General features: G+C 70.8%; 117 protein-coding genes, 2 tRNA genes and 1 riboswitch (1 of these 120 cut by a window edge). Of the genes, 87 read left to right on the plus strand and 32 right to left on the minus strand.

Annotated features, from left to right (window positions below; all coding sequences use genetic code 11):
* Positions 1 to 386 precede the first annotated feature (386 nt).
* Positions 387 to 668 (plus strand): HU family DNA-binding protein, encoded by a 282-nt coding sequence (locus ACLHRZ_RS16395; protein WP_003954777.1) that lies wholly within the window; start codon positions 387 to 389, stop codon positions 666 to 668.
* 380 nt (positions 669 to 1,048) lie between these two features.
* Here the strand turns inward: ACLHRZ_RS16395 and murA are convergent, their stop codons facing one another.
* Entirely contained in the window at positions 1,049 to 2,389 is a 1,341-nt protein-coding gene (gene murA / locus ACLHRZ_RS16400; protein WP_490419167.1) for a UDP-N-acetylglucosamine 1-carboxyvinyltransferase, read from the minus strand.
* Between the two features lie 251 nt (positions 2,390 to 2,640).
* On the opposite strand from murA, the gene ACLHRZ_RS16405 reads away from it, so the two are divergent.
* The 13 genes from ACLHRZ_RS16405 (at position 2,641) to ACLHRZ_RS16465 (ending at position 16,228) form a co-directional block, all read left to right on the plus strand.
* Positions 2,641 to 3,267 carry a YqgE/AlgH family protein gene (locus tag ACLHRZ_RS16405; protein WP_490419168.1) on the plus strand — a complete coding sequence of 209 codons (627 nt, stop codon included), beginning with the start codon at positions 2,641 to 2,643 and terminating at the stop codon, positions 3,265 to 3,267.
* Between the two features lie 30 nt (positions 3,268 to 3,297).
* On the plus strand, positions 3,298 to 3,591 hold the full coding sequence (locus ACLHRZ_RS16410) for a DUF3039 domain-containing protein (RefSeq protein ID WP_171087579.1): 294 nt from the start codon (positions 3,298 to 3,300) through the stop codon (positions 3,589 to 3,591).
* Between the two features lie 159 nt (positions 3,592 to 3,750).
* Positions 3,751 to 5,370, plus strand: coding sequence for a beta-N-acetylhexosaminidase (locus ACLHRZ_RS16415; RefSeq protein WP_490419169.1), 1,620 nt, complete (start codon positions 3,751 to 3,753; stop codon positions 5,368 to 5,370).
* A gap of 274 nt (positions 5,371 to 5,644) precedes the next feature.
* Complete coding sequence (locus tag ACLHRZ_RS16420; RefSeq protein ID WP_490419170.1) at positions 5,645 to 6,553, plus strand: FAD binding domain-containing protein; 909 nt, start codon at positions 5,645 to 5,647, stop codon at positions 6,551 to 6,553.
* Entirely contained in the window at positions 6,550 to 7,752 is a 1,203-nt protein-coding gene (locus ACLHRZ_RS16425) for a (2Fe-2S)-binding protein (RefSeq protein ID WP_490419171.1), read from the plus strand. The genes ACLHRZ_RS16420 and ACLHRZ_RS16425 overlap by 4 nt, the downstream gene beginning before the upstream one ends.
* 29 nt (positions 7,753 to 7,781) lie before the next feature.
* Positions 7,782 to 10,091, plus strand: a complete 2,310-nt coding sequence (locus tag ACLHRZ_RS16430) for a xanthine dehydrogenase family protein molybdopterin-binding subunit (protein ID WP_490419346.1) — start codon at positions 7,782 to 7,784, stop codon at positions 10,089 to 10,091.
* Between the two features lie 72 nt (positions 10,092 to 10,163).
* Positions 10,164 to 10,514, plus strand: a complete 351-nt coding sequence (locus ACLHRZ_RS16435; protein WP_490419172.1) for a hypothetical protein — start codon at positions 10,164 to 10,166, stop codon at positions 10,512 to 10,514.
* A gap of 102 nt (positions 10,515 to 10,616) precedes the next feature.
* Positions 10,617 to 11,069: a DUF2563 family protein gene (locus tag ACLHRZ_RS16440; RefSeq protein WP_490419173.1), complete on the plus strand. Its 453-nt coding sequence runs from the start codon at positions 10,617 to 10,619 to the stop codon at positions 11,067 to 11,069.
* A 1,746-nt stretch (positions 11,070 to 12,815) separates the two neighbouring features.
* Positions 12,816 to 13,865: a type VII secretion-associated serine protease mycosin gene (gene mycP / locus ACLHRZ_RS16445; RefSeq protein WP_490419174.1), complete on the plus strand. Its 1,050-nt coding sequence runs from the start codon at positions 12,816 to 12,818 to the stop codon at positions 13,863 to 13,865.
* A 24-nt stretch (positions 13,866 to 13,889) separates the two neighbouring features.
* Entirely contained in the window at positions 13,890 to 14,165 is a 276-nt protein-coding gene (locus ACLHRZ_RS16450) for an SAV_915 family protein (RefSeq protein ID WP_490419175.1), read from the plus strand.
* Entirely contained in the window at positions 14,162 to 14,467 is a 306-nt protein-coding gene (locus tag ACLHRZ_RS16455; RefSeq protein ID WP_490419176.1) for a DUF6317 family protein, read from the plus strand. Before ACLHRZ_RS16450 ends, ACLHRZ_RS16455 begins: the two co-directional genes overlap by 4 nt.
* Positions 14,468 to 14,481: 14 nt before the next feature.
* On the plus strand, positions 14,482 to 15,729 hold the full coding sequence (locus ACLHRZ_RS16460; protein ID WP_490419177.1) for a WXG100 family type VII secretion target: 1,248 nt from the start codon (positions 14,482 to 14,484) through the stop codon (positions 15,727 to 15,729).
* Between the two features lie 100 nt (positions 15,730 to 15,829).
* Complete coding sequence (locus tag ACLHRZ_RS16465; RefSeq protein ID WP_490419178.1) at positions 15,830 to 16,228, plus strand: hypothetical protein; 399 nt, start codon at positions 15,830 to 15,832, stop codon at positions 16,226 to 16,228.
* A gap of 69 nt (positions 16,229 to 16,297) precedes the next feature.
* Here ACLHRZ_RS16465 and ACLHRZ_RS16470 read toward each other — a convergent pair whose 3' ends face one another.
* Entirely contained in the window at positions 16,298 to 16,807 is a 510-nt protein-coding gene (locus ACLHRZ_RS16470) for a hypothetical protein (protein WP_490419179.1), read from the minus strand.
* 79 nt (positions 16,808 to 16,886) lie between these two features.
* Entirely contained in the window at positions 16,887 to 17,279 is a 393-nt protein-coding gene (locus ACLHRZ_RS16475; RefSeq protein ID WP_490419180.1) for a VOC family protein, read from the minus strand.
* Between the two features lie 64 nt (positions 17,280 to 17,343).
* On the opposite strand from ACLHRZ_RS16475, the gene ACLHRZ_RS16480 reads away from it, so the two are divergent.
* On the plus strand, positions 17,344 to 18,201 hold the full coding sequence (locus ACLHRZ_RS16480; RefSeq protein ID WP_490419181.1) for a maleylpyruvate isomerase N-terminal domain-containing protein: 858 nt from the start codon (positions 17,344 to 17,346) through the stop codon (positions 18,199 to 18,201).
* Positions 18,202 to 18,457: 256 nt separating this feature from the next.
* Here the strand turns inward: ACLHRZ_RS16480 and ACLHRZ_RS16485 are convergent, their stop codons facing one another.
* The gene (locus tag ACLHRZ_RS16485; RefSeq protein ID WP_490419182.1) at positions 18,458 to 19,225 is read right to left on the minus strand and encodes an endonuclease domain-containing protein; all 768 of its coding nucleotides are present in this window, start codon (positions 19,223 to 19,225) and stop codon (positions 18,458 to 18,460) included.
* 844 nt (positions 19,226 to 20,069) lie between these two features.
* On the opposite strand from ACLHRZ_RS16485, the gene ACLHRZ_RS16490 reads away from it, so the two are divergent.
* Entirely contained in the window at positions 20,070 to 21,068 is a 999-nt protein-coding gene (locus ACLHRZ_RS16490; RefSeq protein ID WP_490419183.1) for a hypothetical protein, read from the plus strand.
* A gap of 240 nt (positions 21,069 to 21,308) precedes the next feature.
* On the opposite strand, the gene ACLHRZ_RS16495 is transcribed toward ACLHRZ_RS16490, so the two are convergent.
* Positions 21,309 to 21,758 carry an NUDIX hydrolase gene (locus ACLHRZ_RS16495; RefSeq protein WP_490419347.1) on the minus strand — a complete coding sequence of 150 codons (450 nt, stop codon included), beginning with the start codon at positions 21,756 to 21,758 and terminating at the stop codon, positions 21,309 to 21,311.
* 17 nt (positions 21,759 to 21,775) lie between these two features.
* Complete coding sequence (locus tag ACLHRZ_RS16500) at positions 21,776 to 22,585, minus strand: class I SAM-dependent methyltransferase (RefSeq protein WP_490419184.1); 810 nt, start codon at positions 22,583 to 22,585, stop codon at positions 21,776 to 21,778.
* 58 nt (positions 22,586 to 22,643) lie between these two features.
* Here ACLHRZ_RS16500 and ACLHRZ_RS16505 point away from each other — a divergent pair, with 58 nt between their 5' ends.
* The 16 genes from ACLHRZ_RS16505 to ACLHRZ_RS16580 all read left to right on the plus strand — a co-directional run bounded on the left by ACLHRZ_RS16505 (position 22,644) and on the right by ACLHRZ_RS16580 (position 36,902).
* The gene (locus ACLHRZ_RS16505) at positions 22,644 to 23,360 is read left to right on the plus strand and encodes a GntR family transcriptional regulator (protein ID WP_490419185.1); all 717 of its coding nucleotides are present in this window, start codon (positions 22,644 to 22,646) and stop codon (positions 23,358 to 23,360) included.
* Between the two features lie 592 nt (positions 23,361 to 23,952).
* A complete protein-coding gene (locus ACLHRZ_RS16510) occupies positions 23,953 to 24,147 on the plus strand; it encodes a hypothetical protein (RefSeq protein ID WP_490419186.1) in 195 nt (64 codons plus the stop codon).
* Positions 24,148 to 24,311: 164 nt separating this feature from the next.
* The gene (locus ACLHRZ_RS16515; RefSeq protein ID WP_490419187.1) at positions 24,312 to 25,124 is read left to right on the plus strand and encodes a DUF4097 family beta strand repeat-containing protein; all 813 of its coding nucleotides are present in this window, start codon (positions 24,312 to 24,314) and stop codon (positions 25,122 to 25,124) included.
* Positions 25,125 to 25,172: 48 nt separating this feature from the next.
* The gene (locus tag ACLHRZ_RS16520; RefSeq protein WP_490419188.1) at positions 25,173 to 25,622 is read left to right on the plus strand and encodes a transcriptional regulator; all 450 of its coding nucleotides are present in this window, start codon (positions 25,173 to 25,175) and stop codon (positions 25,620 to 25,622) included.
* 96 nt (positions 25,623 to 25,718) lie between these two features.
* A complete protein-coding gene (locus tag ACLHRZ_RS16525; RefSeq protein ID WP_490419348.1) occupies positions 25,719 to 26,009 on the plus strand; it encodes a hypothetical protein in 291 nt (96 codons plus the stop codon).
* Positions 26,006 to 26,869: a protein spdB gene (locus tag ACLHRZ_RS16530; protein ID WP_490419189.1), complete on the plus strand. Its 864-nt coding sequence runs from the start codon at positions 26,006 to 26,008 to the stop codon at positions 26,867 to 26,869. Before ACLHRZ_RS16525 ends, ACLHRZ_RS16530 begins: the two co-directional genes overlap by 4 nt.
* Positions 26,866 to 28,023 (plus strand): DNA cytosine methyltransferase, encoded by a 1,158-nt coding sequence (locus ACLHRZ_RS16535; protein WP_490419190.1) that lies wholly within the window; start codon positions 26,866 to 26,868, stop codon positions 28,021 to 28,023. The genes ACLHRZ_RS16530 and ACLHRZ_RS16535 overlap by 4 nt, the downstream gene beginning before the upstream one ends.
* 2 nt (positions 28,024 to 28,025) lie before the next feature.
* Positions 28,026 to 28,343, plus strand: a complete 318-nt coding sequence (locus ACLHRZ_RS16540; protein ID WP_490419191.1) for a hypothetical protein — start codon at positions 28,026 to 28,028, stop codon at positions 28,341 to 28,343.
* Complete coding sequence (locus ACLHRZ_RS16545; RefSeq protein WP_490419192.1) at positions 28,334 to 28,648, plus strand: hypothetical protein; 315 nt, start codon at positions 28,334 to 28,336, stop codon at positions 28,646 to 28,648. The genes ACLHRZ_RS16540 and ACLHRZ_RS16545 overlap by 10 nt, the downstream gene beginning before the upstream one ends.
* Before the next feature lie 92 nt (positions 28,649 to 28,740).
* Positions 28,741 to 30,858 (plus strand): P-loop NTPase family protein, encoded by a 2,118-nt coding sequence (locus tag ACLHRZ_RS16550; RefSeq protein ID WP_490419193.1) that lies wholly within the window; start codon positions 28,741 to 28,743, stop codon positions 30,856 to 30,858.
* A 203-nt stretch (positions 30,859 to 31,061) separates the two neighbouring features.
* Entirely contained in the window at positions 31,062 to 31,526 is a 465-nt protein-coding gene (locus ACLHRZ_RS16555) for a hypothetical protein (RefSeq protein WP_490419194.1), read from the plus strand.
* Between the two features lie 19 nt (positions 31,527 to 31,545).
* Complete coding sequence (locus ACLHRZ_RS16560; protein ID WP_490419195.1) at positions 31,546 to 32,064, plus strand: hypothetical protein; 519 nt, start codon at positions 31,546 to 31,548, stop codon at positions 32,062 to 32,064.
* A gap of 91 nt (positions 32,065 to 32,155) precedes the next feature.
* Positions 32,156 to 33,067, plus strand: coding sequence for a bifunctional DNA primase/polymerase (locus ACLHRZ_RS16565; protein WP_490419196.1), 912 nt, complete (start codon positions 32,156 to 32,158; stop codon positions 33,065 to 33,067).
* A gap of 352 nt (positions 33,068 to 33,419) precedes the next feature.
* Positions 33,420 to 34,967, plus strand: a complete 1,548-nt coding sequence (locus ACLHRZ_RS16570; RefSeq protein WP_490419349.1) for a YfjI family protein — start codon at positions 33,420 to 33,422, stop codon at positions 34,965 to 34,967.
* A 341-nt stretch (positions 34,968 to 35,308) separates the two neighbouring features.
* Positions 35,309 to 35,536, plus strand: a complete 228-nt coding sequence (locus ACLHRZ_RS16575; protein ID WP_490419197.1) for an excisionase family DNA-binding protein — start codon at positions 35,309 to 35,311, stop codon at positions 35,534 to 35,536.
* Between the two features lie 85 nt (positions 35,537 to 35,621).
* Positions 35,622 to 36,902 (plus strand): tyrosine-type recombinase/integrase, encoded by a 1,281-nt coding sequence (locus ACLHRZ_RS16580; protein ID WP_490419198.1) that lies wholly within the window; start codon positions 35,622 to 35,624, stop codon positions 36,900 to 36,902.
* 82 nt (positions 36,903 to 36,984) lie between these two features.
* Here the strand turns inward: ACLHRZ_RS16580 and ACLHRZ_RS16585 are convergent.
* A tRNA-Cys gene (locus ACLHRZ_RS16585) sits at positions 36,985 to 37,056 on the minus strand.
* Between the two features lie 196 nt (positions 37,057 to 37,252).
* On the opposite strand from ACLHRZ_RS16585, the gene ACLHRZ_RS16590 reads away from it, so the two are divergent.
* The 7 genes from ACLHRZ_RS16590 (at position 37,253) to ACLHRZ_RS16620 (ending at position 45,255) form a co-directional block, all read left to right on the plus strand.
* Positions 37,253 to 38,158, plus strand: coding sequence for a LysR family transcriptional regulator (locus ACLHRZ_RS16590; protein ID WP_490419199.1), 906 nt, complete (start codon positions 37,253 to 37,255; stop codon positions 38,156 to 38,158).
* Between the two features lie 176 nt (positions 38,159 to 38,334).
* A complete protein-coding gene (locus ACLHRZ_RS16595) occupies positions 38,335 to 38,889 on the plus strand; it encodes a cysteine dioxygenase family protein (protein ID WP_490419200.1) in 555 nt (184 codons plus the stop codon).
* Positions 38,890 to 38,897: 8 nt separating this feature from the next.
* Entirely contained in the window at positions 38,898 to 39,953 is a 1,056-nt protein-coding gene (locus ACLHRZ_RS16600; protein WP_490419201.1) for a YeiH family protein, read from the plus strand.
* A gap of 115 nt (positions 39,954 to 40,068) precedes the next feature.
* Positions 40,069 to 41,493 carry an MFS transporter gene (locus ACLHRZ_RS16605; RefSeq protein ID WP_490419202.1) on the plus strand — a complete coding sequence of 475 codons (1,425 nt, stop codon included), beginning with the start codon at positions 40,069 to 40,071 and terminating at the stop codon, positions 41,491 to 41,493.
* A 188-nt stretch (positions 41,494 to 41,681) separates the two neighbouring features.
* A complete protein-coding gene (locus ACLHRZ_RS16610) occupies positions 41,682 to 43,472 on the plus strand; it encodes a DEAD/DEAH box helicase (RefSeq protein ID WP_490419203.1) in 1,791 nt (596 codons plus the stop codon).
* A gap of 330 nt (positions 43,473 to 43,802) precedes the next feature.
* Positions 43,803 to 44,444 carry an IclR family transcriptional regulator gene (locus ACLHRZ_RS16615; protein ID WP_490419204.1) on the plus strand — a complete coding sequence of 214 codons (642 nt, stop codon included), beginning with the start codon at positions 43,803 to 43,805 and terminating at the stop codon, positions 44,442 to 44,444.
* Positions 44,445 to 44,466: 22 nt separating this feature from the next.
* Positions 44,467 to 45,255, plus strand: coding sequence for a YlbL family protein (locus ACLHRZ_RS16620; RefSeq protein WP_490419205.1), 789 nt, complete (start codon positions 44,467 to 44,469; stop codon positions 45,253 to 45,255).
* Between the two features lie 83 nt (positions 45,256 to 45,338).
* On the opposite strand, the gene ACLHRZ_RS16625 is transcribed toward ACLHRZ_RS16620, so the two are convergent.
* From ACLHRZ_RS16625 to ACLHRZ_RS16645, 5 genes are all read right to left on the minus strand, one after another.
* Positions 45,339 to 46,298: a glycine betaine ABC transporter substrate-binding protein gene (locus tag ACLHRZ_RS16625; RefSeq protein ID WP_490419350.1), complete on the minus strand. Its 960-nt coding sequence runs from the start codon at positions 46,296 to 46,298 to the stop codon at positions 45,339 to 45,341.
* Positions 46,299 to 46,373: 75 nt separating this feature from the next.
* The gene (locus ACLHRZ_RS16630; protein WP_490419206.1) at positions 46,374 to 47,237 is read right to left on the minus strand and encodes an ABC transporter permease; all 864 of its coding nucleotides are present in this window, start codon (positions 47,235 to 47,237) and stop codon (positions 46,374 to 46,376) included.
* The gene (locus ACLHRZ_RS16635; protein ID WP_490419207.1) at positions 47,234 to 48,490 is read right to left on the minus strand and encodes an ABC transporter ATP-binding protein; all 1,257 of its coding nucleotides are present in this window, start codon (positions 48,488 to 48,490) and stop codon (positions 47,234 to 47,236) included. The genes ACLHRZ_RS16630 and ACLHRZ_RS16635 overlap by 4 nt, the downstream gene beginning before the upstream one ends.
* A complete protein-coding gene (locus ACLHRZ_RS16640; protein ID WP_490419208.1) occupies positions 48,483 to 49,130 on the minus strand; it encodes an ABC transporter permease in 648 nt (215 codons plus the stop codon). The genes ACLHRZ_RS16635 and ACLHRZ_RS16640 overlap by 8 nt, the downstream gene beginning before the upstream one ends.
* 41 nt (positions 49,131 to 49,171) lie before the next feature.
* Entirely contained in the window at positions 49,172 to 49,636 is a 465-nt protein-coding gene (locus tag ACLHRZ_RS16645) for an Lrp/AsnC family transcriptional regulator (protein WP_490419209.1), read from the minus strand.
* A 124-nt stretch (positions 49,637 to 49,760) separates the two neighbouring features.
* On the opposite strand from ACLHRZ_RS16645, the gene hppD reads away from it, so the two are divergent.
* Together hppD and ACLHRZ_RS16655 are read left to right on the plus strand one after the other, a co-directional pair.
* A complete protein-coding gene (hppD, locus tag ACLHRZ_RS16650; RefSeq protein ID WP_490419210.1) occupies positions 49,761 to 50,903 on the plus strand; it encodes a 4-hydroxyphenylpyruvate dioxygenase in 1,143 nt (380 codons plus the stop codon).
* Between the two features lie 113 nt (positions 50,904 to 51,016).
* Positions 51,017 to 52,390 (plus strand): FAD-binding oxidoreductase, encoded by a 1,374-nt coding sequence (locus ACLHRZ_RS16655; protein ID WP_490419211.1) that lies wholly within the window; start codon positions 51,017 to 51,019, stop codon positions 52,388 to 52,390.
* 40 nt (positions 52,391 to 52,430) lie between these two features.
* Here ACLHRZ_RS16655 and ACLHRZ_RS16660 read toward each other — a convergent pair whose 3' ends face one another.
* On the minus strand, positions 52,431 to 52,850 hold the full coding sequence (locus ACLHRZ_RS16660) for an SsgA family sporulation/cell division regulator (RefSeq protein WP_490419212.1): 420 nt from the start codon (positions 52,848 to 52,850) through the stop codon (positions 52,431 to 52,433).
* A gap of 288 nt (positions 52,851 to 53,138) precedes the next feature.
* Here ACLHRZ_RS16660 and ACLHRZ_RS16665 point away from each other — a divergent pair, with 288 nt between their 5' ends.
* Entirely contained in the window at positions 53,139 to 54,458 is a 1,320-nt protein-coding gene (locus tag ACLHRZ_RS16665; protein ID WP_490419213.1) for an RDD family protein, read from the plus strand.
* A 213-nt stretch (positions 54,459 to 54,671) separates the two neighbouring features.
* Positions 54,672 to 55,283, plus strand: coding sequence for an RDD family protein (locus tag ACLHRZ_RS16670; RefSeq protein WP_490419214.1), 612 nt, complete (start codon positions 54,672 to 54,674; stop codon positions 55,281 to 55,283).
* Here the strand turns inward: ACLHRZ_RS16670 and ACLHRZ_RS16675 are convergent.
* Positions 55,269 to 55,541: a hypothetical protein gene (locus ACLHRZ_RS16675; protein ID WP_490419215.1), complete on the minus strand. Its 273-nt coding sequence runs from the start codon at positions 55,539 to 55,541 to the stop codon at positions 55,269 to 55,271. The two genes, ACLHRZ_RS16670 and ACLHRZ_RS16675, sit on opposite strands and share 15 nt — an antisense overlap.
* A 357-nt stretch (positions 55,542 to 55,898) precedes the next feature.
* Between ACLHRZ_RS16675 and ACLHRZ_RS16680 the strand changes: the two genes are divergently transcribed.
* The gene (locus ACLHRZ_RS16680) at positions 55,899 to 58,319 is read left to right on the plus strand and encodes an immune inhibitor A domain-containing protein (protein ID WP_490419216.1); all 2,421 of its coding nucleotides are present in this window, start codon (positions 55,899 to 55,901) and stop codon (positions 58,317 to 58,319) included.
* A gap of 101 nt (positions 58,320 to 58,420) precedes the next feature.
* Positions 58,421 to 58,741, plus strand: coding sequence for a hypothetical protein (locus ACLHRZ_RS16685; protein WP_490419217.1), 321 nt, complete (start codon positions 58,421 to 58,423; stop codon positions 58,739 to 58,741).
* Positions 58,742 to 58,836: 95 nt separating this feature from the next.
* Here ACLHRZ_RS16685 and ACLHRZ_RS16690 read toward each other — a convergent pair whose 3' ends face one another.
* Positions 58,837 to 59,424, minus strand: coding sequence for an isochorismatase family protein (locus ACLHRZ_RS16690; protein ID WP_490419218.1), 588 nt, complete (start codon positions 59,422 to 59,424; stop codon positions 58,837 to 58,839).
* Between the two features lie 131 nt (positions 59,425 to 59,555).
* The gene (locus tag ACLHRZ_RS16695) at positions 59,556 to 60,908 is read right to left on the minus strand and encodes a nicotinate phosphoribosyltransferase (RefSeq protein WP_490419219.1); all 1,353 of its coding nucleotides are present in this window, start codon (positions 60,906 to 60,908) and stop codon (positions 59,556 to 59,558) included.
* Between the two features lie 120 nt (positions 60,909 to 61,028).
* Between ACLHRZ_RS16695 and clpS the strand changes: the two genes are divergently transcribed.
* The 8 genes from clpS to ACLHRZ_RS16735 all read left to right on the plus strand — a co-directional run bounded on the left by clpS (position 61,029) and on the right by ACLHRZ_RS16735 (position 66,907).
* Positions 61,029 to 61,340, plus strand: a complete 312-nt coding sequence (gene clpS / locus ACLHRZ_RS16700; protein WP_171086135.1) for an ATP-dependent Clp protease adapter ClpS — start codon at positions 61,029 to 61,031, stop codon at positions 61,338 to 61,340.
* The gene (locus ACLHRZ_RS16705) at positions 61,340 to 61,930 is read left to right on the plus strand and encodes a DUF2017 domain-containing protein (protein WP_490419220.1); all 591 of its coding nucleotides are present in this window, start codon (positions 61,340 to 61,342) and stop codon (positions 61,928 to 61,930) included. The genes clpS and ACLHRZ_RS16705 overlap by 1 nt, the downstream gene beginning before the upstream one ends.
* A 329-nt stretch (positions 61,931 to 62,259) precedes the next feature.
* Entirely contained in the window at positions 62,260 to 63,729 is a 1,470-nt protein-coding gene (locus tag ACLHRZ_RS16710) for an amino acid permease (RefSeq protein WP_490419221.1), read from the plus strand.
* A 74-nt stretch (positions 63,730 to 63,803) separates the two neighbouring features.
* Entirely contained in the window at positions 63,804 to 64,244 is a 441-nt protein-coding gene (locus ACLHRZ_RS16715) for a M67 family metallopeptidase (protein WP_490419222.1), read from the plus strand.
* Positions 64,245 to 64,355: 111 nt separating this feature from the next.
* A complete protein-coding gene (locus ACLHRZ_RS16720) occupies positions 64,356 to 64,637 on the plus strand; it encodes a MoaD/ThiS family protein (RefSeq protein ID WP_490419223.1) in 282 nt (93 codons plus the stop codon).
* 10 nt (positions 64,638 to 64,647) lie between these two features.
* The gene (locus ACLHRZ_RS16725; RefSeq protein ID WP_490419224.1) at positions 64,648 to 65,598 is read left to right on the plus strand and encodes a PLP-dependent cysteine synthase family protein; all 951 of its coding nucleotides are present in this window, start codon (positions 64,648 to 64,650) and stop codon (positions 65,596 to 65,598) included.
* Positions 65,599 to 65,693: 95 nt separating this feature from the next.
* Complete coding sequence (locus ACLHRZ_RS16730; protein WP_171086123.1) at positions 65,694 to 65,813, plus strand: eL43 family ribosomal protein; 120 nt, start codon at positions 65,694 to 65,696, stop codon at positions 65,811 to 65,813.
* Between the two features lie 341 nt (positions 65,814 to 66,154).
* Positions 66,155 to 66,907 (plus strand): MBL fold metallo-hydrolase, encoded by a 753-nt coding sequence (locus ACLHRZ_RS16735; RefSeq protein WP_490419225.1) that lies wholly within the window; start codon positions 66,155 to 66,157, stop codon positions 66,905 to 66,907.
* A gap of 68 nt (positions 66,908 to 66,975) precedes the next feature.
* Here ACLHRZ_RS16735 and ACLHRZ_RS16740 read toward each other — a convergent pair whose 3' ends face one another.
* Both ACLHRZ_RS16740 and ACLHRZ_RS16745 read right to left on the minus strand, forming a co-directional pair.
* Entirely contained in the window at positions 66,976 to 68,343 is a 1,368-nt protein-coding gene (locus tag ACLHRZ_RS16740) for a PTS transporter subunit EIIC (RefSeq protein ID WP_490419226.1), read from the minus strand.
* Between the two features lie 209 nt (positions 68,344 to 68,552).
* Positions 68,553 to 69,875, minus strand: a complete 1,323-nt coding sequence (locus tag ACLHRZ_RS16745; protein ID WP_490419227.1) for a PTS transporter subunit EIIC — start codon at positions 69,873 to 69,875, stop codon at positions 68,553 to 68,555.
* Positions 69,876 to 70,076: 201 nt separating this feature from the next.
* On the opposite strand from ACLHRZ_RS16745, the gene ACLHRZ_RS16750 reads away from it, so the two are divergent.
* The 3 genes from ACLHRZ_RS16750 (at position 70,077) to rdgB (ending at position 71,737) form a co-directional block, all read left to right on the plus strand.
* On the plus strand, positions 70,077 to 70,310 hold the full coding sequence (locus ACLHRZ_RS16750) for a PTS sugar transporter subunit IIB (RefSeq protein ID WP_490419228.1): 234 nt from the start codon (positions 70,077 to 70,079) through the stop codon (positions 70,308 to 70,310).
* Positions 70,311 to 70,381: 71 nt separating this feature from the next.
* Entirely contained in the window at positions 70,382 to 71,113 is a 732-nt protein-coding gene (rph, locus tag ACLHRZ_RS16755) for a ribonuclease PH (RefSeq protein ID WP_490419229.1), read from the plus strand.
* Positions 71,114 to 71,134: 21 nt separating this feature from the next.
* Positions 71,135 to 71,737 (plus strand): RdgB/HAM1 family non-canonical purine NTP pyrophosphatase, encoded by a 603-nt coding sequence (gene rdgB, locus ACLHRZ_RS16760; protein WP_490419230.1) that lies wholly within the window; start codon positions 71,135 to 71,137, stop codon positions 71,735 to 71,737.
* Between the two features lie 45 nt (positions 71,738 to 71,782).
* Here rdgB and ACLHRZ_RS16765 read toward each other — a convergent pair.
* The 3 genes from ACLHRZ_RS16765 to ACLHRZ_RS16775 form a co-directional block, all read right to left on the minus strand.
* A tRNA-Leu gene (locus tag ACLHRZ_RS16765) sits at positions 71,783 to 71,857 on the minus strand.
* The gene (locus ACLHRZ_RS16770) at positions 71,848 to 72,555 is read right to left on the minus strand and encodes an HNH endonuclease (protein WP_490419231.1); all 708 of its coding nucleotides are present in this window, start codon (positions 72,553 to 72,555) and stop codon (positions 71,848 to 71,850) included. Before ACLHRZ_RS16770 ends, ACLHRZ_RS16765 begins: the two co-directional genes overlap by 10 nt.
* Entirely contained in the window at positions 72,552 to 73,229 is a 678-nt protein-coding gene (locus ACLHRZ_RS16775) for an HNH endonuclease signature motif containing protein (protein WP_490419232.1), read from the minus strand. Before ACLHRZ_RS16775 ends, ACLHRZ_RS16770 begins: the two co-directional genes overlap by 4 nt.
* Before the next feature lie 188 nt (positions 73,230 to 73,417).
* Here ACLHRZ_RS16775 and ACLHRZ_RS16780 point away from each other — a divergent pair, with 188 nt between their 5' ends.
* Positions 73,418 to 73,945 (plus strand): hypothetical protein, encoded by a 528-nt coding sequence (locus ACLHRZ_RS16780; RefSeq protein WP_490419233.1) that lies wholly within the window; start codon positions 73,418 to 73,420, stop codon positions 73,943 to 73,945.
* The gene (locus ACLHRZ_RS16785) at positions 73,945 to 75,249 is read left to right on the plus strand and encodes a sensor histidine kinase (protein ID WP_490419234.1); all 1,305 of its coding nucleotides are present in this window, start codon (positions 73,945 to 73,947) and stop codon (positions 75,247 to 75,249) included. The genes ACLHRZ_RS16780 and ACLHRZ_RS16785 overlap by 1 nt, the downstream gene beginning before the upstream one ends.
* Here ACLHRZ_RS16785 and bcp read toward each other — a convergent pair.
* Positions 75,230 to 75,697 (minus strand): thioredoxin-dependent thiol peroxidase, encoded by a 468-nt coding sequence (gene bcp, locus ACLHRZ_RS16790; protein ID WP_336413264.1) that lies wholly within the window; start codon positions 75,695 to 75,697, stop codon positions 75,230 to 75,232. The genes ACLHRZ_RS16785 and bcp overlap by 20 nt on opposite strands.
* Before the next feature lie 143 nt (positions 75,698 to 75,840).
* Between bcp and ACLHRZ_RS16795 the strand changes: the two genes are divergently transcribed.
* The 3 genes from ACLHRZ_RS16795 (at position 75,841) to ACLHRZ_RS16805 (ending at position 76,977) form a co-directional block, all read left to right on the plus strand.
* Entirely contained in the window at positions 75,841 to 76,161 is a 321-nt protein-coding gene (locus ACLHRZ_RS16795) for a DUF3618 domain-containing protein (protein ID WP_490419235.1), read from the plus strand.
* A gap of 99 nt (positions 76,162 to 76,260) precedes the next feature.
* On the plus strand, positions 76,261 to 76,563 hold the full coding sequence (locus ACLHRZ_RS16800; protein WP_048831771.1) for a GroES family chaperonin: 303 nt from the start codon (positions 76,261 to 76,263) through the stop codon (positions 76,561 to 76,563).
* Positions 76,563 to 76,622, plus strand: a riboswitch (guanidine-III (ykkC-III) riboswitch). It overlaps the preceding gene by 1 nt.
* A 34-nt stretch (positions 76,623 to 76,656) precedes the next feature.
* Positions 76,657 to 76,977, plus strand: a complete 321-nt coding sequence (locus ACLHRZ_RS16805) for a DMT family transporter (RefSeq protein ID WP_490419236.1) — start codon at positions 76,657 to 76,659, stop codon at positions 76,975 to 76,977.
* 85 nt (positions 76,978 to 77,062) lie between these two features.
* Here ACLHRZ_RS16805 and ACLHRZ_RS16810 read toward each other — a convergent pair whose 3' ends face one another.
* Complete coding sequence (locus tag ACLHRZ_RS16810) at positions 77,063 to 79,363, minus strand: transglycosylase domain-containing protein (protein WP_490419237.1); 2,301 nt, start codon at positions 79,361 to 79,363, stop codon at positions 77,063 to 77,065.
* A 227-nt stretch (positions 79,364 to 79,590) separates the two neighbouring features.
* Between ACLHRZ_RS16810 and ACLHRZ_RS16815 the strand changes: the two genes are divergently transcribed.
* Genes ACLHRZ_RS16815 through ACLHRZ_RS16825 form a run of 3 tightly spaced genes read left to right on the plus strand, consistent with a single transcriptional unit; the run spans position 79,591 to position 82,175 of the window.
* Positions 79,591 to 80,391 carry an ABC transporter permease gene (locus ACLHRZ_RS16815; RefSeq protein ID WP_490419238.1) on the plus strand — a complete coding sequence of 267 codons (801 nt, stop codon included), beginning with the start codon at positions 79,591 to 79,593 and terminating at the stop codon, positions 80,389 to 80,391.
* 40 nt (positions 80,392 to 80,431) lie between these two features.
* On the plus strand, positions 80,432 to 81,196 hold the full coding sequence (locus tag ACLHRZ_RS16820; protein ID WP_490419351.1) for an ABC transporter permease: 765 nt from the start codon (positions 80,432 to 80,434) through the stop codon (positions 81,194 to 81,196).
* A gap of 7 nt (positions 81,197 to 81,203) precedes the next feature.
* Positions 81,204 to 82,175, plus strand: a complete 972-nt coding sequence (locus ACLHRZ_RS16825) for an ABC transporter ATP-binding protein (RefSeq protein WP_490419239.1) — start codon at positions 81,204 to 81,206, stop codon at positions 82,173 to 82,175.
* A 113-nt stretch (positions 82,176 to 82,288) separates the two neighbouring features.
* Here ACLHRZ_RS16825 and ACLHRZ_RS16830 read toward each other — a convergent pair whose 3' ends face one another.
* On the minus strand, positions 82,289 to 83,620 hold the full coding sequence (locus tag ACLHRZ_RS16830) for an SGNH/GDSL hydrolase family protein (RefSeq protein WP_490419240.1): 1,332 nt from the start codon (positions 83,618 to 83,620) through the stop codon (positions 82,289 to 82,291).
* Between the two features lie 185 nt (positions 83,621 to 83,805).
* On the opposite strand from ACLHRZ_RS16830, the gene ACLHRZ_RS16835 reads away from it, so the two are divergent.
* The 8 genes from ACLHRZ_RS16835 (at position 83,806) to ACLHRZ_RS16870 (ending at position 90,974) form a co-directional block, all read left to right on the plus strand.
* Entirely contained in the window at positions 83,806 to 85,086 is a 1,281-nt protein-coding gene (locus ACLHRZ_RS16835) for a DUF445 domain-containing protein (RefSeq protein ID WP_490419352.1), read from the plus strand.
* A gap of 151 nt (positions 85,087 to 85,237) precedes the next feature.
* Positions 85,238 to 85,435: a DUF3311 domain-containing protein gene (locus tag ACLHRZ_RS16840; protein ID WP_490419241.1), complete on the plus strand. Its 198-nt coding sequence runs from the start codon at positions 85,238 to 85,240 to the stop codon at positions 85,433 to 85,435.
* On the plus strand, positions 85,432 to 86,925 hold the full coding sequence (locus ACLHRZ_RS16845; protein WP_490419242.1) for a sodium:solute symporter family protein: 1,494 nt from the start codon (positions 85,432 to 85,434) through the stop codon (positions 86,923 to 86,925). Before ACLHRZ_RS16840 ends, ACLHRZ_RS16845 begins: the two co-directional genes overlap by 4 nt.
* A 31-nt stretch (positions 86,926 to 86,956) precedes the next feature.
* Complete coding sequence (locus ACLHRZ_RS16850) at positions 86,957 to 87,259, plus strand: DUF6412 domain-containing protein (RefSeq protein WP_490419243.1); 303 nt, start codon at positions 86,957 to 86,959, stop codon at positions 87,257 to 87,259.
* Positions 87,260 to 87,346: 87 nt separating this feature from the next.
* On the plus strand, positions 87,347 to 88,099 hold the full coding sequence (locus ACLHRZ_RS16855; protein ID WP_490419244.1) for a YidC/Oxa1 family membrane protein insertase: 753 nt from the start codon (positions 87,347 to 87,349) through the stop codon (positions 88,097 to 88,099).
* Between the two features lie 89 nt (positions 88,100 to 88,188).
* Positions 88,189 to 89,052, plus strand: coding sequence for a fumarylacetoacetate hydrolase family protein (locus ACLHRZ_RS16860; RefSeq protein WP_490419245.1), 864 nt, complete (start codon positions 88,189 to 88,191; stop codon positions 89,050 to 89,052).
* A 214-nt stretch (positions 89,053 to 89,266) separates the two neighbouring features.
* Complete coding sequence (locus tag ACLHRZ_RS16865) at positions 89,267 to 90,568, plus strand: choice-of-anchor A family protein (RefSeq protein WP_490419246.1); 1,302 nt, start codon at positions 89,267 to 89,269, stop codon at positions 90,566 to 90,568.
* Positions 90,569 to 90,647: 79 nt separating this feature from the next.
* Positions 90,648 to 90,974, plus strand: a complete 327-nt coding sequence (locus tag ACLHRZ_RS16870) for a cupredoxin domain-containing protein (RefSeq protein ID WP_490419247.1) — start codon at positions 90,648 to 90,650, stop codon at positions 90,972 to 90,974.
* Here ACLHRZ_RS16870 and ACLHRZ_RS16875 read toward each other — a convergent pair.
* Together ACLHRZ_RS16875 and ACLHRZ_RS16880 are read right to left on the minus strand one after the other, a co-directional pair.
* Entirely contained in the window at positions 90,938 to 91,168 is a 231-nt protein-coding gene (locus ACLHRZ_RS16875; RefSeq protein ID WP_490419248.1) for a DUF397 domain-containing protein, read from the minus strand. The two genes, ACLHRZ_RS16870 and ACLHRZ_RS16875, sit on opposite strands and share 37 nt — an antisense overlap.
* Before the next feature lie 7 nt (positions 91,169 to 91,175).
* Positions 91,176 to 92,042 carry a helix-turn-helix domain-containing protein gene (locus ACLHRZ_RS16880; protein ID WP_490419249.1) on the minus strand — a complete coding sequence of 289 codons (867 nt, stop codon included), beginning with the start codon at positions 92,040 to 92,042 and terminating at the stop codon, positions 91,176 to 91,178.
* Positions 92,043 to 92,517: 475 nt separating this feature from the next.
* Here ACLHRZ_RS16880 and ACLHRZ_RS16885 point away from each other — a divergent pair, with 475 nt between their 5' ends.
* Both ACLHRZ_RS16885 and ACLHRZ_RS16890 read left to right on the plus strand, forming a co-directional pair.
* The gene (locus ACLHRZ_RS16885; protein WP_490419250.1) at positions 92,518 to 92,763 is read left to right on the plus strand and encodes a DUF6255 family natural product biosynthesis protein; all 246 of its coding nucleotides are present in this window, start codon (positions 92,518 to 92,520) and stop codon (positions 92,761 to 92,763) included.
* A 117-nt stretch (positions 92,764 to 92,880) separates the two neighbouring features.
* Positions 92,881 to 93,282, plus strand: coding sequence for a nitroreductase family deazaflavin-dependent oxidoreductase (locus tag ACLHRZ_RS16890; RefSeq protein ID WP_490419251.1), 402 nt, complete (start codon positions 92,881 to 92,883; stop codon positions 93,280 to 93,282).
* 16 nt (positions 93,283 to 93,298) lie between these two features.
* On the opposite strand, the gene ACLHRZ_RS16895 is transcribed toward ACLHRZ_RS16890, so the two are convergent.
* The 5 genes from ACLHRZ_RS16895 to ACLHRZ_RS16915 form a co-directional block, all read right to left on the minus strand.
* Complete coding sequence (locus ACLHRZ_RS16895) at positions 93,299 to 93,406, minus strand: SapB/AmfS family lanthipeptide (RefSeq protein ID WP_490419252.1); 108 nt, start codon at positions 93,404 to 93,406, stop codon at positions 93,299 to 93,301.
* Positions 93,393 to 94,190 carry a putative protein N(5)-glutamine methyltransferase gene (locus tag ACLHRZ_RS16900; RefSeq protein WP_490419253.1) on the minus strand — a complete coding sequence of 266 codons (798 nt, stop codon included), beginning with the start codon at positions 94,188 to 94,190 and terminating at the stop codon, positions 93,393 to 93,395. Before ACLHRZ_RS16900 ends, ACLHRZ_RS16895 begins: the two co-directional genes overlap by 14 nt.
* A gap of 211 nt (positions 94,191 to 94,401) precedes the next feature.
* Positions 94,402 to 94,629: a hypothetical protein gene (locus tag ACLHRZ_RS16905; protein ID WP_490419254.1), complete on the minus strand. Its 228-nt coding sequence runs from the start codon at positions 94,627 to 94,629 to the stop codon at positions 94,402 to 94,404.
* 87 nt (positions 94,630 to 94,716) lie between these two features.
* The gene (locus tag ACLHRZ_RS16910; RefSeq protein WP_490419255.1) at positions 94,717 to 95,211 is read right to left on the minus strand and encodes a heme-degrading domain-containing protein; all 495 of its coding nucleotides are present in this window, start codon (positions 95,209 to 95,211) and stop codon (positions 94,717 to 94,719) included.
* On the minus strand, positions 95,208 to 96,293 hold the full coding sequence (locus tag ACLHRZ_RS16915) for a Gfo/Idh/MocA family oxidoreductase (protein ID WP_490419256.1): 1,086 nt from the start codon (positions 96,291 to 96,293) through the stop codon (positions 95,208 to 95,210). The genes ACLHRZ_RS16910 and ACLHRZ_RS16915 overlap by 4 nt, the downstream gene beginning before the upstream one ends.
* A 58-nt stretch (positions 96,294 to 96,351) precedes the next feature.
* Here ACLHRZ_RS16915 and ACLHRZ_RS16920 point away from each other — a divergent pair, with 58 nt between their 5' ends.
* From ACLHRZ_RS16920 to ACLHRZ_RS16980, 13 genes are all read left to right on the plus strand, one after another.
* Positions 96,352 to 97,431, plus strand: coding sequence for an ROK family transcriptional regulator (locus ACLHRZ_RS16920; RefSeq protein WP_490419257.1), 1,080 nt, complete (start codon positions 96,352 to 96,354; stop codon positions 97,429 to 97,431).
* Between the two features lie 93 nt (positions 97,432 to 97,524).
* Positions 97,525 to 98,229 carry a hypothetical protein gene (locus ACLHRZ_RS16925; protein WP_490419258.1) on the plus strand — a complete coding sequence of 235 codons (705 nt, stop codon included), beginning with the start codon at positions 97,525 to 97,527 and terminating at the stop codon, positions 98,227 to 98,229.
* Positions 98,230 to 98,460: 231 nt separating this feature from the next.
* Positions 98,461 to 99,216, plus strand: a complete 756-nt coding sequence (locus tag ACLHRZ_RS16930) for a GntR family transcriptional regulator (protein WP_490419259.1) — start codon at positions 98,461 to 98,463, stop codon at positions 99,214 to 99,216.
* A 132-nt stretch (positions 99,217 to 99,348) separates the two neighbouring features.
* A complete protein-coding gene (locus tag ACLHRZ_RS16935; RefSeq protein ID WP_490419260.1) occupies positions 99,349 to 100,470 on the plus strand; it encodes a TIGR03364 family FAD-dependent oxidoreductase in 1,122 nt (373 codons plus the stop codon).
* A gap of 11 nt (positions 100,471 to 100,481) precedes the next feature.
* Positions 100,482 to 101,177 (plus strand): phosphonatase-like hydrolase, encoded by a 696-nt coding sequence (locus tag ACLHRZ_RS16940; protein WP_490419261.1) that lies wholly within the window; start codon positions 100,482 to 100,484, stop codon positions 101,175 to 101,177.
* Entirely contained in the window at positions 101,174 to 102,226 is a 1,053-nt protein-coding gene (locus ACLHRZ_RS16945; RefSeq protein ID WP_490419262.1) for an ABC transporter ATP-binding protein, read from the plus strand. The genes ACLHRZ_RS16940 and ACLHRZ_RS16945 overlap by 4 nt, the downstream gene beginning before the upstream one ends.
* Positions 102,219 to 103,241, plus strand: coding sequence for a 2-aminoethylphosphonate ABC transporter permease subunit (locus ACLHRZ_RS16950; protein WP_490419263.1), 1,023 nt, complete (start codon positions 102,219 to 102,221; stop codon positions 103,239 to 103,241). Before ACLHRZ_RS16945 ends, ACLHRZ_RS16950 begins: the two co-directional genes overlap by 8 nt.
* Positions 103,228 to 104,028, plus strand: coding sequence for an ABC transporter permease (locus tag ACLHRZ_RS16955; RefSeq protein ID WP_490419264.1), 801 nt, complete (start codon positions 103,228 to 103,230; stop codon positions 104,026 to 104,028). The genes ACLHRZ_RS16950 and ACLHRZ_RS16955 overlap by 14 nt, the downstream gene beginning before the upstream one ends.
* 32 nt (positions 104,029 to 104,060) lie before the next feature.
* The gene (locus ACLHRZ_RS16960; protein WP_490419265.1) at positions 104,061 to 105,119 is read left to right on the plus strand and encodes a 2-aminoethylphosphonate ABC transporter substrate-binding protein; all 1,059 of its coding nucleotides are present in this window, start codon (positions 104,061 to 104,063) and stop codon (positions 105,117 to 105,119) included.
* A gap of 158 nt (positions 105,120 to 105,277) precedes the next feature.
* A complete protein-coding gene (locus ACLHRZ_RS16965; protein WP_490419266.1) occupies positions 105,278 to 106,057 on the plus strand; it encodes an HAD-IIA family hydrolase in 780 nt (259 codons plus the stop codon).
* Positions 106,058 to 106,199: 142 nt separating this feature from the next.
* Positions 106,200 to 106,850, plus strand: coding sequence for a hypothetical protein (locus tag ACLHRZ_RS16970; protein ID WP_490419267.1), 651 nt, complete (start codon positions 106,200 to 106,202; stop codon positions 106,848 to 106,850).
* A gap of 19 nt (positions 106,851 to 106,869) precedes the next feature.
* Entirely contained in the window at positions 106,870 to 107,553 is a 684-nt protein-coding gene (locus ACLHRZ_RS16975; RefSeq protein WP_490419268.1) for a class F sortase, read from the plus strand.
* Between the two features lie 173 nt (positions 107,554 to 107,726).
* A complete protein-coding gene (locus ACLHRZ_RS16980) occupies positions 107,727 to 108,764 on the plus strand; it encodes a glycoside hydrolase family 6 protein (protein WP_490419269.1) in 1,038 nt (345 codons plus the stop codon).
* A gap of 36 nt (positions 108,765 to 108,800) precedes the next feature.
* Here the strand turns inward: ACLHRZ_RS16980 and glxA are convergent, their stop codons facing one another.
* Positions 108,801 to 110,590: the 3' portion of a radical copper oxidase GlxA gene (gene glxA / locus ACLHRZ_RS16985; protein ID WP_490419270.1), read on the minus strand. Its footprint extends 154 nt past the window's final position; 1,790 of the gene's 1,944 nt are visible here — the last part of the coding sequence; its start codon lies off the right edge, out of view; the stop codon is at positions 108,801 to 108,803.

Below are 110,590 nucleotides of genomic sequence, written 5' to 3' on the forward strand. Positions count from 1 at the left end.
AACTACATCATCCCCAGCGTCTTCAACGACAAGGTCGCCGGAGCGGTCGCCGGAGCCGTCCGGGAGGCCGCCAAGGCCGCCGGAGCGGCTGTGACGGCCACCACGACTGCCTGATCACGGCGCGTCGAGTGGCGCGCGGCTTGCCGGACCCCCATAAGGTGTCGGGCAGAAATCAGGCCGCAGGACGCGGCCGCATCCGAGGCTGCAGCGCTTTCCGTGTGACTCTCCAGGGCGCCGGATTGGCTTTCCCACTACTGGTGGGGGCAGGATGCGTAACCGGGCGCGAGGGTCCGGCAACGGACCCGGGTCCGGGGACTGTCCGAGGGCCCTGGCAGCATCGGCTTCGATCTCACGCCTCATTGGCAAGATGAACACGGGAGTACAACATGAACCGCAGTGAGCTGGTGGCCGCTCTGGCCGACCGCGCCGAGGTGACCCGCAAGGACGCCGACGCCGTTCTGGCCGCCCTCGCCGAGACCGTCGGTGAGATCGTCGCCAAGGGCGACGAGAAGGTGACCATCCCCGGCTTCCTGACCTTCGAGCGCACGCACCGCGCCGCTCGCACCGCCCGTAACCCGCAGACGGGTGACCCCATCCAGATCCCCGCCGGCTACAGCGTGAAGGTCTCCGCGGGCTCCAAGCTCAAGGAAGCGGCCAAGGGCAAGTAAGGCCTTTGTGAGCACTGCTCAGCACTGAAGGGTGGTCACCCCGGCCGGGGTGACCACCCTTTTGGCCTTCGTGAGGCTCTGTCAGCCCCTCTGGGACACGAAAAGGCCCGTACCGACCGGCCGGTCCGTACGGGCCTCTTCAGCGCGCTACACGCCGTCAGGCGCCCCGTAAGGGGCGCGGGGAACTGCGCGACCGGCCACGGACGGCCCGCAGTTCCACAGAGAGCTTGGTCATGCGCCGTCAGGCGCGTCAGGCGGCTGCTCCGCCGGGGAGCTCGACGTGGGCCCCCAGATCCTTCAGCTTCTCCATGCTGTGCTGTCCCGGGGGATGACCCCCGGACCCCCAGCCGAGCGCGAGCCCGGCCGGGTGGTGGCGGCCGTCAGGCGGCTGCTCCGCCGGGGAGCTCGACGTGGGCCCCCAGATCCTTCAGCTTCTCCATGAAGTTCTCGTAGCCGCGGTTGATCAGGTCGATGCCGTGGACGCGCGACGTGCCGTCGGCCGCCAGGGCGGCGATGAGGTACGAGAAGCCGCCGCGGAGGTCGGGGATGACCAGGTCGGCGCCCTGCAGCTTGGTCGGGCCGGAGACGACCGCGGAGTGCAGGAAGTTGCGCTGGCCGAAGCGGCAGGCGGAGCCGCCCAGGCACTCGCGGTAGAGCTGGATGTGAGCGCCCATCTGGTTGAGCGCGGAGGTGAAGCCGAGGCGGGACTCGTAGACCGTCTCGTGGACGATCGACAGGCCGGAGGCCTGGGTCAGCGCCACGACCAGCGGCTGCTGCCAGTCCGTCTGGAAGCCGGGGTGGACGTCGGTCTCCAGCGCGATGGCGTTGAGCGAGCCGCCCGGGTGCCAGAAGCGGATGCCCTCGTCGTCGACCTCGAACGCGCCGCCGACCTTCCGGAAGGTGTTGAGGAAGGTCATCATCGAGCGCTGCTGGGCGCCGCGGACGTAGATGTTGCCCTTGGTGGCCAGCGCCGCCGACGCCCAGGAGGCCGCCTCCAGGCGGTCGGAGAGGGCGCGGTGGTTGTAGCCGTCGAGCGAGTCGACACCGGTGATGCGGATGGTGCGGTCGGTGTCCATGGAGATGATGGCGCCCATCTTCTGCAGCACGCAGATGAGGTCCTCGATCTCCGGCTCCACGGCCGCGTTCGACAGCACCGTGACGCCCTCGGCCAGCACGGCCGTCAGCAGCACCTGCTCGGTCGCGCCGACCGACGGGTACGGCAGGTGGATCTTGGTGCCGCGCAGCCGCTGCGGGGCCTCCAGGTATTGGCCGCCCTCGCGCTTCTCGATGGTGGCGCCGAACTGGCGCAGCACCTCGAAGTGGAAGTCGATGGGCCGGCCGCCGATGTCGCAGCCGCCCAGGCCCGGGATGAAGGCGTGGCCGAGGCGGTGCAGCAGCGGGCCGCAGAAGAGGATCGGGATGCGCGAGGAGCCGGCGTGGGCGTCGATGTCGGCGACGTTGGCGCTCTCCACGCGGGACGGGTCCATGACCAGTTCGCCGGGCTCGTCGCCCGGGCGGACCGTCACACCGTGCAGCTGCAGCAGGCCGCGGACGACGCGGACGTCGCGGATGTCGGGCACGTTGCGCAGCCGGCTGGGACCGCTGCCGAGCAGCGCGGCGACCATGGCCTTCGGCACGAGGTTCTTCGCACCGCGGACACGGATCTCGCCCTCGAGCGGGGTACCGCCGTGGACAAGCAGGACATCGTCAGGGCCGGTCATGGATCTCGCGTTCCTGGAGTTGGGCAGGGGGCAAGAAGAAAGGGTAATGCGACCGGAGGGTCCGACTACCGCCTGCAGGGGTCTTTGCGTACGTCATGGATTTGCAACAACACGCTGCGTTCATGGAACGGTCGCTACCGGTTATCGCCGGTCGCTCTGCGCGGTGGCTGCTCTCGTACGCCCCTCGTCGCTCCCTGTCCGTCCTCGCAGTCCACTCCCCCTCCGGGCCGGAAATGCGGGATCATGTGGCCATGACCGAGGTGTCCTCGCTCACAGGGCGACTGCTTGTCGCGACACCGGCGCTCTCGGACCCGAACTTCGACCGCGCCGTGGTGCTGCTGCTCGACCATGACGAGGAGGGCTCCCTCGGCGTGATCCTCAACCGGCCGACCCCGGTCGGCGTGGGCGACATCCTGGAGTCCTGGGCGGGTCTGGCCGGCGAACCGGGCGTGGTCTTCCAGGGCGGACCGGTCTCGCTGGACTCGGCCCTCGGCGTGGCCGTGGTGCCGGGAGAGGCGCACGAGGCGGGCGAGCGGGGCATCCGGCCCGGCCCCGGACTCCGCGGGGAGGACACCTCCGACGACGGCCCGCTCGGCTGGCGCCGGGTGCACGGCGCGATCGGCCTCGTCGATCTGGAGGCCCCGCCGGAGCTGCTGGCCACGGTCCTCGGCTCGCTGCGGATCTTCGCCGGGTACGCCGGGTGGGGCCCCGGGCAGCTGGAGGAGGAGCTGGTCGAGGGCGCCTGGTACGTGGTGGAGTCCGAGCCCGGCGACGTCTCCTCGCCCGACCCCCGGCAGCTGTGGCGCGCCGTGCTGCGCCGCCAGCGGAACGAACTGGCGATGGTCGCCACCTATCCGGACGACCCGAGCCTGAACTGACGGCGCCCGGCCCCAGTACCCTTGGGGACCATGAGCACTCTCGAGCCCGAGCGCGGGGCAGGTACCGGCACCCTCGTAGAGCCGACGCCGCAGGTGTCGCACGGCGACGGCGACCACGAGCGCTACGCCCATTACGTCCAGAAGGACAAGATCATGGAGAGCGCGCTCTCCGGCTCCCCGGTCGTGGCCCTCTGCGGCAAGGTCTGGGTGCCCGGGCGCGACCCGAAGAAGTACCCGGTGTGCCCGATGTGCAAGGAGATCTTCGAGGGCCTCGGCCCTGCGGGCGGCGACAAGGACAAGGGCAAGGGCGGGGACAAGAAGTAGCCGCTCGCCCTCAAACGCCGGACGGGCTGATTTCAGCCCGTCCGGCGTTTGAAGCTGCGGTCGACTTGCGGCTCTGCCGCGCGGCGCGCGCAGCGCGGTCCGGGGTCCGGGGCTGAGCCCCGGTTTCAGGAAGGGGCGGGTCTGGGGCAAAAGAACCCCATGGACCTCATCCCGCACCCGCAGCACGTCCGCGACCTGACGGCCGCAGATCACTGCGCCCTTGATGCCGACACCTGCATCGACGCCCACCCCGGCACCGAGGACGTGGCCCGGTGGCTCCGCGCAACCGTCGGCGCGGCCACAGGGCTGCCGTTGGGCCCCGGCACCGCCGACACCCACCGCATCGTGCTCGGAGTCGACCGCTCGCTGAGCGCCGAGGCCTACCGCCTCGTCGTCGGCAACGACACGGTCGACATGGCCGGCGGCAGCCCCACCGGCGTCTTCTGGGCCGCCCAGACCTTCCGCCAACTCCTCGGCCCCGACGCCTTCCGCCGTGCCCCGCTGCGTGCGGACCGGCAATGGACGGTGCCCCTCACCGTCATCGAGGACGCCCCGCGGTTCCCCTGGCGCGGCGTACTGCTCGACGTGGCCCGGCACTTCATGCCCAAGGACGGTGTGCTCCGCTACCTCGACCTGCTCGCCGCCCACAAGCTGAACGTCCTGCACCTGCACCTGACGGACGACCAGGGCTGGCGGATCGAGATCGAGCGGTACCCGAAACTGACCGAGGTCGGTGCCTGGCGGGCCCGCAGCAAGCTCGGGCACCGGGCGTCGCCGCTGTGGGACGAGCGCCCGCACGGCGGGTACTACACGCATGACGACATCCGCGAGATCGTCGCGTACGCGGCAGAGCGGCACATCACCGTCGTCCCCGAGATCGACCTCCCGGGCCACTCGCAGGCCGCCATCGCCGCGTACCCGGAACTCGGCAACGCCGATGTCGTCGACACCGCGTCCCTGACGGTCTGGGACACCTGGGGCATCAACCCGAACGTCCTCGCCCCCACCGACACGGTCCTCGCCTTCTACGAGAACGTCCTCACCGAGGTCCTCGGCCTCTTCCCCTCTCCCTTCGTCCACATCGGCGGCGACGAGTGCCCCAAGGACCAGTGGAAGGCGTCCCCGGCCGCCCAGGCCCGTATCGCCGCCGAGGGCCTGGCCGGTGAGGACGAGCTGCAGAGCTGGTTCATCCGGCACTTCGACCGCTGGCTCGCCGCGCGCGGGCGGCGGCTCGTCGGCTGGGACGAGATCCTGGAGGGCGGCCTGGCCGAGGGGGCGACCGTCTCCTCCTGGCGCGGCTACGCGGGCGGAATCGCCGCCGCGCACGCCGGACACGACGTCATCATGTGCCCCGAGCAGCAGGTCTACCTCGACCACCGGCAGGCGGACGGCCCCGACGAGCCCGTCCCCATCGGCTACGTCCGCACCCTGGAGGACGTCTACCGCTTCGAACCCGTCCCCCCGGAGCTCGCCGGAACTCCCGCCGCCGCGCACGTCCTCGGCGCCCAGGCCAACCTCTGGACCGAGGTGACGGAGACCCCGCAGCGCGTGGACTACCAGGCGTTCCCCCGGCTCGCCGGCTTCGCCGAGACCGTGTGGTCCGCGCTGCCGGCGCCCGCGGAGCGCGACTGGCCCGCGTTCGAACGCCGGATGACCGCGCACTACGCCCGGCTCGACGCGCTCGGCGTGGACTACCGGCCGCCCGGCGGCCCGCGGCCCTGGCAACGGCGTCCGGGTGTGCTCGGACGCCCGATCGAGGGTCCGCCCCCGATCGTGTGAGCCGCAGCGGAAGGTGACGGTCCGTGGGGCGTCCCCCTGGCACGGTGGTCCTTCACACACCGCCGTAAGTCGTACAAGGATCCCCGAAGCATGGCAATACGCCCACAGCGCGCAGAGGGGCCGGCCTCCGCCCGGGGCCGGTCCGGCGGTTCGCGGACCCTCGCGACGGCGACCTCCGAAGATGTGCCAGAGTTGCCACGTCCGGGCCGACAGCACGTACCGTACGGCGAGACCTGGCGGCACAGTCGGGACCTCCGGGGAAGGGGCAGGTGGGTTGACCACGCACGCACCGCAGGCGGCGCACACCGTGACGTTGCCGGGCTCGCTCGACGAGGCCGTGGCGGCGCTCGCCGCCATGCCCACAGCCGTGCCCGTCGCGGGCGGCACCGATCTGATGGCCGCCGTCAACTCGGGACTGCTGCGCCCCGCCGGGCTCGTCGGCCTCGGCCGGATCAGTGAGATCCGCGGCTGGCAGTACCAGGACGGCGCGGCCCTGCTCGGTGCCGGTCTCACCCACGCCCGCATGGGCCGCCCGGACTTCGCCGCCCTCATCCCCGCCCTCGCCGCCGCCGCCCGCACCGCGGGCCCGCCGCAGATCCGCAACGCCGGCACCCTCGGCGGCAACATCGCCTCGGCCGCGCCGACCGGCGACGCCCTGCCCGTGCTCGCCGCCCTGGAGGCCTCGCTCGTCATCGCCGGCCCCGGCGGCGAGCGTCGCGAGGTGCCGGTCGGCCGGATGCTCGCCGGCCTCGACATGCTGCGGCCGGGCGAGCTCGTCGGCTACGTCCGGGTGCCGCTGCTGCACGCCCCGCAGGTCTTCCTCAAGGCCACCGGCCGCACCGGCCCGGGCCGCGCCACCGCCTCCGTCGCCGTCGTCCTCGACCCGGCGCGGCGCAGCGTGCGCTGCGCGGTGGGCGCCGTCGCGCCCATGCCGCTGCGGCCGTTCGACACCGAGCACTGGGTGTCCTCGCTCATCGACTGGGACGGTGACCGCACCCTCGCACCCGAGGCGCTCGCCGCCTTCGGCGAGTACGTGGCCGCCGCCTGCATCCCCGACCCCGTACCCGACCATTCCGCCGCCCTGACCGGCGACGGGCCGGGTACTCTGCCGCCGGCGGTCCTGCATCTCCGTCGTACGGTGGCGACTCTGGCCCGCCGAGCACTGGGGAGGGCACTCGCGTGAGTGACGAACAGCAGCGACACACCGAGGGCGGCTGGCAGCCGATCCCGCAGGGTGCGGGGCTGGAGGCGGACGGCACCACGTTCGTCCAGCTGCCGCCCGAACTCCTCGCGCAGCCGGGTGTCTCCGGCGGCTGGGGCCCGCTCGCGGCGCCGGGCACGCCCGCGCCCGCACCCGAGCCCGCGCCCGCACCTGCTCCGACGGTGACCTGGCCGGACCCGTACGGCACCCCGGCCGCCACGGCGGAGTGGGACGTGCGGGGCGCCGACGGCTCCGAGGACCCGCAGGCCACGCAGGAGTGGTCCATGCCGCTGGGCGACACGGGCCAGTGGTCCGTCCCGGCCGCGGGGGACGACTCGGTGGAGGAGTCCGGCGAGTACCCCGTGCGCGAACGCGCCGCCGCGCCGGGGGAGATCACCGGTACAGGTGATCACGGGACCGAGGCGTGGACGGCCGCAGCCGCTGCCGCCGAGCCCGCAGCGGACGAGGCACCGGTACCGGACGAACCGGAGGCAGCCGCCCCCGAAGCGGACCCGGAGCCCGCCCCCGGCGAGCCCGATCCCGCCCCCGATCCCGCGCAGCCGGAGCGGGAGCCGGAGCCGGAGCCTGAGCCGCACGACGAACACCCCCGCGTCTCCTACGTCCTGTGCGTCAACGGCACCGACCGCCCCGTGACGGACTCCTGGATCGGGGAGTCCCTGCTCTACGTCCTGCGCGAGCGGCTCGGCCTCGCGGGCGCCAAGGACGGCTGCTCGCAGGGCGAGTGCGGCGCGTGCTCGGTGCAGGTCGACGGCCGGCTCGTCGCCTCCTGCCTGGTGCCGGCCGCGACGACCGCCGGTTCGGACGTCCGCACCGTCGAGGGCCTGACCGTCGACGGCCGGCCGTCCGACGTCCAGCGGGCGCTGGTCGAGTGCGGGGCCGTGCAGTGCGGGTTCTGCGTGCCCGGACTGGCCATGACCGTGCACGACCTGCTCGAGGGCAACCACGCCCCGAGCGAGCTGGAGACCCGTCAGGCGATCTGCGGCAACCTGTGCCGCTGCTCCGGCTACCGAGGCGTCCTGGAGGCGGTGCGCCAGGTGGCCGACGAGCGCGCCGAGACGGCCGCCGCGCTGGACGAGGCGCAGCAACCGGAGACCGAGACGGCACGCATCCCGCACCAGGCGGGCCCGCACAACGGCGGCAGCGGAAGGGCAATGGCATGAGCGGAATGGGCGGCGCGACCGGCATGGGCATGGGCGAGGGCCTCGGCGCCGCCACTGCGGTGACCGTCCCGCCGCCCGTCCTGACCGAGCCGCCCCGCACGCACGGTCTCGGCGTCTCGCTCCCCTCGACGGACTCCTACCCCAAGGCGCAGGGCACCTTCCCGTACGCGGCCGACCTGTGGGCCGAGGGCCTGCTGTGGGCGGCCGTGCTGCGCTCCCCGCACCCGCACGCCCGCATCGTGAAGATCGACACCTCGGCCGCCGCGGCGATGCCCGGCGTCCGGGCCGTCGTCACGCACGAGGACGTGCCGGGCTCCGCGGCGCACGGCCGCGGGATCGCCGACCGCCCGGTCTTCGCCGACGGGATCGTCCGCCACCACGGCGAGCCGATCGCCGCCGTGGCCGCCGACCACCCCGACACGGCCCGCCTCGCGGCGGCGGCCATCGCCGTCGAGTACGAGGTGCTGGAGCCGGTCACCGACCCGGAGCAGGCGTTCGCCGCCGAACCGCTGCACCCCGACGGCAACTTGATCCGCCACATCCCGCTGCGCTTCGGCGACCCGGACGCGACGGGCGAGGTCGTCGTCGAGGGCCTGTACCGCATCGGCCGCCAGGACCCGGCCCCCATCGGCGCCGAGGCCGGCCTGGCCGTGCCGCGCCCCGACGGCGGCGTGGAGATCTACACCGCCTCCACCGACCCGCACGCCGACCGCGACCAGGCCGCCCTCTGCTTCGGTCTGGACCCGGAGCGCGTCAAGGTCGTCGTCACGGGCGTCCCCGGCTCGATGGGCGACCGCGAGGACGCGGGCATCCAGCTCTCGCTGGGCCTCCTCGCCCTGCGCACCGGCCACCCGGTGAAGCTGGCGGCCACCCGCGAGGAGTCCTTCCTCAGCCACCCGCACCGCCACCCGACGCTGCTGCGCTACCGCCACCACGCGGACGCGGAGGGCAAGTTGGTGAAGGTCGAGGCCCAGATCCTGATGGACGCGGGCGCGTACGCGGACTCGTCGGCCGACGCACTGGCCGCCGCCGTCGCGTTCGCCTGCGGCCCGTACGTCGTCCCGCACGCCTTCGTCGAGGGCTGGGCGGTACGCACCAACAACCCGCCCTCCGGCCATGTGCGCGGCGAGGGCGCGATGCAGGTGTGCGCGGCGTACGAGGGCCAGATGGACAAGCTGGCGGCCAAGCTGGGCATCGACCCGGCGGAGCTGCGGATGCGCAACGTCATGGCGACGGGCGACCTGCTGCCGACGGGCCAGACGGTGACGTGCCCGGCGCCGGTGGCCGAACTGCTGCGTGCCGTACGGGACTTCCCCCTCCCCTCCCTGCCGAAGGACGCCCCGGAGGACGGCTGGCTCCTCCCCGGCGGCCCGGACGGCGCGGGCGACCCGGGCGCGGTGCGCCGGGGCGTGGGCTACGGCGTGGGCATGGTCCACATGCTGGGCGCCGAGGGCACGGACGAGGTCTCGACGGCGACGGTCAAGGTCAGCGGCTCGGTCGCGACGGTGATCTGCGCGGCGGTGGAGACGGGCCAGGGCTTCACGACGCTGGCGCGCCAGATCGTCCAGGACGTCCTCGGGCTGGAGGAGGTCTACGTCGCCCCGGTCGACACCGACCAGCCCCCGTCGGGCCCGGCCTGCCACGGCCGCCACACGTGGGTGTCGGGCGGCGCGGTGGAGCGCGCGGCACGCATGGTGCGGACGCAACTTCTGCAGCCGCTGGCCGCGCAGTTCGGCATGTCGACGGAGCTGCTGCAGATCACGGACGGCAAGATCACGTCGTACGACGGGGTGTTGAGCACGACGGTCGCGGAGGCCCTGGACGGCAAGGAGCTCTGGGCGACGGCCCAGTGCCGCCCCCACCCCACGGAGCCGCTCGACGACACGGGCCAGGGCGACGCGTTCGTCGGCATGGCGTTCTGCGCGGTGCGCGCGGTGGTGGACGTGGACGTCGAGCTCGGCTCGGTACGGGTCGTCGAAATGGCGGTCGCCCAGGACGTCGGCCGCATCCTCAACCCGGCCCAGGCCCGGGCCCGCATCGAGGCGGGCGTCACCCAGGGCGTGGGCGCGGCGCTGACGGAGAACCTGCGCACACCGGGCGGCCAGGTGCGCTGGCCGGACCTGACGGGGTACGCCCTGCCGACGGCGCTGGACGCGCCGGACATCCGCATCGTGAAGCTGGTGGAGGAACGGGACGTGGTCGCCCCGTTCGGCGCGAAGGCGATCAGCGCGGTGCCGGTGGTGACGTCCCCGGCGGCCATCGCGTCGGCGGTACGGGCGGCGACGGGCCGGCCGGTGAACCGGCTGCCGATCCGGCCGCAGACGGCGGCGGTCGTCTGAGTAGGTGCGCGCAGGCGGGTTGAGTACCTGCGCGCAGGCGGGGCCGGGGGACCGGTTGCTTGGCTGGTGTCCATGAGGAACACCGCGATGAACGGCCTGCAGCGCCCGCACGACGGCAAGGCGTGGTGCGTGCGCGGCGTGACCGCACTGCTGGTCCTGCCGCTGCTCGCCCTGGACCTGTTCTTCATCGGCCTGTCCCCGATGGCGACGGACAGCTGCGGCCCGGACCACTGCTCCGCGGCACTCATGACATCACTGGCGGTCGCCCCGGTCGTCTGGCTCGTCGCGGCCGCCCTGCTCGTCGTGGCCTGGGCCCTGCCTTCGCACCCCCGGTTCGGGATGACGCGCGGGGTGGCGGCGGCGGGGGCGTTCGCGGCGGGGGCGCTGGTGATCGGCATCCTCGCGAACCTGCCGATGGGCTGATGCGCCGTCTGAGTGCCCGTACTCAGGTGAGTTGTCGGTACCGGACAGTAGGCTGCGTCCCGTCAAGAAGAGCGGACGAGGGACGGGACGGACGGGGCGGACGTGGGGGCCGACAGACTGCATGCGGAGCTGGAGTCGCTCAAGACCTTCAAGGGCAGGGTCGATGGGCTTCTGGCCGCCTTGCACGGTTCGGATGCGGCACCAGGCCGGGTGGCGGAGGCGCGCTTGGAGGCGGGGTACCTCGGCGTGAACTTTGCCGAGGCGGGGGGCCTGTACAGCGCGTACAACGAGGTGCATGCACAACTGGAGCAGCTTTCGAGGCTGTTCGCGGACCTGATCGAGGCGATGGGCACGGCGGTGCTGGGGGCGCGGGACGGCTACGCGAACGTCGACGCGGAGCTGAGGGAACGGATGTGGGCGGCGCAGCGACGGGCGCAGGAGCTGGGCGGGGCGGTTGCTCCGGCCGGGAGCAGCGGGCGTAGCGGCAAGGCCGGTGCCGACGGCGCCAACGGTGGCAACGTTGCCGACGTTGCCAACAGCGAAGGGACGATCTGATGACGACCCCTGCGGCGGGTGGCGGTGCCGGTTTCGTCAGCCCGCTGATCAGGCAGCCGGTCAGCGGCCTGTTCACGGTGTCGGACTTCGAGTCGAAGTCGCATGAGGAACTGCGGGCGATGGTGGAGCATGCGTCGCCGGCGGCTGCCGAGGGGCTGAGCAGCAAGTTGAAGGCCGCGGCCGAGGCGATCAACAAGATCGCCGAAGACCTCAAGGCCCACGTGGCCCACGTGGAGTGGGAGGGCGAGGGCGGCGAGGCGTTCCGCACCTGGGGCGCGGACATGGCCAACGCGACGCTGCGACTGGGGGAGTTCAGCGCCGGCGCGGGCACGTGGATGGGACACGCGGCGGGCACGCTGGCGCACGTCCAGTCGGCGATGCCGGCGGTGTCGACGGCGTCGCGGACGACGCTGGCCGCGTACCGCACCGCCAACCCGGGCCAGGTGGGCGCGGTGGCCCCGCCACTGGCGGCGGCGGACGACCGGTCCGGTGGCCTCCAGGGGCGGGGGCCGACGCAACAGGAGGCGTACGCGGCGCAGCAGCGGCTCGACGCGGACCGCGCGGAGGCGGCACGGCTGATGCGGCAGCTGGCGGGGTCTTATGCGTGGTCGGCGCACAATATGCAGGGGGTGGGGAGGCCGGCGTTTCCGGCACCGCCAACGGTCGTGCTGCCGCCGGAAGCCAGGGACGGCGGGGTGTACATCCCGGCTCCAGGGGCTGCTGGGCGCACTGACCCCGGTCGGGTGCCCGTGGGTATGGCGCCAAGCGCTGGCAGTGGAGGTTCGGACGGTGGCCCAAGTGCTGGGAGAGCAGGCGAGGTCAGCTCTGGTCCCCATGGCGGCATGGCGCCGGTTGATCGCCCTGATGCGGGGCCTGTCCATATGGGAGTCGACGGGGGAACAGCAGTACCCCGCGTGTCGGCTTCGCAGCCATCGTCCAGCCCGGTAACAGCGCCGTCCCGCGCCAATGGCACGGAGGGCAACGTGATGCCGTTGCCCACTCCGTCCGTTCTGCCGACGAGACCGGCAGGCCGTGCGACGACCGGGCCGGGCCGAGGAGCGCCGAGCGTCGAGTTGCCTCGTTCTGGAAACCTTCCAAGTGGACCAGGACGTGGAACCATTGGTGGCCGCTTGAACGTGCCGATCAGTAATGTGCCCACCGATGGCATCATCGGTGGCCGGCCAGCACCCCGGATGTCCGGCCAGTCCCCGATGCCCAGAGGGACGGTCATCGGTGCGGAGCCAGGTCAGAGCCATAGCCTTCAAGGACCTCAGGCGGGATATGCGCCTGCGCACGGAGCGGCCCCAGGAGCTTCTGCCGGTCGGGCGGGAGGCGGCGCGGCCGGTGGCCGACGCTTGGCGGTGGAGCGTGGGGGCGTTGTCGGAGGACGTGTTTCCCAGCGCTCTGGAGCTTCGGGAGACGAACCATTCACCCAGGGCGGGTTGGGGCTGGTACGTCCTGCAGGAGAGGCAAGTCGGGAGCGCTCCAAGAATGTCTCACGGCAGGGGCGGCGACCTGACTACCTGGTCGAAGACGAAGAAAGCTGGACGCAGGGCAACCGTCGTACGGTTCCTCCCGTCGTCGACTGATCTGATACAGAGGACAGATATGCGTTTGAGCCGAGCGTTTCGTGTGGCTGGGCGGAGAGCACTGCCGTGCAGCGTTGCCGCCCTTGCGGTGCTCGCTGTTCCCGCTGCGCCGGCTCAGGCAGACACGCTGCGTTCCCAGCAGTGGTACCTCGATGCGATGCACGCCGAGGACATGTGGAAAGTCAGCACGGGGACTGGCGTGACGGTAGCCGTCATTGACAGTGGTGTTGATGCAGAATTGCCCGACTTGGCTGGGCAGGTCCTTCCGGGGCAGGACTTCTCAGGGATCGAGGGCGACGCTCATTCGGATTACGACGGCCACGGGACGAGCATGGCTGTCCTCATCGCAGGTACGGGCCAGAGCAATGGGGACCAGGGGTCGTACGGTTTGGCGCCTGGCGCGAAGATCTTGCCGCTGAGAGTGGTCAACGCCAAGGCTCCTCGTGCGCGGGTACTTCCGGGGACGTCCATGGTCAGGGCGATTCGTTTTGCAGCAGACTCTGATGCCAAGGTCATCAACATCTCCATGGGTGCCCCGGTCTATGACAAGGACGAAGCGCAGGCCATCGAGTATGCGGTGTCCAAGGGGAAGCTGGTTTTCGCTTCTGTCGGCAACAGCGGTGACAAGGCGAACTCGACCGAATATCCTGCAGCGTTCCCCGGTGTGGCGGGTGTGGCAGCAGTAGACCAGGACATCAAGGCAACAGCGGAATCACAACGTGGCTCACAGGTGATCCTCGCAGCGCCGGGCGACAACATGGTCGCATCGTGCAAGGGCGGAACCGGCCTATGCCGAACCCACGGCACCAGCGACGCCACCGCCCTCACCTCCGCCTCCGCCGCCCTCGTCTGGTCCGTCCACCCCGACTGGACCGCGAACCAGGTCCTCCGCGTCCTCATCAACACGGCCGGCGGCCCGAAGAGCGGTGAGAAGCGCAGCGACACGATCGGCTACGGCGTCGTCCGCCCCCGCATCGCCCTCCAGAGCCCCGGCGACCCCGGCCCGCCCGACGTCAGCCCGCTCGCGACGCAGTCGACATCGTCGTCACCCTCCCCGAATGCCGAAGCCAAGCCAACCACCCCTGAACAACGCTCCGATGGCGACGGCCTGCTCTCCACACGCAACATGCTTGCGGCAGGCATCGCCGTCGTGATCGCCGTGGCCGTTGCGGTTCCCGTACTCGTCACTCGTCGCCGTAAATCCTGACCATTCACCCAGGAGCTGCCCTATATGAGCGCAGATCTGCTCGACGACCACCGTGTCGTCCTGGCGCCCGCCCGGCCCGGCTCGGAAGGACCCGAGGCCCAAGTCCTGTTCGAGACGCGGCGGACCGCGCAGGGGTACATCTGCGGGTTGGTGTTCACCTCCGCCGAGCGGCTCGTGTCCTGCCTCGGTCCGGACCAGTCGTGGGTGGCCCTGCCTGTCGGTGCGTTGCGCGTGCTGCTCGGTGAGGCGGGCATCTCCGTCATCGCCGTCGACCCGACGACGGTGGAGGCTGCGGCATGAGCGACAAGCTCCGCGCGACGGTGGACCGGATCGACGACACCGGCAGGGCGTTCCAGCGGGAGGCGGTGGATCTCGGGAACACCGGACATCTGGCCTCCCCGCCGACTCCCGGCGTCGGCGACGCCGCGCTCAGCTCCGCCCTCCTGCGCCTCAGTGACGCGTTCGGTGCGGCCCATCAGATGATGACGGGCCTGATCGACGGTCACGGCGGCAAGTTGCGCAAGGCGGCAGCCGACTACCAGAACACCGATGTCGACGTTCACGGGATGTTCGACGACCTGATCGACAAGTACAAGGGCTGAAGGGCCGAGGGACCGTGATCGACGACGACATCAGGGGACTTCACGACGTTGCGCACGACTACACGTCGGCCGCCAAGACGCTGGACGAGTCGTCCAGATTCCTGAACTCCAAGGTCGCCGGTGTGGTCCACGAGGCCGGATGGACCGGAGACGCGGCCAGTTCGTTCCAGACGGCGTGGGCCTCGGACGGTACGGTGCAGGCCGCCATGGCGGAGGCCATGTCGCAGGTGGCGGACATCGTCACCGTCCTGGCGGAGAAACTGGCCGAGGCCCGCGAGGAGTTGGAGGGCGCCCAGGACAAGGCCCGGGCGGCCGGGCTCACGTTGGACGGTTACGGCGGCGCCACGGGGACGACGGATCAGCAGGCCGCGCTGGATGCGTACAAGAGCGGTGCGGAGGCGGCGCTTTCGCGTGCGCAGCACGTACGGCAGTGGGCGACGCAGAGGCTGAACGGAGTTGCGGGGCAGATCCTCCCCGGTGACGGTTCCCCGGAGACGCTCGGTTCCGCGGATCAGCTCACGCTGGCGGAGGTGTTGCGGGGGCTGTACACGACGCCGGCGGCGGTCGCGGAGGTCGGTCATGAGCGGCTCGAACGCCTGCAGAAACAAGCAGCGGACCTGAAGCGGGCCCATGCGGGGATGGCGAAGGGCAGCGAGGAGTGGGACCGGGCGCTGGAGCAGCGCCGGGCCGTTCGGGCTGCGCTCACCGAGCAGCGGCTGAAGGTCTCCTCCGTGGAGGGGTGGACGAGCAAGTTCAGGGGCAGCAAGGGCGCCAGGCTCACGGTCGGGGAGATGGCGGATCAGTTCCGCGGGGGAAAGACCGGCGCATTGGGCACCATGGGTGCACTCAGCGGCCTTCTGACCGGGGCGATGGTGTACTGCCAGGCCGAGGAGGACCACGAGAAGGGCTGGTCCTGGGGCGAGGCCGTGGCCAAGGACGGCGGTCCGGCGGTGGCGGGGCTGGCCTCGGGAATCGTGGTGGAGTCGGGCGTCGCCGCCATCGGTGCGGCGGCGCCTCCTGCGGCTGTGGCCGCAGGAGGCGTTGCGGCAGGTGTGGTTCTCGGGTACGGCGTGGGGACGTTCGGCTATGAGCTCACCCACAGAGCGCACTTCGGCGAGCACATCCATCGGGACGGTGTTATCACCGGCATCGGAGAGGGCTTCGCCGACGCCGGCAAGGCGTGGGTCGACAACGACGTGGTTGACATGTGGCACAAGGGCCGGAACTCGGCCAAGAAGGTGTGGCATGGCCTCTTCGGGTGATGTGAAGTCCCCGCGACAGCATGCGCTCGTGGCACCTCAGCCCATTCCCTGGCTGGGGCTGACATGGGTCCAGCGAGGGCCTGCCTACTGGACCCGCCGGGTGTCGATGACGCTGTTTCTCTTGTTCGTCAACGCCGTGGCCGCCGGAATGGCCGTGGGTTTCGCCGTGGGTTGCCTCGATGGTGCGAGCAGGCTCGTTTCGACGATCTTCCTCTGCGTCTACGGTGTGCTCTTCCTGGGCATGGGTTTCGCCATGACCCGTGGCATGGTCCGGTCCGACAGGTCGGACACCACGGGCCGGAGCAAACGCAGTCGGGCCAGGGGCGCCGGTGCGAGCACGGGCGTTGCGGCCGTTCTCGGGTCGACGGCCGCCGGGATCTTCGTGATCCTGGCCGTGCCTGTGGCCCTGGGAGGTTGCCTCCCCCTCCTGGTCCGCAGCTTCGGCCGCTACTGGCTCGGCGAACGCCAAGCCCGCCGGCTGGCCGGCCTGGAGTGGTGAGGCGGCTTCCGCTGTCGCACATCATCGCGCCACGCGGAGCACCGTGAAGATTTGCGACAGCGGAGCACCTCAGCCGGCCGGGTCCACCGTCGGGACGTCGATCTTGGGGATGTCGATTTTGGGCATGTCCACCTTGATGGGGTCCTTGGTGAACTTCTCGGACCGGCCGTTGCCCCAGGTGACGGTGAGAGCCTTGCCGTCGTCCGAGAGGGAGGCGGTGGCCTTGGCGTGGGGGTCGTCGCCGGTGGGGCACTTCAGGTCGAACTTCACCTTGGCTCCGGACCGTTGCACGGGTCCCTGGCACACGCCCTGCTTGGAGGCGGCGATCCCGTGGTCACCCACGATCGTCACCCGGGAGATGTCGTCACCGTCCTGGCGATTCCACATGCCGTCCAGCCTGTCGTCGTCACCCGGCTTCGTGTCCGTTGCGCTGTCCGACGAGGGCTTGGCGGGTGCTGCTGCCGCCTTGGCGTCGTCCGTCGTGTTCTTGTCGGCCGAGCCGCTGCCGCAACCGGTCACCAGTACCCCGAGTATCCCGGTGAGCAGTACCGCACCTGATATCTGCGCTGCCTTGCGCACGTAAGTCCCTTCAACGTCGGACAGAACAGGTCAACGTATCAGGGCTTCCGTCCCCGTCTGCCCGCACCTGCGACGTGCGTCATGGTGCTCTCCAGCGCCCGCGCTCCCGCTCCGCCGCACTGCGCTCCACGCACATCTCGTTGCCCTCGATGTCCGCCATGGTCGCCCACCCCGTCCCGTCCGGGCGCCGGAAGTCGTCCACCATCGTCGCGCCCAGGGCGAGCAGCCGCTCCACCTCCTCGTCGCGTGTGCGACCCTGCGGCTGCAGGTCCAGGTGTACGCGGTTCTTCACGATCTTGCGTTCCGGCACCGCGATGAACAGCAGTGACGCGCTTGCCGAGTTGACCGTCGCCTCCGGGTCGCCCGGGTGGTCGTCGGCGGCGAGCGAGCCGTCGAGGACCTCGGCCCAGAAGGAGGCCAGGCGGTAGGCGTCGGCACAGTCGATGGTGATGTGGCGCACGAGGGATGCCATGCGCATCAGCCTACGACGGACGGGACCATGGCCGACTGTCGTGGACGGCTGTACCCTCCGGGCCGTGGATGCCCTCGCCTGCGATTCCGTCGCCGAGCACGACAAGACCCGTACCGCATTGCGCGAGACGGTCCAGCGGGTCGGTCAACTGCTGGACAGTGTCGGCGACATGGACGCACCGTCCGCCCTCCCCGACTGGACCGTGGGCGACGTCGGCGCGCACCTCCGCGCCGTCTATCTCGCGTACTGCTCCGCCTTCACCGGCGAGTTCGACGACTGGGGCAGCATTCTGCCGGCCGAGGACGGGCCCTTGGCCGAGCGGATCACCGCCGTGAACGCCAAGGCCGTCTCGCTCTTCGGCAAGGACGAACGCGCACACCTCGGCGATTTCGTCCGCGACCATGGCGAGACGTTTCTGCGGGTCACCGAGGGGCTCGCGCCGGAGACGCCCGTCCCCACGCCCTGGTACGGGCAGGAAGTGGCGCTGACGCTCGCCGCCGCGACCGGGCTGATGCTCAGCGAGAGTCTGCTCCACGGGCTCGACATCGCCCGCGGCGCACGGCTCCCCTGGACGATCGGGCCGGACGGGGCGCGGCTGGTCATCGGGCAGTCGATGCCGACGATGATGCCGCTCACCCTGGACCGGGCGAAGGCGGACGGTGTGCACGTCTCCTTCGACCTCGCCGTCCGCGGCGGGCCGCGGCTGGCGGTGGTCGTCGCGGACGGGGCGGCGACGGTGACCCGCGAGGGGCGGCCCGCGCGCCCCTGCGACTGCCGGATCTCGGCGGACCCGGTCGCCTTCCTGCTGATCGCCTTCCGGCGTTCACCGTTGTGGAAGGAGATCGCCCGCGGCCGGATCCTGGCCGGCGGCCGCCGGCCGTGGCTCGCCCTGCGCCTGCGCGGGCTCATCGCCGGGCCGTGATGCGGGACATGGAGGCCGTGGCGGGAATCGAACCCACGTAACTCGCTTTGCAGGTTTGTCGGTGCTGGTCGGGGCGCTCTTCGGAAGAGTTCAAGGGCGTTCAATGCCGTGCGCGCGCATCGAAGGAAGGGGTCGAGTGAACAGTCCTGGACGGCAGCGTACGACGATGAACGAGACGGAAACTGAGACGGAGCTAGGGACGCCGGCCTGGGCGATGTCTGCTCAGGACAGCCAGCCCGGCGGGCGCTGAATCGAGCTATGCGCTGCACTGTCTCACAGTGCTTGTGTGCTTGGGGCACCACCGGTAGTAGCTCTCATCAAGGTTACGGCTGTGCGTTGCCCGTCCGTGCCGGGGCCGCCATCCACGCCAGTAGCGGGTGTTACAGCGATTGCACAGCGGCGCGCGTACAAAACCGTGCGTGTGGCAGTGGTCCCACACACTCGCGCGCTCGGTCATGCAGCTTGCGCACATGAACTGCGCAGCAGTTGGCCAGTCCCGTCGACCCTCGCGGTCGACGCGGTAGCGCTGACCTGCCAGTTGGCCGTTATACACCACGGCGTTCGCGTCGCTGCCTCTTGCGCCGTAGACGACTGCGGTGCGGGTGCACTCTCCTTGGTCGGCCACCACCGCATCCCCGACCCGTTCGAACCAGCCGGCGGCATCCTGTCCGTGGTGTGCCCCGAGACACGAGCAGTGGCATTCAGCGCCCGTCGCCTCCAAGCACGTCCTAGTGCACTTCGACAGCCTCGACATGTCTCGATAGAGGACGATGAACCCGTACCGGTCGACCGCCGCCGTAACCAGCCGTACGAGACTGCTACGCGGCAGGTTCCATCGGTCACCGCTGAACTCCGGGGAACGGATGCCGACCGTCTCGTGCAGCCAACTGCGGTTGCCCTTCCGGGGCGGAATCTTGGCGATGACCTGCCCGTCTTGCGGTAGCCAAACCATCGCGACTGGTGCTGTCCCGGGTTTGGTAACTACGCGTCCATCGACTATGCGAACTGGTAAGTCGCCCGTCATGGTCCCACGGTGGCAGGGAGATCGGCATTCGGGAACCCCGTTTCCAGGACTGTCCGCGCTGGTCAGGGTGTGATCCGGGCGCGTTCGTCGATGTTCAGACCCGTGTGGATGTCGCGTCTGGAGGGGCAGGTTCGTGAAGAGTTGCCCCCAACACGCTTTCCAAGTCTGTTGGCGGGGTCTTGGGCTGAGTGCAGGACGTTCATCTGCGTTCAGGGGAGGCCAGCTCCTGGACTACATCCGACTCCTGGTCTCGTTTGAACGGTCGTGAACGGGGCTGAACGAGACGGAACATGAGACGGGCGGCCATCACAAGCTGCCTGGTCACGCACCGGCGTCGCGTCTCCATGCTCGCCGCGTTCGCCACGGCCCTAGCACGCGAGGTGGTGGCTGCAACCCTCACGCGATGGATTGCCGCTACCCCGAGGAGCCCGATCGTTGTGCTAACTCGCTGACGGGAGGCCGCCCCATCTGGGATGATCACTCTATGTTGCTCATGATTGCTAAGGGTGGGGAAGTAAGCAGGCATCCGGCTGGCGCCCTGAAGAAGTTGACGGACCGCCTCTCTGGCCAATATCACCCAACCGTTGGCCCACTCCTCTCGCGGCAGGCTGAACTCTTCGGGGTTCCACTGGCGTCACTACAGTCGATGCCTCGCGGGAGGTTTCGCAGGTCGGCATATATTGAAGAAGACGTGATTGCTGCCGAGATTTACGCAAAAGGTAGCACTCTAATTGCGATTCGCCTATTGGAGTCGGCTCGTGTACGGCCGCACAGGGAAGAGGGCGGGAAGGTCGTGAGTAGGGAGACGACAGTGTGCCACCTGTCGGTGGGGTATGCGGCTCCAGTGCTCGATGAACGTGTGATAGAGGAATTTGAAGGGCATGTGAAAGATATCTGGGGGGTGGAGTTGAATGGGCGTGAGGTTGCCTCTCGGAAATTGATTGAGATTGAAAGGCTCGGGCAGGGTGGTAAAGCGGAAGCCCCAAGCGGGCGGGACGTTAAGTGTGCGGAAATTCTGTCAGATAAGGCAACGAGGGCGCTTGCCATCGCCATCAAGTCTTCGAGTGGACTCTTGTTGAGTGACGCCCCCAAGCAGATACCTCAGAAGGACAGGGGGCGCCTTGATGAAGTCGTTCAAAGTCTGATCGAGGCTGGAGTGGTGGAGACTGAGATCGTCGTCATCTGCTCTAAGACGGCAGCTCAAGTCAACAGAGTTCCTAATCTGGAGGTCCTTAAAGAGATCGGCGGACACAATATTCGCTGTTCATGCGGTAAGGGTCTATCGGAGGAGAAGACCGAAGAGGCTTTGAGTGTCACCGAGTATGGTCGTGCCATGCTTGACGGGAGTCGATGGCTTTCCGTTCTAGTCCTTCACAATCTGACAGACCTGGGAGTCTCCGTCGACAGTATTCGAATGGAGCAGGAGTATGCGGGTGAAGAGGTGGATTGTGTTGCCGAAATCTATGGGAGACTGGTTCTGTTTGAGTTGAAAGATAAGCAATTTAATCTAGGGAACGCCTACTCTTTCGGTGCCAAGGTCGGAATTTTCAGGCCCGACTATCCGGTCATCGTGACTACGGAAAAGGTCGGATCTGACGCTCGCGAGCATTTCGTTAGATCCGCTCAGCGAGGGAGGCGTGGTCAACGCTATGCGTCTTCCGGCTCTGATGCGATCGACAACGTTCGCTTCGTTGAAGGTGTCTCTGCGTTGCGGCGGGGTTTGGAAGAGGTGGTAACCTCCATCGCGATTGAGGCCTTTGCGCCCTTCGCGCAATCGGCTCTCAATTTTTCGACGGCTTCTCCCGATGCAATTCTTTCCGCGTGGGCGGGCAAGGAGTCTTAGGTCGGCGGAGCAGATTTGGCCGGTCCGGGGCCGATCCTGATCAAGGAGCCGTACGCTGTGCCGGGGAGCCGACCACCGCAGCCACGACATGTCCTTTCTCTGGCTTCAGGTGGCTGGTTGCTGTGCGTCACGGGAGTTGGCCGGACTGGAGCGGGGTGGGGACCAAGAGCACAGGCTCGGTTGGGGCCGGGCCTGTGCTCGGCGAGATGGACGGGCTGTCTCATGGTCGGGGGCGGTGGCTCAGGCGGATTCGAGCAGTCGGTGGCCGTTGTGAGCGCGTACGTGGGGTGTGGTCGTCGTGGCATTCAAGGCGTCCAACACGCGCACGGCGTAGACCTCACCCATTTGCTTCTCGACTTCCTCGGGAGTCAGCCACTCCACTGCCGTCGACTCGTTCGACGTGCGCTCCGTACCGCCGACCGGCTGGCATCGGAAGACGAGAGCCACGACGCCCCGGCTCATGTTCTTGTAGACGCCGGTCAGGCGCTCTACCGAGACGCAGATACCCGTCTCCTCCAGCACCTCGCGTACGGCACCGTCCTCCGGGCGTTCGTCCAGTTCGAGGACGCCGCCGGGGGGTTCCCACGTGCCATTGTCCGCGCGGCGTATCGCCAGGACGTGGCCGTCGTCGCGCACAACCACGCCTGCAACCGAGACTGAGTGAAGCGGCGTTGAGACGTCCCGACGCATCTGCTCGTCGCTGCCACTCACTCGGGGGCCCTTCCCACCGCGAGAAGGTGTGAGGACGCCGCGAGGAGCTCCGGGTAGGGCTCGGCCATCCGCGCGGCCGTCAGGACCGACGCGAAGAGCTCTTCACTCGGGCCCGGTCCGGGGCTCTGCTCGACGGCCTTCAGCAAGGACCAGGCGGGCCCCTCAACGCCGAACACAGCCACGTCCGTCAGCCCCGCGGATCGCATCTCCTCGGCAAGTTCCTCGCCCCGGTGGAAGTATGCGGTGGTGAAGCCGCGTCGACCGTCGTAGACCGCAGTCCGCAGGATCTCGGACACCGACGATTCCAATCGTGGCGTGTGGAGATGAGCAAGTGAGCTGTGCTCGAAGAGCGAGGCGTAACGGTTGATTGCTGCTGCCGCTACAAACCCTCCAGGCCGTACGACGCGAACGGCTTCAGTGAGCGCTCGCAGACGCTCTGCGGGATCAGGAAGGTGGTAGAGGGGGCCGAGTACCTGCACCACGTCGTAGCTCGCATCCTCCGCTATTAGCGCGCGGGCGTCGCCCAGGGATGCGGAGCAGATCGCCGAGGCCTGTTCGACGTGCCGGGCAACCGGGTCGACGAGATCCACGTCGTACCCGTCCGAGACCAGCCATCGGGCATGGGCGCCGGCGCCGCCGCCCACGTCCAGAACGCGGGCGGGCGTCGGTGGGAGGTAACGCCGCAGGATCTCCTGCGTTCGAAGCAGTTCAAGGCGGCCGTCGGCTGACGCGCTCAACCGGATGCTCTCATCGATGACCTGCGAGTAGAAGTGATCGATCTCCGGCGCTAGCTCTGGGTTCGACATGTCCGCAGTATCGTGTGTACCGGTGGACCAGTCCAGTAAAACTACCCAACGAGGAGCCATGGCACTTCTCAAGTACGAGGAGATCGCAGAGTCCCTGCGCTCTCGGATCGCAGCCGGGGAGTTTGCGCCGGGCGCGACGTTGCCATCGGGACGGGACCTGGCCGAGCAGTGGTCCGTGTCGCGAGCCACGGTCATCAAAGCGATGGACGTGCTGCGCAACGATGGCGTGGTCGAAGCCCGCCAGGGGACCGGCTTCGTCATCGCCGAAACACCCGTAGCGCGCCCCGCGGGCAGCCGTCGGGCAGGTTCTGCCCGTGTGACGGGCGGTATGCCGTTCCTGCGCGTCGGTGCGCCGGACTGGGCGGAGCCGCCGGCGCGCGTAGCCGCAGCGCTAGGCCTCGCCCCCGGCGTTCGAGCGCTTCGCCGGGTGCGTGTACTCCAACTCCCTGACGGTAGCCCGCACAGCTACGTACAGGCGTGGTTCCCACCCGACGTTGCCGAGCCGTCGCCACGTCTGGCGCAGACCGCCCCGATCGCGGAAGGGACGACGCGTTACGTACGTCGCCAGACTGGCCGGTTTCCCGTAGAGGGTGTGGACGTGACCACGGTGCGGATGGCGACGGCGGAGGAAGCCCTGCATCTCGCACTATCCGGGGAGACTGCGGTCGCCGTGGTGCTGCACACTGCGGCCGATCAAGAGGGGCGTCCCCTCGTATGCGAGGAGGGTGTCACGCCCGGGACGCTCTTTGAGCGCGTCGAAACCTATGCGATGTAGTCGACTAGAGCCCCCACGTAGCTGGACCGGTCCGCCGGTCCAGCTTTTTTGATGGCCTATCAGGCCAACTAGCTGCGGAAATGTGTGGCTGTCAACTCCCGTTCGCGCGATGGGGGTTGACTGGACCGGTCCACCGGTCCAGTCTCTTGGTGTGGCCAGTCCACCCCGGCAAATGCCGGGGCTGGGGTTACTGAGCCGCGCACGGTCCGCCGGGTCTGCTTACAAGCGGTTCGAGCGGTACGGGAGACGTAGAAGTCCGTCGTCTTCACGGATCGATCGGTGTCATCGGCTAAGCCGCTGGTCTGACCCTCGGGCGTAGACCCAGGGAGTGGATCGCGGGGACCACCGGTGGTTGGGCCGCACCCAGTCCATGGCATCCCGGGCGCATCCACTCAGCGAGTGACGACTGAGTGGCGCGGTGATCGCGTGCCGTCCAAAGGAGGCGGAGCAAGGCGCGTGGGGAACCGCGAGACGACGGTGACGGGCTTCCCGTCACTCGTCATGCGGGCAGGGCTTCACGTCATGTCGATTCCCTGCCCGTTTGATGAGGGCTTTTCGATCCCACCTAACGCCGATCCGAGAGGACTTGCTCATGTTCGGACGCAAGGACAGCACCGAGGGCGCTTCGTTCCCCGAGCGCGTGTGCCGCGGGCTTCAGTACACCGGCCAGCGCATCGGAGGGGAACGCGGCGGGGAGATCGCGAACCGGGTCTCGGAGGCGATCGGTTGCGGCCGCATCGAGTTCTGCGGCGACGCCACCTGCCCCGACTGCGCCCCCGCGAAGTAGCACGTTCGCCCCGATGGTCGTAGGCCGGGTTCGACTCCTGGACGGGGCACGTGGCCCGCCGCTTCCTGCGGTGTTGGCCCTGGCTCCCGGCGCGGCGGCATTCCCGGACAAGGACAGCCCGCCGCGACCGGTCCTCTTTCCCGACGCAGTCAAGGAGCTCATCCATGACCGAGCGCACGATTCCCGTGGACGCCTTCGGCCCGATCGCCCTGGACCTGGCCATGAATGCTGGCAGCATCCGCATCGTCGTCGACCCGACGCTGAAGCAGGCATCCGTGGTGCTGAGGACCGAAGCCACTTCCGGCCCGTCCGCCGACGTGATCCACGACACCGCCGTCCGCCTCCACGGGCAGAACCTCAAGGTCCGCGTCCCGGACGTCGTCGGCGGCATGAACGGCAGCACGACCATCAGCGTCGGTGGCAACACCATGACGTTCTCCGGCGGCAGCGGCGTGCAGATCGTGGGTGGCAACATCCACATCGGTGGCCACGGCGGCGGCAAGGTCTTCATCAACGGCCGCGAGGTCACCGCCGCCGACGCGAGTGGTGACGCGGTGACGCCGATCAGCGCCGTAGTCCGTCTGCCTGCCGGTTCCATGGCGTTGATCAGCACGCACACCGCCGACACGGTTGTCACGGGCGAGTTGGCGCGGCTGGAGTACGACGGCGCCTCCGGCAGCCTGACTGCTGAGCGGGTCGGCAAGTTGGACGCCACGATCACCAGCGGGAGCGTCATCGTCGACGACGTGACCGGCTCGCTGGACGTCGACCTCACCTCCGGCAACCTCGGCATCGACGCCTACAGCGGCTCCGACGCGCGGCTGAACCTCACCTCCGGCAACGTCCGGGTGGCCGCGACCCCGCAGGCCAGTGGCCGCCTCAGCGTGAACGCCACCTCCGGCTGCGCGCGCATCACCGGTGCCTCGCACCTGAACGTCCGCCGCCGGGTGACCAGCGGCTACGTCCAGATCGGCTAGCACCCGCCCCGCGCCCTTCACCTCTTCCCGGACAGGAGTCCGTCACCGATGCACGCTGCCACGTTCGCCGCCGTCTTCATCGCCCTGTACGTCGCCCACAGCGTGGGTGACCACTGGGTGCAGTCCTCGCACCAGTCCGCGAACAAGGGGCGCCCCGGTTGGGCCGGCCGCCTCGCGGGCGCCCGGCACGTCGCCACCCTCACGCTCACCAAACTCGCCGTGCTCATCCCGGCCGCCGCGTTACTGGGGCTGCACCTGTCCCTGCTCGGTATCGCGGTCGGGCTCGGTGTCGACGCTGCCTCGCACTGGTGGGCCGACCGGCGTTCCACGCTGGCGTGGCTGGCCAAGGCGACCGGCAAGGGAGAGTTCTACCGGCTCGGTGCCCCGCGCGTCGGGCACGACGACAACCCGCACATCGGCACGGGTGCCTACGCGCTTGACCAGTCCTTCCACCACCTGTGGCTGCTGGTCGCCGCTCTCATCGTCACCACCGTCTGACCCCGTTCGCTTCGCGGGACGGTCGCACTCCCGGACAAGGACAGCCGACCGCCCCGCGTCTTCCCGACGTACTGAATGGAGAGATCCAGCATGCGTATGCGCACCTTCGTCGCCGACCAGGAGGCGTACGGCGACCAGGAGTTCGCGGAACTGGCCCTCGGGATCGACATCGACCTGTTCCGCGGTCCGCTGCACGAAGAGACGGTCGGCGAGCGCGCTGCCCGTAAGGACGCGGTCCGCGACATCCTTGCCGATTTGCGCGAGCAGGCTGAGGACGGTGACGAGATCGCCGGTTGGGACGCCCTGTACGCCGAAGCGTTGACCCACACCGTGCCGTTCCTCCGCACCGCGCGCGGCCACCGGCGCGGAACGGGCGAAGCGGCATGAGCGCCAAGACCGTTCTGCCTGCCGTCGCGATGACGGCGGTGTCCATGGTGCTCACCCTGGCCGTGGTCGTGATGTGGCTCGGCGGGGCGGTGCCGTGGCCCGTCGCGCTGGTCGTTGGTCTGGGGATCGACGGGGGATGGCTGGCCACCCTCGCCTACGAGCGTCGCTTGGCCGCGCAGGGCGACCGCAGTCACGTGGTGACCGGCGTCGGCTGGTGCTTCGGCCTCGTGGCGGCCGGCGTCCTGGTGGCGCACGCGCTCACCGCCGAGACTTCCGCCGGGGCGTGGCTGGCCGTTGCATGGCTGCCGGTTGCGGCGAAAGCTCTGTGGCTGGTCCACGGGCTGTGGGAACGGACCTCTCTCACCCCGTCGGCGCTCAACGCGATCCGGGGCATCCAGCAGGAGGCCCGCGACGAAGCCGCCGTGGCCCGTGCCCGACTACGGGCCGAAGCGGCCACCGAGGAGACCCGGTTGGCGGCCGTGACGGGGGCCGGGGCCCGCGTCGCACGCGTCCAGGCCAAGACCGCACAGACCCTCTCGAGGGCGTGGTCGACGCTGGAGACGGCACGAGAGGGCGAGGACACCGGCAGGGCGCTGACCAGCGTGACGAGCCGCGTCACGCCCGGCGTCACGCCCCGGTGGGAACTCCCGGTCTGGGGCCCGATGGAGCCGGTCCCCGCGCTCACGTGGGAGACCGCTCCCGTGCTCACCGACGAGGCGCTTGACGCACTGGTCGACCAGATCCGTCACAGCGAGATGCCCGCCCTGTCCTACCGGGAGATGGCCACCCGCTTCAGGGCCGCCGGCCACTCCGCATCTGAGGTCCGCTTGCGGGCCGCGTGGAAGCGGGTGGCGGCGTGAGCGGGCCGCACATCGGTTCAGTATGCACCGGCTACGGCGGCCTGGACATCGCCGTCCAGGCCGTGTTCGGCGGGGAGCTGACGTGGGTGGCGGACAACGACCCCGGCGCCTCACTCATCCTGGCCCACCACCACCCCGAGGTGCCCAATCTCGAGGACATCACTGCCCGGGACTGGCACGGCGTCGCACCGGTTGATGTCCTCACCGGGGGCTATCCCTGCCAGCCGTTCAGCACCGCGGGCAAACGGAAGGGAACTGAAGATGCCCGGCACCTTTGGCCGCACATCGCCCGCGCCCTTGGGGTTCTACGACCCCGTCTCGCGGTCTTTGAGAACGTCGCAGGTCACCTTTCCCTCGGTTTCGACACCGTGCTTGGGGACCTTGCCGCCCTCGGGTTCGATGCGGACTGGTGCTGTGTACGCGCGAGCGATATCGGCGCCGCCCACCAGCGCAAGCGCCTGTTCTTCCTTGCCTGGCCTGCCGACTCCGGCGGCCCGGGACTGGCGCGGAGGTGGGCAGAGCGGGCAACTGCCCACCGTGGTGGGCTCGCTGCTGCCGACGCCGTCCACCTCGGAGAGCACCGGGGCGGGGCATGCGGCACAGGGCGGGATGAACCTGCGGCACGTCGTATCACTGCTGCCGACCCCGCGGGCGTCGGCGAACGAGAACCGGCAGACCAAGCGCAGTCCCTCGCAGGAAGCAGGGACGCATGGCAAGAGCCTGGCCGCGGAGGTGGGGGAGCTGCTGCCGACGCCGACTGCAACGGACGCGAAGAGCAGCAGCGGCGCGAACCCGGCTTGGGGACACGGGGAGACTTTGACGGACGCGGCCCGCAGCGTTGGGGGCCGTACGCCGCGGCGGTCGAAGGGTGGGCGCGGGTCATCGGCCGCCCTGCTCCCCGGCCAACTGACGCTCTGGGACGGCTGAACCCGCCATTCGTCGAATGGCTGATGGCCTTGGATGACGGCCACGTTACCGCCGTCCCCGGCCTGTCCCGCACCGCGCAGCTCAAGGCGCTCGGCAACGGTGTGGTGCCGCCGCAGGCCGTTGCCGCCCTGCGCCTCCTGCTCAGCCGAGCTGAGCCCGCCGTGCGGGGCAATCCCCTCGCCCTCCCTGTTACCGACTCCAACCAAACGCCCACGAGGAGGGGTTGACCATGGCAAAGCCCACCACCCGCCATCTGGACCGCGCGATTCGAGAGGCGATCCGCAAGCTGGAGGCGGTCCGCAACGGCGAGATGTGGCCGCTGACCAGCTCCGAGAGGAGGGCCGCTTTCGCGGCCCTGGCCAGCGGCTCGTACCAGGTCGTCCGGGGCAAGAGCCCCGCGCGCGCTGACCGGAAGCTGGAGACGGTCTCCAGCGCGGCCGAGACCCGTCTGGTCACGGAGATCACCGCGTTGCAGATCGAGCGGCAGCGGATCGTGAACGAGGCCGCAGCCGCCAAGTCCGCCAAGAAGTCCTCGCGGTGGTGGTGACCACGGACGGCCGTTGCGCTGCCGCCCACCCGGATGACCCGACGCTCTGTGTCGGCCCCGTCGCCGTGACCGTGCTCGACGCCTGCAACACGGGGGCCGACGGCTGCGAGCACCACGCCGCCCGACTCCTGGCCTCCCTGGACGGTGGCCGCGTCTACGCCCTGCCCAGCGTCCCTGAGGGCGCGGCGCTCCGGGTGCACAAGGCGTCCGCTGGCATCCGCCCGTTCTGCTGGTACGAGGACGCCCTGCGTACCGAACCGTCCCAGCTCAGCCACGCCGAGAACCACGACCGGCACGACCGCTGACCGCGCCGGGGTGGCCGCCCCTGCCACGGACCCGGCCACCCCGGCGCCTTCAGCTCCCGCCCCGATCCGGGTAGTCAGGAGGAAGTCTCAGCATGTCCGAGAACGTCGTTCACCTCTACAAGGACCCCGAACTCCCGGCTCAGGATGCGCCCCCGACCACGCTCACGGTGGTGCCGGACGCTCCGGCGGCGCCGGTCGTGCCGCTGTGGGTGCGCTCCGGCCGCGCCATCAAGACGGGCGTCACCCACGAGCACACCAAGACCGCCGCCCGCGCGGTCGCCCGCCACACCCTCTACGTCGCCGGCGGGGCACGGATCGCGGCCCGCCGCACCTGGGACGGCCGCACCGCCGCCCGCTACGAACGCATGCTGCGCGCCGCCGAAGCGGCCGGCAACTACGAGGTGGCCGCCGAGTGGGAGGAGCGTGGACAGCGCTTCCGCGAGGCACGCCACCGCCGCCGCATGGACCTGCTCCACTCCCCGATGGATGCCGCCAAGGGCGTCGTGGCCACCGCCGGCATGAGCGTCGGCTCCCTGGTCGCCCTCGGGGTGGTGCTGGCCATCGCCAACAAGGACGCCGCCGACGTCATCACCCCCATCCGGGCGGTCATCGAATTCATCGCCCTGCTCATCCGGATCGTCCAGATCACGTGGGGTCCCGCCCTCACGATCGGCCCCCTCCTGGCCCTGCTCGCCCTGTGGGCCGTCGGCCAGCACCAGCAGGCCGCCCCGCAATGGGCACTCCCGGCGAACGCCCGCAACGGCGAGGGTGAGCCGATCACTCCGTCGATCGTGGTCAAGGCCCTGCGCGACCTGGGGATCTCGACACTGCGCAACGCCATCAAGGAGATGGGCGACGCCGGCGCGAGCATGCTCGGACCGATCACCATCGCCGGATGCGGTGTCGAGGTCGACGTGACCCTTCCTTCCGGGGTGTCGACCAACGAGGTTCAGAACAAGCGCCGCAAGCTGGCAGAGAACCTGACCCGGCATGAGCACGAGGTATTCATCACGATCCCGCAGGCCGCGCGGACGGTGCGGCTGTGGATCGCGGACTCGGGGGCGCTGGACGAGCCGATCGGTCCGTCGCCGCTGGTCACCGACCCCACCCTGATCGCCAACTACAAGACCGGCAAGGCCCCGTGGGGGCAGGACTTGCGCGGGGACGCTGCCATGCTGAGCCCGTACCAGCGCCACGTACTTGTCACCGGTCTGTCCAACCAGGGCAAGACCGCCGCCCTGCGCTCGCTCGCCCTGTGGCTGGCGCTGGACCGCACGGTCGAATTCTGGCTCGGCGACCTCAAGGGCGTGGGCGACTGGGCCATGTTCGACGGGCTGGCCACCGTACTCATCCAGGGACCGACCGACGACCACGTCATCCAGGTGACCGAGATGGTGGAACACGGGGTCGCCGAGATGGAACGGCGCCTCCAGGCGCCGCCCGGCACCGTGTTCACGCCGCTGGTCATCATCGTGGACGAGGCACAGGTGGCGTTCATGTGCCCGGCGATCGATGAGGCCAAGCGCCCGTACGGGGGCAGCAAGGCGACCTCCCGGTACTTCATGGCCTCCCGCAAGCTTCACAACCAGGGCCGTGCCGTGGACGTGCTGCTGTGGCAGGGCACGCAAGACCCCACCGACCAGAACCTCCCCAAGCTCGTACGCGAGGGCGCCCACACCCGCGCCTCCCTGGTACTGGGCACCGAGTCGCAGTCCCGCATGGCGCTGGGCGACAAGGCCGTCGACGGCGGCGCCGCCCCACACTTGCTGCGTCAGGGCCTGGACAAGGGAACCCTCGTCGTCGCCTCCGACGGCATCGACATCCCCGCCGGCCAGTCCTCCATCACCGTGCGCACGCACTACATCGACACCGACACCGCCACCGAAATCGCCGAGCGCGCCAAGGCGCTGCGCGACGGGGTGACCACCTTGCACGTCATCGAGCAGGGCGAGGGGCATGACCCGCTCGCCGACATCGCCACCATCCTCGGCGACGCCCCGCGAGTGCTCACGCAAGACGTGCTCAAGCGGCTCGCCGCGCTGAACGAGGACGCCTACGGCGGCTGGTCGTTCATCGACCTCAAGCGCGTCCTCGACGGTACCGGCGCCGAGCCGTACAAGTCCGACGGCCGCATGGTCGTCGCCCGCGAACGCATCCACCGCGCCCTCGCCAACCGCCCCGACGACGATTCCGCTTCCGCCTCCGAGTAGAGGGAGGCGGACCCCTCGCAGGCCAGGGAGGCAGGGAGAACTCCCTCTCCCCTTCCCCGGCCCGCACCCCTGGCCCTGACCAGCACGAATGATCCGTCAGGGAGTCAGGGAGGAGCGCAGGTCAACGCCCTCGAACCCCCCTCCACGGGAACCCGGAAGAGGGCCGTGCAGCCTCCCTGGCCAACAGTCGGAAGGGATTCCGCATGCGCCACGAACACGCCATCCCCGAATGCGATGAGTGGGCCGTGGAAGTCCACCATCCCGCCCCGCTGCCGCCTGTCATCTCTGCGCCGGTGCCGCTCGTTCCTGTCCAGCCCGACAACATCCCGACCGTGGCCAGCGTGATCCTGCCCGACGGCAGGGTCGTCACCGGCTACGCCATCGCGCCGGCCAAGCCCGAACCGCCTGCGCCCCCGCCGGCCGTCTCGCGCACCGCGGTCAACCTCGCCCTCGGCGGGGTCGGCTTCGCTGCGGTCTGCGGCGGGCTACTCCTGCTCACCTCGTTCATCGCCGCACTCGCTGCGCTCATCCACCAGCTCATCATCCTCGCTGCCGTCATCTTCGGCGGCTGGGTCGCCGCCCAAGTCTTCGGCAGCCGCGGGCACAGCGGCGGCAACACCTTCCACATCCGCAAGGCCGTCTTCAAGCGCAACCACTTCCGCGGCTGAACACCACGAAGGGATAGCCATGTTCGAGATCCGCGTCATCTGCGCCCCGTTCGACACCGAACGCGTCACCACCGTGCTCAACAGTGCGTTCGACACCGGCAACGTGCGCCAGTCGCCGTCCCGCGACGGTAAGCGCGCTCGCCTCTACGTCATCGCTGACCATTACCCCGAGCCGGGCCCGTGGCCGATGCCGGAAGAGGCGTACGAGTTCGCCCCGAGCATCGTCCACGAGATGGACTGGATCACCGCGTACATGGTCAACAACGGGGTCCTGAACCCAGAGGGCCCGAACGGCCGAGAGTTCTGGGTTCGCAGGGCGGCCGTCCTGGACCGCATCGCACTGACCGACCGGGACGGACGTCTCTACGGCGACGCCAACGACGTGGCCCTGAAGACCGCACGGCGCCTGCTCGACCTCGACCGCTACGAGGGCGGCCGGTACTTCGGCTACCCGTACGGGCCCGACCACCCCGAGGCCCTCGCCAACCCGCGCGGCTACGTCCGCCAGGAATACGCCCACTGGGCCGAACAGCAGTAGCTACGCCCGAGGGCGGCGGCACTCCCGGACAGGACAGCCCGCCGCCCCCGGTCTCCCTATCCCGACGAAGCAGAAACAGGAGGCCCCCAGCATGCCCCAAGAACTCCGCTCTGTGTTGTTGCGCGCAGCACTGGATGCTGCGGAGCGTGGTTGGCCCGTCTTCCCGCTCCGCCCCGGTGATAAGCGTCCCGCCCTGCACGGCGAGACCCGGTGCCCCCGCACTGGCACTTGCCGGACAGGGCACGTGAAGTGGGAGGAGCGCGCCACCACCGACCCCGAGCGCATCCGCCGCGCATGGTCAGCCGGCCCCTTCAACATCGGGCTGGCGACCGGCCCGGCCGGGCTGCTCGTGATCGACCTGGACAAGCCCAAGAGCAATGCGGACGCGCCTGACGGCGCGGCGACCTTCCAGGCGCTCTGCGAGCGCACCGGGCAGGCCGTCCCCACCACCCGCACAGTCCGGACCGCGAGCGGCGGCACGCACCTGTACTTCACCGCCCCCGCAGCAGCCCGGCTGCACAACACCGCCGGAACACTCGCACCACTCGTCGACACCCGCGCATGGGGCGGCTACGTCGTCGCTGCAGGAAGCCGCGTAGGCGGGGCACAGTACGAGACCCGCAGGCATGCCCTGCTCAACCCGCTGCCCGGTTGGCTGCTTGCCCTCCTGGTCCCGCCCCACCCCCGAACGCGAACCGGCTCGGCGGCAACCACGTCGCGTGTCCGCGGTAGCGCCGGTTCCTACGCGGCAGCCGCGCTTCGCAACGAGGAGAACAACGTCGCTGGCGCTCCCGAGGGCGAACGCAACAAGGCGGTCGTCAGGGCCGCACGGGCCCTGGGGCGGCTGGTCGCGTCCGGCGACCTTGACCGCGCTGAGGTTGAGGCGGCTATTAGTCGGGGGGCGGAGGCGGCCGGGCAGAAGCCGTACGAGTACCGCTCCGCCATCACCAGCGCGCTGAACTGGTCTATCCGGCAGAACAGCGGCAGCCGGAGGACGGCATGACCGGCTGCCGTCGTCCCTCAACTAACAGCCTGCCCGTTACCCCCGACGGCCCCGGCTTCGCCGAACAGGCCCAGCCTTCATCGGACAGTGGTGCGCTGAGGGTCGTCGCCCGTCAGGGCGTCCTTTCAGCACTTCGCCCTGACCCGCAGACGGTCACCATCACCGGTATTCGGCTCGGGTTTCAGGTCCGTATGACCGGCCTACCGGTCGCTGACTGGCTCTGCTCCTGCGGGCGTCACGAACGTGCCCGTGGACGCGACGCCGTCATCGCACTCACCACCCGCGTACACGTCGGTACTTGCCCCCACACCAGCACGGCCGAAGGGAGGGCAGCCGCATGACCACACAGCCTATGGATAACCCCGACCTGTGGGCCGGACTGCCCACTCTGGAAGAACCGCCCGGCGAAGACGACGCGACACCGGACGTGTGGGAGGACCCCATTCCCCTCACCGGCCGCCGTGAGCGTCCGCTGTTCCCTGCCCACGTCCTCCCCGCCTGGTTGGGGGAGTTCGTGGCGGCCGTCGGGGAAGAGACACAGACCCCGGTGGACCTCGCCGGATCGGTTGCCCTCGCTGTGCTTGCCACGGCGGCCGGCGGCCGGTCAGTGGTCCACGTGCGCGGGAACTGGCGTGAGCCGACCAACCTCTACACCGTCGTGGCGCTCCCGCCCGCCAACCGCAAGTCCGCCGTCTTCGCGCTGCTGACCAACCCCCTCTATGAGGCGGAGAAGCAGCTCAAGGCGGCTATGCAGCCCGTGATCGTGGAAGCGGAGTTGACTGCGCGGTTGGCCAAGGAAGCGGCGGACAAGGCCGCTGCTAAGGCCGTGTCGGCCGACGGGCACAAGCGGGATGAGATGGTGGCGACGGCCGTGGGTCTCGCGCAGACGGCCGACACGCTCACTGTCCCGGCCGAACCGGTCCTGTTGGCGGACGACTCGACACCCGAGACGGTGACCTCGCTCATGGCGGAACAGGGCGGGCGGCTATCGGTGATGAGCGCTGAGGGCGGCATCTTCGACATCATCGCGGGCCGCTACTCCGGGGCTCCGAACATGGAAGTCTTTCTGAAGGGGCATGCCGGGGACCGGTTGCGGGTGAACCGGCAGACCCGCCGCGAGTACATCGACGCCCCCGCGCTGACCATCGGTCTCGCCGTCCAGCCGGACGTGCTGCGGGACATCGGGAAGGTGAAGGGGTTCGAGGGACGCGGACTGCTCGCCCGCTTCCTGTACTCCCTGCCGGTGTCCACGGTCGGTGAACGCGAGATCATCACCGACCCGGTCCCCGAACAGACGGCCGCCACTTACACCACCCGGGTCATCGACCTCGCCCTGTCCCTGGCGGAGTGGACCGACCCGGCCGTCATTCAGCTCACCCCGGAGGCGGACGTGGCGCTGATTGCCTATCAGGAGCGCATCGAACCGCAGCTCAAGGCGCGCGGCGGCAGGCTGGGCCACATCTCCAACTGGGCCGGAAAGCTTGCTGGGGCGACCGCCCGCATGGCTGCGCTGCTGCACCTTGCCGAACACGGCGGCAACGGCTACGCGCATCCCGTCGTTGAGGCCACCATGAACGCGGCGATCGAGCTGGGGGAGTACTACACCGCCCACGCCCTCGCCGTGTTCGACGTCATGGGCGCCGACCCGGTCCTGTCCCGCGCCCGCAGCGTGCTGGAAGCGCTAAGGGCCAACGGATGGGAGGACGTCAGCCGGCGGGACGTCTTCAGCGTTCTGTCCCGCAGCGAGGTCCCCACCGTTGCCGACCTGGAACCAGCCCTCGTGCTTCTGGAAGACCACGGATACCTGCGGTCCTACCAACCCGAGCGCACCCGCAAGCGCGGACGTCCACCGGCACCCCGCCTCACAACCCACCCGTTCCTGCGGCACGGTGGTCAGTGACCCCCACCTCTGCGGACAACCTCTCCCGCACAAACCGCGAAATCGCAGAAAGCCCCGGACACTGCCGCTGACCTGCGACGGGCCCCCGATACGACCCTGGACGGGGGCCCGTCGCGCAATCCCGCGATATTCCGCAAAAAGCCGAGTGCCACCCCGCCGGCCGGGACCGCTCTGCGGCCTCCCCTGATTTTTGCGGAGTATCGCGGATTTCTGCGGAGCACCGCCCGCCTCCACCCGCACACCGCAACGCCGCAGGCCAGCGGCCCTCCCCGGGCTTTCTGCGGATATCGCGGTTTGTGCGGCGGCATCTGCCCATGAACTCAGCCTCACAGGAGTGAGCTGTGGACGAACATGACACCCCCGCCGCCCCTGCCGACGACGACCCGACCCTCGTTTTCCTCAAGGTCGAAGAGGCCGCCCGCCGACTCCGTATCGGTCGGACCACATGCTTTGCGCTCATCCGCACCGGCGAACTGGAGTCCGTCCTGGTCGGCGGACTCCGCAGGGTCCCGGTCGACGCGCCGGCCGCGTACGCGGCCCGTCTCCGCACCGCCCAACGCGCCGCTTGACGACGCCCGGGGCGGCGGCACTCCCGGACAGGACCGCCCGCCGCCCCGGGCACCATCCCGACACTCAAGAATCAGGAGTTTGCCTGTGGCAGAGGAGAAGAAGCGCACCCGACAGCCCAACGGCCGAAGCTCCATCTACTTCGGCAAAGACGGCAAGTGGCACGGTCGCGTCACTGTCGGCATCCGCGACGACGGCACCCCCGACCGCCGCCACGTCGAGCGGAAGACCCGCGCCGAAGTAACGCTTGCTGTCCGTGAGTTGGAGAAGGAGCGCGATGCCAAGATCGTGCGGAAGCCCGGCAAGGCGTGGACGGTCAAGGCGTGGCTGACGCACTGGATTGAGAACGTCGCGCCCCTCGCGGTCAACGACAACACGATGGTCGGGTACGGCGTCGCCATACGGAAGCACCTCATCCCCGGCTTGGGGGCTCACCGTCTCGACAGGCTCAAGCCCGAGCACATCGAGGCGTTCTACGCCAAGATGCAGGCCAACGGCAGCAAGCCCGCGACCGCGCACCAGGTGCACCGCACCCTGCGCACCGCCCTTAATGAGGCCGTACGGCGCGGACATCTCGGCAAGAACCCGGTCCAGTTGGCCAAGGCGCCGAAGACGGGGGAGCACGAAGTAGAGCCCTACAGCGTCCAAGAGGTACAGCGGTTGCTCAAGGCCGCTGACCAGCACCGCAACTCCGCACGCTGGGCCGTCGCCCTCGCCCTCGGACTGCGCCAAGGGGAAGTGCTCGGCCTGAGGTGGGAAGACATGGACCTTGACGGTGGGTTCCTTGTGGTCCGGCGTAGCCGCCACCGGCCGCAGTACGCCCACGGGTGCGTAGAACCGTGCGGACGCAAGGCCGCCGGGTACTGCCCGCAAAAGCGGCGCACCAATCCGGAGTTGTCCACTACCAAGTCGCGCGCCGGCCGCCGTGCGGTCGGCCTCCCCGAACAGCTCGTTGACCTACTCCGCGCCCACCTCAAGGCGCAGGAAGCGGAGCGGAAGGCGGCCGGGAAGCGGTGGGTTGAGAACGACCTGGTGTTCCCGGATGAGCACGGCCGTAGCCCGTCCCACCGCCGGGACTGGTCCGAGTGGAAGGCTCTACTGGCAGAGGCGAAGGTCCGGGACGGACGTCTTCACGACGCCCGCCACACGGCCGCGACGGTTCTGCTCATCCTCGGTGTTCCTGAGCGCGCCGTCATGGGCCTCATGGGATGGTCGACCACGGCCATGGCCGCTCGCTATCAGCACATGGTGGACGCCGTGCGGACGGACATCGCGCGGCAGGTGGACGGACTGATTTGGAAGCCCGAGACGGACCGGTCGGACGACGGCGACGACGGTGCGGCCGGCGCCCTCGTACCGGCCAACTGAGACGGCAACTGAGACGGACGACCAAAAGGGCGGCACCCCGCATGGGGTGCCGCCCTCCCGTTTCGCCTGCTCAGGCACTCAGAGGCCGTGGCGGGAATCGAACCCACGTAACTCGCTTTGCAGGCGAGCCCCTCAACCACTCGGGCACACGGCCATGTCGTGCGTCTGTCCATGACCATAGGACGCCCGGGGCGCTGCCTCAATGGGGCCTCGGGCCCTGCCACGCAGCCGACATGCTCCGTTCACGGAACAACCGAGGGCAGGGGCAGGGGCGGGGGCAGGGTGCCGATCATCCAGAAGCAACCCGCTGCCCTCGCCCCCTTCCCCCAAATTCCGCTTATGATTCCTGCGTGTTCGACTCCCGGCACATCAAGACGTTCCATGCGGTGGTCACGACGGGGTCGTACTCCGCAGCCGCCCGCGTGCTCGGATACACGCAGCCCGCGATCACCCAGCAGATGAAGGCGCTCGAACGAGTCGTCGGTACGCCCCTCTTCACCCGGGCCGGGCGGCGGATGCGGCTGACCGAGGCCGGGGAGGCGATGGCGCGGCACGCGGAGACGATTCTGGACAGCCTCACCGTCGCGCAGCAGCAGATGAGTTCGCTGACGCGGCTGCGGGCCGGGCGGGTCCGGGTCTGTGCGTTTCCCAGTGCCGGCGCCACCATCGTGCCCGAGGCGCTCGCCCGGCTGGCCGCCGATCATCCGGGGGTGCGGGTCGAGCTGCTGGAGGGCGAGCCGCCCGAGTCGCTGCGCCGGCTGGTGCGCGGCGAGTGCGACATCACGCTCGCCTTCACCTATCCCGGCCTGCGTGAACAGGTTCCCGAGGAGCTGGTCGAGATACCGCTCATGGAGGACCAGCTGACCGTGCTGCTGCCCGCCGGGCACCCGTTCGCCCGGCGCCGCGCGGTCAAGCTCGCCGAGCTGGCGGACGAGCGCTGGATAGCCGGGTGCCTGCGCTGCCGCGCCAACTTCCTCCACGAGTGCGCCGAGGAGGGCTTCGCGCCCGACATCGCCTTCACCACCGACGACATCCTCGTCGTGCAGTCGCTCGTCGCCGAGGGGCTCGGCGTGGCCATGATGCCGGGGCTCGTCCTGTCCTTCCTGCGCCACGACAAGATCACCGGGCGGGCCCTCGACCCCGCGTCCCGCCGGCAGGTCTCCGCCTACGTGCTGCGCGAGCACCTCCGGGTTCCGGCCACCGTGCTCGTCCTGGACGAGCTCAAGGCGGTGGCCGCGCGGCGGGTGGGGTGCTGAGGGCTCCGCCGGTGGCCGGCCGGCTGCGGGCCGGCCGTGGTCGCTCGCGCGGTTCCCCGCACCCCTTTCGGGGCGGCCCCTTCGAACAGCGGCGGCCCGATCCATAAGCCGGCGTTCGGATACTCTCTACGAACTGTCGTTGGACTGATGGATCAAGCCCCCCCGATTCTGCACGTATGACCACACCTACCGCACCCCCGACGACAGCCCGTCTCGACGAGCTCATCGGCGACGTCCGGGAGGCCGTAGGCCGCGGACTGCCGCCCGACACGACGGCCTACCTCGTCGGTGAGCGGCTCGCGGCCCATCTCGGCGCCGGCGACCTGCTGACCGAGGAGCAGTGCGAGGGCGACCCCGAGCGCTACCGCCAGCACATCCTGCACGCCGAACCCGACGGCAGCTTCTCCGTCGTCGCGCTCGTCTGGCTGCCCGGGCAGCAGACCTGCATCCACGACCACGTCTCCTGGTGCGTCACCGGAGTCCACCGGGGCACCGAGAGCGAGCGCCGCTACCGCCTCGTCCCGGACGGCATGACCGCCCGGCTCGTCGCGACCGAGGACGTCGTCAACGCGCAGGGCGACGTCTGCGGTTTCGCGCCGCCCGGTGACATCCACCGGGTGCGCAACGCCGGTTCGTCCACCGCCATTTCCCTCCACGTCTACGGCGCCGACGTCTCGCGGCTCGGATCGAGCGTCCGGCGCGTGTACGACCTTCCGGCCCACGAGCTCTGACCACACACATGACACTGATCTCTTCGCGGGAGCGGGCACGCTCCTCCGGTGGCACCGGGCGCAGGCCCGGCACGCTGCCCGGCCTCGCCATGGCCGCCGCCGGGGTCGCCCTCGCCTGGGGCGTCCACCGGCTCGTGCCCGCCGTCCCGATGCTCACCGCCGCCGTCGTGCTCGGCATCGCTGCCGCGCACCTGCCCGGGGTACGGGCCCTGGTGCGCGGCGCCGGGCGGCCCGGGCTGACGCTGGCGGGCAAGCGGCTCATGCGCGTCGGCGTCGTACTGCTCGGCCTCAAGCTCAGCCTGGACGACGTGCTCGGGCTCGGCTGGGCCACGGTGGTGATGGTGCTGGTCACCGTCACGGCGACGTTCTTCGGGACGCTGTGGCTCGGGCGGCGGCTCGGGCTGCGCGGCGATCAGCCCCTGCTGATCGCCACCGGGTACTCGATCTGCGGGGCCTCCGCGATCGGAGCCGTCAGCGAGGTGTCCGGCAGCGACGAGGAGGACGTGGCGACGTCCGTCGCCCTGGTCACGCTGTGCGGCACGCTCGCCATCGCCGTGCTGCCGCTGCTGCACCACCCGCTCGGGCTGGACGACGCGCAGTTCGGGCGGTGGGTCGGGGCCGGCGTGCACGACGTCGGGCAGGTGGTCGCCACCGCGCAGACCGCCGGGCCGGCGGCGCTCGGCGAGGCCGTGCTCGTCAAGCTGATGCGGGTGGCGCTGCTGGCGCCGCTCGTCGCGGCGGTGGCCGTCGCGGTGCGCCGGAGGCGGGCGTACGACGCCAGGACCGGGGCGGCGGAGGGCAAGCGGCCCGTGCTCGTACCGCTCTTCGTCCTCGGTTTCCTTGCCATGGTCGCCCTCCGGACGACCGGCTGGGTGCCCTCCGCCGCCCTGGACGGTGCACAGCACGTGCAGGAACTGCTGCTGGCCGCCGCCCTGTTCGGGCTCGGCAGCGCGGTGCACCTGCCCTCGCTGGTACGGACCGGCGGGCGGGTCGCGGCGCTGGGGCTGTGCTCGTGGGTGGTGATCGCGGGGGTGTCGTACGGGGGAGTACTGCTCACCACGTGAAGCGTGTGAAGCGTGTGAAGCACGTGACCGGTCGGCTTCCCTAGGACCGAAGACGTAGCGGATCTGGTTCCCGCGACAGGGGCGCAAAGCCACTTCGCTCCTTACTCTGATGGGCATGACAGCTCCCGAATCCACCGAGTCCCCGGCCCTGTCCGGCATACCCTCGCCCGACGCGCCGGAGGGCATACTCGGGCGCCGTCACCGGGCGCTCACCCTCGGCATCATCTCCGTCGTCTCCCTGATCGCCTTCGAGGCGAGCGCGGTCAACACCGCGATGCCGGTCGCCGCGCGGGCGCTCGACGGCATCGGGATGTACGCGTTCGCCTTCACCGCCTTCTTCACGGCGAGCCTCTTCGCCATGGCGCTGTCGGGGGAGTGGTGCGACCGCGCCGGACCCCTGGTCCCGCTCTTCACCGGCATCGGGGCCTTCGGCGCCGGCCTGCTCGGGGCCGGTGCGGCACAGCAGATGTGGATGTTCGTGGCGGCGCGGGCCGTGCAGGGCGCCGGCTCCGGGCTGGTGATCGTCGCGCTGTACGTGGTCGTGGGGCGGGCCTATCCGGAACGGCTGCGCCCGTCGGTGATGGCCTCGTTCTCGGCGGCGTGGGTGGTTCCGGTCATCGTGGGCCCGGTGGTGGCGGGCACAGTCACCGAACAGCTCGGGTGGCGCTGGGTGTTCCTCGCCATCCCCGTGCTGGTGCTGGCCCCGCTGGCGGTGATGCTGCCGGCCCTGCGGCGCGTCCGGGCCGGCGTGCGGACGGAACGGATGGACCGGCGGCGGATCCTGCTGGCGCTCGCCGTGGCCGCGGGGGCCGGGCTGCTGCAGTACGCGGGCCAGGACCTGCGGCCCTGGTCCCTGCTGCCCGCGGCCGCCGGGCTGGCGCTGCTGGTGCCGTGCGTGCTGCGGCTGCTGCCGGCCGGGACGTTCCGGGCCGCGCGGGGTCTGCCGGCGGTGGTCCTGCTACGGGGCATCGCGCAGGGCTCGTTCCTCGCCGCGGAGGGCTTCGTGCCGCTGATGCTGGTGACGGAGCGGGGGATGTCGGCCACGATGGCCGGCATGTCGCTGACGGGCGGCGGGCTGACATGGGCGCTGGGCTCGTACACCCAGAGCCGTCCCGCTGCGGAGCCGTACCGGGAACGGCTGATGAGCCTGGGCATGGTCCTGCTCGCGGCGGCCGTCGCCGTGGTGCCGGCCGTGCTGGCCGGCGCCGTGCCGGTGTGGGTGGTGGCCGCCGCGTGGGTCCTCGCCGGGTACGGGATGGGGCTGACGATGTCCAGCCTCGGGGTGCTGCTGCTGCGGCTCTCGCGGGAGGGGGAGGAGGGCACCAACTCGGCGTCGATGCAGGTGTCCGATGCACTCGGCAGCATTCTCCTGGTGGGGGTGGCCGGTGTGCTGTTCGTCTCCTTCGGCGGGGGGAGCGTGTCCGCCTCCGCGGAGGGCGCCGCCGCGCCGGGGGCCGCGTTCGTGGCCGTGTTCGCCCTGGCGGCGGGCTGTGCCCTGGCGGGGGCCTGCGTGGGGACGCGGCTGCGGCCGCGGGGGTGAGACACCCGCGCTGCGCACACCGGACGGGCCGATTCCTGCCCGACACCGGGCAGGAATCGGCCCGTCCGGCCTTTGGGGACGAGCGGCGGAGCCGCGACAACGGCAACCCGACCCGGGTGAACCCGGGCCTTCGGAACGGCCCGGTAGGCTGACGCGGTTGCCTGTCGCCGACCCAGCCGACGGAGACCGTGACTACCACCACCACAAATCACCATCTCTCGCCCGCCTTCCCCGGCCGGGCCCCCTGGGGTACCGCCAACAAGCTGCGTGCCTGGCAGCAGGGCGCCATGGACAAGTACATCCAGACGCAGCCCCGGGACTTCCTCGCCGTCGCGACCCCGGGCGCCGGGAAGACCACCTTCGCCCTGACCCTCGCCTCGTGGCTGCTGCACCACCACGTCGTCCAGCAGGTGACCGTGGTCGCGCCCACCGAGCACCTGAAGAAGCAGTGGGCGGAGGCCGCCGCCCGCGTCGGCATCAAGCTCGACCCGGAGTACAGCGCGGGCCCGCTGGGCCGCGAGTACAACGGCGTCGCCGTCACCTACGCCGGTGTCGGCGTACGGCCGATGCTGCACCGCAACCGGTGCGAGCAGCGCAAGACCCTCGTCATCCTCGACGAGATCCACCACGCCGGCGACTCCCGCTCCTGGGGCGAAGCCTGCCTGGAGGCCTTCGACCCGGCCACCCGCCGGCTGTGCCTGACCGGTACGCCCTTCCGGTCCGACACCAACCCCATCCCGTTCGTCACGTACGAGGAGGGCAACGACGGCATCCGCCGCTCCTCCGCCGACTACACGTACGGATACGGGACCGCACTCTCCGACGGCGTCGTCCGGCCCGTCATCTTCCTCTCCTACAGCGGCAACATGCGCTGGCGCACCAAGGCGGGCGACGAGCTCTCCGCCCGGCTCGGCGAGCCGATGACCAAGGACGCGGTCTCGCAGGCGTGGCGGACCGCCCTGGACCCGCGCGGCGAGTGGATGCCGAACGTGCTGCGCGCCGCCGACCAGCGGCTGACCGAGGTCCGCAAGTCCATCCCCGACGCGGGCGCCCTCGTCATCGCCTCCGACCAGGACTCGGCGCGCGCCTACGCCAAGCTGCTGCGCGAGATCACGGGCGAGGGCCCGACGGTCGTCCTCTCCGACGACTCCGGGGCCTCGCAGCGCATCGACGACTACGCGGCCGGCGACTCGCGCTGGATGGTCGCCGTCCGCATGGTGTCCGAGGGCGTCGACGTGCCCCGCCTCGCGGTCGGCGTCTACGCCACGACGATCTCCACGCCGCTGTTCTTCGCCCAGGCCGTCGGCCGCTTCGTGCGCTCGCGGCGCCGCGGCGAGACCGCGTCCGTCTTCCTGCCGACCATCCCGATGCTGCTCTCCTTCGCCAACGAGATGGAGGCCGAGCGGGACCACGTCCTCGACAAGCCCAAGAAGGACGGCGAGGAGGAGGACCCGTACGCCGAGTCCGAGAAGGAGATGGACGAGGCGAACAAGCAGCAGGACGAGGACACCGGCGAGCAGGACATGCTGCCCTTCGAGGCGCTGGAGTCCGACGCCGTCTTCGACCGCGTCCTGTTCAACAGCGCCGAGTTCGGCATGCAGGCGCACCCGGGCAGCGAGGAGGAGATGGACTACCTCGGCATCCCCGGCCTCCTGGAGCCCGACCAGGTGGAGCTGCTGCTGCAGAAGCGGCAGGCGCGGCAGATCGCGCACAGCCGCAAGAGGCCGGACGAGCAGGCCGACCTCCTGGAGATCCCCGCCGAGCGGCGGCCGGTGGTCACGCACAAGGAACTGCTGGAACTGCGCAAGCAGTTGAACACGCTCGTCGGCGCGTACGTCCACCAGAGCGGCAAGCCGCACGGCGTCATCCACACCGAGCTGCGCCGGGTGTGCGGCGGCCCGCCGAGCGCGGAGGCGACGGCCGGCCAGCTGACCGAGCGGATCAACAAGGTCCGGGAGTGGGCCACGCGCATGAAGTGACGCGCGTGCTGTGACTTGTCACGAACCGGCCCGAGCGCGGGGCGCGTCCGGCGTGCGCGCCCCGCGCATCGGTGTCCGCATGCTGGGAATCCGGCTCCGATAGTCGTCATTCGCCTGCGCAGTGACCGGATTGTGGGCAGACTCTTCCGCAGAGCGGACCGGCGGCGCTACGGTCCGGTCACGCACGCCCCGTGGCAGCGCCGCCGCGGAGCGCAGCCGGTACCCAGTGCGTCTCAGCAACCGGCGGCCTCTCCTTGCGCGCTGCCGGACGGGACCGGTGGCGCAACCCCACCGCATCGACGGCCGCCACTCATCGGAGGAGGGGGCGTCGTGACCGCGGAGACCTCGCAGACGCTCGACAGGGGACTGCGCGTCCTCAAACTGCTCGCCGACACCGACCACGGCCTGACCGTCACCGAGCTCTCCACCCGGCTCGGGGTCAACCGCACGGTCGTCTACCGCCTGCTCGCCACCCTGGAGCAGCACGCCCTCGTCCGCCGGGACCTCGGCGGCCGGGCCCGGGTCGGGCTCGGCGTGCTGCGGCTCGGGCGGCAGGTGCACCCGCTGGTGCGGGAGGCGGCCCTGCCCGCCCTGCGGGCCCTCGCCGAGGACCTCGGCGCAACGGCCCACCTGACCCTCGTCGACGGGGCCGAGGCGCTCGCGGTCGCCGTCGTCGAACCGACCTGGACCGACTACCACGTGGCCTACCGGGCCGGCTTCCGCCACCCGCTCGACCGCGGCGCGGCCGGCCGGGCCATCCTCGCCGCCCGCCGCGGCGAGGCCGACTCCCCCGGCTACGCGCTCACCCACGGCGAGCTGGAGGCGGGCGCGAGCGGCGCGGCCGCACCCCTGCTCGGGGTGACCGGGATCGAGGGCAGCGTCGGCGTGGTGATGCTCGCGGAATCGGTGCCCGAGCGGGTCGGGGCGCGAGTGATGGAAGCGGCGAAGGAGGTGGCCGACGCATTGCGGTGAGCGGGATTGCTAGATTCGCAGCATGTCTGCTCCGTCCCGCCGCCCCCGTACCCTCGCCGTCTGCGCCGCGCCCGTGGTCGCGCTGCTGGCGGTGGCCGCGTTCGTGCCCCTGCCGTTCGCGATCGCACAGCCGGGCATGACGGCGGACGTGCTGGGCTCCGACAAGAACAAGCCGGTGATCAGCATCAGCGGGGCGGAGGCCCGCAAGACGAGCGGACAGCTGCGGATGACCACGATCGTGGCCACCGGGCCGCAGACGGACGTCTCGCTCGGCGACGTCGTCGACGGCTGGTTCCGCACCGACCGCGCCGTCATGCCGCACGACGCCGTCTACCCCGCCGGACAGTCCGACAAGCAGATCGAGCAGCACAACCTCGCGGAGATGGCGAAGTCGCAGGACGCGGCCGTGGCCGCTGCGCTGGGCCATCTGCACCGGTCGCCGAAGGACGTCAAGGTCGAGCTGCGCCTGGCGGACGTCGGCGGCCCGAGCGCGGGCCTGCTCTTCGCGCTGGGCGTCGTCGACAAGCTGAACGGCAACGGCAACGGGGGCGACCTCACCGGCGGCCGGACGATCGCGGGCACCGGGACGATCGAACCGGACGGCAGCGTGGGCGCGGTCGGGGGCGTCGCGCTGAAGACGCAGGCCGCCAAGCGGGACGGGGCGACCGTCTTTCTCGTCCCCAAGGGCGAGTGCCGGGACGCCCAGGCGGAGTTGCCGAAGGGAATGCAGCTGATCCCGGTGACCGAGCTGAACGACGCGGTGGCGTCGCTCAAGGCCCTTGCCTCTGGCGCGAAGGTACCGAGCTGCTGAGTGCGCCGTGAGCTGCGGGTTCGTCGTGGCTGGTCGCGCAGTTCCCCGCGCCCCTTCGGGGCGCGAGTACGTACCGGGGCGCGTCACCCCCGCTTCACGAACCCCTCCCGCACCAGCCACCCCAGTGCCACCGCCCTCGGGTCGTGCCCCTGCACGTCCACCTCCGCGTTCAGTTCCCGCGCCACCTCGTTCGTCAGCCGTGCCGTGATCGGGTCGAGCACGTCCTTGATCGCCGGATGCTCCCGCAGGGCCTTCGCGTTGATCTCCGGGGCCGCGTTGTAGTTCGGGAAGAAGTGCCGGTCGTCCTCCATGACGACCAGGTTCATCGCCTTGATCCGGCCGTCCGTCGTGAACACCTCCCCGTACGTGCACGAACGGCCCCCGGACACCTGGGTGTAGACGATGCCGCCGTCCATCTTCTGCACCCGCGACGCCGGGACCGTCATCCCGTACGCCTTCGCCATCCCCGGCAACCCGTCGTTCCGCGCGGCGAATTCACTCTCCACGCACAGCGTCACCGCACCCGGGTCCGTCGCCGCGAGTGCCGCGACGTCCGACAACGTCCGTGTCCCGTAACGCCGTTCGTTCTCCCGGTTCAGGGCCAGCGCGTACGTGTTGTCGAGTGCCGCGGGCGGCAGCCACGCCAGGCCGTTCTTCACGTCCGCCGCGGCGACCGCGCGCCACTGCTCCCGCGGGTCCTCGATCGGCTTGTCGTGGCCGAGGTAGGTGATCCACGCGGTGCCCGTGTACTCGTACATCGCGTCCGCACTGCCCGAGCGCACCGCCTCCCGGGCGCCGATCGAGCCCTGGATGTTGGTGCGGTCCAGGACGCTCGCGCCCGCCGCGCGGAAGGCGAGGCCCATGATCTGGCCGAGGACGATGTTCTCGCTGAAGTTCTTCGACGTCACCGTCAGGTGCGCGCCCTTGAGCGGCAGGCCCTGGCCCACCGAGCCCGGGCGGACCTCCTCGACCAGCGGCGAGCCGCTCGTCAGCCCGCAGCCGCCCAGCAGGGCCGCCGGCACGAACAGCACCCCGGCGATCATGGTCGCCACCACCGCACGCCGTTTGGCGCGGGCCACCTCCGCGTTGTGCGCCGCCTCCAGCACCCCGGCCACCGGTCAGTCGCCCCCCTCCAGGCCGCGCGGCCGCAGCAGCAGTTCGGCCAGCGACGCCAGCCAGTCGACCAGCAGCGCCAGCGCGACCGTCAGTACCGAGCCCAGCACCAGCACCGGCATCCGCTGGTTGGTGATGCCGGAGGCGATCAGGTCGCCCAGGCCGCCGCCCCCGCCGAAGTAGGCGAGCGTCGCCGTGCCCACGTTGAGCACGAGCGCGGTGCGCACCCCGGCGAGGATCAGCGGTACGGCCAGCGGGAGTTCGACCCTGCCCAGCACGCCGACGGGCGACATCCCGATGCCGCGCGCGGCCTCCGTGAGCAGCGGGTCGATGGCCCGCAGGCCCGCGATGGTGTTGGCGAGGACGGGCAGCACCGCGTAGACGACGATGCCGATGAGCGCGGCCTTCGTCCCGATGCCCAGCCAGATCACCAGCAGCGCCAGCAGGCCGATCGCGGGCGTCGCCTGCCCGATGTTGGCGACGGCCATGGCCATGGGCGCGGCGCTGCGCAGCGGCTTGCGGGTGAGCAGGACGCCCAGCGGGATCGCGATGATCAGGACGAAGAAGGTGGAGACGACGGTGAGGTAGACGTGCTGCTCCAGCCGCAGCCACACGTTGCCGCCCCCGATGGCGTTGCGCGCGATGGAGTCCAGCCGGGCCCCGCGGAACCACAGCCAGGTGCCCAGCAGGATCAGCGCCACCACGGCCGGCAGGACGACGAGCTTCTGCCAGCCGATCCGGCGTGCGGTGGCGGCCTGTTGGGGAGCAACAGGCTCCGGAGCCGTCTCGTCGCGGAAGACGATCCCGCGCACCTCCAGCTCGCCCGGGGGCCGTTGGTCCTTCGGAGGCGGGGCGTCCGGCGGGCTCACGCGTCGCCCTCCTGCTCCCGCCGGGTCTGCTCCGCACGCTGCTCCTCCAGCGCGTGCTGGTGCTCGACGGCCTCCAGCCGGTCGGCCTCCAGCAGTTCGTGGACGGAGTTCATGAGCGTCTGCATGTCGACGACGCCCTCGTAGCGTCCGCGCCGGCCCGTCACCGCGACCCGTCCGGCGTTGTCGATGAGCACCGCCTCCAGCGCGTCGCGCAGCGTCGCGTCGCGCGTGACCGTGTCGTGCACGAGCGTGCCCGCGCGGGCCAGCGAGCCCTTGGCGCGCATCAGGTCGCCGCGGCGCAGCCATTTGTAGGGGCGGTGGTGCCGGTCCAGCAGGAGCAGTTCGTTGGCGGTGCCCGAGCGCAGCGCGTCGAAGATGGACTGCAGGGGGTCGTCGACGCCCGCCGTGGGGAAGTCGACGACGCCCACGTCCCGGACCCGGGTGAGGTTGAGGCGCTTGAGCGCGGCGCCCGCGCCGACGAAGCCGGAGACGAAGTCGTCGGCGGGGTTGGTGAGGATGGCCTCGGGGGTGTCGAACTGGGCGATCTGCGACCGCTCGCGGAGCACGGCGATGCGGTCGCCGAGCTTGATGGCCTCGTCGAAGTCGTGGGTGACGAAGACGATCGTCTTGTGCAACTCGTGCTGCAGCCGGATCAGTTCGTCCTGCAGGTGGTCGCGGGTGATCGGGTCGACGGCGCCGAAGGGCTCGTCCATCAGCAGCACGGGCGGGTCGGCGGCCAGCGCCCGGGCCACGCCCACGCGCTGCTGCTGGCCGCCGGAGAGCTGCCGGGGGTAGCGGCCGTGGAACTCGCCGGGGTCCAGGCCCACCAGGTCGAGCATCTCCTCCACCCGGCTGCGGATACGGGACTTGGGCCAGCCCGTCATGCGCGGCACGAGGGCGATGTTCTGCGCGACGGTCATGTGCGGGAAGAGCCCGGAGGACTGGATGGCGTAGCCGACCTTGCGCCGCAGCTTCACCGGGTCGATGCCGGTGACGTCCTCGTCGTCGATGCGGATCCGGCCGGAGGTGGGCTCGATCAGCCGGTTGATCATCTTCAGGGTGGTGGACTTCCCGCAGCCCGACGGGCCCACGAAGATGACGATCTCCCCGGCCTTGATCTCCATGCTGACGTTCTCGACGGCGGGGACGGGGTTGCCCGAGTAGCGCTTGGTGAGGTTCTCCAGCCGGATCGTGGCGCCCGTGGTCGCGCGGGCGGGTGCGGACGGGGCGGGCGGGGCGGGCGGCTCAGGCACGGATCCCCCTCGGAATGGTCAGCCGGCCTATGAGGACGTAGGCGGCGTCGAAGAGCAGGGCCAGCACGATGATCCCCAGCGTTCCGGCGAGCACCTGGTTGAGCGCGTTGGCGCTGCCCAGCGAGGAGATGCCGCGGAAGATCTCGTTGCCCAGGCCCGGCCCCGAGGCGTACGCGGCGATCGCGGCGATGCCCATCAGCATCTGGGTGGAGACCCGGATCCCGGTGAGGATCGGCGGCCAGGCGAGCGGCAGTTCCACCCGGAACAGCCGGGCCGCGCGCGACATCCCGATCCCCTTCGCCGCGTCCACCAGCGCCGGGTCCACCCCGCGCAGGCCCACGATCGCGTTGCGGACGATCGGCAGCAGCCCGTAGAGCACCAGCGCCGTGACCGTGGGCGCCACCCCCAGGCCCGTGACGGGGATCAGCAGGCCGATCAGGGCGAGGGAGGGGATGGTGAGGAGCGTCGCGCCGGTCGTGACGGCCAGGTTGCCCGCCCACTCGCTGCGGTACGTCGCCACGCCGATCGCGACTCCGGCGAGCGTGGCGACGACCATGCACTGGAACACCGCGCTGGCGTGCTGGAAGGTGTCCGCCAAGAGCTGGGCGTGGCGGCTGCCGACGTACTCCCAGAAGCTCACCCGCCACTCCTACCCGTGGTGGGACCGTGATCAGTCCTCGGTCAGTCCTCCGACGCCTGTTTCACCAGCGGGATGATCCTCAGCGGAACAGGGTTTTCCATGACGATCGCCGTGGAGGCCCGCACGATCCCATCAAAACCCACAACCCGGTCGATCACCCGCTGGAGGTCGGCATTCGAGCGGGCCACCAGTCGGCACAGCATGTCCCCGTGCCCCGTCGTGGTGTGCAGCTCCAGCACCTCGGGGACGGTCGCCAGGTGCTCGCGGACGTCCGGGCCCTGGCCCTGCTTGATCTCCAGGGTGGCGAACGCGGTCACCGGGTAGCCCAGCGCCGCCGGGTCCACCTCCGGCCCGAAGCCCCGGATCACCCCCTGCGACTGCAGCCGGTCCAGCCGCGCCTGCACCGTCCCGCGCGCCACGCCCAGCCGCCGCGAGGCCTCCAGCACCCCTATGCGCGGCTCCTCGGCGAGCAGTTCGATCAGCCTGCCGTCCAAACGATCGATCACTGTCCTCCCCCTCTCCTGTGCAGCCTGTACAGAACGTCCGGCACCCCTCCGGCACCGGTGGGCAACATGCCCAGAGAAACCGCAAACTATTGCGCATTGTGCGGTTCGGAGGGACCCTGCGGCCATGACTCAGACCACGGATCACACCCCGCACACCGCACGGCAGGCCGACCCCTTCCCGGTCAAGGGGATGGACGCGGTGGTCTTCGCCGTCGGCAACGCCAAGCAGGCCGCGCACTACTACTCCGTCGCGTTCGGCATGAAGCTGGTCGCCTACTCCGGACCGGAGAACGGCAGCCGGGAGACGGCGAGTTACGTCCTGGAGTCCGGCAGCGCGCGGTTCGTCCTCACCACCGTCATCAAGGCGGCCAGCGAGCGCGGCCGCTTCCTCGCGGCCCACGTCGCCGAGCACGGCGACGGCGTCGTGGACCTCGCCATCGAGGTGCCGGACGCGCGGGCCGCGTACGCCTACGCCGTCGAGCACGGGGCGACGGGCCTGCAGGAGCCGCAGGAGATCAAGGACGAGCACGGCACGGTCGTCCTCGCCTCCATCGCCACCTACGGCAAGACCCGCCACACCCTGGTCGAGCGCACCGACTACACGGGCCCGTACCTGCCCGGCTTCGTCGCCGCCGACCCCATCGTCGAGCCCGGCCCGCGCCGCTTCCAGGCGATCGACCACTGCGTCGGCAACGTCGAACTCGGCAAGATGGACGAGTGGGTCGCCTTCTACAACAACGTCATGGGCTTCACCAACATGAAGGAGTTCGTGGGCGACGACATCGCCACCGAGTACTCCGCGCTCATGTCGAAGGTCGTCGCGGACGGCACCCGCAAGGTGAAGTTCCCGCTCAACGAGCCGGCGATCGCCAAGAAGAAGTCGCAGATCGACGAGTACCTGGAGTTCTACAACGGCCCCGGCGTGCAGCACATCGCCCTGGCCACGAACGACATCGTCGCCACCGTGCGCGCCATGCGCGAGGCCGGGGTGCGGTTCCTCGACACCCCCGACACGTACTACGACACGCTCGGCGAGTGGGCCGGCGAGACCCGCGTGCCCGTCGAGACGCTGCGCGAGCTGAAGATCCTCGTCGACCGCGACGAGGACGGCTACCTGCTGCAGATCTTCACCAAGCCGGTGCAGGACCGTCCGACGGTGTTCTTCGAGATGATCGAGCGGCACGGGTCGATGGGGTTCGGCAAGGGGAACTTCAAGGCGCTCTTCGAAGCCATCGAGAGGGAGCAGGAGAAGCGGGGGAATCTCTGACGGTTTTTCGGCTGCGGGCTGTCCGTGGCTGATCGCGCCCACGCGGCGGAGCCGCATGATGTAGCAGTCCCGCGCCCCTGACGGGGCGCGATGCGATCTGGCAGGGTGATCCCATGGGCGATCTCATCGGTCAACTGCGTGACGGGCTCCCCGAGGACGCCGTTCTCACCGACCCCGACGTCATGCGTTCCTACGCCACCGACATGGCGAGCTTCTGCGCGGCCGGGGCGCCCGGTGCCGTCGTGCTGCCGCGCACCGTGGAGCAGGTGCAGCACGTGATGCGCACCGCGACGGCACTGCGCGTCCCGGTCGTGCCGCAGGGGGCCCGGACGGGCCTGTCGGGCGCGGCCAATGCGCTGGACGGGTGCATCGTGCTGTCGCTGGTGAAGATGGACCGGATCGTCGAGATCGACCCGGTCGACCGCATCGCCGTCGTGGAGCCGGGCGTGGTCAACGCCGTCCTGTCGCGTGCGGTCGCCGAACAGGGCCTCTACTACCCGCCGGATCCGTCGAGTTGGGAGCAGTGCACCATCGGCGGCAACATCGGCACGGCGTCCGGCGGGCTGTGCTGCGTCAAGTACGGCGTCACCGCCGAGTACGTGCTGGGCCTGGACGTCGTCCTCGCGGACGGCCGGCTGCTGAAGACCGGCCGCAGGACGGCCAAGGGCGTTGCGGGCTACGACCTGACGCGCCTGTTCGTCGGCTCCGAGGGCAGCCTCGGCGTGGTCGTACGGGCCGTCCTGGCGCTCAGGCCCGAGCCGCCGCAGCAGCTGGCGCTCGCGGCGGAGTTCCCGTCGGTCGCGGCGGCGTGCGAGGCGGTGTGCGGCATCATGCGCCGCGGGCACGCGCCGTCGCTGCTGGAGCTGATGGACGGCACCACGGTGCGGGCGGTCAACTCCATGGCCCGGATGGGCCTTCCGGAGAGCACGGAGGCGCTGCTGCTCGCCGCCTTCGACACCCCCGACCCCGGCCCGGACCTGGCCGCGGTGGCGGAGCTGTGCCGCGCCGCCGGGGCGACGGAGGTCGTCCCCGCCGAGGACGCGGCGGAGTCCGACCTGCTGCTGCAGGCGCGCCGCATGTCGCTGCCGGCGCTGGAGACGCTCCGCCCGGCCACGATGATCGACGACGTGTGCGTCCCGCGGTCCCGCCTGGCGGAGTTGATGGACGGCACGGCGGCCGTCGCGGAGCGCCACGGCCTGACCATCGGCGTGTGCGCCCACGCGGGCGACGGCAACACCCACCCGGTGGTCTGCTTCGACCCCGCCGACGCGGACGAGGCGCGCCGCGCGCGGGAGTCGTTCGACGAAATCATGGCCCTGGGCCTGCAGTTGGGCGGAACGATCACGGGCGAGCACGGGGTGGGCCTGCTGAAGAAGGAGTGGCTGGCAAAGGAGTTGGGTCCGGTGGGGCTGGAGATGCAGCGAGGGATCAAGGCGGTGTTCGACCCGCTGGGGCTGCTGAACCCGGGCAAGGTGCTGGACGTGTGACCGGCCGGGGGCACCGCCCCCGGCCCCGGCAACGTTCCCGTCACCCGGACTCGGTGGCCAGCAACACCCGCAACCCCTCGTCGAGCTCCAGCAACCGCGCCTCCGCCCCCGGCGGAACAACCCGCATCGTCCTCTCCAGCCACCCCGTGACAACGTTCGCCTGCGCGAGCAACACCGCTTCGCCCTCCGGCGACGTCAACCCCAGACACACCACCGTGCGTCCCCCGACCCGCGCGGGCCACACCCGCACATCCCCTTCGCCGGTCGGGCGGAAGACCCCGTCCACCAGCAGGTCGCGCGCGAACGTCCATGTCACCGGCGCGAGTGAGGTGATGTGGAAGGTGATGCGCACGGCGTACGGATCGTCCGCGCAGTACATCAGCCGGGCCGGCACGGGAATGCTGCGCTCCGGCGACAGCATCAGGTCGATCTCCAGCTCGCGTTCCACCACGGTGTGCATGAGTGCGCCCTCTCTGCTCGGCTTCCCTCGACGCGTGGCCCTTCGGCGTGGGCCCGCACCGGAGAGAGCGCACCGGCCCCACGTCATGACGCGACTTTTCACCCTGACTTCTCACCATGACGTCGCAGCATGGATCCGGGCGTCCTCCAGTCGCACGTGTGAGTGGTCCCGCCCCCGGGACGGCCACAGGGGTGGGGACTTCTGGTAGACCTGTTGGCTGCGCTGCGGGTTGCCTTTTGCGCATTGAGTTCACAGTACGGACCGAACAGATACGGGACACCGGAGACCATGAGCGCACCTCCCTCGGGATCCGCCGACAGTCACCCCGTCCGCGGGTACTACCCCGACCCCTCCATTCCCGGATATATCCGTTACTGGAGCGGTACCGCCTGGGTGCCCGGCACCAGCCGGCCCGCGCCCGCCGAGGGGGAGCCGATGCCGGCGGCGCCCGCCGGGGTGGCCGGGATGGCCGCGGCACAGGCACCCGCGCTCGCCGCGCCCGTTCCGCCCTCGCCGCGGCAGGCGACGGCGGAGGAGACGGGTCCGGTGTTCCTGGACGAGGAGCCGGAGCCGGCGGAGGGCGCCGGAGGCACCGCCTGGCGCGCGGACGCGGCCCGGCAGGAAGGCTTCGGCGGCGAGGCGGACCGCCGCGTCTCCTGGGGCGGTGCGCCCGGAGCCGCGCCGGAGGTCCCGCGCGCCCGCGATCCCCGGGTGCCGGCGGAGTCCGAGTCCGGCGGTTCGCTCGGCCTGCGTCCCAAGCCGCACGGCGCCGCCCCCGGCGGCCCGCCCGCGCCGCTTCCCGGCGGCCCCGAGCCCGCGCCGACGGCCCCGCAGATCACGGCCGCCCCGCAGGCCCGGCCGGACCAGCGCACCCAGGAGCCGCCCGCCGCGCCGGGCCGGACGACCGCCGCCGTGCCCGCCCGGCGCCAGGAGAGCCCGCCGCCCGTGCTCCGTCCCTCGTCGGCCGCGGTCCCGGTCCGGGAGCAGCAGCAGTCCGTCCCGCCCCAGGCCCAGGTCGGGTGGGCGCAGCAGGTGCACCAGCTCGCCGCGGCGGAGCCGGGGCCGTGGAAGCCGCCGCCCGCGGACGACATCTTCGCCGCGATGGCCGCGCAGCAGCAGGGCCGGCCCGCCCCGCTCGGCCGCCGCCTGGGCGCGCGGCTGATCGACTGGGCCGTGCTCGGCTCGGCCGTGGGCGCCGTCGCGGCGCCGCTGTGGGACAAGTCCGTCGAGCACATCGACGCCAAGGTGGAGCGCGCCCGGCAGTCCGGCCAGACGGTGACGGTCTGGCTGCTCGACGGCACGACCGGCACGTACCTCGGCATCGTGCTGGCGGTCCTGCTCGTCGGCGGCGTGCTCTACGAGGCGCTGCCGACCGCGCTGTGGGGGCGCACGCTGGGCAAGAAGCTGTGCGGGGTGCGGGTGCTGGACATCGAGTCGCACGACAAGGCCGCGTTCGGCGCGGCGTTGCGGCGCTGGCTGGTCAACGCGGTTCTGGGCGTGCTGGGTATCGGCGTGCTGAACGTGTTGTGGTGCCTGTTCGACCGGCCGTGGCGGCAGTGCTGGCACGACAAGGCGGCGCATACGTTTGTGGCTTCCGCCAAGGGGTGAGCCAGTCGGTCATCTGCGGGTCGGCTGTGGCTGGTCGCGCAGTTCCCCGCGCCCCTTCGGGGCGCGCCGACGAGCTGACCGCGCCCCGAAGGGGCGCGGGGAACTGCGCGAGCAACCCCCACCGGCCCGCGCATGCAGCGGAGTGCCCGGGCGCCGCCCCCGAACGGCACAGTGGCGGATGCGGGAGTCGGAAGGCTGGGTTCTACTCGGGCCATGAGCACCGATCAGCCGAGGGATGACGACCCGTTCCAGAAGAGGCCGCCGGAGCCGCCCGGGGCCGGGCAGCCCCCGCCGTATCCGGGCGGGCCGGGCGGCGGGCCGCCGCCCGGCGGCCCCGGCAGCCCCTACGGCAACGCGTACGGCGCAGCCGACCCGCTGGCCGGGATGCCGCCGCTGGCGAACCGGTTCAAGCGGCTGGTCGCGCGCATCATCGACGGGCTGATCGTCAGCATCCCGGTCAGCGCGGTCTTCTCCGCGGCGACCCGGGGCTGGGACCCGTGGCGGGACAACGCCAAGTCCACCGGCCTGGGCATCCTCATCGCCGTCGTCTACTTCGTGTACGAGGGCCTGATGCTGACCTCGCGCGGTCAGACGGTCGGCAAGATGGCGATGAAGATCCGGGTCGGGCTGCTGGAGAACGGCGCCGTCCCGGCGGGCAAGGTCGGCTGGACGCGTTCGGCCGTCTACAACCTGCCGGAGATCGTGCCCTGTTGCGGCTTCCTGTTCTGGCTGGTCAACGTGCTGTGGTGCACGTGGGACCAGCCGTACCACCAGTGCATCCACGACAAGGCGGCGAAGACCGTCGTGGTGTCAACCGTGCAGTGACTGGCGGACCGTGGTGGGGGCCGCCGCAGTGCGCGTGGGCGTCCGCTGTCCGGGGACCCGGACAGCGGGCCGCGTATGCCTGCGGCGTGGTGGAGCCGCGACGGCGAAGGCGGCGAGCAGCCCGAGGGCCAGGGCCGTCAGGGCGATGACCGCGGCTCCGAACCCCGAGCGTGCCTGGGACAGCACCAGCATGACGAGGGTCGAGAAGACCACGGTGGCCGAGCCGTAAGCGATCTGTGCAGGAGTCGGACGCGGCATGGCGGTATCCGTCCTCAAGACATCGACAGGGACGACGAGTCGGCAGACAGGGGACAGCACTGAAGACTCTACGGTCCTGACTGCCCGAGGGGAACCAGCAGTAAGCGTGACCTTACCCATGGTGGCAGGATGCGGGGGGCGTGCGGATGCACTGGGGGCATCAATGAGGTGCCGATGCGCGCCCGTTGTGCGGCCGAGGCGGACACCGAGGAAAAGGGGATGCCTTGCCTCATCCTTTATCCGAAACTTAAAGTCCGCATAACGTACTGGGGTTGACGGCCTCAGTCAAGATCTGTCTTTTCTTGCGTCACTCCGGTCAAATACCTCCACAGTTCTTACTGGGGAGGACACTCACAAGTGAACAGCAGCCAACGGAGGGGCTTCAGAGCCGCCGCCGTGGCCACGGTGACCGCTGCACTCGGCGCGGCCACCCTGACCACGGGGACGGCCTGGGCCGCGAGCCCGACCGACTCGCCCTCGCCCGCCGCCGTCGAACGCCACGACCCCGCGCAGGTGCAGCGCGGCGCGGAGCACGACCTCAAGGGCCCGTACTCGAAGAAGCAGGCCGACCAGCGCAAGTCCGCGCTGGAGCAGATGATCTCCGGCGACGCCAAGGCCGAGAAGCGCGGCCCGTCCACGGTCGTCCAGCTCGGCAAGGGCAAGTACGTCGAGCTCGCCCGGCAGAAGACCGACAAGATCTTCACGATCCTCGTCGACTTCGGCGACAAGGTCGACGACACCACGACGTACGACCCGGACGGGCCCGACGGCCCCAAGCCGCCCGTCAAGAAGTACGGCGGCACGCCCGGGCCGGCCCACAACCGGATATCGAAGCCGGACCGTGCGAAGGACAACAGCACGGCCTGGCAGAAGGACTTCAACCGGCAGCACTACCAGGACCTTTACTTCTCGCACGACAAGAACAAGGAGTCCCTGGCCAAGTACTACGAGAAGCAGTCCTCGGGCCGCTACTCGGTCGACGGCGTCGTCAGCGACTGGGTGCGCGTGCCCTGGAACGAGGCCCGCTACGGCTCCAACTACTGCGGCAGCACCAACTGTTCCAACGCCTGGGACCTCGTGCGCGACGCGGTCGACCAGTGGGTGGCGGACCAGAAGGCCGCCGGCCGCAGCGACGCCGACATCAAGGCGACCCTGGCCCAGTACGACCAGTGGGACCGCAACGACTACAACCACAACGGCAACTTCAACGAGCCCGACGGCTACATCGACCACTTCCAGATCGTCCACGCCGGCGAGGACGAGTCCGCGGGCGGCGGCGCGCAGGGCAAGGACGCCATCTGGGCGCACCGCTGGTACGCGTACGGCTCCGACGCCGGCAAGTCCGGGCCGTCCTTCAACAAGGCGGGCGGCACCGAGATCGGCGACACCGGCTTCTGGGTCGGCGACTACACGATGCAGCCGGAGAACGGCGGGCTCGGCGTCTTCGCCCACGAGTACGGCCACGACCTGGGCCTGCCCGACGAGTACGACACCACCGGAACCGGTGAGTCCTCCGTCGCCTACTGGTCGCTGATGTCCGCCGGCTCCTGGCTCGGCAGCGGCAAGGACACCATCGGCGACCTGCCCGGCGACATGAGCGCCTGGGACAAACTCCAGCTCGGCTGGCTGAACTACGACAAGGCCAAGGCCGCGACGAAGTCGACGCACAAGCTGGGCGTGGCCGAGTACAACACCAAGGACAAGCAGGCCCTGGTGGTCGGCCTGCCGGCCAAGAAGGTCACCACCGATGTGGTGAAGCCCGCCGAGGGCTCCCGGCAGTGGTGGTCGGGCCAGGGCGACAACCTGAAGAACACCCTGACCCGCACCGTGGACCTCGCCGGCGCCGCCAAGGCGTCGCTCGACTTCTCCGGCTGGTGGGACATCGAGGAGAACTACGACTTCCTCTACGCCGAGGCCTCCACGGACGGCGGCGCGAACTGGACCCCGCTCGACGGCACCGCCGACGGCAAGGCGATCACCCGCGACGGCGGCAACCGACCGGCCCTGACCGGCACTTCGGGCGCGTACCCGAAGCTGGCCTTCCCGCTCGACGCGTACGCGGGCAAGAAGATCGATCTCCGCTTCCGCTACGTCACCGACGGCGGAACCTCCGGCAAGGGCTTCACGGCGGACGCCATCGCAGTGACTGCGGACGGCCGGACGGTCCTCTCGGACAACGCCGAGGGCGACGACAACGGCTGGACGGCCAAGGGCTTCTCGCGTATCGGCGCCTCCTTCACCAAGGAGTACCCGCAGTACTACATCGCCGAGAACCGCCAGTACGTCTCCTACGACCGGACGCTGAAGACCGGCCCGTACAACTTCGGCTGGAAGGACGGCAAGCCGGGCTGGGTGGAGCACTACCCGTACCAGAACGGCCTGTTGGTGTGGCTGTGGGACACCTCGCAGGCGGACAACAACGTCGGCGTCCACCCCGGCTCCGGCCGCATCCTGCCGGTCGACGCCCACCCCAAGGCCGAGAAGTGGGCGGACGGTTCGCTGATGCGCAACCGCTTCCAGGCCTATGACTCGACGTTCAGCCGGTTCCCCGCCGCGGGCTACACGGTGCACTCCAACGGCGTGGCCGCCAAGGTCAAGGGCAAGCCGGGCGTTCCGGTCTTCGACGACCACAAGAACACCTACTACGACCCGGCGAACCCCACCGGCGGGGTGCACCTGACCGACACCAACACCCGCATCCGGATCCAGGCGCAGGCGCCGGGCGGCTCCTGGATGCTCCTCCAGGTGGGCCCCTCGGCGAAGCAGCCTTCGGAGTGACCGCTCGGTAACCGGCCGCCGCCTCGCCCTCTGGCGGGCGGCGGCCATCGTGCCCATGATGCTCTCGTGATGGTCTTACCGGCGGAGAGGTGAGGCGGGCGATGGCAGGCGGAGGCTTCGCAAGACTCCCGGACAGCAGCGTGGTCGTGGCCCTGTCCCTGCCGGGCCCGCCCGGCGGCGGCGTGGAGCCGGGCGCGCGCGTACGCGTCCTGGTCCGCGCGGCCAACCGCGCACGCGCCCTGACGCGCCTGCGCAACCTGGGGCTGCGGGCGGTGTACCTGCGGGGCAATACGGAGCCGCCGACGCCGGACGAGATCACGGCGGTGCTGCATCACCCGGAGGGGATCGTCTGGCGCGCGGCGCCGGACGACGACACGGAGTCGTGGCATCCGATAGCCACGCTGCTGCGACGGGCGGGGTGAGGTCCTGGGGCTTCGCCCCCGGCCCCCTGGTCCGTCGGCTGCGGGTTCGCCGTGGCTGGTCGCGCAGTTCCCCGGGCCCGGGGCGCAGCCCCCCGTCACCCCACGATCGGCTTGCCGCTCAGCTCCACGCCCGCGTCCCGCATCTCCTCCAGTGCCCGCTGCGTCGTCTCGGGCGCCACCCCGGCCGTCAGGTCGAGCAGGACATGCGTGGCGAAGCCGCACCGCACCGCGTCCAGTGCCGTGGCCCGTATGCAGTGGTCGGTGGCGATGCCGACCACGTCCACCTCGGTCACCCCGCGCTCCCGCAGCCACCGCTCCAGCGGCTCCCCGTTCTCGTCCGTTCCCTCGAAGCCGCTGTACGCCGCCTCGTACGCACCCTTGTCGAAGACCGCCTCGATCGCCCCGGAGGTGATGACGGGCGCGAAGTTCGGGTGGAACCCGCTCCCCTCCGTGCCCGCCACGCAGTGCGCCGGCCAGGAGTGCTCGAAGTCCGGGTGCGCCGAGAAGTGCTCGCCGGGGTCCACGTGATGGTCACGCGTCGCGACGACGTGTTCGTACAGCCCGGCCGTCTCGGCCACGTGGTCCGTTATGGCCGCGGCAACGTCGGAGCCGCCGGTCACCGCGAGGCTGCCGCCCTCGCAGAAGTCGTTCTGCACGTCGACGATGATCAGTGCACGGTTCATGGTGCAGATCCTTTGGGGGAGGGCCGTCGGTCGAACGGTCGAACAACAGACCAGCTCGATGTGACCGAGGGTAGTGACTCACGTTGCGGTGTGCGAGGGGGGAACGGACGGCGCAAGGGAACAACGGGGGCTCACGCGCCCGCGGCGCCGCCCTGGCCGGGGTACTCGGTCGGCAGCACCGGTTCGCCGCGGGAGAGCTGCGTCGCCGACAGCGGCAGCCCGGCCCGGGCCCGGACGTGCCGCTCGCGGGCCGCGGCCAGCGGCTCCCGGGCGACGACCTCGCCCCGGCGCACCAGCTCCACCAGCAGCTGCCGGTCCGCGAGCTCCGCCGGGACCTCGCCCGTGCCGACGACCTCCGCCTCGGCCACCCCGTCCGCGTCCACCCGGCGCGCGGCCCACTTGCGGCCGCCGATGGAGGTCTTCCCGCCCATCGACTTCTTGGCCACGGGCCGCAGCGGGGCGTCCTCGCCGGGGGAGTCCGCGCGGGCGACCAGTTTGTAGACCATCGAGCACGTGGGGTGCCCGCTGCCGGTGACCAGCTGGGTGCCCACGCCGTACGCGTCCACCGGGGAGGCGGCCAGCGAGGCGATGGCGTACTCGTCCAGGTCGCTGGTCACAACGATCTTCGTGTCCCTGGCGCCCAGATCGTCGAGCTGCTGGCGCACCCGGTGGGCGAGCAGCAGCAGGTCCCCGGAGTCGATGCGCACCGCGCCCAGCTGCGGCCCCGCGACCTCGACGGCCATCTTCACGGCCTCGGTGACGTCGTAGGTGTCGACCAGCAGCGTCGTCGTGCCGCCGAGCGAGGCGACCTGGGCGGTGAAGGCGTCCCGCTCGTTGTCGTGCAGCAGGGTGAAGGCGTGGGCGCTGGTGCCGACGGTGGGGATGTTGTAGCGGAAGCCGGCCGCCAGGTCCGAGGTGGAGCTGAAGCCGCCCACGAAGGCGGCGCGCGCGGCGGCGACGGCGGCCAGCTCGTGGGTGCGCCGGGCGCCCATCTCGATCAGCGGGCGGTCCCCGGCGGCCACGGCCATCCGGGAGGCGGCCGCGGCGACCGCGGAGTCGTGGTTGAGGATCGAGAGGATCACCGTCTCCAGCAGCACGGCCTCGGCGAAGCTGCCCTCGACCCGCAGGACCGGCGAGCCCGGGAAGTAGATCTCGCCCTCGGGGTAGCCCCAGATGTCGCCGCTGAAGCGGTAGTCGGCCAGCCAGGCGAGCGTGGGCTCGTCGACGATCTGCTGGGCGGCGAGGAAGTCCAGCACGCCGCGGTCGAAGCGGAAGTTCTCGACGGCGTCCAGGACGCGGCCGATGCCGCCGACGACGCCGTAGCGGCGTCCGTGCGGCAGGCGGCGGGTGAAGACCTCGAAGACCGAGCGCCGGTCGGCGGTGCCGGCCCGGAGGGCCGCCTGCACCATCGTGAGCTCGTAGCGGTCGGTGAAGAGGGCCGTCGAGGGCACGTCCACCGGCAGCCTCAAGTCCGCAGCATTCATGGCGCAGATGCTACCCCCAATACTCGTCAGAGTGACGATTTCAGTGATCGAAAGCACGGCACCCGGCACGCCCCTCCGTACCGGGACCCCTTTGTGCATCGGCTGCCCGCGAGTGGCAGCATGGGAACCGTGAGTGTTGCACCGGTCGAGATCGAACGGCCCGAGACGGGCGAGTCCCCCTTTGCGGTGACCGAGCCAGATGTGCCCTGGGTGACCCTGGTCCACAACGACCCCGTCAACCTCATGAGTTATGTGACGTATGTCTTCCAGGCCTACTTCGGCTACTCCAAGGACAAGGCCCGCAAACTGATGCTCGACGTCCACCACAAGGGCCGTGCCACGGTCTCCAGCGGGAGCCGTGAGGAGATGGAGCGCGACGTGCAGGCGATGCACGGCTACGGGCTCTGGGCGACGCTGTCGCAGGACCGTTGATGGCGGGGCACTTCGAGCCGCTGCCCGGCGGCGGGGCCGCCGTGGCCCTGGACGAGGTCGAGGTCTCCATCCTGCGCAGCCTGGCCGTCCAGCTGCTGGAGCTGATCGGGCCGGGGGAGACCGAGGGCCCGGACGCCGCCGACCCGCTGGCCCGGCTCTTCGCCGAGGGCCCGAGCGAGCCGCCGTCCGACCCCGCGCTCGCCCGGCTCTTCCCCGACGCCTACGGCACCCCCGGCGCCGAGCAGGACCGGCAGGAGCGCGCGTACGCGTCCGAGTTCCGCCGCTACACCGAGAACGACCTGCGCGCCCGCAAGCGCGACGACGCCCTTGCGATGGTGCGCTCCCTCGACGGGCTGACCGTGGCAGGCGACCGCGGCGCGGTGCTGCGCCTGTCGCCGGAGGAGTGCGCGCGGTGGCTGGGCGCGCTCAACGATCTCCGTCTGACGATCGGGACCCGCCTGGAGGTCTCCGACGAGGACGACGGCGAGGCCCTGCTCCGGCTGCCGGACGAGGACCCGCGCAAGCCGATGGTGATGGCCTACCTGTGGCTCGGGGGGCTGCAGGAGACGCTCGTCGAGTCACTGGGCTGAGTCGTCGACGAGCCGGTGTTCGCTGGGGGCACCTCCCAGCGGTAGCTGGGGGAGGACACTCAAATCCGGATAACGATCGAATCACCGTGGCGATGGTTATTGCCTAAGGCTGTGACTTTTGCCCTGATTCCTGTGTGACGTGCGCCATACCGGCCCCACTGATGTCCTTGTTACACGTGATACATCTTGCCGACCTGCCTCCGTGACGCCACCCATGTCACGGCGGGAGCGCTGGCCGACCGACCGTCGGCACTCGCAGGACTCCATCCGGGGGGATCGGAACCCGATCCGGAGCAACCGGATCGGTATGGAGCGAAAGGCGCACCACCATGACCTCTGAGCAGGTCGCGTCCCGAACCGCAGTGCGGGACGAGAACGGAAGCGGAACGGAAGCTTCCGAGGGTTACCAGCGGGGACTGGGCAACCGGCAGATCCAGATGATCGCCATTGGTGGCGCCATCGGCACGGGATTGTTCCTCGGCGCGGGCAAGGCCATATCCAAGGCCGGTCCGAGCCTGATCCTGGGTTATGCGATCGCCGGCCTGGTCATCTTCTTCATCATGCGAGCGCTCGGCGAGCTGCTCATGTACCGCCCCGTGTCGGGCTCCTTCTCGGAGTACGCCCGCGAATTCCTCGGCCCCTTCTGGGGTTATGTGACGGGCTGGACGTACTGGCTGTTCTGGGTCGTCACCGGCATGACCGAGGTCACCGCCGCGGCCACCTACGTCCAGTACTGGGACAAGTCCATTCCGCAGTGGGTCTCGGCCCTCGGCTTCACCGTCGTCCTCTACTTCGCCAACCTGATCTCCGTGAAGCTCTTCGGCGAGCTGGAGTTCTGGTTCTCCATGGTCAAGGTCACCGCCATCATGGGCATGATCCTGATCGGCATCGGCGTCCTCACCCTGGGCTTCTCCAACGCCGGCAAGACGGCCTCCGTCAGCCACCTGTGGGCCGACGGCGGATTCTTCCCGCACGGCATCGGCGGCACGCTGATGACCCTGCACCTGGTGATGTTCGCGTTCATGGCCGTCGAACTGGTCGGCGTCACCGCCGGCGAGGCCAAGGACCCGAAGAAGACCCTGCCCCAGGCCATCAACACCGTGCCCTGGCGCATCGCGCTCTTCTACCTGGGTGCGCTCATCATCATCCTGTCCGTCGTCAGCTGGACCGCCTTCGAGCCGGGCGTCAGCCCGTTCGTCGAGGCCTTCCAGCGGATCGGCCTCCCGGCCGGTGCCGGAATCGTCAACTTCGTGGTGCTCACCGCGGCGCTGTCGTCCTGCAACTCCGGCATGTACTCCACCGGCCGCATGCTGCGCGACCTCTCGCTCAACGGCCAGGGGCCGAAGTTCTTCGGCCAGTTGAGCAAGAAGGGCCTGCCACTGCGCGGCACCACCATCTCCGCCGCGCTGATGCTCTTCGGCGTGTGGATCAACTACCAGTGGCCCGGCCAGGCGTTCGACTATGTCGTCTCCTTCGCCACCATCTCCGGTCTGTGGGCCTGGGTCATGATCCTCGCGTCCCACCTGCGCTACCGGAGGCTGGCCGACGCCGGCGTGCTGCCGCAGTCGGAGTTCAAGGCCCCGGGCGCCCCGTGGACCAGCATCTTCGGACTGCTCTTCATCGGCATGGTGTTCGTGCTGATGGGCCTCGACAAGGACGCCCGCATCTCGCTGTACTGCGCCCCGGTCTGGGCCGCGGTCATGTGGGTCTCGTACCTGGTGCTCAAGAAGCGCAACCCCGAGGCCTTCGCCCGCAAGCCGCACCCGACCCCGGTTCCGGAGGTCGAGGCGGCCGCCTGATCCGCTCGCTCCCCGCACGGGCCCGTCCGTACCTCCCCGGAGGTGCAGGCGGGCCCGTGCCTATTCTTGGCCGCATGCTGACCATCACCCAGGACCTACACGACCGGATCGTCGCCCACGCCCGCGCCGACCACCCCGACGAGGCGTGCGGCGTGGTCGCCGGCCCCGTCGGCAGCGGCCGGCCCGAGCGGTTCGTCCCGATGCTCAATGCGGCCCGCTCGCCCACCTTCTACGAGTTCGACTCGGGTGATCTCCTCAAGCTCTACCGGGAGATGGACGACCGCGACGAGGAGCCGGTGATCATCTACCACTCCCACACGGCCACCGAGGCCTACCCGTCCCGCACCGACATCTCCTACGCCAACGAGCCGGGCGCGCACTACGTCCTGGTCTCCACCGCGGACACCGACGGCTCCGGCCCCTTCCAGTTCCGCTCGTTCCGCATCGTGGGCGGCGAAGTCACCGAGGAAGAGGTCGAGATCGTCGCCGCCCACGGGAATGTGACCACGCAGTAAGACCGTTGTGTCCGGATGCCGGTACATGCTTCCGGCGGACGCACAGGGTGTCGATACGATCGCCCCACGTGCCCCACCCCAGCACTCCAGCACTCCGACAGGAGCACAGCAATGGCCATCGAGGTCCGTATCCCGACCATCCTCCGCACGTACACCGACGGCGCCAAGGCCGTCGAGGGCAGCGGCGCCACGCTCGACGAGCTGTTCAAGGACCTCGACAACCGGCACCCGGGCATCCGCGAGCGCCTGGTGGACGAGTCGGGCGCACTGCGCCGCTTCGTGAACGTCTACCTCAACGACGAGGACGTCCGCTTCCTGGACGGCCTGTCCACCGCGCTCGGCGACGGCGACAGCATCACCATCCTCCCGGCGGTCGCCGGCGGAATGGTCTGAGCGGCGCCCCATGCGCTACGAGAGCCCCCTGGCGGCCGTCGGCAACACCCCGCTCGTCGGGCTGCCCCGGCTGTCCCCCTCGGCGTCCGTGCGGATCTGGGCCAAGCTGGAGGACCGCAACCCCACCGGCTCCGTCAAGGACCGCCCCGCGCTGCACATGATCGAGCAGGCCGAGAAGGCCGGCCGGCTCGCCCCCGGCTGCACGATCCTGGAGCCCACCTCCGGCAACACCGGCATCTCCCTCGCCATGGCAGCCAAGCTCAAGGGCTACCGCATGGTGTGCGTGATGCCGGAGAACACCAGCGAGGAGCGGCGGCAGCTGCTCGCCATGTGGGGCGCCGAGATCATCCCCTCGCCCGCCGCCGGGGGCTCCAACACGGCCGTGCGCGTGGCCAAGGAGCTCGCGGAGCAGCACCCCGACTGGGTGATGCTCTATCAGTACGGCAACCCCGACAACGCCGGCGCCCACTACGCCACGACGGGCCCCGAAATCCTCGCCGACCTCCCGGAGATCACCCACTTCGTGGCCGGACTCGGCACCACGGGCACCCTCATGGGCGTCGGCCGCTACCTGCGCGAGCACGTCCCCGGCGTGCAGATCGTCGCCGCCGAACCGCGCTACGACGACCTGGTCTACGGGCTGCGCAACCTCGACGAGGGCTTCGTCCCGGAGCTCTACGACGCCTCCGTGCTCACCACGCGCTTCTCCGTCGGCTCCGAGGACGCGGTGCGCCGCACCCGCGAACTCCTCGCCGAGGAAGGCATCTTCGCGGGCGTCTCGACCGGTGCCGTGCTGCACGCCGCCCTCGGCGTCGCGCGCAAGGCCGTCCGGGCCGGGGAACGGGCGGACATCGTCTTCGTCGTGGCCGACGGCGGCTGGAAGTACCTCTCCACCGGCGTCTACACGGCGGCGACGACCGAGGAGGCGGTGGCCGCGCTGCACGGCCAGCTGTGGGCCTAGCGTCCGTTCCGGTCGGTAAAAAACAGAACTGTGCACGGGTGAACTGCTACTACCGATGTTGGCAGGCGGCTGACATCATCACGTAGGAGACGCACATGACCTGTCCCGCATGTGGATCTTCGGACACGAGGCAGCTCAACAATGGAAACTGGCAGTGCGGAAACTGCGGCGCAGTCACGGCTGGACCGGGCAGCGTGGGATGCGCTCGCCCCTGAGACGCGTGAACGGCTCGCGGCCTTCATGTCGCCCGAGGTGTTCACGGTGACGGCCGGCAGCAAGGAGTCGGCCGAGCGCTTCCAGCGCTTCATGGACACGCTGGACCGCGCCGAGCAGCACAAGCCCCTGTAGCCGCAGCCTTCTCCGCTCCCGTGGCCCCGCCCGCGCTCCCCCCTGTAGCGCGGGCGGGGCCTTCGGTGCACCGGGCGCCGTGCCGGACGGCCGTCCTGGTGATTCCAGCCACACCACCCCGCCGCCGAGGAGCGACCGCACCGCTCCCGCCTTACGCTCGACGCACCGCATGGCCCCCCGTCACCGGCCCACGGAGGTTCAGGCCCGCATGAAGCTCACCGTCGTCGGATGCTCGGGGTCGTTCCCGTCCACGGAATCGGCCTGTTCGAGCTACCTCGTGGAGGCCGACGGCTACCGGCTGCTGCTCGACATGGGCAATGGCGCCCTCGGCGAGCTCCAGCGCCACATCGGTCTCTACGACCTCGATGCCGTGCTTCTGTCACACCTTCACCCCGACCACTGCATCGACATGTGCGGCTACTTCGTCGCCCGCTACTACCGGCACGACGGCGGCCGCGCCCGGCCGATCCCCGTCCACGGCCCGCAGGGCACCGAGCGCCGGCTGGTCACGGCCTACGGCGACGTGCCCGACGAGGCCTGCATGAGCGAGGTCTTCGACTTCCGCACCCTGCGCCCCGGCACCTTCGCCCTCGGCCCCCTGACGGTCCGTACGGCCCTGGTCCGCCACCCCGTCGAGGCCTACGCCTTCCGGGTCGAGCACGACGGGGCGTCCCTGGTCTACTCCGGCGACACCGGCCCCTGCGCGGCCCTGGACGAACTCTCCGCAGACGCCGACCTGCTGCTGTGCGAGGCCTCTTTCACGCACGGCAAGGAGGACATCCCCGACCTCCACCTCACCGGCCTGGAGGCCGGCGAATGCGCGTCCCGCGCGGGCGTCGGCCGCCTGGTCCTCACCCACATCCCGCCGTGGACCGACCCGTTGGCCAACCTGCGCGACGCGCGGTCCGTCTACGCCGGGCCGGCGGAACTGGCGCAGGCGGGGGCGGTGTACGAGGTGTAGCACCGCGGACACGGGAAAGGCCCCGGAACCGCGAACGGTTCCGGGGCCTTTCCGACTCGCCGGGAGGCTTACGCCTTGGTGAGGTCCTCGACCTCCTCCTCGGGCTCGCGGCCCGGGGTGGGGAGGTTGAACTTGGTGATCGCGAAGCGGAAGACCACGTAGTAGATCACCGCGAAGACCAGGCCGATCGGGATGATCATCCACGGCTTGGTGGCCAGGTTCCAGTTCAGCGCGTAGTCGATGAAGCCGGCGGAGAAGGTGAAGCCGGCGTGCACGCCCAGCGCCCAGGTGACGGCCATCGAGACGGCGGTCAGCACCGCGTGCACCGCGTACAGCAGCGGCGCGATGAACATGAACGCGAACTCGATCGGCTCGGTGATGCCGGTGACGAACGAGGTCAGCGCGAGCGAGATCATCATGCCCAGGACGGCCTTGCGGCGCTCGGGGCGGGCGGAGTGCGCGATGGCGAGCGCGGCGGCCGGCAGGCCGAACATCATGATCGGGAAGAAGCCCGACATGAACTGTCCGGCGCTCGGGTCGCCGGCGAAGAAGCGGTTGATGTCGCCGTGCACGACCTTGCCCGCGGCGTCGGTGAAGTCACCGAGCTGGAACCAGGAGACGGTGTTGACGAACTGGTGCATGCCGATCGGGAGCAGACCGCGGTTGACCAGGCCGAACAGACCGGCGCCGACGGAGCCCAGGCCCGTCATCCACGTGCCGAAGTCGCTGATGGCGCTGCCGATCGGCTCCCAGACCAGGCCGAAGAAGACGCCGACGAGAGTGCCGACGAAGGCCATGAGGATCGGCACCAGGCGGCGGCCGTTGAAGAAGCCGAGCCAGTCCACCAGTTTGGTGCGGTGGTAGCGCTGCCACAGCACGGCGGAGAGGAGACCCATGATGATGCCGCCGAGGACACCGGGGTTGTTGTAGACGGCGGCCGTGTACTCGCCGTTCTTGACGAAGGCCTCGTGGACCGGGAACGCCTTCAGCACGTTGCTGTAGACCAGGAAGCCGACGAGGGCGGCCAGCGCGGTGGAGCCGTCGGCCTTCTTGGCGAAGCCGATCGCGACGCCGATGCAGAAGAGCATCGGCAGGTTGTCGAAGATCGCGCCGCCGGCGGTGGAGAAGACGTCGGCGACCTTGTCCCAGTGCAGGCCCTCCTTGCCGAAGACGTCCTTCTGGCCGAGGCGCAGCAGGATGCCGGCGGCGGGCAGCACGGCGATCGGCAGCTGCAGGCTGCGGCCGATCTTCTGCAGGCCCTGCAGGACGCCGGCGCCCCGCTTCTTGGCGGGGGCGGCCTTCTCGACGGGCTTCTCGGCGACCGTGGTCGCGGTGCCCGCCGAGGACTTCGCGGTCTCGGCCTGCTGAGCCGCCGCGGCGCCGCCGGCCTTCTTCTGGGCCGGTACCGGCCGCTTCTTCTTCTGCCCGGAGCTCATCGGATTCCTCCAAGTGAGGCGGGCGCTCGGGGGAAGGGGACGGCCCGCTTATGGTCTACACCACTTAGTGGTTTAGACCTGTTGTAACACGTGAAGCGGGCATAAAGGAATCCATGGTTCCAGGTGGCCTGAATCACACGCGCGGCACCCATCGAACCTAGTTGATCAGGAGCGGCGCAGGGTTACAACATCCTTACGCCGCGTTGAACTTACGGCTCCACCGCCGCGTCCTCGAAGCCCTCCGCGACCTCCTCCTCCGGCTCCCGCCCCGGCGTCGGGATGTCGAACCTCGTGATCGCGAACCGGAAGAGCGCGTAGTAGACGACCGCGAAGCACAGGCCGATCGGGATGATCAGCCAAGGCCGGGTCGCCAGGCTCCAGTTGATCACGTAGTCGATCAGGCCCGCCGAGAAGCTGAAGCCGTCGTGCACGCCCAGTTCCCAGGTGACCGCCATCGAGACGCCGGTGAGCAGGGCGTGGGCCACGTACAGCAGCGGGGCGATGAAGAGGAAGGAGTACTCGATGGGCTCGGTGATGCCCGTGACGAGCGAGGTCAGGCCCACCGAGAGCATCATGCCGCTCACCGCCTTGCGGTGGGCGGGCCGGGCGCAGTGTGCGATGGCCAGGGCCGCCGCCGGCAACGCGAACATCATGATCGGGAAGAAGCCCGAGGTGAACTGGCCCGCGTGCGGGTCGCCCGCCAGGAAGCGGTTGATGTCGCCGTGCACCACCGTGCCGTCCGGCTTGGTGTAGTCGCCGAACTGGAACCACACGAAGACGTTCAGGAACTGGTGCAGGCCGATCACCAGCAGGGCGCGGTTGGCCACGCCGAAGATGCCGGAGCCGAGGGAGCTCAGGTCCACCAGCCACTTGCTGAAGCTCGTCAGGCCGCGCCCCACCGGCGGCCAGATCCACAGGCACAGCGCCGCGAAGGCGATCGCCACGAAGGCCATGATGATCGGCACCAGCCGGCGCCCGTTGAAGAAGCCCAGCCAGTCCACCAGCCGCACCCGGTGATAGCGCTCCCAGAGCTTGGCCGTCATGTAGCCCATCACGATGCCGCCGAAGACGCCCGGGTTCTGGTACGCGGCCGTGCCCGCCGTGCCGTCCGGGGCGATGCACACCCCGCTGAGCAGCCCCAGCCCCGTGAAGCGGTGACCGCTCGGGCAGTTCTGCGGGAACTGGTGCAGCACCGCGTAGTAGACGAGGAAGCCCGCCACCGCCGCCAGGGCCGTCGAGCCGTCCGACTTCTTCGCCATGCCGATCGCCACACCCACCGCGAACAGCAGCGGCAGCCCCAGCGAGGAGTCCAGCAGCGCCCCGCCCGCGCCCGCCATCACCTTGGCGACGTCCGTCCAGCCCAGCCCGTCCTTGCCGAACACGTCCGGCTGCCCGAGCCGGTTGAGGATGCCGGCGGCGGGCAGCACGGCGATGGGCAGCTGCAGGCTGCGGCCCATCTTCTGCAGGCCCTGGAAGACGGAGTGCAGGTGCTGCTTGGCCGGCCCGGGGGCCGCCGCGGCTTCCGAGGTCATCTGCATCCTCCCGGCTGGCATACTGGTGTAGACCACTCGGCCGGCACCTGCGCGACGGCCTTCCGGAACGCACTGCCGGGTGGTGGCCATCTTTCGTCAGATGACGGACGAACGCCCGCGTAACTGGGCTGAACGTGGGTTACCGTGTGAAAGCCGACCGGCGACAGCGCCCGGGTCCGGCCGAGACAACCAGGAGTGCACATGGCCAGCAAGGCTGAGAAGATCGTCGCCGGTCTCGGCGGGATCGACAACATCGAAGAGGTCGAGGGCTGCATCACCCGCCTCCGCACCGAGGTCGCGGACGCCTCCCTCGTCGACGAGGCCGCCCTCAAGGCCGCCGGCGCCCACGGCGTCGTCAAGATGGGCACCGCCATCCAGGTCGTCATCGGCACCGACGCGGACCCCATCGCCGCCGAGATCGAGGACATGATCTGAGCCGCTGAGCTCCTCCGCGCAGGGCCCCGCACCGGAACGGGGCCCTTCGTGTTGCGGATAGGCTCGTCCCCATGTCTCGCATCGACGGCCGCACCCCCGACCAGCTCCGCCCCGTGACCATCCAGCGCGGCTGGAGCAAGCACGCCGAGGGCTCCGTCCTCGTCTCCTTCGGTGACACCAAGGTGTTCTGCACCGCCTCCGTCACCGAGGGCGTCCCCCGCTGGCGCAAGGGCAGCGGCGAAGGGTGGGTCACCGCCGAGTACTCGATGCTGCCCCGCTCCACCAACACCCGCGGCGACCGCGAGTCCGTCCGCGGCAAGATCGGCGGCCGCACCCACGAGATCTCCCGCCTCATCGGCCGCTCGCTGCGCGCCGTCATCGACTACAAGGCCCTCGGCGAGAACACCATCGTCCTCGACTGCGACGTCCTGCAGGCCGACGGCGGCACCCGCACCGCCGCCATCACCGGCGCCTACGTGGCCCTGGCCGACGCCGTCGCCTGGGCCCAGCAGAAGAAGCTCGTCAAGCACGGCCGCCACCCCCTGACCGGCACCGTCTCCGCCGTCAGCGTCGGCATCGTCGACGGCGTCCCGCTCCTCGACCTCTGCTACGAGGAGGACGTGCGCGCCGAGACCGACATGAACGTCGTCTGCACCGGCGACGGCCGCTTCGTCGAGGTCCAGGGCACCGCCGAGGCCCAGCCCTTCGCCCGCGAGGAGCTGAACGCCCTCCTCGACCTGGCCGTCGCCGGCTGCGCCGACCTGGACAAGGCCCAGCGCGAGGCCCTCGCCCGCACCCTCTGAGACCCGGGAGAAGCAAGAACCGTGCAGCGCCTGATCCTGGCCACCCGCAACGCCAACAAGGTCACCGAGCTCCGCGCGATCCTCGCCGGGGCCGGCCTCGACGTCGAACTCGTCGGCGCCGACGCCTACCCCGAGGTGCCCGACGTCAAGGAGACCGGCGTCACCTTCGCCGAGAACGCCCTCCTCAAGGCCCACGCCCTGGCCCGGGCCACCGGCCACCCCGCGGTCGCCGACGACTCCGGCCTCTGCGTCGACGTCCTGAACGGCGCCCCCGGCATCTTCTCCGCCCGCTGGGCGGGCCGCCACGGCGACGACAAGGCCAACCTCGACCTCCTGCTGGCCCAGCTCGCCGACATCGCCGACGAGCACCGCGGCGCCCACTTCGCCTGCGCGGCCGCGCTGGCCCTCCCCGACGGCACCGAGCGCGTCGTCGAGGGCCGCCTCCGCGGCACCCTCCGCCACGCCCCGGCCGGCTCGGGCGGCTTCGGCTACGACCCGATCCTCCAGCCGCTCGGGGAGACGCGCACCTGCGCCGAGTTGACGGCGGACGAGAAGAACGCGATCAGCCACCGCGGCGAGGCCTTCCGGGGGCTGGTGCCGGTGGTGCGGGAACTGCTGGGCTGACGGTGCGAAAAGGGTGTGGCACCTACCGGTGCCACACCCTTGCCGTGGGGCCGACGAGACTCGAACTCGCACTGGCCACTACCTAAAAGTGGTGCCTCCTGCCAATTGGGCTACGGCCCCGGGCACAGACTACTGGGCCCGCTCGCGGAAGTGCCAGGCGCCTTCTTCCGATGCCTGCCGCCTCGGCACCAGGTGACTGTGACGGCGTGGCAGTTGGGACACAGCAGCCGGAGGTTCTCCCGGCGGTCGTCGGACCAGTCGCCGTTGATGTGATCGACTTCGAGCGTCATGGGCTTGCCGCGCCAGAAGGGCCCGGTCCCGCAGCCTGCGCACTCGTCCGGAACGCCGGTCTCGCGCAGGGCTCGACGGAGCATGTGGGCACGCGTGCGGTGTTTTCCGGAGCGCTTCACCAGCACTTCCCCGGGAGCCTTCCTCGGTGTCGTACCGGGCTTGCCTCGCTGGTGAGCCCGTCCCAGGAAGTGGGCCGCCGTAAGACCGTCGTCCGCAATCCACTGGCGCAGCAGGGCACGCTGGCATCCGTTGTCCGGCTGGCCGAGTCGTCGGAGAGCCTGCGCGATGGAGCTGGACTCGTTCACGACCTGGCGGAGTATGTCCGGGGATGGCCGCGGGCCGTTCTTCCGGTACTTGCGGCGGAAGTGCGAGATGTCGATCCCGAAGTGGGCAAAGCGCCCGTACAAGTACTGGGAGAGCTTGTCGTAGGGCCGGACTTCCAGGAAGGTGATGACCTCGTCCATGTCGAAACACTGCTGGGCCGCTTCTGCCAGGCGTTCCCTGGTGTACTGATTGCGACTGGTCATCGGCAGCTGTCCCCGGCCTGCGGTGGTCGGGGAGCAGCCGTCCGACGAGTCCTGTCGCGGCCGCGGTAGGTATCGGTGGTCGCATGGCAGTTGGGGCAGAGGAGTCGCAGATTGGCGATGCGGTTGTTGCGCCAGTCTCCGTCGATGTGGTCCACCTCAAGCGGCAACGGGTACCCCTGCCACATGGGCTCCATCGCGCAGAGTGCACAACAGTCGGCGACGCCGGATGCGAGCATCGCCTGCCTGAGTCGGGAGTTCTGCTCACGACGGCCCCCGGGGGAGGTCTGTTCGGCAAGGAGCTCTACGGACGTGCGTTTCTTCCGACGTGTTTCCGGCCCGGCAGTGTCGAAGTGCGACGTGTCGATGCCGAGCGCACGGATGCGACGGCCGATATGGGTGTGTTGACCGCCTACCACGTCGATGCCAAGGTGCCGCAGGGTGTCGCACATATTGGACGAGGCCGCCACAGCGGCTTCGAGGATCTCTCTGGTCCAGCGTGTGCCTTCCGGTTCGAAGTGGGACGTTTCGATCCCCATCTTCTTCATGCGTCCCCGGAGGTAGTCCCGCGACGAGCTTTTCGGGTCGACCCCGAGCCTGCTCAACGCCTCCGACAGCGTCTGTGAGGACGCCGCTGCGGCTGCTAGCCGCTCCCTGGTGTACGGGCTGACCGACATGATTCCCCTCCCCCTCGCACACACCAACGATCGCACTCCCGATCGGTTACGCCCCCCCGCACCCCGCGCATTCACAGGAACCTGATATGCGCGAAGGGAACGCACGGCCCCATTTCTCCGTCCCTCAAAGCGGGAACGGGGACAGCCCGTCGAGACGAACGCCCGCCCCTACGCGAGGAAGAGAGCCGATGACCGACCGTGCCGCGCGCCGTTGGACCAGCACGCGCAGCGTGCTGGCGCTCGTTCTGGGCGTGGTCGTGCTCGGGGCCGGCGGGGTGTGGCTGGCGTGTGCCACCGACCGCGGGAGCGTGATGGGCGAGGCGCCCCGCACGGCCGCGGCGCAGCGGGCGTTCAGCACGCAGGAGGTGCAGGTGGAGGTCGACGAGTCGGCCGCCGGCGAGCTGCCGGGGGTGCGGGACTGCGGCGGCGGGACACCGGTGCTGGAGCCGAAGATCATCACCCTGGACTGCGCGAGCTCCGGCCAGGTCGCCAGCGACATCACCTGGGACGAGTACGGCCCGACCCAGGCGACCGGCAGCGGTGTGGTGCAGGTGTCGAGCGGGGCGGGCGGGGCCGCGCGGACGTCGTTCCCGGCGTCGCTGCGGCTGACCGGGCCCAAGCGGGTGGACGGGACGATGGCGTTCACGGCGCTCGAGGTCACGTACAAGGGCGCCACCCCGACCGGTGAGACGCACAAGGTGTTCACGATCGCGTGATGGGTATTCGTGGACGGATCGCGCTGGCGATCTCCTTCGTCACCGCACTGGCAGTCGTGGTGCTGGGCGTCACCGTGCACCACATCTCCGGCCTGGAGCGCGACAAGCAGGCCCGGGAGTACCAGGACGGGCTGCTGAGTTCGGCGCTGCAGGTCTACCAGCGGGACGGAACGCTGGTGCTCGGCGCGCAGTTGGACGACTCGCGGGTGCCGGCGCGGCTCGCACAGGCGGTGGCCCGCGGCAAGCCGAAGACGTACATCAGCGGCGGCGGCGACCCGCGGGTGTGGGCCGCGACGGGCGTCGGCGACGGCAAGGTGCTGTCGGTCTCGGCCTCGTACCCGGCCCGGGACCCGCTGCAGCGGTCGCTGGACCAGACCCTGATCGTGGCCGGCGCGGTGACGGTGGCGCTGATGGCCGTGGTCGCGCTGTTCGTGGCGCAGAGCCTCTCGCGCCGGCTGCGGCTGAGCGCCGCCGCCGCGCGGCGGATCGCGGCGGGCGAGTCGCAGGACGCGGACGCGCTGCTGACCGGCGGCCGGGACGAGGTCGCGGAACTGGGCCGCTCGGTGCACCACATGGCGACGTCCCTGGCGGCGCGGGTGGAGGCCGAGCGCGGGTTCACGGCGGACGTGGCGCACGAGCTGCGCACCCCGGTGGCCGGGCTGGTGGCCTCGGCCGAACTGCTGCCGCACCCGCGGGCGGTGGAGATGGTGCGCGAGCGTGCGCAGACGATGCGGGCGCTGGTGGAGGACCTGCTGGAGGTCTCCCGGCTGGACGCCGGCGCGGAGAGCGCCCAGCTGGACGCGGTGGAGCTGCCGTCGCTGGTGCGCGGGATCGTCAAGCGGGCGCAGGGACAGCGCGGGGTGGCCGACGTGGCCGTCGAGGTGATCGGCGAGGGCCGGATCGTCATGACCGACTCCCGCCGGGTGGAGCGGATCCTCGTCAACATCCTCGCCAACGCGGCCAAGCACGGCCGCCCGCCGATCGAGGTGACGGTGCAGGGCACCCGCATCGAGGTGCGCGACCACGGCGACGGCTTCCCGCCGGGCCTGGTCGACCGGGGGCCGCGCCGCTTCCGCACGGCGGCGCCCGAGCGCGGCACGGGCCACGGCCTGGGCCTGACGATCGCGGTGGGCCAGGCGGCGGTGCTGGGGGCCCGGCTCACGTTCGGCGCCGCCGAGGGCGGCGGCGCGCTGGCCGTCCTCGACCTGCCGGAGGCCGAGGACGTGCCGGAGGAGGACCGTCCGGTCCTCCGGGGCGCGGACAGCAGCGCGGGCGCCGCGGCCCCTACAGCCCCAGGTCCTTGATGATCTTGGCGACGTGGCCGGTGGCCTTGACGTTGTAGAGGGCGCGCTCGACCTTGCCCTCCTCGTCGACGATCACGGTCGAGCGGATGACCCCGGTGACCGTCTTGCCGTACAGCTTCTTCTCGCCGAACGCGCCGTACGCCTCCAGGACCTTCTTCTCCGGGTCGCCGACCAGCGTGACCTTCAGGTCCTCCTTCTCGCGGAACTTCGCGAGCTTCTCGGGCTTGTCGGGCGAGACGCCGATGACGTCGTAGCCGTGGCCGGCCAGGAACTCCAGGTTGTCGGTGAAGTCGCAGGCCTGCTTGGTGCAGCCCGGGGTGAGGGCGGCCGGGTAGAAGTAGACGATGACCTTGCGGCCCTTGCGGTCGGCGAGCGAGACCTCCCGGCCGTCCGCGTCGGGCAGGGTGAAGGCCGGGGCGGTGTCGCCGGGCTGAAGTCGCTCGCTCATGGCTGGCTCTCCTGGGAGTGTGCGGGGGCTGACGGTCCCGAGACTAGCCAGCTCCCCGATCGGGGGTGCCGCGGGGCACGGGGCCGGGGGAGCTGACAGACTGGTCATCAGCATTCATCACTGACGGAGACGGAGGCAGCCCGGTGCCGGACGCCAGGACCCCTGCGCAGATCGAGGCGGACATCGTCCGCAGGCGGGAAGAGCTCGCCGTGACGCTCGACGAGATCGGGGTGCGGATGCACCCGGGCACGATCATCGGGGACGCCAGGGCCAAGGTCGCCTCCAAGGTGGACCAGACCGCGGGCCGCGCCTACGTGACGGCGAACCGCCTGGTCTCCGAGGTGCGCTCGCGGTTCGTGACCGAGGAGGGCGTGCCGCGCCTGGAGCGGATCGTTCCGGCGGCGATGCTGGCCGTGGGCGTGGTGGGGCTGCTGGCGATGTCCTCGCGGCGCCGCAAGGACTGAAGCCCGGGAATTCCCGGGCCTGAGGCCTTCGCACCCCGCAGGGACAGGTACGGTCTTCGCGTGAGTACGAATACCACCCACGACAAGCTGCCCATCCGGATGCTCCACGACCGCGTGCTGGTCAGGACGGACATCCCCGAGGGCGAGCGCCGGTCCACCGGCGGCATCGTCATTCCGGCGACGGCGGCGGTGGGCCGCCGCCTGGCCTGGGCCGAGGTCGTCGCGGTCGGACAGAGCGTGCGCACGGTGGAGCCGGGTGACCGGGTGCTCTACGACCCGGAGGACCGCGCCGAGGTCGAGGTGCGCGGTGTCGCCTACGTCCTGATGCGCGAGCGTGATCTGCACGCGGTGGCCGCGGAGCGGCTGGAGGGCTCGGAGGACTCCACCGGCCTGTACCTGTAGCCTGGACGGCATCCACCCGACGAGACGCGCCGTACCGGGTCAGGACAAGACGACGCACCCCTGGAAACAGTTTTCCGATGGAGGTGCCTCGTCATGGCATGGGTTCTGCTCGTCGTCGCCGGTCTGCTCGAGGTCGGCTGGGCGATCGGTATGAAGTACACCGAAGGCTTCACACGGCTGTGGCCGAGCGTCTTCACGGTGGTCGGCATCGCGGCCAGCATGCTGCTGCTGGCCCAGGCGGCCCGCTCCCTCCCCATCGGCACGGCCTACGGCGTCTGGGTCGGCATCGGCGCGACGGGGGCCGCCGTACTCGGCATGGCGGTGCTGGGCGAGCCGGTGAGCGTGGGGAGGGTGTTCTTCATCGTGCTGCTGCTGGTGGCCATCGTCGGCTTGAAGGCGACGTCGGGGCACTGAGGCCCGCGCCCCGAAGGGGCGCGGGGAACTGCGCGACCAGCCACGACGAGCCCGCAGTCGACGCACAGCACTTCGTGGAGCCCCCTCAGTACTCGTACCCCAGCAGGTCACGGTCCCGGCCGTGCCCCTCCCTGCCCTCGTTCGGGCCGCCGAAGGGCGGGAAGTTCGGCGGGGTCGGCGGGCCCGGCGGCGTGAACGGCGGCGGGCCCGTGGGCGGCCCCGTCGGGGGACCGGGGACCGACGGGCGGCCCGTCGGCGGGCCGGGCGGCGTGGAGGGGGAGGGCGGTGCACTGGACGTCGACGGCGATGCCGACGACGGACTCGGCTCCAGCGTCGGCTTCCCCGCCCCGCTCTCCAGCGACAGGTTGAAGTCCGTCGCCGGCGTCCCCTCCAGCGCGGTGCCGGTGTACGACGCCCAGATCTGCGCGGGGTAGCCCCCGCCGTTGATGCGGGCCAGCCCGGTCGCCCCGTACAGCGGCTTCTGGTCGGCGGTGTCGGGGTCCTGGCCCATGACGGCGACCACGGTCGCCAGATCCGGCGTGTAGCCCGCGAACCAGGCCGCCTTGTCGTCCTCCGCCGTACCCGTCTTGCCGGCCGCGGGCCGCCCCGCGGCCTGGGCGGCCTTGCCGGTGCCGGTCGGGCTCTCGACGACGCTCTGCAGGATGGCCGTCGTGGTGTCGGCTGCCTCGCGCGAGACGGCCCGCCGGGTGTCGCTGCGGTCCGGCAGCGTGACGTCCTCGGCGGACTTGGAGACCTTGTCGACGAGCGTGTAGGGGCCGTGCTTGCCGTGGTTGGCGAGGGTCGCGTACGCCTGGGTCATGTCCAGGACGCTGGCGGTGGCGGGGCCGAGGGCGATGGAGGGGTTCGCGTTCAGGTCGGGGGTCTTGGCCGGGAGACCGAGCGCGATGGCCGTGTCCCGCACCTTGCCCGGCCCGACGTCCTCCGCCATCTGCGCGTACACCGCGTTGACCGACCAGTCGGTGGCCTGGGTGACGGTGATCGGCCCGTAGGACTTGTCGTCCTCGTTGGAAGGCGCATAGCCGACGGGCCCGTTGGGGCCCTGCACCGGGCGCTTGTTGGTGCCGTCGTAGACCGTGTTCGGGGTGATCGTGCGGCCCTGCTGCGTGCCGGCGCCGTTGTCGACGGCGGAGGTGAAGACGAACGGCTTGAAGGTGGAGCCCACCTGGTAGTCGCGGCGCGTGGCGTTGTTGACGTACTGCTTGGTGTAGTCGATGCCGCCGTAAAGGGCCACGACGCGGCCGGTCTTGGGGTCGATGGAGGCGCCCCCGGCGCGCACGTACGTGTCGACCTTGCGGTTCTCGTCGAGCTGGTTCATCAGCTCCTCGCGCACGGCCGTGACGAACGCGTCCTGCTTCTTGCGGTCGATGGTGGTGGTGATGCGGTAGCCCCCGGCGGCCAGCGTCTGCTCGTCGACGATCTTGTTGGTGGTGAGGTAGTCCTTGACCGCCTCCACCAGATAGCCGCGCTGGCCCGACATCCCCAGCCGCGGGCGGGACTTGCCGGGCACCGGGAACTTCATCCCGGCCCGCTCGGCCGGCGTGATCCACCCCTTCTTCACCATGCCGTCGAGGACGTAGTTCCAGCGGGCCGTGGCACGCGGCTTGTTCTCGGGGTGGGCGCCCACGTCGTAGGCGCTGGGCGCATTGAGGAGGGTGGCCAGATAGGCGCCCTCCGCCGTGTTCAGCTTGTCCGAATCCTTGTTGTAGTAGGCCTGCGAAGCGGCCTGGATGCCATAGGCGTTGCGGCCGAAATAGCTGGTGTTGAGGTAGCCCTCCAGGATGTCGTTCTTCGACTCCTCACGGTCCAGCTTGATGGCGATGAAGAATTCCTTCACCTTGCGGCTGATGGTCTGTTCCTGGCCCAGGTAATAGTTCTTGACGTATTGCTGGGTGATCGTGGAACCGGACTGCTTGCCCTTGCCGGTGACGGTGTTCCAGGCGGCGCGCACCATGGCCTCGGGATTGACGGCCGACTCGGAGTAGAAGTCCCGGTCCTCGGCGGCCAGTACGGCGTGCTGCACGTTCTTGGGGACCTTGCTCAGCGGCACGCTCTCGCGGTTCACCTCGCCGTCGCGGGCGAGCTGGCTGCCGTCGGAGTAGAGGAAGACGTTGCTCTCGGCGACCGCGGCCTTGTTGGCCGGCGGGATGTCGACGAGCATGTAACCCGCGATCAGGGCGCCCGCGATGAGCAGGACGACCAGCAGGAAGCCGCCGAGGATCAGGCGCCAGGTGGGCAGCAGTCGCCGCCATCCGGTGCGCCGGGGGCGGCCGGTCGGTGTGCCGGGCGAGGCGCTGCGGGGCGCCCAGCCCTTCGGCGGCGCGCCGTTCCCACCGCCGGGACGTCGGTGTGCGTGCTCGTCGCTCATGTCTCCTGGGACTCCTCGGCCGCCGCCGGGGTTGTGCGGCCACGGCGAACACTGTCGCATCCTGCGTTCCGGCGCAGCGGCATAGCGCACCGATGGCGGCGCGGTAAGGGCCGTTCAGTTCAGGCCGACCACTCCCAGGGGTGAAAATGCGTGGCCCCGGGGCCGGGCGTGCGACTAGGCTCCTGCGTTTCGTCCGGTATGAGTTCAACGACGCAGGGGGTCCGGGGATGCGGCTTTATGCGGTGGTCGCGTTCAGCGGGTTCCGCCGCTACGCGACCTACCGGGTCGCCACCGCCGCCGGGGTCTTCACCAACACGGTCTTCGGTTTCATCGTCGCGTACACCTACATCGCCCTGTGGAACGCCCGTCCCCACCTGGGAGGTTACGACCGTGGGCAGGCGCTGGTGTTCGTATGGATCAGCCAGGGCCTGCTGGCTGCAACGGCGTTGATGGGCGGGGGCTTCGAGGACGAGCTGCAGGAGCGGATCCGCTCCGGCGACGTGGCCGTCGACCTGTACCGCCCGGCCGACCTGCAGCTGTGGTGGCTGGCCAACGACCTGGGCCGGGCGGGCTTCCAGCTGCTGGGGCGCGGCGTGGTGCCGCCGGCGGTGGGGGCGCTGGCGTTCGAACTCGCCCTGCCCGCCGACCCGCTGACGTGGCTGGCCTTCCTGCTGTCGGTGGTGCTCGGCCTGGTGGTGGGCTTCGCGATCCGTTACATCATGGGGCTGGCGGCCTTCTGGCTGCTGGACGGGACCGGGCTGACGCTGCTGAGCTCCCTGCTGGGCGTCTTCTTCTCCGGGATGCTGCTGCCGCTGAACGTCTTTCCGGGCGCGCTCGGCGAGGCGGCGCGGATGCTGCCGTGGTCGGCGCTGCTCCAGGTGCCGGCCGACGTGCTGCTCGGCAGGCGCCACGGGGCCGGGCTGGCCGGGGCGTTGGCGTTCCAGGCGGGGTGGGCGGTGGCGCTGATTGCGCTGGGGCGGGTGGTACAGGCGGTGGCCACACGGAAGGTCGTGGTGCAGGGTGGCTGAGGGGATCGAGGGGATAAGGGCCTATGGCCTGATCGTCGGCATGTGGGTGCGTTCGACGATGACGTACCGCGCGTCGTTCCTGATGATGACGGCCGGCAACTTCGTGCTCACTGCACTGGACTTCGCCACGATTCTCATCATGTTCTCCCACATCCACGTGCTGGGCGGCTTCACCCTGCCCGAAGTGGCCTTCCTCTACGGCACGACGAGCACCTCGTTCGGGCTGGCGGACCTGCTGCTCGGCAACATGGACAAGGTGGGCCGCCGGGTGCGCGACGGCACGCTCGACACCCTGCTCGTCCGGCCCGTCCCGGTCCTCGCGCAGGTCGCCGCGGACCGCTTCGCCCTGCGCAGGCTGGGGCGGGTCACCCAGGGGGTGCTGCTGCTCGGCTGGTCGCTGGTGCGGCTGGACATCGACTGGACGCCCGTGCGGCTGCTGCTCGTTCCGCTGATGCTGGTGAGCGGGGCGGTGATCTTCGGGTCGGTGTTCGTGGCCGGTGCGGCCTTCCAGTTCAAGGCCAATGACGCCGCCGAGGTGCAGAACGCCTTCACCTACGGCGGTACGACGCTGCTGCAGTACCCGCCCACGCTGTTCGGTACGGACCTGGTGCGGGGCGTCACGTTCGTCGTACCGATCGCCTTCGTCAACTGGGTGCCCGCGCTGCGGGTGCTGGGCCGGGAGAACCCGCTGGGCCTGCCGCACTGGGTGGACTTCGCGTCGCCCCTGGTGGCGGCGGTGTGCGCGGCACTGGCGGGGCTGGCATGGCGGGCGGGGCTGCGGAGCTATCGGAGCACGGGGAGCTGACGGGGAGTTGAGCGTGGACGGATTCATCGAACTCGACAACGTCGAGAAGGTCTTCGACGTCCGGAGACGCACGGGACTGCTGCGCCGCGAGCGCCGCCAGGTGCGTGCGGTGGACGGCATCAGCTTCTCCGTGCCGCGCGGCGAAATGGTCGGCTACATCGGCCCGAACGGGGCGGGCAAGTCCACCACCATCAAGATGCTGACCGGCATCCTCACCCCGAGCGGCGGTCGGCTGCGCGTCGCGGGCGTCGATCCCTCCCGCGACCGGACGCGGCTGGCGCGCCGCATCGGCGTGGTCTTCGGGCAGCGCACCACGCTGTGGTGGGACCTGCCGCTGCGCGACTCGTACGGGCTCGTGCGCCGCATGTACCGCATCCCCGACGCCCGTTACCGCGCCAACCTCGAACGCTGTGTCGAGCTGCTCGACCTCGGGAAGCTGCTGGAGGTGCCCGTCCGGCAGCTCTCCCTCGGCCAGCGGATGCGCGGCGACATCGCCGCGGCCCTGCTGCACGACCCCGACGTGCTCTACCTCGACGAGCCCACCATCGGCCTGGACGTGATCAGCAAGGCCAAGGTGCGCGAGTTCCTGCGCGAGGTGAATGCCGCGCAGGGAACGACCGTTCTGCTCACGACACATGACCTGACCGACATCGAGCAGCTGTGCCGCCGGGTGATGGTCATCGACCACGGCCGGCTGGTCCACGACGGCGACCTGGACGGGCTGCACGCGGTGGGGGAGAGCGAGCGGACGCTGGTGATCGACCTGGAGCGGGAGCTTCCGCCCGTCACCGGCATCCCCGGGGTACGGGTCGTGAGGACCGAAGGCCCGCGCCAGTGGCTGGCGTTCGCGGCCACCCGGAGCGCGGCGCCGCTGGTGGCCGCGGTGGCGGAGCGGTATCCGCTGGTGGACCTGTCGGTCCGGGAGCCGGACATCGAGGACGTCATTGCGCGGATGTACGCGCGGCAGCCGCTGGGGTAGGGCCTGCCGTGCCCCGAAGGGGCGCGGGGCTGTTACATGATGCGGCTCCGCCGCGTGGGCGCGACCAGCCACGACGAGCCCGCAGCCGACGCACTGCACTTCCAGCGGTCCGCTCAGGGCCGCGTCAGCGGCGACAGCCACCCCGTCAGCGCCCCCGTGTCCACGGCCTGCGCCATGGCGCGGTAGCCCGCGTCGTTCGGGTGCAGGCGGTCCCCGCAGTCGTACGCCGCCAGCAGCCGTTGCGGGTTCGCCGGATCCCGCAGGGCGACGTCGAAGTCCACGACGCCGTCGAACACCCCGCCCGCCCGCACCGCCGCGTTGACCCCCTGCCGCACCCGCTCCTGCTCGGACCCGGCGCTCCCGTGCCCGCCGAAGGGGCTCAGCGTCGAGCCGATCACCCGCAGTCCGCGCACGTGCGCCCGCCGCACCAGCTCCCGCAGCCCGGCGACGATCCGCCCCGGATCGAGCTGCTGCGGCGACCGCAGGATGTCGTTGATGCCGAGCTCGACGACGACCGCGCGCACGCCCGTCCGCGCGAGGACATCGCGGTCGAACCGGTCGAGCGCACTGGGGTTGTCCACGGCCGAGCCGCCCATGCCGCCGAGCAGGACGCGGTTGCCGCTGATCCCCTCGTTGAGTACGCCGTAGTCGGACAGCTGCCCGGCGAGGACGTCCGGCCAGCGGTGGTCGGCGCCGAACGTGGCGGTGACGCCGTCGGTGATGGAGTCGCCGAGGGCGACCACCGCGCCGCGCGCGCCGGTGCTCCACACGTCCAGGGCGGTCAGGTAACGCCAGGACGGCGTCCTCTCGGCGTACGCCGCCCCGCCCGAGTCCTGCGTGTGGTCGCCGGGCGCGAGGTAGGAGGTCTGCCGGGCGTACGGATGGAACGTCACGGGCCCGGACGGCGTGGGGGAGTACGTGCTGACCAGCACGTCGGCCGCGCGCGGCACGTCCAGGCGCACCGGGTCGCTGACGACTGCCCGGCCGGCCGGGATCGTCACCTGCTCCCGCCCGCCGAAGGCCAGCCGCCGCAGCGTGCCGGGCGCCGCGGCGGGGGAGCCGGGGGAGGCGGCCAGGGCGAGCGAGGCGTGGCCGATCGTGAGGGGCCGGTTGCCGAAGAGGTTGGAGAGCTGGATGCGGGCGCTGGTGCCGCCGATGCTGGTGTGCACCACGTTGCGGACGGACCGGCCCGCGACGCCGTGCACGTCCGTCCCCGGCTCCGCGCCCGCGGGCGAGGCCGCCCAGCTGCCGACCCAGTGCCCGGCGAGGGCCGGCACGGCGGAGTGGGAGCGGGCGGCGTGCGGGCCCGCCTGCGCGCGGGGGCTGCCGGTGTCGGTGAAGAGGACCGCCGCGACGACGGTCGCCGCGGCCGTCAGTGCGGCGAGGACGGCGGGGACGGCGCCGCGGGAGAGCGGCTGCCGGGCGGCCAGGGGCGGTCTGTTCATGAGCGGTGGTTCATGGACGGTGTCTCCTGGGGAGGGTCGCCGCTCCATGATCCCACGGCACCGGGGAACTCCTCGTCCGCTCCCGGAGTCCCCCGGGGTAGGGACAATGCACGTGAGGACAGCCGGAACGGGTGGTGCGGATGATTCGGACGCAGGGTGAGGAGTCGGATGCCGCCGAAAGGGTGATGCCCGCCCGGCCCGGCGGTTTCACCCCCAGCGCGGCGGACGAGGAGAAGAGGCGCGGTGTGCGCCGGATGAAGGCCATCGCGACCGGGCTGCTGCTGGCCGTCGCCCTGGTCTACGCCCTCGCGAAGTGGGCCCAGGCGGCGGGCTGGACCGGCTGGCCGGCCTTCGTCGCGGCCGCCGCCGAGGCGGGCATGGTCGGCGCCCTCGCCGACTGGTTCGCCGTCACCGCCCTGTTCCGCCGCCCGATGGGCCTGCCCATCCCGCACACGGCGATCATCCCGACCAAGAAGGACCAGCTCGGCCAGAGCCTGGGCGAATTCGTCGGGGAGAACTTCCTCTCCGGCGACGTCGTCCGCCTCCGGCTGCGCGCCGTCGGCATCGGCTCCCGCCTCGGTGCCTGGCTCGCCGAACCCGCCCACGCGGACCGGGTGACCGCCGAGCTGGCCACGGCGCTGCGCGGCGCCCTGACCGTCCTGCGCGACTCCGACGTACAGGCCGTCGTCGGCGAGGCCATCACCCGGCGCGCCGACGCGGCCGAGATCGCGCCGGGCATCGGCACCATGCTGCAGAAGGTCGTCGCGGACGGCGGCCACCGCAGGGTCGTGGACCTGGTGTGCGTACGCGCCCACGACTGGCTCGTCGCGCACGGCGACTCCGTGATGGAGGCGGTCACCGGCGGCGCCCCCGGCTGGACGCCGCGCTTCGTCGACCGCAGGGTGGGCGAGCGCGTCTACAAGGAACTGCTGCGCTTCGTCACGGAGATGCGCGACATGCCGGACCACCCGGCGCGGGGTGCCGTGGACCGCTTCCTCTCGGACTTCGCCGAGGACCTCCGGTCGGACCCGGACACCAGGGCCCGCGTCGAACGCCTCAAGTCCGAGGTGCTGGGCCGGGGCGAGGTCCAGGACATCATCGCCTCCGCGTGGTCGTCGGTGCGCGGCATGATCGTCGCCGCGGCCGAGGACGAACGCAGCGAGCTGCGCCTGCGTGCGCGGGCCGCGATCCTCTCGCTGGGCGCCCGGATGTCGGAGGACGCACGGCTGCGCGCGAAGGTGGACGGCTGGCTGGAGGACGCGGCGGTGTACGTCGTGACGACGTACCGGGACGAGATCACGCTGCTGATCACGGACACGATCGCGGGCTGGGACGCGGAGCACACGTCCCGCAAGATCGAGGCCCACATCGGGCGGGACCTGCAGTTCATCAGGATCAACGGCACGGTGGTGGGCGCGCTGGCGGGGCTGCTGATCTACACGGCGTCGCGGCTGGTGGGGGCGTAGCGCCCCGAAGGGGCGCGGGGAACTGCGCGATCAGCCACGACGCACCCGCGGATGAAGCACTGCCCCGGGGTCGTGCGTCGGCTGCACGCTGTCGGTGGCCGATCGCACAGTCCCTGCGCCCCTTCGGGGCGCATCGGCTTAGGGTCGACCCGTGCTGAAACGTCCCGCTCTGCTGTGGCTGCTGGCCCCGTACGTCCTCTTCCTGGGCGTGCTGCCTCTGGTGGACCAGGTCCACCCCACCGTCCTCGGCCTCCCTTTCCTCTTCTTCTGGATGCTCCTGTCAACGCTGTTGACACCGGTAGCCGTTCTCCTCGCCCGGCGAGGCGACCGCAAGCGAGGCCGCGCATGAGCGCGAACGCGGCCACGGCCACGACGATCTTCGGTGTCTTCATGGCCGGCACCGTCGCCCTCGGCCTTCTCGCCGTGCGCGGGCGCGGCGGTGCCGGCGGGATCGCCGAGTGGTCCGTCGGCGGCCGCAGTCTCGGCACCGTCTTCATCTGGGTGCTGATGGCGGGCGAGAGCTACACCAGCTTCAGCTACCTCGGCGCCGCGGGCTGGGGCTACAACTACGGCGCCCCCGTCCTCTACGTCATCGCGTACATGTCCTGCGGCTACGCGATCGGTTACCTCGTCGGCCCGACCCTCTGGTCGTACGCCCGCCGCCACGGCCTCGTCGGCATCACCGACATGGTCGCCCACCGCTACGGCCGCCCCTGGCTCGGCACCCTCGTGGCGATCCTGGCGACGGTCTGCCTGCTGCCCTACATCCAGCTGCAGATCACCGGCATGGGCGTCGTCGTCTCGACGATCTCCTACGGCGCCATCAGCCTCGACTGGGCCTATTTCCTCGCCTTCGCGGTCACCACCGCCTTCGTCGTGGTCAGCGGACTGCGCGGCAGCGCCTGGGTGTCGGTGCTCAAGGACGTCCTCGTCATCGGCACCCTCGGCTTCCTGGCGATCTACATCCCCCTGCACTACTTCGACGGCTACGGCCCCTTCCTGCACCGCCTGGTGGCGGAGAAGCCGCAGTGGCTGACCTTCACCGGGCACGGCGGCAGCGGTCTGAACGGCACCTGGTTCGTGACGACCAGCTTCCTCAACTCCCTCACCGTCGTCATCTTCCCGACCACCGTGGCGGGTTACCTGGGCGCCCGCAGCGCGGACGCCCTGCGCCGCAACGCGATCCTGCTGCCCTGCTACAACGTGCTGCTGTTCGTCCCGATGCTGCTCGGCATGGCCGCGGTCTTCGTCATCCCGGGCCTCACGGGCGCGGGGTCGAACCTGGCGCTCTTCAAGCTCGTCGTGGACTCGCTGCCCGCGTGGGCGGTCGGGCTGACCGGGGTCGCGGCGGCGCTGTCGTCGATCGTGCCGATGGCGGTGTTCATGCTCGTGATCGGCACGATGTGGGGCAGGAGCGTCCTGGGCGCCGTCCCGGCACTGGCGGAACGCCCGCAACGGCAGCGCCTCGCGGGGCAGGTGGTGGTCGTCGTGTCGGGCGCGCTGGCGCTGCTGCTGACGTACACCGCGCCGAACACGCTCGTCCGGCTGTCGCTCATCTCGTACGAGGGCATGGCCCAGCTCGTCCCCATGGTCCTGCTGGGCCTGGTGTGGCGGAAGCTGACGCTGTGGGGAGCGCTGAGCGGTCTGCTCGTGGGCGGTGCGCTGGTGTGCGCGCTCGTGTTCACGGAGAACGATCCCGTGCACGGCGTGAATGCGGGGGCGCTCGCGCTGGGCGTGAACGTCGTGGTGGCGCTGGCGGTTTCGTGGCTCGGCCCGAAGCCGGCGGACGGCCGACCCGATGAAGAGGTCCTGGCCAGGGACCCACTACCATCGCAGTGAGCACAAGAGCCCAGGGAAGGAGGAGCCCCGCATGCTGAACAGCGCCCTGCGCACGCACGTGAGCCTGCTCCTCCTCCTGTTCGGCGAGCTCCTGCTCGCCCACAGCGGCGGCCTCATGAGCGCCGTCGCCATGGCGGCGACGGCCACGGTCGCCGCCGCCCTCACCCTGTGCGCCATGGTCGTGCACAGCACGGGCCCGCTCACCCCGACGCGCATCCGCACCGCCATGCGCGATCGCGAACTCCGCACCGCCTTCCTGGCCCAGCGCGATCCCGACGCCCGGGGCCGCCGACGGCCCCGGGCGCCCGGCCGTCCCCTTCCGACGGCCGCCTAGGCGCCTGCAACTGCGGGGGCCCGAGCGGCTCGTCACGCCGATTTCTCCGAAATCCCGGCACGACGAGACCCGTTGGAGGGCTCTCCCATGCATGTCTTCACCACCCTCGGCTCCTTCCTCTCACACTTTTCGGACGCCCTCGTTCCGCTCTTCGGCGCCTCCGCGACGGCCGCCGCGATCGTCCTGCTGACCCTCGGCGTCCGGCTCGCCCTGCACCCGCTGGCCCGCTCCGCGGCACGCGGCGAGCGAGCCCGGGCCGCGCTCGCGCCGGAGGTGCAGAAGCTGCGGAAGCGGCACAAGAACGACCCCGAGCGGCTGATGCGCGCGACGAACGAGCTCTACGCCAAGGAGGGCGTCTCCCCGTGGGGCGGCATCCTGCCCCTCCTCGCCCAGCTGCCCGTCTTCTTCGTGATGTACCACCTCTTCTCCAAGGGTTCGAACGGCGAGGGGCACGCCCTGCTCGGCGCACCGCTCACCGGCCGCTGGCCCGACGCCCTCGGGCACGGCGGGGCCGTCGGCCCCCACGGCCTCGTCTACCTCGGCCTGTTCGCCCTCGTCGCCGCCGTCGCCACCTGGACGTACACCCGCGCCCGCAAGGCGATGGCCGCGGCGCCGCTGCCCACGGGGGACGATGCGGAGAACCCGGCGGCGGCCGTGCTGGCCAAGGCGACCAAGGTGGCCCCGCTGCTCTCCTTCGCCACGCTCGTCACCGTCGCCGTGGTGCCGCTCGCCGCCGCGCTCTACGTGGTGACCAGCACGGCGTGGACGGCCGTGGAGCGCGCGTACCTCCAGCGCCTGCGCACCCCGGAGGGCGCGGACGGGGCGATACCCGCCAAATGAGGCCGACCGAGACCGAAACGGGGCTTGCGGAGACAACCTCCGCTCCTGGACGATCAGGCGGTCGACCTGCCAGGGAGTGAGAACACCGGATGAAGCTGCTGCGCGTCGGACCGGCAGGAGCGGAGCGCCCGGCGCTGCTGGAGGAGGACGGGACGCTGCGCGACCTGTCGGCGCTCGTCCCGGACATCGACGGCCGGCTCCTCGCCGACGAGGCGTTGCAGCTGCACATCCGGGCCGCCATAGGGGCCCGGATCCTCCCCGCCCTCGACCCGCGCGGCCTGCGGACGGGACCGCCCCTCGGCCGGATCGGCAAGATCGTCTGCGTGGGCATCAACTACCGCGGCCACACGGACCACCGGGGCAACCGCGTCCCCATCCCCACCGAGCCCGTGCTCTTCCTCAAGGCCCCGGACACCGTCGTCGGCCCCGACGACACCGTCCTCGTGCCGCGCGGCGCGGAGAAGACCGACTGGGAGGCCGAGCTGGCCGTCGTCATCGGACACACGGCCCGCTACCTGCGCACCGACGAGGAGGCCCTGGCCGCCGTCGCCGGGTACACCGTCTCCCACGACGTCTCCGAGCGCGCGTTCCAGTACGAGCGCGGCGGACAGTGGGACAAGGGCAAGAGCTGCGAGACCTTCAACCCGCTCGGCCCGTGGCTCGTCACCGCCGACGAGATCCCCGACCCGCAGACGCTCCGCCTGCGTCTGTGGGTCAACGGCACGCCGATGCAGGACGGCAGCACCGCGGACCAGATCTTCCCCGTGGCCCAGCTGGTGCGCTACATCAGCCAGTTCATGACCCTCCACCCCGGCGACGTGATCAACACCGGCACCCCGCCCGGCGTGGCGATGGGCCGTCCGGCACCGCAGCCGTACCTGCGGGCGGGGGATGTGGTGGAACTGGAGATCGAGGGCCTGGGGCGGCAGCGGCAGGAGCTCAAGGACGCGTAGGCGCTCCGCCGGGTCCGGCTGTTCTGCGGCTGCGGGTCGGCTGTGGCTGGTCGCGCAGTTCCCCGCGCCCCTTACGGGGCGCAGTCGACGTACCGCCGCCGCCGCGCAGAAACCGCCCGACCGGTTGAGCGCGGGCCGCAGGCCCGCTGGCGTTCGGGGGACCGGGGCGTGTGTCCCGGGGCACCTCCCACCCTTATGCGCATATTTTCGGAATATGCGCGAGAGGCGGCACAGACGGCACCAGCACCCGCATCCCCACCGCAAGAGGCCGCGGCACCCCGCCGCCACCCTCCTGGCGGCCGGCCTCGTGACCGGCGGCACCTTGCTGCTCAGCGCGATCGGCGTCCCCGGCGTCGCCGAACCGCTGCCCGCCGGCCTGGGCCCCTGCATGTCCGGCTCCTGCCCCGGCGTGTTCCCCGAGCCCGCCGCGGGCCCCGCACGCGGCCGGGACAACGCGGTCAACGTCTTCGTCGGCGGCGACTTCCACGTGCGCCGCGCCGCGGCCGAGGCCGAGGGCCGCGTCGTCGTCCTCGGCTCCTTCGACGTCGCCGAGCGCGAGGGCGCCTCCCAGGCCTACCAGGTCGGCGCCGCCTCCCTCGGCTCCCACGTCCCCCCGGACGACGGCTCCGCCTTCCTCCGCGTGGGCGGCGACGTCCGCGTGGCCTGGGGCCGCAAGCTGCTCGCCGAGGACGGGCCGGTCAACGGGACGGTCGCGTACGCCGGCACCCAGACGGGCACGGTCAGCCCGCGCGCCGTGCACGACGCCTCCGCCGTCGACCGCTACCGGCACCTGCGCGACGTCCTCACCTCGGCCAGCTCCTGCTACGCCTACGACAAGGGCGTGCCGCGCAAGCCCACGGGCACGGCCGTCAACTACGGCCAGGCCACGGTCTTCACGGGCGACGGCGCCTCCCCGCTCCAGGTCTTCAACGTCGACTTCGACCTCGTCGCCCCCGACGGCGGCGCCCAGGCGGTGGAGTTCCGCAACGTCCCGCAGGACGCGACCGTCCTGGTCAACTTCACCGGCGACTCGCGCATGGTGAGCCCCGCTGAAATGGGCGCCACGGGCGCCCGCCGGGAACGGCTCCTGTGGAACTTCCCGGACGCGAGCGAGGTCCGCCTCACGGGCAGCGGCAACCTCCACGGCTCGGTCCTCGTCGGCCGCCCGGCCAGCACCACGGTGGTGACCCTGAACGCCCTCAACGGGCGCCTGTTCACGGCGGGTTCGCTGAGCCACGAGTCCGGCGTCAGCGGCGGCCAGGGCATCCACGCATACCCCTTCGAAGGCGAACTCCCGAGCTGCGAGGCCGCCGGCGCGCTGGCAGGCGGGGCCCCGCGAGGGGATTCCTCGATCCGCCCGACCGCCTCGCCGACCCCGGCGACGGCCGAACTGGCCCACGGCGGCCCGCCGATGGGGATCAGCATGGCGATCGGCGGTACGTGTGTGGTGGCAGGGGCGGGGCTGGCGCTGTACGTGCTGTACCGGACGAGGTTCGCGGTGAGGAGGGGGCGTTGATGCGGTTCCGGGAGCAGAAACCCCGGACCTTGGGGCTTCGGATTGAGGGTTTTTGCTGGTGGAACCGAGGAGGAGCGCGATGAAGAGGTACGGATCCATCGTGGCGGCGCTGGCGAGCGCGGCGGTACTGACGGCTGCACAGGCGACCTACGCGGCGCCCATGCAGGTGGCGATCGTCAACTACGCCTACGCGCCTGCCACGCTGAACGTCAGCCGCGGCACCACAGTGACCTGGGGCAATAGTGATACGGCTCCGCACACGATCACCAGCAGTGTGTCCGGTCCGCTCGACTCGCCGATGCTCGACCAGGGCGACAGCTTCAGCTTCACGTTCGACAATGCCGGTACGTTCAGCTACTACTGCACGGTTCACCCGACGATGAAGGGCACGGTCGTGGTCAGCTGATCGCGCCTGACGGCGCGGACGAAGGTGGCCCAGGCGGGTGGCCGGAAGACGAAGGCGCCGCGGGGGCGGGACTTGCTGTCGCCTATGGCGATGAGGGCGTCGGGGGTGTGTTGTAACTCGACACACCCGGGGTGCTGATCGTCGCTGTGGGAAGACTTCCGCCATGCCTGCGTGGGCAGGTTGAGACGTCTCACGGGTACCTCACTGCTGCTCAAGTTCGCGAGCGACTGACGTCATCAGGTCGATGGATTGCTCTACCGACAGTGCCGATGCCCGGAGGGTATCGAGCACCCTTCGGTACTTGGCCGTCACTTCATCCTCCTCTAGGTCCAGCTCGCCGTCGAGGTACGAGATGCGCACTACGTCGAAGTCCAGCGGGCCCGGGTACGAGAAGAGCGTGAAGGCGCCGCTGGTACAGGTGAACGCGCTTTGGGAAAAGGGGACGACTTGAATCGTCATGTCGGGAGGCTGGCTCACGGCGGCCAGTTGCCGGAGCTGTGCAGCCATGACACGGGGTCCGCCCACCTGCTGGCGGACCACGCCTTCCGCCATGATGCACAGGTACTGCGGTGGCGCCTCCTGGCAGAAGAGGTTCTGGCGAGCCATGCGGAAGTCCGCGTAGAACTCCAACTCCTCGTCAGTCAAGGGATTGGGTGATCCCGACATGACGGCAACTGCATAATTGCGCGTTTGTAGAAGTCCAGGGACGACCTGGGTCTGGTAAGTCGAGATCCGCGCAGCTTCCGACTCAAGGGTCAACCCCTCCTTGAAACCCGCCCCTAGGATCTCGCTGTGCTTACGCCACCAAGCCTTCTTCCGCCCCTCGGATGCGAGTGCGATTAGCCACTCGTGGGTCCGTTCGTCGTCGACCCGGTAGAGGTCCGTAAGCGCATCCAGCTCCAGCCGCGTGACGCAGTGCCGCCCGGTCTCGATGCGGCTGATCTTGCTGTTGTCGCCATGGACGGCTTCCGCCGCCTCCGCAGCGGTGACCCCCGCCGCCTCCCTCAGCTGCCTCAGCGCGGTCCCCAGCCGGCGCCGCCGGGCCGTCCGTTGTGCCTGCTGCCCCACGCGACCTCCCCCTTGAGCCCACCGGCACATCTTGCCGAACCGAAGCCTCAAGTCGCCAGCTACAAATTGTAGTTCTGCAATTTGAAGTTTGAATTACGTGCCGCATCCGTGCATCGTGGAACCGTCGCGGACTCGCAGGGTGGAAGGGACGGTAAATGGCCTACGGAAACGGGGTGTTCGTGGTAGATGCCCGCGAAGGCCGAGTCGTGCAGGTCATCGGGGGTGACGGTGACCGCGTCCAGGTTCAGCGCCCCGGCGGTGGCCTGGAGTGGGAAGTACCGCTCTCCGCACTGCGGTTGGCAACCGCGGAAGAACGTTCCGCGGCCGGACTGCGTCCGTACCGCACCGGGTGCGAGGAATGCGAGGCGCTGGAAAGCGCAAGGCGCGAGGCGAACGGCACCCAAGAAGCCGGAAAAGCGAGTGCGGCCGCGTACGGGCACTGGATCGTGGCACACTCTGCGGAAGGGAGGAACTAATGGTCCACTGTCAGCACAACGCGGCCTGGCAGCATGCCAACGGCGTGTCGCAGTGCACCCGTTGCGGTGCGCGCCGGTTCACGGATTACGGGGCTCTGCGCCCCGAGGGGCTGCCGCAGCCGGCCCGTACGCGCAGGCAGCTGCTGGAGGAACGGGACAAGGCCGCGGCGCTGATCATCGCGAAGGGCCACTACCGTGTGAGCCATTGGGGCTTCTCGCGGGCCGACTTTGCGCCGGTCAGGTGACGCGTGCGGTACCGCCGTGAGAAACGGGCCTGTCAGTAGGCTCACCATGTGCCGGGAACGAACGGCGGGGGCAGTGTGTTCCATGAGAACGGACCCGCTGATCGAAGGAGTACACACATGCTGTTCGGTGACGAGCACGTCAGGCGATATGTCGAGACCGACGGAGCCGAGGGCCACGACTGGCAGGGCTCCACGGTGCTGATCCTCACCACGACCGGCCGCAAGAGCGGGGCGCAGCGCAACAACCCGCTGATCTACCAGCCGTACGGCGATGCGCTGCTCCTCGTGGCCTCCAACGGCGGTTCGCCCACACCGCCCGCCTGGTACCTCAACCTGGAGGCGAACCCCGAGGTGCAGGTCCAGGTGAAGGGCGACCGTTTCACGGCACGCGCGCGTACGGCGAACGCCGAAGAGAAGCCGGCCATGTGGCGGACGATGGCCGCCACATGGCCGGCGTACGACGACTACCAGCGCAAGACGGACCGGGAGATCCCGGTGGTGGTGCTGGAGCGCGTCTGAGGTCCCGTATGGCCGGTCAGAGGCACAGAAGGAGGCTCGCGTTGCTGTCGTCGCTCCGCCCCGGAGACAGCTCGTCCCCGTGATCCTCGTCCGCCACCAGCGCCTGCAGGTCAAGAAGCGTCATACCTGACTGATTCCCATCCATCGGGCACGCCGAACGCGGCGTGCCCGATCACCACCGTCGCGTCCAACTCGTCGCACTTGACTACCCGCGCGGTCAGCCCGCTCGCCTCGAAAACGTCGACTGTCCGCTCAGCCTGTCGCTCACTCGTCTCGACGAGCAGGTGACCGCCCGGTGCGAGCCAGTCCAACGCTCCGGCGGCAACTCGCCGTTGCACGGTGAGCCCGTCCGTACCGCCGTCCAGGGCGACGCGCGCTTCGTGCTCCCGCGCCTCGGGCGGCAGCAGCCCGATCGCCTCCGTGGGCACGTACGGCGCGTTGGCGACCAGTACGTCGACGTGGCCGCGCAGGGCGGTGGGCAGGGGCTCGTACAGGTCGCCCTCGTAGACCCGCCCGCCCACCGCAGCAACGTTCCGCCGTGCACAGCGCACCGCCGCCGGATCGATGTCGGCGGCGTGCAGGTCGACCCCGCTGAGCGTCGCCCCGACCGCGCCCGTACCGCAGCACAGGTCGAGTACGACGCAACCCGGCCGCGCCAGTGATGCCGCCTGCTCGGCGAGGAATTCGGTGCGGCGGCGGGGGACGAAGACGCCGGGGTCGACGGCTATGCGCAGGCCGCGGAACTCGGCCCAGCCGAGGACGTGTTCCAGGGGGAGCCCGGTGACGCGCTGCTCGACCATGGTGTCGAGTTCGTCGGGCGTGCGGGCCGTGTCGAGGAGAAGTCGCGCCTCGTCCTCGGCGAAGACACAGCCGGCGGCGCGGAGGGTGGTGACAAGGGAAACCGACATGGGAGAGAAAGAGCCTTTCGGGAAGCCGAAGGACGCTCTCCCGGTCCGCCTATGCCAAGGAAAAGGGGACCGCGCGGTGGTGGGGTGAGAGCATCCCGCCTGCTACTGCGGTAATGGGTCTCACCTCCTAGGCCGTTCACGTACCGAAGACCGCATCATGCGCCCGAGCCGGGCCGATCGTCAAGATCGGCCCGGCTCGGGATGCCCGGGGCTAGTGGCCGCCCGGCTGGCCTCCGGCAGGGTTTCCGGCGGCAGGCGGCTGGACGGGCAGTGCGCCCAGCAGACCGGTCACCTGCCCCGCCAAAGTGGTGACCGTGCTCACGGCACCCGCAGCACCGTCCAGCGGCGTATCGGCGGATGCCGCCCCGGCGCCGCCCAGCACTGCGGCCGCGGCCAGCAACCCGGCAGCGATCGTCCTGTTCGTGGTCGTGGAGTTCATCGGGCCTCCAAATGAGAGGGGTTGGGTCCAGCCGGTGAGTATTCGGCGAACCGCCCGTCCCTCACAGCCCCAGCCGCCCCCTGTCACTCATTCGGGGACAGCTGCGAGGCCCAGGAACCGCTCCAGCCCCTCCACCACCAATGCGTGGTCCACTTCCTGCGCCAGGCCGGAGACGGCGACCGCGCCGATCACGCCCGTACCGCGCAGCCGCAGCGGGAACGCTCCGCCGTGGGCGGCGTAGCGACGCGGGTCGAGACGCGAGGCGGTCTCGAAGGTGCGGCCCTTGGCGCGGAAGCGCGCGCCGACCAGGAGCGAGGACTCCTCGTAGTGCAGCACCACGCGGCACTTGCGGTCGATCCAGCCGTCGTTGTCGGCCGTGGTGCCCGGCAACGCGCGGTGGAACAGGCGCTGGTTGACCCGGCGGATGCCGATCGTGACGGCCGCACCCCGCTCCTCCGCGAGTTCCGCCAGGGTCAGGCCCAGCCGCCACGCGTCGTCGTTGTCGAAGCGGTCGAGGACGAGGCGGGCCTCGTCCGCCTCCAGGCGTGCGATCAACTCACCCACTGCGACTGGGGTACTCACTTCGCGCCGTCCTCCAGCGTCACCGTGCGGCCTTCCTCCGCCGACTGCCGTGCGGCCTCCAGCACCCGCAGCGCGGCTGCCGCCTCCCGTGCCGTGACCGGCGGTTCGGCGCCCGTGCGCAGGGCGAGTTCGATGGCCGCGTAGTACGCGGGGTAGTCGCCCGGCAGCGTGGGCACCGGTTCGCCGCCGCCCGTCAGCGGTGACTCGCCCGCGCCGAGGCGGCCCCACGACGTCTCGGGTTCCCGCCCCCAGCCGGGGCCCGGGCGCAGGCCCTCGCGGAGGGCCGCCTCCTGGGGGTCGAGACCGTACTTCACGTAGCCCGCCGCACTGCCCAGCACCCGGAACCGCGGACCGAGTTGGGCCGCGGTGGCGCTCATCCACAGGTGGGAGCGGACGCCGTTGCGGTGGGTCAGGGCGATGAAGGTGTCGTCGTCCGCCTCCGCGCCCGGCCGCTGGATCTCCGACTCGGCGTAGACGGCCGCGGCCGGGCCGAAGAGGGCGAGCGCCTGGTCGACGAGGTGGCTGCCGAGGTCGTAGAGGATGCCGCCGATCTCGGCGGGGTCGCCGGACTCGCGCCAGCCGCCCTTGGGCTGTGGCCGCCAGCGCTCGAAGCGGGACTCGAAGCGCTGCACGCTGCCGAGGGCGCCGTCGGCGACGAGGCGGGCGACGGTGCGGAAGTCGTTGTCCCAGCGGCGGTTCTGGAACGGGCTGAGCAACAGCCCCTGCCGGTCGGCCAGTTCGGCGAGCGCCTCCGCCTCGGCGGCGGTCGCGGCGAGCGGCTTGTCGACGACGACGGGCAGGCCCGCTTCCAGTGCGGCGTACGCGAGCGGGATGTGCGTGCGGTTGGGGGAGGCGATGACGACCAGGTCGAGCTCGCCGGCCCGCGCGAACAGCTCGTCGGCCGTCGCGACGGTGCGCACCCGCGGGTGCTCGGCGCGGGCCTGGGCCCGGCGCTCCTCGTTGGCGGTGACGACCGTGTCGAGGACGAGCCCCCCGGTGGCCGCGATCAGCGGGGCGTGGAAGACGGAGCCTGCGAGGCCGTAGCCGATGAGGCCGACGCGGTACGGGTTCGGGGTGACCATGCCCTCCACTTTGGCAACGCTGTTGCAGAAGTGCAAGCGGGGCGATCACAATGGCGGTGTGCACAGGATCACCACCCCCGTCGGCGCCAACCTCGCCGCCCTCCGCGACCACAACACCGCCCTCGTCCTCGGCCTCCTGCGCGAGGCGGGCGGGCGCGGTGCGAGCCGCGCGGAGCTGGCGGGGCGCACGGGGCTGACCCCGCAGGCCGTCAGCAAGATCACCGCGCGGCTGCGGGACGGCGGGCTGGCCGCCGAGGCGGGCCGCCGGGCCTCCACGGGCGGCAAGCCCGCGACCGCGATCCGCCTGGTCCCGGGCGCGGCCCACGCGATAGGCCTGCACCTCGACCGCGACGAGATGCATGCGACCCTCGCCGACCTCACCGGCACGCCCGTCGCCGCCCGCACCGCCCCGCTCGCCTTCGGAGCGGGCGCGGAGGCGGTGCTCGCCACGGTGGAGGGGGAGGTCGCGGCCCTGCTGGCGGAGGCCGCCCCCGCCACGCTCCTCGGTGTCGGCGTCGCCGCCCCCGGTCCTCTCGACCACGCGGGCGGCATCCTGCACCGCGTCACCGGGCACCCGCAGTGGGACGGCTTCCCGCTGCGCGACGCGCTCGCCGAACGCCTCGGCCTGGGCGTCCCCGTCGTCCTCGACAAGGACACCAACGCCGCCGCCCTCGGCCTCGCCCGCACCCGCGCCGCCGACTCCTTCGCCTATCTCCACCTCGGCACCGGCCTCGGCGCCGGACTCGTCCTCGGCCGCGGCGTGCACCGCGGCGCGCGCACGGGGGCGGGGGAGTTCGGCCACCAGGTGCTCCAGCTCGACGGGCCGCCGTGCCCCTGCGGCAGCCGCGGCTGCATCGAGGTCCTGTGCCTGGCCGCCGTCGCCGAGGGCGACACCGCCCGCGCCGCCCGGCTGCTCGGCGTCGGCGCCGCCAACCTCGTGCGGCTGCTGGACATCGACCTCGTCCTGCTCGGCGGCCGCACCGTGCTCGCCGACCCTGAGGCGTACACGGCCGGGGTGCGGGACGCCCTCGGGGGCACGGCCCCCGTCGTCGTCGCCCCCGGCGGCGAGCGCACCGTGGTCGACGGGGCGGCCGAGCTCGCCCTCGCCCCGCTCTTCCGCACAACGGGTGGCGTCTGACGGCCGGTCGGCCGTACGCGCCCGTACCGCGCGGCGCCCGGTGGGATGTACCGGTACGTCCACGCCGTTCCCCAGCGCGAAGGTCCCGGAACCATGTCCCTGCCCCGCACCCTCGGCGCCGCCGCGTTCGTCCTGGCCGCCGCCCTCGGGCCGGCCGTGGTGCCGCAGGAGCCGGCCGCCGCGAGCCCGCAGCCGCACTGCGGCGACCCCGCCGGCAAGGGCTTCCCCATCACCTCGCGCCTGAGCGGCGGCCCGGACACGTACGAGCGCGGGGGCGCCCAGCAGACCTGGGAACTGGAGCTGCAGAACACCACCGACGGCGAGTGCCGCGCCGTCCACCCCGTGGCGGTGCTGTCCGACAAGGGACGGGCGCTGCAGCCCGGCCACATCCGGCTCGACTTCTACGATCCCGGCGGCTCGCGGTGGCGGCCGGTGCAGTTCGAGCGCACGGACGAGGCGGAGGACGTGGGAGTGCTGGACGGGCAGGAGCCCGACTTTCCCGGTTTCTCCGTGCCCGCCCACCGGGCGGTCACGGTGCGGATGCGGCTGGGGTTCACGGGGGATGCGCCTGAGGGGGCGGTCACGGCCAATGTCACCGCTGTGCAGCGGCGGGGGGCGGACGGGGCGTGGGTGGGGGAGTCCGGCGACTACCGGTTTGCGGTGGGGGGCGGGGACACGGGGTCGGACGGGCTCGCCGACACGGGTGCGCATCCGCTGCGGGGGATTGCGGCTGGTGCGGGCGGGGTGCTTGCCGCGGGGGCGGCGTTGATGGTGGGGGCGCGGAGGCTTAGGCAGTAGCGCCCCGTAAGGGGCGCGGGGAACTGTGCGATCAACCACCGCCGGCCCGCGGTCGAGGAGCTGCCTTGGGGTCCGGGGCGTAGCCCCTGGAACGTCGGCTGCGGGCTCGTCGTGGCTGGTCGCGCAGTTCCCCGCGCCCCTTACGGGGCGCGGCCTGACGGAGCGCAGGGTCACGGGGCACGCCCCTGACGGGGCGCGGACCTACGGAGTGTCCCGTGCGAGGATCGCGCCGTGAACAGCGCGCACTCTCCCGGTTCCCCCATTCGGGCCGGTATCCCCGAGCACGGCCGGATTCCCAAGTACTACGCCGTCAAGACCCAAGTGGCCGCCCTGCTGGACGAATTGGGCGAAGGCGGGCTCCTGCCCACCGAACGCGAGCTCGCCGCACGCTTCGAGGTGTCCCGCGAGACGCTGCGGCAGGCCCTGCGCGAGCTCCTGCTGGAGGGCCGCCTGCGCCGCGCGGGCCGCGGCACGGTCGTGGCGGGCCCCAAGCTCGAACAGCCCCTGGCCCTCGCCAGCTACACCGAAGGCGTCCGCCGCCAGGGCCGCCGCCCGGGCCGCACCCTGGTGGGGCTGGAGCGCCTGCCGAGCCCGGACGCCCTCGCCGCGGACCTCGGGGTGCAACAGGGCGACCCCGTCTGGCACATGGAGCGCGTGCTGCTGGCGGACGACGAGCGCGTCGGCCTGGAGAGCACGTACATCGCGGTCGAGCGCGTACCCCGGCTCGACGCCGACTTCTCGCCCGACTCGTCCTTCTACGGCTACCTGCGCGAGCGGCTCGGCATCCGCTTCGGCGACGCGGACGAGAAGCTGGAGACCGTGCTGGCCACCCCGCGCGAGGCCCTCCTCATCGGTACGCCGCCCGCGCTGCCCATGCTGCTGATCCACCGGCTGTCGCGGGACACGGAGGGCCGCCCGATGGAGCGGGTGCGCTCGCTGTACCGGGGGGACCGCTTCTCGTTCACGACACATCTGGGCACTCCGTAAGGGGCGCGGGGAACTGCGCGAGCAACATAGATAACGGACAGATAACGGGTCTAGGCCAACCTTGACGGCCAGTTCACCTTCACGTTGCCTTGCAGCCCCAACGGAGTAACCCGCTCCGGCGACGGTCATCGCATGCGAGTCATAGTCGTCGGAGCCGGCGTGGTGGGAACCATGCACGCCTGGCATGCAGTGCAACGCGGCCACGAGGTCGTCCACTTGGAGCGCGAGACCGAGGCCCGAGGAGCCTCCGTCCGCAACTTCGGTCTGGTCTGGGTCAGCGGCCGGGCCACCGGCGCGGAGCTGGACACCGCGCTGCGCGCCCGTGAGCTGTGGGAGGAGATCGGGGCCACCGTCCCCGGCCTCGGTTTCCGGGGCAACGGTTCGCTGACCCTCGTCACCAACGAGGCCGAGCTGGCCGTCGCCCGGGCGGCCGCCGAGGGCCCCGAGGCGGCCCGGCGCGGTTTCGAACTCCTCGGCCCCGCCGAGGTCCGCGCCCTCGAACCCGCCCTGCGCGGCACGTTCCTCGGCGCCCTGCGCTGCGAGCGCGACGCCGCCGTCGAACCGCGCACCGCCCAGCGCGTCCTGAAGGCCGAACTGCTGAAGTCCGGCCGCTACACCTTCCTCGGCGGGCGCGAGGTCCGCGAGGTCGTCGGCGAGCGCGCCGTCCGCGACGACCGCGGCGACGTCCACCACGGCGACGCCGTGGTGCTGTGCACGGGCGCCTGGCTCGGCGGGCTCGTCAAGGAGCTCGCCCCCGAACTCCCCGTCCGCCGCGTGCGGTTGCAGATGATGCAGACCGAGCCCCTCGGCGAGCGTCTCGGCTCCTCCGTCGCCGACGCCGACAGCTTCCGCTACTACCCGGCCTACGGCGGCGCCGCGCTGGACGCGATGGCCGCCGCGCAGGCCCAGCCGCCGGTGGCCGCCGAGCACAAGATGCAGCTGCTGATGGTCCAGCGCGCGGACGGCGGGCTGACCATCGGCGACACGCACGAGTACGAGTCCCCGTTCGCCTTCGACGTCGACGAGGCGCCCTACGGGCACCTCACCGAGGTCGCCGAGTCCCTCCTCGGCCGCCCGCTGCCGGCGATCCGGCGTCGCTGGGCCGGGGTGTACGCGCAGTGCCTGGACACCGGGCGCGTCGTGCACCGCGAGCAGGTGCGCGAGGGCGTGTGGCTGGTCACCGGGCCCGGCGGGCGCGGCATGACCTGCTCCCCGGCGATTGCCGAGACGACCGCGAACGAACTGGACTGGTGAGGAAGTTGAAGTTGAAGAACCGCATTTCTCTGGTCGTGCTCGACATGGCCGGCACGACCGTCGCCGACGACGGCCTCGTCGAGCAGGCCTTCGAGGCCGCGGCGCAGCGGCTCGGCGTCGAGCCGGGCACCCCGGACCACGCCGACAAGCTGGCCTACGTCCGCGCCACCATGGGCGAGTCCAAGATCTCCGTCTTCCGCCACCTCTTCGGCGAGGAGGCGAAGGCGCAGCAGGCCAACGCCGCCTTCGAGGAGGCCTACGGGCAGCTGGTCGGGGCCGGGCACTGCGCGCCGATCCCGGGCGCCCGCGAGGCGATCGAGCGGCTGCGCGCCGAGGGCCGCGGCGTCGTGCTGACCACCGGCTTCGCCCGGGTCACCCAGGACGCCATCCTCACCGCGCTCGGCTGGGGCGACGGCCTCGCCGACCTCACCCTCTGCCCGGGCGACGTGGGCGGCCGCGGCCGCCCGTACCCGGACATGGTGCTGGCCGCCCTGCTGCGCACGCAGGCCGCGGACGCGGTGGCGCAGATCGCGGTGGCGGGGGACACCTCGTACGACATGCTCACCGGGAGCCGGGCGGGCGCGGGCGTGGTCGCCGGCGTGCTGACCGGCGCCCACGAGGAGAACGCCCTGCGGGCGGCCGGGGCCACGCACGTCCTGGGCTCCGTGGCCGAACTCCCGGACGCCATCGCGGAGTACGAGTCGTGACAGGCATACGGTTCGAGGGCGTCAGCGTCGCCTACGGCGACAGCACCGTCCTCGACTCCCTCTCCCTCACCGTCGAGCCCGGCGAGGTCATGGCCCTGCTCGGGCCGTCCGGATCCGGCAAGACGACCGCACTGCGGTCCGTCGCCGGGTTCGTACGGCCCGCCGCCGGGCGGGTGTTCATCGGCGACCAGGACGTCACCGACCTCGCCCCGTACCGCCGCGGCGTCGGCATGGTCGTCCAGCAGTACGCGCTCTTCCCGCACATGCGGGTCGACGCCAACGTCGCCTTCGGGCTCAAGGCGCAGAAGGCGCCGCGCGACATGATCACCGGGCGGGTCGCGGAAGCGCTGGAGATGACGGGCATGGCGGCGTACGCCAAGCGGTACCCGCGCGAGCTGTCCGGCGGACAGCAGCAGCGCGTGGCCATCGCGCGGGCGCTGGCCATCCGCCCCGGGGTGCTGCTCCTGGACGAGCCGCTCTCCGCGCTGGACGCGCAGCTGCGCTCCGGCATGCTGACGGAACTTGCGCGGCTGCACCGCGAGTTGCCGGACATCACCATGCTGTACGTCACCCACGACCAGGTCGAGGCGCTCACCCTCGCCGACCGGATCGCGGTCATGGACCGCGCCCGGCTGCAGGACTGCGGCACGCCGCAGGAGCTGTACCGGCGCCCGCGCACCGAGTTCACGGCGTCGTTCGTCGGCAACGCGAACCTGCTGCCGGTGACCGTCACCGGGGACGGGCACGTCGGCCTCGCGGGCGCGGACGTCACCGTCCCGACCGGCGACGCGGCCCGGGGCGCGTCGGCCACGCTGTGCGTGCGCCCGCACCTGGTGGGCCTGGGCCCCGGCCCGAACGCCCTGCGGGGCAAGGTCGCGGAGGTGCAGTGGCGGGGCGCCACGCACCGGGTGGCCGTCGAGGTGGACGGCCACCGGGTCATCGCGGACGTCCGCGAACTCCGGGAGACCCCGGCACTCGGCGACGAGGCCACCGTCCACTTCGCGAGCGAGGACGCGGTGCTGCTGCCGTTGGGGGCCACGGATGGCTGACCGGAACAGCGCGCGGGTCAAGGTGGGTTCGGCACTGCCTGCCACCGCCGCGGAGGGCAGGGGGCCGCGCCCCTACGACCCTCCGGCACCGGGCGCCGAAAACTCCCCCCGCCGCAACGACGAGCAACCCCACGACTGGAGTCCGGCGGTGCCGAGCCCACGGAAGTTGCGGGCCCTGCCCGTATGGGCATGGGTTCTCCCGCCCCTCGCCGTCCTCGGGCTCGTCTTCCTCTACCCCCTCGCCCTCGTCGCCTGGCAGTCCGTCTCGCCGGACGGCTCCGGCGGCCCCTCCCTCGCCGCGTACGGCGACGTCTTCGGACAGGCCGCCTTCCGCCAGGCCCTCGGCACCACGGTGTGGATCGCCGCCGGATCCACGGCCGGCGCCGTGGTCCTCGGGTTCGCCCTGGCGATCGTGATCGCCTTCGTCCCCTTTCCCGGGGGCAAGGCCCTCAGCCGGTTCATCGACGTCTTCCTCTCCTTCCCCTCCTTCCTCATCACCCTCGCCCTCCTCTTCATCTACGGCACCGTCGGCATGGCCAACGGCCTCTGGACCGACACCGTCGGCGGCACGGGGCCGTTCGACTTCCTGCACACCCCCTGGGGCGTGCTCCTCGCCGAGATCACCTACTTCACCCCCTTCGTCATGCGCCCCCTCCTCGCGGCCTTCTCCCAGGTCGAGACGGCGCAGCTGGAGGCCGCCTCCTCCCTCGGCGCGAAGGCGCCCCGCATCATCCGGCAGGTGATCCTCCCCGAGGCGCTGCCCTCGCTCGCCGCGGGCGGCTCGCTCGTCCTCGTGATGTGCCTCAACGAGTTCGGCATCGTCCTCTTCACCGGCGCCAAGGGCGTGACGACCCTGCCCACGCTCGTCTACAGCAAGGCCATCCTCGACGGCGACTACACCTCCGCCTGCGTGGTCGCGGTCGTCAACATCGTGCTCTCCGTGGGCCTTTACGGCCTGTACCGGCTGCTGCTCTCCCGAACGCGCCCCGCAGGAGGCCCTCGTGCTCGTGCATAGCCGCCGCGCCCGGTGGGCGGTCCAGACCGTCTTCTTCGCGCTCTTCCTGCCCGTCTTCGCCCTCCCCTTCCTGGTGATCGTGGCCGCCTCCTTCGCCACGAGCTGGAGCGGCGCCTTCCCCTCCGGTGCCACCACGGCGCACTACCAGGACCTGGTCCAGGGCGACGCGACGGACGCCCTCGTCACCAGCCTGGTGACGGCCGTCACCGCCAGCCTGCTCGCCCTCGCCCTCGGCACCTGGGCGGCCCTCGCCGCGCAGACCCTGCGCGGCCGGCGCTCGCGCAAGGTCGTGGACGCGCTGTTCATGCTCCCGGTGGCGGTGCCGTCCGTCGTCGTGGGACTGTCGCTGCTCGTCGCCTTCTCCCGGCCCCCGCTGCTCCTCAACGGCACCCGCGAGATCGTGATCGTCGCGCACACCGTGCTCGTCACCGCCTTCGCCCACCAGTCGGTGACGGCCGCGCTCGCGCGGCTGGACCCGGCGTACGAGCAGAGCGCCGCGAGTCTCGGCGCGCGCCCCGCCTATGTGCTGTGGCGCGTGAAGCTCCCCCTCCTGCTGCCCTCCCTCACGGCCGCCGCCGGCCTCTGCTTCGCCCTGTCCATGGGCGAGTTGAGCGCCACGATGATGCTCTACCCGCCGGACTGGCTTCCCCTCCCCGTCAAGATCTTCGGAGCCACCGACCGGGGCTCGCTCTTCTCCGGAGCCGCGCTCGCCGTCGTCCTGATGGTCACCACCCTCCTCGCCCTCCTGGGCGTCTCCCGCATCCGCACCCGCGCCTCCTTCAGATAACCACCCACCACTGACAACGGAGTTCCCCTGCCATGCCCCGCTGCTCCCGTCCGCTCACCGCCGCCCTCGGCGCCCTGGCCCTCGGCGCCTCCCTCACCGCCTGCGGCGGTTCCGCCGACGCCTCCGCCAAGGAGATCACCGTCTACAGCGCCGACGGCCTCAAGACCGAGAACGGCACCGGCTTCTACGACAAGGTCTTCAAGGACTTCGAGGACAAGACCGGAATCAAGGTCAAGTACGTCGAGGGCGGTTCGGGCGAGATGGTCCAGCGCCTCAACCGCGAACGGGCCAACACCCAGGCGGACGTGGTCGTCACCCTCCCGCCGTTCATCCAGCAGGCCTCGAGCAAGGGGCTGTTGGAGGAGTACAAGCCCGCAGGGTCCGACCAGGTCGCCGACGCCGACAAGGACCCCTCCGGCAAGTGGACCTCCGTCGTCAACAACTACTTCTGCTTCATCTACAACACCAAGGAGCTCAGCAGCGCTCCGCCCAAGACCTGGAACGACCTCCTCGACGCCAAGTTCAAGGGCAAGCTGCAGTATTCGACCCCCGGCGTCGCCGGCGACGGAACGGCCGTGCTGATCAAGGCCATGCACGACTTCGGCGGCAAGGACGCCGCCATGGCCTACTTCAAGAAGCTGCAGGCCAACAACGTCGGCCCGTCCTCCTCCACCGGCCAGCTCGCTCCCAAGACCGACAAGGGCGAACTCCTCGTCGCCAACGGCGACGTGCAGATGAACTACGCCAACACCAAGTTCATGTCGAACCAGGGCATCTTCTTCCCCGCCGGGGACAACGGAAAGCCCACGACCTTCGCCCTGCCCTACGCGGCCGGACTGGTCAAGAGCGCACCGCACACGGCCAACGCGAAGAAGTTCCTCGACTACCTGCTCTCCGACGAGGTCCAGGGCGAGGTCTCCTCCGTCGCCGGCGGCTTCGCGGCCCGCACGGACGTCAAGGCGGGCGACCGCAACGCGATAGCCCTCGGCGAGATCATGAAGGGCGTGGAGATCTTCCGCCCGGACTGGAAGGACATCGACGACCACCTGCCGTCGTACGTGGAGGCATGGAAGCAGGCGACGGGCAGCTGAGGGGAGCCCCGTCAACCGCGCCCCGAAGGGGCGCGGGGCTGTTTCGATTTGCGGCTCCGCCGCGTGGGCGCGACCAGCCACAACGGACCAGCAGCGGACCACATAGGGTGGAGGTACCGGGGCACCGCCCAAGCACCACGTACCTCAGCGGGAGCGTCATGGCAGAACGCAAGCCGATCGAATCCTGGCTCACCGACATGGACGGTGTGCTGATGCACGAGGGCATTCCGGTCCCCGGGGCCGACGCCTTCATCAAGCGGCTCCGCGAGTCCGGCAGGCCCTTTCTCGTCCTGACCAACAACTCGATCTACACCCCGCGCGACCTGCACGCCCGGCTCGCCTGGATCGGGCTCGACGTGCCCGTCCAGAACATCTGGACGTCGGCCCTGGCCACGGCCCAGTTCCTGGACGACCAGCGGCCCGGCGGCACCGCCTACGTCATCGGCGAGGCCGGTCTCACCACGGCCCTGCACGACATCGGCTACGTGCTCACCGACGTCGAGCCCGACTACGTCGTCCTCGGCGAGACCCGCACCTACAGCTTCGAGGCGCTCACCAAGGCGATCCGGCTGATCAACGCGGGCGCCCGGTTCATCGCCACCAATCCGGACGAGACCGGGCCCTCCGCCGAGGGCGCCCTGCCCGCCACCGGCTCGGTCGCCGCCCTGATCACCAAGGCGACCGGCCGGGAGCCCTACTTCGTCGGCAAGCCCAACCCGCTGATGATGCGCGCCGGGCTCAACGCCATCGGGGCCCACTCCGAGAGCAGCGCCATGATCGGTGACCGGATGGACACCGACGTGCTGGCCGGCCTGGAGGCCGGCATGGAGACCTTCCTCGTCCTGACCGGGCTGACCCGGCCCGAGGAGGTCGAGCACCACCCCTTCCGCCCGTCCCGGGTGGTCGACTCGATCGCCGATCTCGTCGATCTGATCTGAGCGGCAACGGGCGGAACAGGGCCCGTTCCGGTCGCGATTCTGAGCCGATCGGGCCCGATGATCGCCAAATGGAGCAATACGTCTACGGAGCGGATGCGCCGCGCTCGCCCGCCGGGTGAACCTCTGGAGCAGGAGGTTCACCATGGACTCATTCCGCATCGCCCTGTGCGGCGCCGTCACCGCTGCGGTGGCCGTCTGCACCGGAACCCTCTCCGCCGGACCGGCCCGCGCCGGCGACGGTCCGGCGACGATGTCGGGAACGATAGAGCTCACCCCCGTCTCCACCCGCCCCGGCTCCGAGGTGCAGCTGCGCATCTCCGGCTGCCGCAGCGAGCGGGCCACGGCCACCTCCGAGGCCTTCGTCTCCGACGCCCGGCTGGCGAAGGACTCCGCGGGGCTCTTCGCGGAGGCGACCATCCGCCAGACCGCCCGCGCCGGCACGTACCCGGTCAAGGTGATGTGCGACGGCTACAACTCGACCGCCCAGGGCCGGCTGACCGTCGTCCCCTACGGCCGTGACCTGCCCGAACCCCAGGCCGCCCCGCAGCCTCCCGAGCAGCGCACCGCCCCCGTCGTGCACGACGGGCTCGGCCCGCACGAGGCCCACACCATGCCCGGCGGGCACTTCGCCTCGCCCGTCGCTCCGGTTCCGGCGGGCGGCGGCGGCACCGCGCGCGTGGCCGTCCCGGAGGCGCCCGACACCCCCGGGCTGGTCCTCGCCGGCACCACGGCCGCCATCGCAGGCGGCCTGATCTGGTACCGCCGGCGCACCGACGGCCGTCAGCAGCGGTGAGAGAGGCGACCCGGGTGCCATGGAAGAACTGCGTACCGGGGGCGAGCCGCAGACGACCGGCCGCGGGCGGCTGCTGACCGGCATGGCCTGGGCGGCCCTGCTGGTCGCCCTGTGGCTGTGGGGCCGCGAGGCCACCGAGGTGCCGTCGTCGGTCACCCCCACCACGGGCGACGCCGCGGCCGCGGGCCGACCGCCCGCCCATCCCCTGCCCCCGGCCCGGGACCCCCTGCCGGAGTCGCGCCCGCGGTTCCTCGCCATCAAGGCCATGGGCGTCCGCGCCCCCGTCGAGGAGCGCGGGCTCACCCCGCAGGGCGCGGTCGAACCGCCGCCGTACGACCGGCCCAACAGCGTCGCCTGGTACCGGGGCGGCCCCCGGCCCGGCGCCCGCGGTGCGGCCGTCCTCGTCGGGCACGTCGACACCCGGCACGGCCGCGCGGTCTTCGCGGGGCTCGGCGGCATCCCGCGCGGCGAGACGATCACGGTCGAGCGCGCGGACGGCAGCACCGCCGAGTTCACGGTCGACGACGTGGCGGTCTATACCAAGGACCGCTTCGACGCGGCCAGGGTCTACGGCCCGCACGAAAAGGGCCGCGCCGAACTGCATTTGATCACCTGCGGCGGCACCTTCGACCGGGTGCGGCAGACGTACAGCGCGAACGTCGTGGTCTCGGCGTACCTGACCGGCAGCAGCACCCGACCGTAGTCCCGCAGCCTGCAACGAGCGGAGAGATCCCCGTGGAACCACCGGCGAACACTCGCCCAACAGAGCGACTCCGCACCGTGTCCCGGCGGGAGCGCCCCCGGCCGCGGCCCGGACTGTGCGACCATGGGCGAGGCACCTCCATCGGCTCCGGCGGTACACCCAAGGGGGAGTGGATGTACGGCGGCAACACCGGCCCACGGAGGCCCCTCGCGCTAACGGGTGCGGCAGTCGCGGTGCTGCTCCTGACGGCCGGCTGCTCCTCCGAGGAGAAGACACCGGCCGCGCAGAACGCTTCGGCGGCCGTTCAGCCGCCCTCCCAACTCCCCAAGACCACGTCGCCGTTCTGGGTCAACCCGGACGCCACCGCCGCGAAGCAGATGAGCCGGCTGCAGCAGGCCGGCAAGACGCAGGACGCCCGGCTGATCGCCCGGATCGCCGCGCAGCCGGAGGCCGAGTGGATCGGTGTGGACGACCCGGAGGGCCAGACCCGCGGCTTCACCGAGGCCGCCGCCAAGGCCGACCGCGACGCCGTGCTCGTGCTCTACAACATCCCGCACCGCGACTGCGGCCAGTACTCCCAGGGCGGCGCCTCCGACGGCGACTCCTACCGGGCCTGGCTCGACAAGGCCGTCGCGGGCATCGGGGACCGCCGGGCCACCGTCGTCCTGGAGCCCGACGCCCTGCCGCACATGGAGGACGGCTGCACCCCGCAGCAGTTCCACGAGGAGCGGTACGCGCTGCTCAAGGAGGCCGTCGGCAAGCTCAAGCGGCTGCCCGGGACCAAGGTCTACCTGGACGCGGGCAACCCCAGCTGGGTCACCCCCGCGGACCGGATGGCCGAGCCCCTCAAGCGGGCCGGCATCGACCAGGCCGACGGCTTCGCGCTCAACGTCTCCAACTTCCAGACCACGCAGGACAGCAAGGAGTACGGCCGGCAGCTCTCCGCCCTCGTCGGCGGCAAGCACTTCGTCGTCGACACCAGCCGCAACGGCAACGGCCCGCTGTCCGGCGCCGATCACGAGAAGGCCTGGTGCAACCCGGAGGGCCGCGCCCTCGGCGAGCCCCCGACCACGAAGACCGGCGACCCGCTGGTGGACGCCTACCTGTGGGTCAAGCGGCCCGGGGAGTCGGACGGTTCGTGCAAGGGAGGCCCGGAGGCGGGTCAGTGGTGGGAGGCGTACGCCCTCGAACTGGCCCGCAACGCGAAGTAGTTCTGCCGTAAGCGGTTCTGTCTGCCGTAAGCGGTTCTACTGGCCGTCGTCCTTGGCGGGGACCTTCAGCCACACCGCTTCGGACGGCGTGCCCTGGCCGTCGACCACGTCCAGCATGTACCAGCCGGGCGGCACCAGGGACGGGTCCTTGGGGAGGGTGACCTTCACGCCGTCCTTGGTCTTCGTGAAGTCCAGGGCGACCGACCGCTGTTCCACGTTGGTGACGTGGGTGAACGAACCCGGCCGGATCAGCCGCACCTTGGCGACCTCGCCGGAGGTCCGGTAGCTCGTGTCCTCGCCGAGGCCGACCGTCCGCGTGTCCCCGTCCTTGATCTCGGGGCGGCCGCTGCGGAACAGGTACGGCGGCGTGTAGAGGTCGATCTCCTGCTGGAAGGTGCCGGGCCGGGTGTTGTCCGCGTCGCCGAAGAGCGAGTCGGAGCCGAAGGTCATCACCCGGCCGTCGGGCAGCAGCAGCGCGCCCGAGTGGTAGTTGCGCCCCACGAGCGGATCGGCCACCGGGCGGGTGGAGTTGCTCTTCGGGTCGTAGACCTCGGCCTTGAGCACGTTGGAGTCGCTGCGGCCCCGGTAGCCGCCGGAGCCGTTCGTGGTCAGCACCGTGTCGTCGGGCAGGATGACGCTGCTGGGGTACCGGACCTTGGAGTAGAGGTCGGGGCCGTCGTGGAAGCGCGGCGCGGCGTCGTGCAGGTCGACGATCCGGGTCTTCGCCGTGGACTTGCGGTCCTCGCCGACGCCTCCGCCGCCCAGCACCATGTAGCGCTGGTCCTGCGCGGGCGGCAGCAGCACCGACATCGAGGTCTCCAGGATGTCGGGGTCGCTGATGCCGGGCACCTCGGTGAACCGGTTGGTCTGCACGTCCCAGAGGCCCGGCGCGCGGCCCTCGTCGGCCGGGCCGTATCCGGCGTTGGAACCGGTGTAGAAGATCCGGCCCTTGTCGGTGAGGAACAGGGCGGGATAGGTGGGGAAGAACCGCTGCGTGGGCAGGTAGGTCCACTTCTTCGTCTTCGGGTCGTAGACCTCGTTCTTCCCGGGGACGACCTGGCCGATCTCGTCCAGGCCGGAGACGGAGAGGACCTTGCCGTCCTGGAGCGTGGTGAGCGTGGGATACCAGCGGGCCTCGTTCATCGGGTCGACCGTGATGTAGCGCTCTGCCACCGGGTCGAACTCGTAGGCGTCCTTGATGCCCTGGAAATCCTTCTTGTCGAAGGAGAGCTTGTTGGCGATCCCGTAGAAGTTCTGCGCGTCGGTGCCGCTCAGGCCCTCGATGCGGTAGTTCTCCGTGGTCCCCGTCGCGTATTCCTGGCCCTTTTCCAGGGCCTCCACGTAGACGCGCGCGGTGCTGCCGGTGACGGTCACCTTGCCGTCCTTGTCCTGCTCCTTCTTGGCGCGCGGGACGAGAAGGGGGTCCTTCGACTCGAAGGTCTTGTGGCTCGTCCTGCCGGAGAACCGCGTCCCGGCGGGGAACGTCATCGGCTTGTCGGGGTTCTCGTTGTGGACGATCATCAGGCCGCCGGCCTTGGTGACGTCGCCCTCCAGCTTCTCGTAGCGCTGGGTGCCGCCGGCCACCAGGAGGTTTCCGTCGGGCAGTTGGGTGTGCCCGGAGCAGAAGAGGTCCTTCGGGGTGGGGATGTTCTTGAAGGTGTTCGCCTTCGGGTCCCACAGGACCGAGCGGAAGGACTTCGCCTTGAAATTGGCGGCGTTGTTGCCGGAGCCGGCGACCAGCAGCACCTTCCCCGTGTGCAGCAGGGCGGCGTGGATCGTGTTGATCCGGTACTCCTTGGGGACGGACACCTCGTCCCAGTGGCCGT

This window comes from Streptomyces sp. AM25 (assembly GCF_058146165.1).

Coding starts and splice junctions, on each gene's coding strand:
- ACLHRZ_RS16395 (WP_003954777.1), top strand. CDS start 387: ATGAACCGCAGTGAGCTGGTGGCCGCTCTGGCCGACCGCGCCGAGGTG.
- murA (WP_490419167.1), bottom strand. CDS start 2,389: ATGACCGGCCCTGACGATGTCCTGCTTGTCCACGGCGGTACCCCGCTC.
- ACLHRZ_RS16405 (WP_490419168.1), top strand. CDS start 2,641: ATGACCGAGGTGTCCTCGCTCACAGGGCGACTGCTTGTCGCGACACCG.
- ACLHRZ_RS16410 (WP_171087579.1), top strand. CDS start 3,298: ATGAGCACTCTCGAGCCCGAGCGCGGGGCAGGTACCGGCACCCTCGTA.
- ACLHRZ_RS16415 (WP_490419169.1), top strand. CDS start 3,751: ATGGACCTCATCCCGCACCCGCAGCACGTCCGCGACCTGACGGCCGCA.
- ACLHRZ_RS16430 (WP_490419346.1), top strand. CDS start 7,782: ATGGGCGAGGGCCTCGGCGCCGCCACTGCGGTGACCGTCCCGCCGCCC.
- ACLHRZ_RS16435 (WP_490419172.1), top strand. CDS start 10,164: ATGAGGAACACCGCGATGAACGGCCTGCAGCGCCCGCACGACGGCAAG.
- mycP (WP_490419174.1), top strand. CDS start 12,816: ATGCACGCCGAGGACATGTGGAAAGTCAGCACGGGGACTGGCGTGACG.
- ACLHRZ_RS16450 (WP_490419175.1), top strand. CDS start 13,890: ATGAGCGCAGATCTGCTCGACGACCACCGTGTCGTCCTGGCGCCCGCC.
- ACLHRZ_RS16455 (WP_490419176.1), top strand. CDS start 14,162: ATGAGCGACAAGCTCCGCGCGACGGTGGACCGGATCGACGACACCGGC.
- ACLHRZ_RS16475 (WP_490419180.1), bottom strand. CDS start 17,279: ATGGCATCCCTCGTGCGCCACATCACCATCGACTGTGCCGACGCCTAC.
- ACLHRZ_RS16485 (WP_490419182.1), bottom strand. CDS start 19,225: ATGACGGGCGACTTACCAGTTCGCATAGTCGATGGACGCGTAGTTACC.
- ACLHRZ_RS16495 (WP_490419347.1), bottom strand. CDS start 21,758: ATGCGTCGGGACGTCTCAACGCCGCTTCACTCAGTCTCGGTTGCAGGC.
- ACLHRZ_RS16500 (WP_490419184.1), bottom strand. CDS start 22,585: ATGTCGAACCCAGAGCTAGCGCCGGAGATCGATCACTTCTACTCGCAG.
- ACLHRZ_RS16505 (WP_490419185.1), top strand. CDS start 22,644: ATGGCACTTCTCAAGTACGAGGAGATCGCAGAGTCCCTGCGCTCTCGG.
- ACLHRZ_RS16510 (WP_490419186.1), top strand. CDS start 23,953: ATGTTCGGACGCAAGGACAGCACCGAGGGCGCTTCGTTCCCCGAGCGC.
- ACLHRZ_RS16515 (WP_490419187.1), top strand. CDS start 24,312: ATGACCGAGCGCACGATTCCCGTGGACGCCTTCGGCCCGATCGCCCTG.
- ACLHRZ_RS16520 (WP_490419188.1), top strand. CDS start 25,173: ATGCACGCTGCCACGTTCGCCGCCGTCTTCATCGCCCTGTACGTCGCC.
- ACLHRZ_RS16525 (WP_490419348.1), top strand. CDS start 25,719: ATGCGCACCTTCGTCGCCGACCAGGAGGCGTACGGCGACCAGGAGTTC.
- ACLHRZ_RS16530 (WP_490419189.1), top strand. CDS start 26,006: ATGAGCGCCAAGACCGTTCTGCCTGCCGTCGCGATGACGGCGGTGTCC.
- ACLHRZ_RS16540 (WP_490419191.1), top strand. CDS start 28,026: ATGGCAAAGCCCACCACCCGCCATCTGGACCGCGCGATTCGAGAGGCG.
- ACLHRZ_RS16550 (WP_490419193.1), top strand. CDS start 28,741: ATGTCCGAGAACGTCGTTCACCTCTACAAGGACCCCGAACTCCCGGCT.
- ACLHRZ_RS16555 (WP_490419194.1), top strand. CDS start 31,062: ATGCGCCACGAACACGCCATCCCCGAATGCGATGAGTGGGCCGTGGAA.
- ACLHRZ_RS16560 (WP_490419195.1), top strand. CDS start 31,546: ATGTTCGAGATCCGCGTCATCTGCGCCCCGTTCGACACCGAACGCGTC.
- ACLHRZ_RS16565 (WP_490419196.1), top strand. CDS start 32,156: ATGCCCCAAGAACTCCGCTCTGTGTTGTTGCGCGCAGCACTGGATGCT.
- ACLHRZ_RS16570 (WP_490419349.1), top strand. CDS start 33,420: ATGGATAACCCCGACCTGTGGGCCGGACTGCCCACTCTGGAAGAACCG.
- ACLHRZ_RS16595 (WP_490419200.1), top strand. CDS start 38,335: ATGACCACACCTACCGCACCCCCGACGACAGCCCGTCTCGACGAGCTC.
- ACLHRZ_RS16600 (WP_490419201.1), top strand. CDS start 38,898: ATGACACTGATCTCTTCGCGGGAGCGGGCACGCTCCTCCGGTGGCACC.
- ACLHRZ_RS16605 (WP_490419202.1), top strand. CDS start 40,069: ATGACAGCTCCCGAATCCACCGAGTCCCCGGCCCTGTCCGGCATACCC.
- ACLHRZ_RS16620 (WP_490419205.1), top strand. CDS start 44,467: ATGTCTGCTCCGTCCCGCCGCCCCCGTACCCTCGCCGTCTGCGCCGCG.
- ACLHRZ_RS16625 (WP_490419350.1), bottom strand. CDS start 46,298: ATGATCGCCGGGGTGCTGTTCGTGCCGGCGGCCCTGCTGGGCGGCTGC.
- hppD (WP_490419210.1), top strand. CDS start 49,761: ATGACTCAGACCACGGATCACACCCCGCACACCGCACGGCAGGCCGAC.
- ACLHRZ_RS16655 (WP_490419211.1), top strand. CDS start 51,017: ATGGGCGATCTCATCGGTCAACTGCGTGACGGGCTCCCCGAGGACGCC.
- ACLHRZ_RS16660 (WP_490419212.1), bottom strand. CDS start 52,850: ATGCACACCGTGGTGGAACGCGAGCTGGAGATCGACCTGATGCTGTCG.
- ACLHRZ_RS16665 (WP_490419213.1), top strand. CDS start 53,139: ATGAGCGCACCTCCCTCGGGATCCGCCGACAGTCACCCCGTCCGCGGG.
- ACLHRZ_RS16670 (WP_490419214.1), top strand. CDS start 54,672: ATGAGCACCGATCAGCCGAGGGATGACGACCCGTTCCAGAAGAGGCCG.
- ACLHRZ_RS16675 (WP_490419215.1), bottom strand. CDS start 55,541: ATGCCGCGTCCGACTCCTGCACAGATCGCTTACGGCTCGGCCACCGTG.
- ACLHRZ_RS16685 (WP_490419217.1), top strand. CDS start 58,421: ATGGCAGGCGGAGGCTTCGCAAGACTCCCGGACAGCAGCGTGGTCGTG.
- ACLHRZ_RS16690 (WP_490419218.1), bottom strand. CDS start 59,424: ATGAACCGTGCACTGATCATCGTCGACGTGCAGAACGACTTCTGCGAG.
- ACLHRZ_RS16695 (WP_490419219.1), bottom strand. CDS start 60,908: ATGAATGCTGCGGACTTGAGGCTGCCGGTGGACGTGCCCTCGACGGCC.
- clpS (WP_171086135.1), top strand. CDS start 61,029: ATGGGAACCGTGAGTGTTGCACCGGTCGAGATCGAACGGCCCGAGACG.
- ACLHRZ_RS16705 (WP_490419220.1), top strand. CDS start 61,340: ATGGCGGGGCACTTCGAGCCGCTGCCCGGCGGCGGGGCCGCCGTGGCC.
- ACLHRZ_RS16710 (WP_490419221.1), top strand. CDS start 62,260: ATGACCTCTGAGCAGGTCGCGTCCCGAACCGCAGTGCGGGACGAGAAC.
- ACLHRZ_RS16715 (WP_490419222.1), top strand. CDS start 63,804: ATGCTGACCATCACCCAGGACCTACACGACCGGATCGTCGCCCACGCC.
- ACLHRZ_RS16720 (WP_490419223.1), top strand. CDS start 64,356: ATGGCCATCGAGGTCCGTATCCCGACCATCCTCCGCACGTACACCGAC.
- ACLHRZ_RS16725 (WP_490419224.1), top strand. CDS start 64,648: ATGCGCTACGAGAGCCCCCTGGCGGCCGTCGGCAACACCCCGCTCGTC.
- ACLHRZ_RS16730 (WP_171086123.1), top strand. CDS start 65,694: ATGACCTGTCCCGCATGTGGATCTTCGGACACGAGGCAGCTCAACAAT.
- ACLHRZ_RS16735 (WP_490419225.1), top strand. CDS start 66,155: ATGAAGCTCACCGTCGTCGGATGCTCGGGGTCGTTCCCGTCCACGGAA.
- ACLHRZ_RS16740 (WP_490419226.1), bottom strand. CDS start 68,343: ATGAGCTCCGGGCAGAAGAAGAAGCGGCCGGTACCGGCCCAGAAGAAG.
- ACLHRZ_RS16745 (WP_490419227.1), bottom strand. CDS start 69,875: ATGACCTCGGAAGCCGCGGCGGCCCCCGGGCCGGCCAAGCAGCACCTG.
- ACLHRZ_RS16750 (WP_490419228.1), top strand. CDS start 70,077: ATGGCCAGCAAGGCTGAGAAGATCGTCGCCGGTCTCGGCGGGATCGAC.
- rph (WP_490419229.1), top strand. CDS start 70,382: ATGTCTCGCATCGACGGCCGCACCCCCGACCAGCTCCGCCCCGTGACC.
- ACLHRZ_RS16770 (WP_490419231.1), bottom strand. CDS start 72,555: ATGACCAGTCGCAATCAGTACACCAGGGAACGCCTGGCAGAAGCGGCC.
- ACLHRZ_RS16775 (WP_490419232.1), bottom strand. CDS start 73,229: ATGTCGGTCAGCCCGTACACCAGGGAGCGGCTAGCAGCCGCAGCGGCG.
- ACLHRZ_RS16780 (WP_490419233.1), top strand. CDS start 73,418: ATGACCGACCGTGCCGCGCGCCGTTGGACCAGCACGCGCAGCGTGCTG.
- ACLHRZ_RS16785 (WP_490419234.1), top strand. CDS start 73,945: ATGGGTATTCGTGGACGGATCGCGCTGGCGATCTCCTTCGTCACCGCA.
- bcp (WP_336413264.1), bottom strand. CDS start 75,697: ATGAGCGAGCGACTTCAGCCCGGCGACACCGCCCCGGCCTTCACCCTG.
- ACLHRZ_RS16800 (WP_048831771.1), top strand. CDS start 76,261: ATGCTCCACGACCGCGTGCTGGTCAGGACGGACATCCCCGAGGGCGAG.
- ACLHRZ_RS16805 (WP_490419236.1), top strand. CDS start 76,657: ATGGCATGGGTTCTGCTCGTCGTCGCCGGTCTGCTCGAGGTCGGCTGG.
- ACLHRZ_RS16810 (WP_490419237.1), bottom strand. CDS start 79,363: ATGAGCGACGAGCACGCACACCGACGTCCCGGCGGTGGGAACGGCGCG.
- ACLHRZ_RS16815 (WP_490419238.1), top strand. CDS start 79,591: ATGCGGCTTTATGCGGTGGTCGCGTTCAGCGGGTTCCGCCGCTACGCG.
- ACLHRZ_RS16820 (WP_490419351.1), top strand. CDS start 80,432: ATGTGGGTGCGTTCGACGATGACGTACCGCGCGTCGTTCCTGATGATG.
- ACLHRZ_RS16830 (WP_490419240.1), bottom strand. CDS start 83,620: ATGAACAGACCGCCCCTGGCCGCCCGGCAGCCGCTCTCCCGCGGCGCC.
- ACLHRZ_RS16835 (WP_490419352.1), top strand. CDS start 83,806: ATGCCCGCCCGGCCCGGCGGTTTCACCCCCAGCGCGGCGGACGAGGAG.
- ACLHRZ_RS16845 (WP_490419242.1), top strand. CDS start 85,432: ATGAGCGCGAACGCGGCCACGGCCACGACGATCTTCGGTGTCTTCATG.
- ACLHRZ_RS16850 (WP_490419243.1), top strand. CDS start 86,957: ATGCTGAACAGCGCCCTGCGCACGCACGTGAGCCTGCTCCTCCTCCTG.
- ACLHRZ_RS16855 (WP_490419244.1), top strand. CDS start 87,347: ATGCATGTCTTCACCACCCTCGGCTCCTTCCTCTCACACTTTTCGGAC.
- ACLHRZ_RS16860 (WP_490419245.1), top strand. CDS start 88,189: ATGAAGCTGCTGCGCGTCGGACCGGCAGGAGCGGAGCGCCCGGCGCTG.
- ACLHRZ_RS16865 (WP_490419246.1), top strand. CDS start 89,267: ATGCGCGAGAGGCGGCACAGACGGCACCAGCACCCGCATCCCCACCGC.
- ACLHRZ_RS16870 (WP_490419247.1), top strand. CDS start 90,648: ATGAAGAGGTACGGATCCATCGTGGCGGCGCTGGCGAGCGCGGCGGTA.
- ACLHRZ_RS16885 (WP_490419250.1), top strand. CDS start 92,518: ATGGTCCACTGTCAGCACAACGCGGCCTGGCAGCATGCCAACGGCGTG.
- ACLHRZ_RS16890 (WP_490419251.1), top strand. CDS start 92,881: ATGCTGTTCGGTGACGAGCACGTCAGGCGATATGTCGAGACCGACGGA.
- ACLHRZ_RS16895 (WP_490419252.1), bottom strand. CDS start 93,406: ATGACGCTTCTTGACCTGCAGGCGCTGGTGGCGGACGAGGATCACGGG.
- ACLHRZ_RS16900 (WP_490419253.1), bottom strand. CDS start 94,190: ATGTCGGTTTCCCTTGTCACCACCCTCCGCGCCGCCGGCTGTGTCTTC.
- ACLHRZ_RS16905 (WP_490419254.1), bottom strand. CDS start 94,629: ATGAACTCCACGACCACGAACAGGACGATCGCTGCCGGGTTGCTGGCC.
- ACLHRZ_RS16915 (WP_490419256.1), bottom strand. CDS start 96,293: ATGGTCACCCCGAACCCGTACCGCGTCGGCCTCATCGGCTACGGCCTC.
- ACLHRZ_RS16925 (WP_490419258.1), top strand. CDS start 97,525: ATGTCCCTGCCCCGCACCCTCGGCGCCGCCGCGTTCGTCCTGGCCGCC.
- ACLHRZ_RS16935 (WP_490419260.1), top strand. CDS start 99,349: ATGCGAGTCATAGTCGTCGGAGCCGGCGTGGTGGGAACCATGCACGCC.
- ACLHRZ_RS16950 (WP_490419263.1), top strand. CDS start 102,219: ATGGCTGACCGGAACAGCGCGCGGGTCAAGGTGGGTTCGGCACTGCCT.
- ACLHRZ_RS16960 (WP_490419265.1), top strand. CDS start 104,061: ATGCCCCGCTGCTCCCGTCCGCTCACCGCCGCCCTCGGCGCCCTGGCC.
- ACLHRZ_RS16965 (WP_490419266.1), top strand. CDS start 105,278: ATGGCAGAACGCAAGCCGATCGAATCCTGGCTCACCGACATGGACGGT.
- ACLHRZ_RS16970 (WP_490419267.1), top strand. CDS start 106,200: ATGGACTCATTCCGCATCGCCCTGTGCGGCGCCGTCACCGCTGCGGTG.
- ACLHRZ_RS16975 (WP_490419268.1), top strand. CDS start 106,870: ATGGAAGAACTGCGTACCGGGGGCGAGCCGCAGACGACCGGCCGCGGG.
- ACLHRZ_RS16980 (WP_490419269.1), top strand. CDS start 107,727: ATGTACGGCGGCAACACCGGCCCACGGAGGCCCCTCGCGCTAACGGGT.